Here is an 88,668-nt window from a genome sequence, read left to right on the forward strand (position 1 = left end):
GAATAAACAGTATTTGGAGTTGTAGCTGGGATATGGTTACAAAAAACACATTTCTCGTGCCTTTATATCTTCTTGATTTGAATGGCTACTTTTCTATAGCCACATAAACAACGAGCTTTTTTTGTGGCCTTTAGCGTGACATACCCTGCTTAACGTTCAGATGAATAATGCCGCTGTTACGCGGCATAGGGGGACAGTTACGCAGCTTTTTCTTTAGCAGCACACATCTCCGGCAGGTTGGCCCGCACCAGCGCCTCAGCGAACGGCGGCGGTACCGCGTTACCGCAGCGCGCAACCTGTTTGTCTTTGGCGTAACGGGTTCCCATGTAGTCGCGGTCGATGATGTACCACTCCGGGAAGCCCTGGGCAGCATAGAGTTCGCGCGGCTGGAGCATGCGCATACCGATATCGACTATGCGGTAAACCACGCCGCTGATCGTCACCAGGCCATCGCAATCCGCGCCGCAATACTCCCGCAGGAACGCCAGCGTTTGATCCGCGCGCTGCTGGTCATACGCTTCAACCGCCAGGGTGGTTTTTACCTCTCCTACATGCAAGCCGCCTGCGGTTAACCCTGGTGCAGGCGCGTCAACTACCCGGCCATCCTTGCAGGTACCACGTAGCATCACCAGGTGCGAGGTTAGCAGGCCATGATGATCGGTGGTGGTGACCGTGTGGGCCGGTTCGTCCAGAGCCACACCTGCGCCCTGGTAGTTGCCCCCGAAATGCTTGACCAGATTCGCTGCGACCATAGCGAATTTATTGCCGCCAGCCGTCACAGTGCCCAGCGGGTTATTCATCTGCAGCACGCGAGGTGCCTGGCCGGGGCGCTCGCCATAACCCATCTGGATCAGCGTCGGGCACACCAATTGCGATTTTCCCCCGCCGCCCGCGGTAACCGTCGCGCTCGGCTCGTCCGCGCGATGGCCGATGCTGGCACCGAACTGGCGTGCGACAAACGGCGCGAGCTCTGCTTCAACCAGCCCTAGTGCGTGACCATTGCCGCCCGGGCGCGCCGACGTGCCTGCGGTTACGGTTGGTACCGGATCTGTGACTGCCTGCCCCGTTGCGCCGGTACGGAATTTCGTCAGATGCGGTACAGCGATAGCATAACCGTGCGTTTTGGTGATTGTCTGCAGCGGCTCCGCCAGCGACTGGCCCCGGAAACAGTCGTATTTCGTCTGGTTACTGGTGTGGTTGCACTTAACGATAAACGGCGAGGCGCTATCCAGCACGAACCTTTGAATGCCGCGCGCTATGCGTTTGAGGGTGTTCTCTGCCAGTGCCTTTTTGCGGTCAAATATGGACGGGGCCGGGATTGACCAGTCGATACATTCCGCCGCAGTGCGCCACGGTTTGAGCTTGCCGCTCTGCACCGCTGGTGTTTTGGGGTCTCCGTGGGTCGGCTCCGGCCAGACGATAGGCTTCCCGTCTCTGCGCATAACGACAAACAGCCGTTTGCGGATAGTCGGCGCGCCGTAGTCGCATGCTCTAAGTTCACGAAACTCGACAACATACCCCAGCCCTCTAACCAGCCGTGCCGCATCCTCACTATCCAGCGGAATGTTTAAAAACTCACAGCATTCGACCAGCGCAGGATGGTTCGGATCAATACCAGTAGTTAACATGCCGATAAACGCCTGGAAGGTTTCACCAACCCTAGCAGGATCAGGACGCATCTCTCCAGCAAGCAGCGGCCCCCAGGTTTTGAACTCTTCCACATTCTCTAATTTCATGACCCGTGGCTCTACATCCAGCCCCCAACGCAGAACAACCCAGGCAAGGCCACGGATGGCTTTCTCGACGGGTTTTGCGCCTTTTGCCTTAGAGAAGTGCCTGCAGTCCGGGCTAAACCATGCCAGCGCTACTGGACGGCCGGCAGTCGCTACTTTTGGCTTTACCTCGTACACGCTCTCGCAGTAATGCAGCGTGTCCGGATGATTGGTGCTGTGCATCGCCACTGCGTTTGGGTCATGGTTAATCGCAATATCCACGCTGCGCCCGATGGCCATCTCGATCCCGGTGCTGGCCCCGCCGCCCCCGGCAAAGTTATCAACGATAATTTCTCTCACGCGTATTTCTCCATGGCAGTGGCCAGCGAACGGGCGGCGGTGATGATCGACGGTACTGGCATTTTTTCGAGCCACATCCGGTTGATGTGATGCTTCAGGCGGTGCTGGTGGTGCGCCGGGAGATCCCCGGCGTTTTCAACCTGTGCGTAAACCAGTCCCACCTCGGCAGGCCAGACTGTTTCCGACACGTCCACCAGCAGCAGACGCTCCAGCTCGATGATGCGGCTGGTAGCGTATTGCAGAAGGGGATCCATCAATCCTTCTCCTCAACACTGACGCCAGCTACCAGAAGCGCATGCTCAACATCAAAACTGCTGAGCCAGTCCCCGCCATCTTTAGGCACCATCACATGCCGCTCACCCTCGTTAATAGGATGACCCGCTCGTATTACATAGCCCTGCGGCAGCTTAACGGTGAGTGTCCGCGCCTCCAACTCAGCAACGCGACGTTCTGCGCGCTTCAGCGCGGCCAGCACAGTAGATATTGCAGGGGTATAGCGCCAATATATTGCGCCGGGACCAGACGTTGCAGCCTGTAACTCGGTCTTAGCCTTTTCGATTTTCATGCTGCATCCTCCGTAGCCGACTCACCCGGTAATTTCGCATTCCCTTTGGCGATCACTTTCTCGAGACTTTGAAAGATCCCCCGAAGACGCTGAATCTCTGAATCCTGCGCAAGCCGGTAGCTGGCCTCGTTGATCGCTCTGGTGAGTTGATTCACTGTTGCATCAGCGGAAAGCCCCAGTACTTCAGCCAGTTCGGCTTGCGCCCGGTTGAGGCTTTCGGCCTGCCGCAACATGCTTTCACTGTGCCAGCGCGCTTCCTGCTCGGTCTGCTGGAATACCTCAGCCCGGCGTTTTTCCTGCTGCTCAATAGCCGATTCGAGTCGGGTTTTTGCGCTGTAGGCTTGAGAAACCAGCCTGGCGATCTCTTCCCCATGCCGCTGGGCCAGCTGGGTTTCATGGACGTATACTGGTGCAGTGCGCATAGATAACCGGGTGCGCTCAGTTTCACGGCGGATCCCGTCAATGACCAGTTTCACCCAGGCATCACGGGGCAGCGTGTCGATCGGGCGCATAGTTGGCCCTTTCATCGTATACCAGCCGCCTTCCTTGCGAACCATCAGCCCGCAGCCTTCAGGGATGTCGGTCTTTTTGAGCATCCCATCGGGCACAGCGAAGACCACGGCGCTGGCGTACGCGAAATACTTTGTGAATTTACCGGCGGTCACATCAGCGCGGAAATCTGAAACGGAAACTTTGACCTCGTAGACTACCGGGCAGAACTTACTGAATGAGCACGGCAGTGCATAGACGTCCGGGCGCGCGGTACCGCTTGGGCCTAGCTGCATGTCTTCCCAGACAATACGAGCGGTATTCTGGCGAAGGTGCTCAGCCAGATCGTGAGCCAGTGCGTTGTGATCCCATTTCATGGCTGTACCTCACCGGCGCGCAGCTGCTGTGCATACGCAGTAGCCACTGATTGAAATTTTTCGTAAAACACTACCTGCCGATCAAAAAATCCGCCGGCCTGGCATTGCGCGTGGGTCCGGGCCATTTCCTTGGCAAAAAGATCGACTCCTTGCGCCTTCAATTCGACAATAGCCGCCTCAGTCGCTGGCTGCCGAAGCACCTCCAGTGCGTCGAACAGTAGCGCGGAGGCCGGGTTCAGCGATTTCTGCACAGGCTTAATGCCGCTGGAGCTGTACTGCCAGACCAGCTGCCCGATGATTTCGGCGCGGGCCACGTTGTCCGCCGTCAGCGCCGCGCACTTGGCTTCCAGTGAAGCAAACTTATCAGCCACTGATTTCGGTCCATCTTCGCCGCAAGCCTGCATCATGGTTGTTTCCCATACTCTTTCAGCTTGTTCAGACGCATCACGCTGTTTGACCGTTTCGCGCAGCGCAGCTGTTGTGCAGTCAAGTCGTTCGGCCAAGCGAGACATCATTTTTGCGATGTCGATGATCGCCGTGTCGCTGCTCATCGCCTTAGCAAACTCATGACCCACAGCGATCAGCTCTTTGTTGTTCAGTGATTCACTCATGCCCGTGCACTCCCAAAAATTTTATGAATTTTGTAGCCCTGCCAGTTCTGGCGGCAAATGTCCGCAATGGACGGCCGTGCTGATGCTTTGGCTGCTTTGGCTTGCGGTTTTGCTTTTGCCGCTGGTTTTGCTGGTGCTGGCGGCGCGGCTGGTTTAGGCCGCTTGATGTTGAACTCCCCGTCGGGCACCAGCGTAAAAACCGGGTGATGCGGCTCGCCTGCGCGGAGAACCACAGAGCGCCGGATTAGGTGCAGCAGGAGGTTGTGTGCTTTCTTGCAGTCGCATCCCAGCAAGGCCTGCACCTGACGCGGGGTGACGGTCTGGTTTTCGCGTAGGTAATCGACGATCGCCCAGAGTGATTTGCTGGCCATGATCACGCCCTCCCCCTTTTGAGACCGAACTTCTCCCGGATCTCCTTCACCCGTAACATGTTCTGCTCGCGTGTCAGCGGCTTGCCACCCAGCACAGGGAGACGGGCAACCGGTTCGGGAAGCTCTTCACCGTGACGGATACGCTTGATTATCTTCGACAGCTCATCAGCTGCTTTGCGGTTTAACTCCATATCGCTGAGGCCCGCAGAACGCATCTGCTGGTACAGCGTGGTAACCAGCCAGTAACAGGCCCGGAATTTCACGGTGTGAGGCGTGATGCCATGATCCGGCCACGGGTAGGACTCAGCGTCGTGGTAGCGGCTCCGGTTTCGGCAGTATTCGTACACCAGCGAAACGAGCTCATTCTGGTCAGGCAGCCCGAGAGCGGCACTATCCTCCGCTTTGCACCAGGCGACAAACTGTCCCGGTGATGGCAGGAATGGTTTTTCCTGGCGACGGGCAGCGCGCATACCGGCGTTGATTTGTTCCAGGGTGGTGATGCCGTTTTCTTTGAAAGCCCACAGCCACTGGCGGCGCATTTCGTCCAGGTCTTCCTGGCTTTTGCTGGCCAGCAGGGGGAACGTGGCGCGCAGCTGGCGGAACAGCTCATTAAAAATCTCTGCCGTTTTCGCCATCTGCTGCCGTGGCAGTTCGTCCTGCAACTCTGGCAAGCCGTGAGCCATACGGCGCATGTTTTCGCGATCGAAATCGTGCATACGTTCAGCAATGTTTTTCATCAGAGCACTCCGTTAATCCAGTCAGTGTTGTCCAGCGCGCCTGTGCCAGCTTTGGATTGCGCTTGCCCCGGGTTACGCTGACGCTGGAGGCTCAGCGTGTCCCACTTGGCGCGGAGCTTTGCAGGCGAAAGGATGTTCGTATGCCAGAACGCATCTTTGCTGGCCCACAGGAAGAGCTCGCAGATCTCGCGATGGCTACGGCCGTCGAGGTCGCGCATCAGGCGTACGTCGTTAGCCCAGGCAGCCAGAACGGGTTTCTTCGGGAAGGGTTTAACTTTTTCAAGCAGAGCGAGGATCCACTCAGCGCATTGCTGATCTGCTGCTGTACCCCACTTGGTGAAATTGGGGGTGTAAATCACTGCATCAGGATGAGCTGATAAAAAAGCCTTCAGGCGGTCGTCTGAGGATTCGCCAGAATTCTCTGACGAAGATCTTTTAATATTGTTATTGTTATAGTCTTGGGTGACTACCGTTTCCGGGAAGGTTTTTCCCGATTTCGGGAAGGATTTTCCCGTTTTCGGGAAGAGTTTTCCCGTTTTCGGTTTGTCTAAAATCCAGGCTGAAAGGTCAGTATTTATACCGACAATTTTCATCACGCCCTGCTTGTTACTGAAGATAATTCCACGCTCAGCCAGAGAGCTGATCGCATCAGAAACATGGGTATCTGCCAGCCCGGTCAGGCCAGAAATTACGGTATTCGTAACCCGGTCCTGCTTCTTGTTCCATCCGTAGGTCAGCCAGATCACCGCTTCAAGGCACTGCCATTCACGCCCTGACATACGCAGGCGCGGCTTCAGCTTCTGAATCTCGTTGGCGATCCTGGTGTACCCGTTGGACAGGTCGGCCATAGGACCTCCTGCTTGCTCGGTTTTCATCGGAAAATTGATAACTTCAGCCATGTTTGGCATACTGTTCTCCGCAATTACGCTCAGTTTTTGCACCCGAAAGCCGTTGGTGTTCGCGCACCGCGGCTTTCACCATTTTCAGACCTGTCATACTCCCCCCAGCATTGTTGAAACCATGGTCATCAGCGGTCCGGCCAGATCTGGCTCAAGACGAAACATAGCCACGATCCCCTCGCTCATTTCTTTAAGCTTCTGATGTCTTGGCGCGTCTAACAAAATGGCCCGCTTCGCCTCGGCAACCTCCTTCTCGGCATGCGCCAGCCTCGTTATTTTGCAGTCTCCACCCACCAGCGAACCGCGATGCTCCAGCGGCAGAACAGCCAGAATAGCGGGCGTCAGCTGGCGAACCCGATTCCGGCACTCGTCCGTATCGAAACGGTTATCGAGCCAGCGGAACAACTTCTGTCGGGCGCGGCTGATATCTGCCGGAAACTCGACACCCTCCCCGCCGCAGCTGCGCCACTGATCCACGATGTGAGCAGCAACGACGTCCTGCCCGGCAACCGCTGCCCAGGCGCGGACGGCGTCGCGAATATCGACATGGTTCGGCTCTTTGGCTTGAGAGCGATTTATCATCGCTGCCTGCAAAAAAGGGTTACTCTGCTGATATGTAATTGTTTGCATAGTTAAAGCTCCCGTTGTGGTAAGCCGTCGGTTGGGTTGGGATAGATATCGCTGCGGATTTCATGGGGAGTGATTTCCCACTCAAGCAATTTGCAGATTGGCAACACACGATGAGCAGGAACCTCATGGTTTAACCAAAGGCTTACAGCCTGTGACGTAGTGCCAAGCTTTTTCGCTATTTCGGTTTGGGTCATCACAGCGCAAACTCGTTGTTTTATAGATTTTGTCATATCAAGACCTCAGTGATTGAAAACCAAGATTACAATATGAAAATAATTTTTTCAATGATAGTTGAAAATTATCTTTGCAATGCGGAATGAAAGGCTACCTTGTAGAATGGAAGACATGAAAACTGCACCTCATGAAGCGTTTGCCTACCGGCTCCAGCTCGTAAGAGATGAGTTCGGATGGAACATGTCAGATATTGCCAGGAGAGCGATGGTTACTCCCCAGGCGGTTCAGCAGTGGGCGAAAGGTGAATCAGCTCCGAGAGGAGATAGGCTGAAACGCCTAGCTGCTGCCACTGGAAAACCGGAGCATTGGTTTTTCATGCCTCCAGAAGCTGGTGATAGTGGTCTTAGCGCGGTCACAGCTCCCCGGCAGTTAGATGAGAAAGAAACAGCCTTGCTTGCATTGTTTAATCAAATGCCTGAAGCGGAAAAGTTACGCCTTATTGTCCACGCTAAAACCACCCTCCAGCAACTAGACCTACTCAAGGATGATGTGTTGAGCATCATTCAAAGCATTCAGAAGTAACCGCCCACCCCTTTAATTTCAATGCAGTCGCCTAGCTGGCTGCATTCTGCCGCTTCAAATTGAAAATATTTTTTTCATTTCGCTTGTCAATTACAAAACTTATTTGTATTGTTAGCCCATCGACAACACGCGCAGCGTTGTCAGGTTAAATAAACGTTCTGACGCCGGGAAAGACCGGGGAAATGTGATGGCAACTACCAATCAGGCAGTACCAAACAGCGGGAAGGCAGTTCCAATGCGCAACCAGCGCACCGGCGCAGCTTGGCTCGTCTCGTTTAATCATATCGAAGGCATGTACTGGCACGAGCCGCAGGGCAACCTGCGCCACATTCGCCGCCCGTATGCCGCCCGCAACATTGAGCCGCATCTGGTACCGGCGGGGACGCACTGATGAATACGTTATTCGCGTTAGTGCTGACCGTGGGTATGACCAACGGCGATTTTCAGGATGCGGTGCTGGGTGTGTATGAAAACGAGCGCCAGTGTGAAGCGGCAGCCGTTGAGCAGCAGGTGGCAGGCAACTGTTATCCGGTGGAAAGAATTGTCCGCGCCGATGAAGTGCCGGCCGGTACCACCGTCCATTTATGAGGAGTTGAAGATGTGTAACTCGACCAAATGCTCGTACTGCCGCATGCCGATTGAGGAAGGGAAAGAAGTTAAAAACACCCTGCTCTTCATTCGCGGCGCGCAACTGGCCCGCGAGCAACGCGATTACTGTTCTGTTCGTTGCGCTTCGTACGACCAGATGGCCCACGAAAGCTAACGTAAACCCGCGCAAGGCGGGATCTACGTCCGGTGCCACCGACCAAAGTACACCGGAATTTTTACCAAACCAAAACAACACCCAATGGGCGCTATCTCTGGCCCGGGGATCTTACATCCAAAAAAGAGGATCCGACATGGAATTTTTCTACTTAATCAAAGCAACGCAGAAGTCAGGGAAACCTGACGGCGTTATCTGGTTCAGTGCCAAAACCGAAGCACGCGCCGCCCTGACGCTCGACGTTGAGCTGGAAGAAGCTGGCATCGAAACTGGTCGCGGTAAGGACTATGGCAAGCCGATCCGTACTGATTTCCCGGTGGTCAATGATCTGCCGGAAGAAAGTACTGTCGACTTCACCTGGTGCGATCGCTATACCCTGGACGACGATGGCCGCACGTGGTCACCGGTCCCGGGCGAAGCTGGCGCAGCTGCTGCGCCGGTAGTAAACGTGGAAACCCAGCCTACCCAGCCTGCCGCGACCAATGTGGATCTCCGCCCGCTGTCTCGCCTGCGTCTTATCCAGCGCCTCATCGCGCACCTTATCCATGATACCGAGCTGGACCAGATCACTCTGGAGCAGCACATCGAGATCGGCTTTATGGAAGGCAACGGCGAGGGCTGTTTTGTTAAGGGATTGCTGCTGGCCATTGCAGACACCCCGGCAATCAAGGAGCTTTCCGCGCATGTGGAATGGAAGCTTATCAAAGCGGTTAAAGCTGTGTTCCCTCAGGATCATACTCACGAAGCCGAACGAATCGCCCACTTCGTTAAAGACTGGGTAGCGGCTGAAACCAGCGAACGCGCCCTGTTGGTGGAAGGCTGGCTCAGCGGCAAGCTGCCAGCCCCCCAAAAAAACGCCACCAGCATGCCAGTCGAATCAGCAGGATCCGCAGACATGGAGGATGAAAATGATTTCGGCAAGGATGACGGGTGGACTTCTATTCGTGAGCTCTCCTTGCCTCAGCAGATTGTTGCCGCGTGGATGTTTGACCAGCAGCACATTGACCCTCAGCAACTGAACGAAGTCAAAGAAGCGGTACAGGCTAACAACAGTGAAACCTTAAGCATTGTTGTTGCCGCGCTAACTGATCCGGCGGTAGTAAATCTTACTGGTGGGGTAACGGCAGGGGTGATCCGTGCAATCCGGCAGGTATGGCCAGAAGACTATCGCGACAACATGACTGCAGATCTGGTGAGACAGTTTACCTGCGCGTACACCACTGCCACAGAGGAGGGGCGAAACCATGTCGTTCAGTCATGGATCGAGAGCCAACAAGCTCTGATGGAAGACCCTGAAACCGCTGATGATGCCGCGTCTGGTCATCAGAACTATTCATACAATCAGCGTGTGCTGGGAACCTGGTTATTCGGCCTGTTCAACGAGCTGAGCGCCGAACAGTCAACCGAGGTCACCCGTATCAGCCTGGACATGGATGCTTCCTACCCGCAAAACGTGCTGCTGGCATGCCGCAATGAGCAGGTTCGCCAGCTACAGCATGTTTTCCCCGAAACCCTGGCAGATTTGTTTTCCGATACCCAGTCTGTCTGGCCAGTCGACGGCCCGGCACCGCAGCTGGCGCAGCTGGTCTCGTTCTTCAAAGAGTGGATCGACGCATATAACAACAATTCCTCTATCACAGCCCCGGGCAAAAAAATTGACCGTGATGGCGTCACTGCTAAGTGGCTCAAGAAAGCAGGCAAAACAGCCATCCAGCGCACTGACACTGGCACCAATGCTGGCGGCGGGAACCCTACCGATCGCAATCCGGATCTGAAACATACGCTCGACACTCTCGATATTGAAATCGCGGCCGCCCTGCTGCCCATGGATTACAACATCTACGAGATCCCGGGTGGCGTGCTACGCCGTGCGAAAGAAATCATCGCCAACAAAGAAGAACCCTGGAGCTCCTGGAGCACTCAGCTGCGCAAGACGCCGGGCATTCTGGACTTTTCCCGTGCTGCCATTTTCGTTCTGATCCGCAATGCGCCTGAAGGCATCCATAACGAGACTCCAAAGCTAATTAGCTACATCGCGCAGAACGGCAAAGAAGTGGCGTTCATCCCTGATACAGGGAGCGACGACAGCGAAGCGCGCTGGCAGGCTGTTGAATCGCTGCTGATCCCCCCTGCTGCTGCGCCAGCTGAAGCTGCACAGCCCGAAGTTAAGAGCCTCGGCGGCGGCGTGTTCTCTATCGATGGTCTGCTGGGTGAAAAAACAAACCCGGTCATCAAAACCCCCTCAAATGAAGTCGCAAAACAGGAAGTGGAGAGCGTCGTACATGTGCAGATGGAAGAGACTGACCCGGGCAAAGTCGAAGCTGGTGATGCAGTATCAGCGGTCGAAGGCGCTGATGCAGCTGCTGCGCAAGCAGGCGGTGTAAACCCGGCGGATATTCTCGCCGCCGCTGCCCCCGAACTGGCGAGCAACGTTGCCGCTGATCTGGACCAGATTATCGAACCTCTGAACCAGGATGAGCCGGAATTACCTCAAACCGAACCGGAAACGCCAGTAATCGAACCAGAAGCGGACATTCCTGAGCCAGAGGCTGCCGCGCAACAGTGGCCAGCCTATTTTGAGCCGGGCCGTTATGAAGGGCTACCGAACGACGTTTACCACGCCGCGAATGGCATCAGCAGCACGATGGTGAAAGACGCCAGGGTTAGCCTGATGTACTTCAACGCCCGCCACGTCACTAAGACCATAGCGCGCGAACGTTCCAAAGTCCTGGATATGGGCAACCTGGTGCATGCGCTGGCGCTGCAGCCGGAGACACTGGCCGCCGAGTTCAGCATCGAGCCGGAGATCCCGGAAGGTGCGCTCACCACCACGGCGACGATCCGCGCCAGCATCGACGAGTACAACGTCAGCCTGCCGCCGCAGCTGAGCGCTGATGATATCAAAGCACTGCTGGAGGCCCATAACGCCACCCTGCCCGCGCCGCTGCCGCTGGGCGCAGCAGTAGACGAAACCGCAGAAAGCTATATGGCGCTGCCGGATGAGTTCCAGCGCATCGAGGCCGATAAGAAGCAGACCGCTGCAGCTATGAAGGCCTGCATCAAAGAGTACAACGCCACCCTGCCCGCTCCGGCGAAGACCAGCGGCAGCCGTGACGCGCTCCTCGAGCAGCTGGCGGTCGTTAATCCTGACCTGGTTGCACAGGAAGCGCAGAAGCCCGCGCCGCTTAAAGTGTCTGGTACCAAAGAGGATCTGATTCAGGCGCTCAAGGCGGTCCGCCCGGATGCCGTATTCGCCGACGAGCTGCTGGACGCCTGGCGCGAAAACCCGGAAGGCAAGGTGCTGGTAACGCGCCAGCAGCTGGAAACCGCGCTGGCTATCCAGAAAGCACTGCATGCGCACCCGACCGCCGGGAAGCTGCTGCAGCATCCTGATCGCGCCGTAGAGACCAGCTATTTCGGCATTGACGAAGAGACCGGGCTGGAAATCCGTGTGCGCCCTGACCTTGAGCTGGACGTGGATGGTGTCCGTATAGGTGCCGACCTTAAGTCGATCTCTATGTGGAACATCAAGCAGTCAGGTCTGCGGGCGAAGTTGCACCGTGAAATCATCGATCGCGATTACCACCTGAGTGCCGGTATGTACATGGAGACGGCAAGCCTCGACCAGTTCTTCTGGATCTTCGTCAATAAGGACGAGGATTACCACTGGATTGCCATCGTAGAGGCGTCCCAAGAGCTGGTAGAGCTGGGCATCCTTGAATACCGCACGACCATGCGCGCCATCGCCAACGCTTTCGATACTGGCGAGTGGCCAGCGCCGATCACTAACGACTACACCGACGAACTCACCGATTACGATCTGCGCCGCCTCGAAGCGCTGCGCGACCAGGCATAAGGGGAAATGACAATGTCTACAGTAATTTCTAACACTGAAAATAAAACGCAGATGATCGACAACATTTCAATACTGACCAACGGCGAGTTGTTCGAGCGCCTCCGGACCTTATCGGCAGTCATGGCGAACAGCGGCGCGTTTGTACCAGAGCATTTTCGTGGCAAGCCTGACGCATGCATGGCAGTGGTAATGCAAGCTGCTCGCTGGGGTATGGATCCATTCGCCGTGGCTCAGAAAACGTTCATCGTCGGGAATAGCGGCGTACTTGGTTATGAAGCTCAACTGGTCAACGCTGTTGTTACGAACATGTCTCCCACAAAGGGCCGTCTGCATTTTGAATGGTTTGGTGAATGGGAAAACATCGTTGGCCGGTTTGTTGAGAAAACTAATGGACAGGGAAAAAAATACATCGCGCCTGGCTGGAATCTGAAAGATGAGGCAGGTGTGGGTGTCCGCGTGTGGGCAACCATGAAAGGCGAGGACGAACCCCGTGAACTCGTTCTGATGTTGTCTCAGGCTCAGGTACGTAATTCAACACTTTGGGCAAGCGACCCCCGCCAGCAGCTGGCTTATCTGGGAGTTAAACGCTGGGCGCGCCTTTACTGTCCCGATGTGATTCTTGGTGTATACACCGCAGATGAAATCGAGGAGCGTCAGGAAAAAGTAATCAACCCGGCGCAGCAGCAGCGTGTCACTTTGGGCGAAATTACCCGCGGCGCTCCTGAGGCAACCACAAGCGCACAGGAATCCGGTACCAATATTGACGTGCTGGCCGACGAGTTCCGTGATCGCATCGAGGGTGCTCAGTCGGTGGACCAGGCCAAAGCCGTGCGGGTGGATATCGAAGCAGCCAAAGCCACTCTCGGATCGGCGCTATTCACTGAGCTGAAAAACAAAGCCGTTCGGCGCTACTACCTGGTCGATGCCCGCAACAAAGTAGAGGCGGCCATTAACTCCCTGCCCCAGTCCGGTGAGCCGGATGCTGCTGAGCAGTTTGCTAAAGCCGAGCAAACACTGGCTGCAGCCAAACGTAACCTTGGCGACGAGCTGTATAACCAGTTCGCCATTACCCTGGACGATATGAAGCCGGAATACGTGAGCTGATAAGGGAGGCGGGAGGGGCAACCCTCCCGGTAACAAGATGAGCGAGAAACAAACCCGCTGGACCAATGAAGAGCTGAAGCTACTGCTAACCCACAATAACCAGCAAATCGTCGAGCAGACCGGCCGGTCGCTGACCGAAGTAGAGGACCGCCGACTGCTGGCGAATATAGAGCGGAACTGCTGGGACGTATTGGATCCGGAGCGTGCTGAATGAGGCTGATTAACCGAAGCAGGAAGGACTCCCCACTGGCGCGTCGGGCCTGTGACGCCGCACTGGCGAAGCATGTCGAGCGGTTCGGCGATTACGCCAGCCGTGCCACCCGTAGCGAATACACGGTGCAGGTGGACGGAGCCAAGATAAAGGTCGAGGTGGAAAACCGCAGCACCAGCTACGTGGCCACGGCGATCACCGGCGCACGACGTCTGCGCCGCCTGGCCGGTCGGATGTCTTGATATCGAAATATCATCAACGTGCGATCAGCATAGTTATACTCGTGCTGATCGCCAGGTACTGCATATGGCACAAGTAATTTTCAATGAAGAGTGGGTTGTTGAGGAAAGGCTCACTGCCAGAACGGGCCTCGATAACCGTCAGATCGAAAAATATCGTCAAGGGTGTTGGATTGAAGGCGTGCACTTTAAACGCGTCTCTCCATCAGGGGAAAAAACATTGCGCGGCATTACCTGGTACAACTACCCCAAGATCAACCAAATGATTCAGGATGCATAGGATGTCAGATTTGCCCAAGGGCGTGGAGATAAGAGGTCAAAGCATCCGGATCTGGTTCATGTATAAAGGTAAGCGTTGTCGCGAAGTACTCAAGGGGTGGCTTGTCACCCCTGCAAATATCAAAAAAGCAGGTCAGCTGCGTATGCTGATCGTTAGCGAGATCAACCTCGGACAGTTCAATTACCGCTCGCGTTTTCCTGACTCTAAGCAGGCGCAAGCCGTACAAAAAACGCTCATTATAAACACGTTTGGCGAGCTTGCTGATGCCTGGCTAAAAAATCGTGAAATTGAGCTCTGCGCAAACACGCTGCGTAAAACAGGCTCGCAGATATCAACGCTTAAAGTAGTCGTAGGCAAGAGCACAGTCATCAGGGAGATTAGCTATAACGATGTGCTTCGCTACCGCAGTGAGCTACTGCATGGCTCAACCCTGTATCCTCTGGACAGGCGCTCAAATAAAATCGGGCGCACTGTGCGTACGGTCGATAATTACATCTCTTTGCTTTGCTCTCTTCTGCGCTTTGCCTATAAGTCTGGATTTACTGAGAGCAAGGCATTTGAAGGCGTCAAGAAGCTACAGAAGAGCAACACCAAACCGGATCCTCTGATGCGAGAGGAATTTGCGAAGCTAATGTCAGCTTTGAGCGGCCAGAGCCATAATATGTGGAAGTTCGCGGTGTATTCCGGGCTCAGGCATGGTGAACTCGCCGCGCTTGCATGGGAAGATATCGATCTCAAGGCGGGTACGGTAAACGTCTCCAGGAACCTGAATACCCTGGGGATGTTTGGGCCACCCAAGACGCAGGCAGGCTTCCGGACACTGCAGCTTCTAACGCCAGCGCTGGACGCCCTGAAAGAACAAAAGAAGCTGACAGCCGGGTTTCCTGAAACAGAGATCGTTTTCTATCATCGAGAATACGGCCTGACGGAGAAGCAGCAACTTCGTTTCGTTTTTATGCCCCGGCCAGCAAAGGGAAAGCAGAAGCCGTATTATTCATTGTCCAGTATCGGGTCAAGATGGAACGCCAGTGTAAAACGTGCTGGCATTCGTCGCCGTAATCCGTACCATACACGCCACACATTTGCATGTTGGCTTTTGTCCGCAGGCGCAAACCCGTCTTTTATAGCCAATCAGATGGGGCACGAAAACGCGCAGATGGTTTACGAAATATACGCGTCCTGGATTGAAGATCTGAACACTGAGCAGGTGGCCATGCTTAACGATAAGCTCGCGTTTTAATTCGTTTTGTCCCGTCTATGCCCCATTGAAGATTTGAGTGATTAATAAATGTCGCAAAATCAAGAAGTTAACAAGAAAGAGCAGTACAACTTAAACAAATTGCAGAAGCGCCTGCGCCGTAACGTGGGCGAAGCCATTGCCGACTTCAATATGATTGAGGAAGGCGATCGCATTATGGTGTGCCTCTCCGGCGGTAAGGACAGCTACACCATGCTGGAGATCCTGCGCAACCTGCAGCAGAGCGCGCCGGTTAACTTCTCGCTGGTGGCGGTAAACCTCGACCAGAAGCAGCCGGGCTTCCCGGAGCATATTCTGCCTGCCTATCTGGAGCAGCTGGGCGTCGAGTATAAGATTGTCGAAGAGAATACCTACGGCATCGTGAAAGAGAAGATCCCCGAGGGGAAAACCACCTGTTCACTCTGCTCACGCCTGCGTCGCGGCATTCTCTACCGCACCGCAACGGAGCTGGGCGCGACTAAAATCGCCCTCGGCCATCACCGCGACGACATCTTGCAGACGCTGTTCCTGAACATGTTCTACGGCGGGAAAATGAAAGGTATGCCGCCGAAGCTGATGAGCGATGACGGCAAGCATATTGTCATCCGTCCCCTGGCCTACTGCCGTGAGAAGGACATTGAGCGTTTTGCCCAGGCCAAAGGCTATCCGATCATCCCTTGCAACCTGTGCGGCTCCCAGCCGAACCTGCAGCGCCAGGTGATCGCCGACATGCTCCGCGACTGGGATAAGCGCTACCCAGGCCGCATCGAAACCATGTTTAGCGCCATGCAGAACGTGGTGCCGTCGCACCTGAGCGATATCTCGCTGTTTGACTTTAAAGGTATTACTCACGGTTCGGAAGTAGTGGACGGTGGCGATCTGGCGTTTGACCGTGAATCCATTCCTATGCAGCCTGCGGGCTGGCAGCCGGAAGAGGATGAGACGCCGCTGGATGCCCTGCGCCTCAACGTAGTGGAAGTGAAATAATACGATGGCTCTCCGGTAGACGATCGCCGGAGAGCCTGATTTCTGCCCTTCTCTGCCCTACTTCAGCAGCATGACCCGGCAGCTCTTGCCTTTGATCTTACCGCTCTGTAGCTGCTTCCACGCCTGGCGAGCAACGCTCTGCCGCACCGCAACATAGACGTGTGCCGGATGCACGGTGATCTTGCCGATATCCGCCCCGTTTAATCCCATATCACCAGTCATCGCGCCCAGCACGTCTCCCGGACGCATCTTGGCTTTTTTACCGCCGTCGATCACCAGCGTTGCCATCTCTGCTTCCAGCGGCACAACCTTGACGTTGGCGGGCGCGTTGAGCCAGTTCAGTTTGATCTGCAGCATCTCGGCAAGAATATTGGCGCGCTGCGCCTCTTCCGGGGCGCAGAAGCTGATGGCCAGGCCGCTGTTACCGGCGCGAGCGGTACGCCCAATGCGGTGCACGTGCACTTCCGGATCCCATGCCAGCTCGTAGTTCACCACCAGCTCAAGGGATTTAATGTCCAGGCCGCGGGCGGCGACGTCGGTGGCTACCAGCACGCGGGCGCTGCCGTTGGCAAAACGCACCAGGGTCCGGTCGCGATCGCGCTGCTCAAGATCGCCATGCAGGGCCAGCGCCTCCTGGCCAGCGTCGTTCAGCGCGTCACACACCTCCTGACAATCCTTTTTAGTATTGCAGAACACCACACAGGAGGCAGGCAGATGCTGGCTGAGCAGCTTCTGTAGCAGGCCAATTTTACCGTGGCGCGAGGTTTCAAAGAACTGCTGCTCGACGGCAGGCAGCGCATCAACGGTGTCGATCTCGATGGTCTGCGGCGAGCGCTGAACGCGGCCGCTGATCGCCGCGATGGCTTCCGGCCAGGTAGCGGAAAAGAGCAAGGTCTGGCGCGATGCAGGCGCAAAGCGGATCACCTCGTCAATGGCGTCGCTGAAGCCCATATCCAGCATCCGGTCCGCTTCATCCATCACCAGCGTTTGCAGAGCATCGAGGTTAACAGTACTTTTTTGCAGGTGATCCAGCAGGCGGCCCGGCGTGGCAACAATGATATGCGGCGCGTGCTGCAACGAGTCGCGCTGTGCGCCAAAGGGTTGACCGCCGCAGAGGGTCAGAATTTTGATATTCGGCATATAGCGCGCCAGGCGGCGCAGCTCGTTTGCGACCTGATCCGCCAGCTCACGGGTTGGGCAGAGGATCAGAGACTGGGTCTGAAAGCGGCTGGCATCAATATGTTGCAGCAGACCCAGGCCAAACGCCGCCGTTTTACCGCTGCCGGTTTTTGCCTGCACGCGCACATCCTGACCGGCAAGGATCGCGGGCAGCGCCGCAGCCTGCACGGGCGTCATGGAGTGATAACCCAGCTCGTTAAGATTATCGAGCTGGGCTGTGGGCAGGGTATTGAGTGTTGAAAAAGCGGTCACAATATTTTCTCGCGGTAAAAGGCTACGTCAGCAGGCGCGTATCCTCTCAGATCTGCCTCTTTAACGCGACATTTTAATCGGCTCCTCGTTAGGCGGCGGATCGGGCAACGGCTGCGGACGGGGAATAGGCTCGGGAACCGGGACCGGATCGGTCGGTACGGGATCGGCAGGCAGAGAGTCAGTGGGATTCACTAAGGTAAGGCCGGACATGTTTACCTCCTGGTGTTGGCATCGCTCTCTTTAAGGGTAGAAGCTGATGAACAAGAGGCAAAAAAAAGCCGACTATTATAAGTCGGCGTCGTACGAATCAATTGTGCTATGCAGTAATTCAAAAAAGGAAGTAAGACAATATGGAGCGCAACGCCCATCGCTTGACGTTGCATTCACCTGCGAGAGAGATATTGCCCTGATTCGCCTTTTTATTTATTGATTTCGCGCAAGTAAAACGGCGTTTCTATGTTCATATTTTGTTAAAAATGTGAAATTTTACAGCCATTTACTGCGATGCAGCCACCACGTAACTCCGCCGATCAGCACCACCAGCATCAGGCAGAACAGCGGGAAGCCCATATGCCACTCGCCGCCGGGGATCCCACCCAGGTTCACGCCAAACAGGCCGGTTAAAAAGGTGCTGGGTAAAAAGACCATTGCCATCAGCGACATGGTGTAGCTTCTGCGCGTCAGCGACTCCTGCATCACCTGGGTAATCTCATCGGTCATGACGGCGGTGCGGGCAATACAGGCATCGATTTCATCCAGGCCACGTCCCAGCCTGTCGGCGATATCCTGCATCCGGCGACGCTGATCGTCATTCATCCACGGAAAACGCTCGCTGGCCAGCCGGGCATAGACGTCGCGCTGGGGAGCCATGTAGCGGCGCATTACGATGAGCTGCTTGCGCAGAAGAGCAAGAAAACCGCGCGGCGGGATCTGCTGATCGAGCAGATTATCTTCCAGGTCGATGATCTTATCGTGCAGCTCTTCAATAAACTCGCTGGCGTGATCGGTTAGCGCGTCGCAGACGTCCACCAGCCAGCCGCCGCAGTCCACCGGCCCGGTACCCTCCTCCAGATCCTTGACCACGTCGTCCAGCGCCAGCACTTTTCGCTGGCGGGTAGAGACAATAAGCCGCTCATCCATATAGAGACGCATGGCGACAAGCTGATCGGGACGCTCGTCAGTGCTGCCGTTGATGCAGCGCAGCGTGATTAACGTCCCTTCGCCCATACGGGTAACGCGCGGGCGCAAGCTTTCACCAGCCAGCGCATCACGTATGTTATTAGGCAGCAGCGGCGTGGATGCCAGCCACTGGGCGCTCTCCGGCTGGGTATAGTTGAGATGCAGCCAGCACGGATGGGCACCGTCAATAACGTCGTCATCCCCCAGCGGCTTTACGCCACCCTTGCCATCCAGCAGCCATGCAAAAACCGCATCCGGCACGTTAACGTCCGATCCCTTAATCGCCTCCACGGCTCCTCCACATTTAGCACGCTAATAGTGACAGTCTAGCCGGGCGGCGAAAGTAAGTAATCTGAAAATTAGCCATTGCACTGAATTTGCAGGGGAAAAGGTGAGTTTTCCGCAGGTGCAGAGCCTGCCAGGCGGAAGTTGCGCGTTCTGCCTTGCAGCTCAATCACCTGACGCTTAAGGACGTCGGAGGATCCAGCCAGCTCGTCGACCATCGTGGCGTTGCTTTGCGTGACGCGCTCCAGCTCGGAGAGCGCCTGGGTGATCTGCGCGATTCCCTTTTCCTGCTGTAGCGTCGCCACGGAAACTTCATCCATCAGCTTGCTCAATACACCGGAGCCGGAGACGATCTCAAGCATGTTCTTTTCTGCTTCATCAACGATGGTGACACCCTGGGATACGTTTTGCGCGGTAACGTCAATCAGTGATTTGATGCTTTTTGCCGCCTCGGCGCTGCGGTGAGCAAGATGACGCACTTCACCGGCCACCACCGAGAAGCCTTTACCGTGCTCCCCTGCCCGCGCCGCTTCTACCGCCGCATTGAGCGCCAGAATATTCGTCTGGAAAGCAATACCGTCAATCAGGGAGATAATTTCCGTCATCTGTCGCGCGCAGTCGGTAATGGATTGCATATTGGCCGCCACCTGCGTCATCAGCTCGCCCCCCTGACGTGCGCAGCGGGTCGCCTCGCCTGCCTGCTGGCTGGCAAGCTGGGTATTGCCCGCGTTATTTTTGGTGCTGGCCGCCATCTGCTCCATGCTGGATGCCGTCTGGATAAGCGCCGCCGACTGCTCTTCGGTCTTTACCGACAGTTCAGTACTGCGAGCAGCAAGCTGTTCAGAGAGATCCATCGCGGACTGGGAGGAGGCACGAATTTCACGCACCAGCGTGGCGATGTTGCTGGCGAGGCTGTTAATGCCGGGGATCAGTCGTCCTGCGCAGTTGTTGCCAAACTCAGGGATCGTCGCAGACAGGTTGCCCGCCGTGACGTCATCAATACTCTTTTTCACCGTATTAATAGGCGAGACGAGATAGTTCGTCAGGTATAGCCACATAAATGAAAGGGTTAAAACAGATACCGTGCAAATTAGCAGTAGCAGAGTGCTATTTTTTGTGAGAACTATCACTAATATATTCATTAGCCCAAATGAAACAAGCAGGGATATCATTATGAACGTGCGCACACTCATATTTCGGAACATAAAAAGCACCATTGTACATCAGCAGGAGATAGCCGTTTTATATCATCGGAAATAGGCTTTTTCACCACTATTTTTCATAGTTATTATGTTTGCCGTTAAGTGATACCAATTTGTAGAAGAGCGGAATTTTACTCTACCAATACCCATTAAATCAGATTTATCGATTAAACAGAGATTCAACCCGCTCTATTTTTCAGCAAAATATATCATACAGAGCAACCTTAAGATTTCTTAATAATAAGAAGAAATCACTAGCCTAATATAGAGTGTAGCCAGGCTTAAATCAGTCGATAGATGGATATATGAGCGATGCTGAGGGGGTAAGATTAAGGCAAGATAGATTAACGGTGACAACACCTTGAAAAAATAACTTTTTAATATTTTATTTATCAGCAGTATGGTAGGCAGGAAAACTTAACGTTAATCGTATACACAGCAAAAAAATAAAAAAGTGGGAAACCAATGATGATATGTCATCTTGAACAATTGAACATTTTAGCAACGCCTGTCTGGATCGTTGCGCCGGAAAGTGAAGAGCTCATCTTTGCCAATCACCAGGCGCAAGCGTTATCAGATGGGGCCTCTGTGGTGGCCATGCGCAGCGGCGAATTTTCTGCCGTAGCGCACCGACATCTCACCCGCTATGCCACTAGCTTGCAAAACGGCGACGATATTGTTGAGGTCTGGTCTCTACCCGCAGGTGATGAAACCCGGACGCTGAGCTGCAGGCTCTCCACCGTGGCGCTTGAGGAGTATGGCAACGTCATCGTCGTGGAAGGTCTGACGCCGCGCGGTAACGCAGGCCTCAAGGCAAGCCGCTCGGCCGCCTATCGACCGCGGAAAAACGGTTTTTACGCGCGCTTTTTTTACACGACATCCGCGCCTATTGTCCTGGTCGATCCCGCTCGGGAAGGGCAAATCGTTGATGCCAATCGCGCAGCGATACGCTTCTATGGCTACACCTATGAAACGCTCTGCACTATGTTTATCTGGCAGATCAATACCCTGGGCCGAAACGTGCTGCCGATTGTCGCGGAAATTGCCCACCTGCCAGGGGGGCATAAACCCCTTTCTTTTACTCACCGTCTCGCCGACGGCACCACCCGAGACGTGCAGGTGGCGGTCGGCCCCGTCGAAATTTATGGCGAACGGCTGATACTCTGTGTGATCCACGATATGAGTGAGCAAAGAAGCCTTGAGCAGGCTTTGGATAATGCCGAGCGCCGGGATCCCCTTACCCGTTTATTCAATCGTCGCGAGGCGGTTCGGCAGCTTGAGAAGCAGCTTCCGGCGTCCAATGATTTCAGTTTGTTGCTGGTAAATATCGATCGCTTTAGAAGTATTAATCAGCGTCACGGGCACAAAAAGGGAGACGAGGTGTTGATCTACCTTGCTCAGATGCTCAGCGCCTCTGACCGTAGCGTTGTCTTCCGCTGGGATGGCGAGGAGTTTTTACTGCTGCTGCCTGACACCACGTTAAGCACGGCAATCACCGCAGCAGAGGATCTCCGCGCCGAGGTAGAGAAGATGGCAATACCTGATATCCCACCGCTGACCGTTAGCGTAGGCATCGCACACTATCAGGCCGAGGAGAGCCTGGACTCGCTGTTCCAGCGTGTTGATGCGGCGTTATATCAGGCAAAAAACAGAGGCCGCAACACCGTGTTTGCGGCCTGATCGTTTATGCGACACGCAGAGATAGCTGTTTTCAGGGGAGCTGGCTGTAGGCCTCGTCGCTGACCGGTTCCAGCCACTCGTTTGATGCCCCTTCGGCAGGAACCGCCACGGCAAGGTGCGCGAACCAGCTATCGTGCGCCGCGCCGTGCCAGTGTTTCACCCCCGCCGGGATATTCACCACATCGCCAGCCTTTAGCTCGCGGGCTGGCTCGCCCCATGCCTGATACCAGCCTCTGCCGCCAGTTACCAATAGGATCTGACCGCCCTTGTGATGGATATGCCAGTTATTACGGCAGCCAGGCTCAAACACCACGTTGCCGATATTGACCCCCTCGGTAGTGAGCATCGTCAGATAGCTGGTGCCGGTGAAATACTGGGCATAGGCTTCGTTCTTCTCCCCGCGCGGGAAAACGCCGTTGCCCTCAAAAGTCTCGTTCATGTTTGCTCCATTCGTTGTCATCGTGATGTATAGAATGAGTATAACGAGGTACGCCAGGCGCGATTAGAGGGCAAACCAGGGACGGGCTTATGAGTAGCGCTCATAGATAAGGCCCGTCCCTGTGACGTATTACACCTCTTCCCGTAGCTTCATGGTTTTATTGAGCATGGCGCTGCGCTTACCGGACCTACAGTCTGCGTCGTTATTTCAGGCCGCTATCAGCGACTTTTCTCATACACCGTCATGGTGAATTCAATCGCATCGCGGGTGTCATTGATATAGGCATGGGGTCTATCCGTTCTCGCCACCGCCGAGCAGCATTCGTGAATGGCGTAATCACGCCCGTCGACCCGTAGCGTTAGCTGCCCCCGGTTAACAAACAGCAGCTCGCAGGTAAAGAGGGGCAGCCCGCCGTCGAGTCACAGGAGCCGGGGGAAGTAATCTGGCGTGACGACATGGGTGTGACCTGTCGCCGCTGGAACTGGCGTCAGGGCGTGCGCACCCGCCTGAGCGCATCCGGTCAAGAGATGTGGTTTATTCTGGAAAGCCTGCCGGAAATGCCCCTTGATGCACTGCACGCCGCCGGCAAGATGCTTACCGACGGCCTGACGCAGATGATGCCTGGTTTGTCGTTTGAGACCACGCTAGTGAGTATCTAATCCTATTCCGGCTTGATGTTCTGGTTCATCCGGAACAGGTTCGTCGGATCGTACTTATTCTTCAGCTCTACGAGTCGATCCCAGGTCGCACCGTAAGCGAAGGCGATGCGGTCGGTCTCATCATGGGTAAGGAAGTTAATGTATGCCCCGCTGCTGGCAAAGGGTTGTGATTTAACGAAGAACTCCCGCGCCCAGGCGATGCAGCGCTCATCCTCGGTGGCTGACTCCCAACGCCCATGCACATTCATCACGTAGTTGGCATCGCGGTTTGAGTAGGCCATTGCCTCGGGCGCTACGCTGCCTGCCTGGCCGCCAATCGTCCCGATGAATATCTCACACTGCGGCGACGGCAGTTTGGCTACAAACTCGATGATAGCATCGATAACCCCGTCGCTGAGCTGCGAGAAGTTATGCGATTTCCAGTAGTTACGCGCCCCTTTTGCCAGCAGCGGATCGAATGCCTGCTGCCAGTTGACGTAGGGCTGGACGCCGATGTGCTCGCCGAGCACCGTGCCGAACCCGCGCAACGGCGCGATCAGTTTCTCGCCTTCGTGAGGATCGCCCGCATAGCACAGGGCGAGCGCGACCATCTCTTTGCCGTGAACGTCCTCAGGTAGAAAAGGCAGCGGAGGGGCTTTGCGCGTGACCAACCAGACGTTGAGTTCATCCGGCATTGTCTCGGTGAAGCGGGCGAACTGGGTGATAACCTGCTTTGCCTCAGCAAAGGGAAAGACAATAAGTCCGCTCAATACGTCCGGTCCGACGGGATGAAGCTGAAATTCGAAGCGCGTCACCACCCCGAAGTTGCCACCCCCGCCCCGCAATCCCCAAAAGAGATCCGCATTTTCCGTTTCGCTCGCATGCAGCTGGCGGCCATCCGCCGTAACGACCTCTACAGAGAGCAGATTGTCTATGGTCATGCCGTATTTCCGACTCAGCCAGCCGAAGCCACCGCCGAGGGTCAGGCCCGCCACACCCGTGGTCGAATTGATGCCCAAAGGCGTGGCAAGAGCGTGAACCTGCGCTGCCTCATCAAAATCGTTCAGCGTGCAGCCGGGCTCGACGCTGGCCCGGTGGGTATTGAGATCTATGAGCACTTCCTTCATCAGCGCGAGGTCGATCATCAGACCGTCGTCGCACACCGCATTACCCGCAATGTTGTGACCGCCCCCGCGTATAGAGATGAGGAGATTTTGCTTGCGGCCAAATTCGATGGCCTGGACGACATCCTCCGCCGACGTGCAACGAGCAATCAGCGCAGGTCTGCGGTCGATCATAGCGTTCCAGATCTGGCGCACCTCGTCGTACTCCTCCTCGTCAGGAAGGATCACTTTCCCCTGGAAGTGCGTTTTAAACTCGTCGATATTGTGCCTTGGTAACTCATTCATGATTGTCTCCTGGATGTAGATATACCTACCAATTATGGTGGGTTCTTCCCACGACCAGGAGAGTTTGCAGGGGAGTTATTGAGGAGTTTGTTAAGCTGGTCATAATCAGCTTCGGCACGGGGCCACGCCTCTTTCCAGGGTTGCGCGTCTGGAGCAGGAAAGCGGAGAGGGTTCGGTGATCGCCTGAGCGATCACCTTTAGTATGATGACAGTAACATGGAATGACTGACAGGCTCCTCGGCCTGGCATTTTTTACTTCTTACATAGCGCTACTGTTCATATAGCTATTGCGGTTTTGCTCGAATCTTTTTCTGATCAAACTATTGAGATTCACCATGTCAGGATTAATTGAAGCATCTGGGCCTGAGGCCCGCATCGTACTTACTGCCTGATACTGGGAACTTATTGCATTTGCTTCAGGTGCATGGCTTTCCTTAGACTGAGGCCATTTCCCTGTGTCTTCCACTCCGTTGTCTCTGACTACGGATAATTTATGGAACTCTTCTGCAGGAATAACCATTTGAAGGGTTTTTTGGGTAAGTTTAATATTTTCTTGTGCCATAGTACTTCTCTCCTGCTCGTCCTCAATTGCTGTGAGCATTGATAGATCTGAACCGGCCATGCCATTCCATTGGGCGTGCTGTAACGGTTGATTGCTATAAACCTTCAGCATTACTGGTTTTTTTTCATCAGGGAGTTCTGGTCTGGGTTGAGTGGAAGGTGAACTAAACATGCTCCAGATGCTATTCGTAACTCTTGCGAAGAGGGACGGAGGCGCTGCCGCTCGGCCAACGCCTCTGGGGTCTGCAGAGCCTTCGGCAAGTGCTCTGTCTTTCGCAACATAGAAACCTTGCCCAATTTGTCCGTGGGGAATTTTGTCAACATCCAACCCATGTTCGATGATGTTTCTTGCGGAAGCTTCATTTGTACCGTGATAGCCAATAAATTCTGCGCCTTCGCCATGTTCCTGTTCTGACTCTAAGGCCTGAAGATTGGGAGCACTGACGCTTCTTGTCAGTCTGTAGTCGCCATAACGGTGATAATCAATTGCCGGCTCGGGTTTACTCTCCTTAAACTCAGTATCTGATACTGCAGTGGGCATGCGTCCATCATTATCAATAAAGCGCAACGGATTATTTCGGACCATACGGAAAAGATTCAGACCATCAATCTCCCCTGAGGGATCGGCACTTATCCATCGACATAGCCACGGTGCATAGTAACGGTGCCCGTAATAGTACAGCCCCGTTCCGTCACGCTCCCTGCCCGAGTAACGCACCACCTTGTACTCCGCTTCCACCTCACTGCGTGCCGACCACACCGCCGTGCCGCCAAACGGATAATACTCTTCCCGACTAATAATCTGCCCTTTACCGTCCAGCTCCAGCGCCAGTGAACCAATGTTATCATCCACGCTCCATCGCACCTGGTCGTTATCTATGCCGTCCGGTTTCCCCGTCACCCAGTGCAGCACACGGATATCCGACCGTCCCGCCTGCCCGTTCAGCGCATGTAGCTCTTCCGTCACCGCCCCCGCCGTGACCGTGCTGCCGCTTACTGTCTCCTGCCAACTCCGCCGCAGCTCCAGCCCCGTCAAATAGCGCACCTCATCCACATTCCACAGTCCCGTCCCGCTGTTTACCAGCGTCCGCGTCTGCTTGCGGACCCGGCTACTGCCGCTGTACTGATAAACTTCCCGGTCGTTCTGCCTCATATCCGTGCTGCTGCGAGTGACCAGCGTTACGCTCTGCAGTTGGTTGTTTCCGTTCCAGACCAGACCGTTTTGGGTTGCGCTACCGCTTCCTGACGGTGGACTCCCTGACTGAAGCTGCAGCAGGTTGCCGTTACTGTCGAACCAGCCGGCTACCTCGTCTGCCGTCTGTGCCCCGCCGTCATTTTTCTGTACGCTGCGGTTTGACGTCGTCTCCATCGTCATTGCCCGCGTGAAGCTCCCGGCTCCGGCGTGTGTCAGCGTCTGCAGGTTGCCGCTGTCGTCATAGCGGTACGTCCGGGTATAGTTCACATACTGGCTGCTATCCATCTGTGCCATTGCCGGCAGGCTGGCGTACGGCATCACTGTGCTGGTCGCGTTCTTCCGGCCGGTGGCGCTCAGAAGCTGGTAAAGCGCATCATAGCTGAACTCCCGTATCCCGTCCGTTGCCTGGTTACAGTAATAACGCGACGCCACCGTTCTATCGCTCACGGAAATAACGTTGCCCGTATTGTCGTAACCGTAGCCCAGCAACTGCAGCACCGTAGTGTCTGCGCGCTGCGCCGTGATGGTCGACAGCCACTGCGTCTCTGGCTCATAGGTGTATGTCGTGGTCACCCCGTTGCCAGCGACCTCCTCCATAACCTGACCCATTGCGTCCCATGTCACGCTCTCCAGCAGCGTCTGTGGGTTTCCCCCTGCCAGCGTCAACGTCTGCTGGCTGAGACGCCAGTTCACGTCGTAGCGCCATCCCAGCTGATGTCCTTCGGCATCTGTCTGACTTAAAAGAGCGCCTCGCGCGTCTGCCATCGTGGTGGTCGTGTAGATCGTCGTCTCCAGCAAGCCCTGCCGGTCCACCTCCGCATCCGGCCAGTCCGGCAAGGTCTCTGCCGAGGCCAGGCACTGCTGCGCCCCGCTCAGTAGGGCCCCGCTCAGCCCCACGGCACTGACTGCCAGCAACCCGCCGTCGTTATAGTGGGCCACACGGACCCCGCGCAGGTTGTTGTCCTGCGAACCATCATCCTGAGCACCGTTGTCGCCATACTCATTACGCCAGCTCACCCGTACCTCGCCACCGCTCAACTGCTCACTACCGCTCTGCGGGCGTCCCAGTTCATCATACGTCAAAGTCTGCACAGTGCCCCGACCGTCGGTCATCCACATCGGCCGGCTCGCCGCATCAAACAAAGCCACCTGCCAACCGCTGTCAGTGCTCTCCCGTCTCAGTACTTCGCCTGCCAGCGAGGTAATGCTGCGCAAGTTCGCCGCAGCCGTATTGTCGGTCGACCAGGTGGCAAACAGGCGCGGGTCACGGTTCTGGAGTACCCGGCTGTCATCGCTAATATGATGGTGGTCAACCAGCAAATAAAGCGGATCGGTTGCCAGATTACGATTCCAGTTTAGAGCGCGTATCATTACACCCCGATTATCGGTGACGCTGACTACCGGCGTACCAGTGGCAAAAATTGGACTGCTCATAGCTCACTCCTTCAGACAAGCCTTATGGGTTATTTTATTTGCCGCAAATACTCTCTGCCGCTGAAATTTAATACAATCATCAATATTATTAATCAATTGATTTTTATGCATTTTTTATGATATCAATAACCCGCGAGAGAGATTGCTTATAAGAGCATATCAATGACCGTTTATTGTAAATTCAGGTATGCTAAGATGTGATATCTACGGATATCTAGAAAGGTAATGGCAAAAATATAATAAGGATACGTGTTGTTTTTATCCGCTACGTAATTAAAAAAATATGGCTTCATGTGAGTTGAACAATGCATAACGACCTACAACGTGTGCTCATCATAGGGAATAGCGGCTCGGGAAAAAGCTGGCTGGCTAGGCAACTGGCAGAAAAGTTCGCTATTCCCGCCACCGACTTAGATAACCTTAATTGGGAACCCGGCGGCTACGTTAAAGCTCGAGCAAAAGAGGCTGTTTTGAAGGACGCGCTGACGATTGCGAGTGAAGCGCGCTGGATTATGGAAGGCGTCTATGGCTGGATTGCTGATAACGTTTTGCCCTACGCAACGCATATTATCTGGTTGACCCCTGCTCCCGCCGAATGCGTAGAGAACATCAAGGCCCGAGGAGTACGAAACAACGGTTCCGCTGCGGATTTCGCGGCGCTTCTGGAGTGGTCAGCCGCATATGAGACGCGAGCAGGATCGAGCAGCTATCAGGGACATCTGGCGGTGTTTGCAAAAGCCAGCTCGGCACAGTCGATTAGACTGTCCAGCCGTGATGAGATGATGAGTTTTTTGAGCGCATTTTAATAATGGATGCAATAGCTAATGAGTCCGGCGATACCGGACTCATCAAAGAGATAGTCTCTTGTACATTATACTTTTTGCGAACTATTACATAAGCCGCTTGCCAGTTGCGTAAACACCGCAATAATTTTCGGCAGGGCCTTCTCCGGCTCGTTGCTGGCCGCTATCCAGAGCGCGGCATTCATCGCAGCGCTGTTTAACATATGCGCAGCGGCCTCGGCATCTACGGCTTTAAGCAGGCCGCGCTCACGCATTTTTTCAACCGTCTGGCGGGTGGCGTCAAGGCAGCTGATCTGCCCGGGCCACTGAGCGGGATCGCCCAGAAACGCCGGGCCATCAAGCAGCACGATGCGCCGCACCTCGGGATCCAGCGCCATCTTGATATAGGCGACGCCTTCAGCCAGCAGCCTTTCCCAATCGTCGCTGGCATGAGAGGCGTCAGCCTTAGCCCGCTCTGCCATTTCCCCATCAATCTGAGCAACAACGGCGGCCAGTAATCCTTTTTTATCACCAAAGTTGTGATAGAGCGCGCCACGGGTAAGCCCAACGCTGGCGGTTAACTCATCCATGGATGACGCGGCGTACCCCTTCTCAGCAAAGGCTCTCCGCGCTGCCGCGATCAGTTTTGCGCGGTTCTCTTCCATCGTTTCGCTGCGTCGTTTGACAACCATACCTTCTCCATATTCATTTGACATACGCCGCGTATGTGTGATTAATTTGACATACGCGGCGTATATTAAACCATATATCCGTGCTGTGCTTTACGTTTTTCACCTTGAACAAAGTAAAGGATACCCTATGATTCAGCGCGAACCGATTTTCCCCGCCAGCCGCCATGCGCTCTATGAAGAGCACGGCTATTCTGCCGCGATCCGCTCCGGCGATTTGCTCTTCGTGTCCGGCCAGGTGGGAAGCCGCGCCGATGGCACGCCGGAGCCGGATTTTGCTGCTCAGGTGCAGCTGGCGTTTGATAACCTGAAGGCGACGCTAGCAGCAGCAGGCTGTACCTTTGAAGACCTGATTGATGTCACGACCTTCCATACCGACCCGCAAAATCAGTTTCCCACGATCATGCAGGTCAAACAGGCTATTTTTCCGCATCCTCCCTATCCAAACTGGACAGCCGTTGGCGTTACCTGGCTCGCAGGCTTTGATTTCGAGATCAAGGTCATTGCCCGCATCCCTGGCCGTTCGTAGCGTGTCACGTAAACGAGGAGAAACGCTTATGTCATTCGATCCTATCCTGTTAATGGGCGGTTCCGGCGCTATTGGTCATCAGACCGCTCGGGCGATACAGGCCATTTATCCTGATGTTCCTCTGCTTATAGGGGGACGCGATCTTAGTAAAGCTCAGCGCGCAGCGGCAGAAATGGACCATGCGCAAGGTGTTGTCATCGATACGGCCTCTGACGATCTGGATCTTGGCGAGCAAAACGTCAGCGCGGTGGTCGTTCTCTATAAGGATCACACCCTCGCCAGCCTCCGCTTCGCCCAGTCACGCGGCGTACCACATCTCAGTATCTCGTCGGGCATATTTGAGATAGCCCCGGAAATCGCCAGCTTTATGCATGCCCCGACCGCCTCGGCGATCGTGCTGGGCTATGAGTGGCTGGTGGGTGCTACCACGGTGCCTGCCCTCCATCTGGCGAAATCCTTCAGTCAGGTAGAGGAAATCCGCATTGGTGCGCTGGTTGACGAGCACGATACCGGCGGTCCGGCGGTGGCCGCTGATTTTGAGCACCTGAATCACCTCCTGCCTGCGGCGCTTACGCGCCGGGATGGCAGCTGGATCTGGCGCGAGGGCGACGATGCCAACGCGGTTTTCGCTGCGCTGGACGGCACTGAAATTAACGCCACCGGCTTTTCCTCAATCGACGTGACGGGTCTGGCAGCCGCTACCGGCGCACGCAGCGTGCAGTTCAACCTGGGCCAGGGGGTGAGTTCGAGCCGACGTAAAGGCGGCGCATTATCAACGGAGATCGTGCTGGATATGTCTGGTCTGGACCACGCTGGACAGGCGCTTCGCACCCGACACGCGGTCGTGCATCCGGGCGGCGCGGCACCGCTGACGGGAATGGGGATAGCCTTGCTTCTTGAGCGGCTGATCGGATTGGATGGCAAGCCGCCGGTTGTCCCTGGCCTCTATTTCCCGTGGCAGATCCTGGATGCATCGCGCTATCTGGCGCGTCTGGCACAGGAGGGCGGAGACGTTCTGGAGCTGCCTTCGTCCTAAACGCCACGTTTGGATCAACCACCGGCGAGCTGCCCCTTCGCCCGCCGGTGCCCTTTTCTACCGCTGTTACTGTTACGGGTTTTCCCCCACTACCTTGTTAATGGCTTCGGCACCACACCGATCGTCAGACTCTGCGCCCCCGGTTCCCGCCATGCCAACGGCACCAATCACCTGACCGCGATAGTTAACCGGTACGCCGCCCCCAAGCAGCAATAATTCGTTAACGGTATTGAGGTTAACGGAGTCCGGTGATGACTGAGCCTTAATGGCAAGCTGTTTAGTCGGCGTTTTGGTCGATAGTGCCGTGAAGGCCTTACGCCACGCGGCCTGCGTATTATGCGGCCCCACGTTATCATCCCTCATCAGCGCAACCAGGTTTCCGCCACGATCCACGACGGCCGCGACCCCCTGACGATGCATACCATGGCAGATCGACAGTGCCTCGGTGACCAGCTTACTGCCAAGCTCCTGCGTCATGTCATAGACAGCCGCTGGCTGGGCCGAGAGAGCTACGCCCGGAGCAGCAAGCAGCATGGCGAGGGACAGGGCAGCGATAGGCTTTTTCATCTTTTATTCTCCTGAGTTAATCACCCTGCTGTTATACCCGCCCGGCTCTCCTGACTACCTGACAGGAGGATGACAATCTTGTCATCTGGCGTGGAAAAAGGCGTGCGCATTGCGATACGTCGCGCAGAAAGGGAGGTTTGGCCTAACATGATTAAGTAGGCCATCACACATAACCGAGAGGAAAATATGAAAGTTCATCATCTTAACTGTGGGTGTATGTGTCCGGTGGGCGGCGCTCTATTTGATGGTTTCAGTAAAGGTATCTTTGCCCATCTGGTATGCCATTGTCTGCTCATTGAAACTGACCGGGACGGGCTGGTGCTGGTCGATACCGGGTTTGGACGGGACGATGTCCGCCAGCCGGAAAAACGGCTGTCAGGCTTTTTCCGGGTAATGAATAATATTCAAAGGCGGGAAACGCTGACTGCCCGTTCGCGTATAGAGGCGCTGGGGTTCAGGGCAGAAGATGTTCGCCATATCATTCTTACCCATCTTGATTTTGACCATGCGGGTGGGCTGACAGATTTTCCTGGCGCACGTATACACCTGCTGCAAACAGAGATTGACACGGCACAGCAGCGGCACAGCTGGCTGGCACGCGAGCGCTATCGGCCCGGCCAGTGGAGCGGCAGCTCGGGCTGGACAGGCTATCAGCCCCAGGGAGAAAAATGGTACGGCTTCGAGGCGGTTACGGCGCTGCAAGGGTTGCCACCGGAAATCCTGCTTGTCCCGCTGGCAGGCCACACCACAGGGCATGCGGGTATTGCCGTAAGCCAGCCAAACGGGTGGTTACTGCATGGGGGTGACGCTTGGTTCTACAGAGGCGAAATGGACCTGCAAAAACCTCACTGTACGCCCGGCCTGCGTTTTTACCAGTGGATGATGGCGATGGATAACGGCACAAGACACCGGACGCAACAGCAATTACGGGACCTGTTTGGTCGCTATAAGCAAGAGATCACCTTCTTTTGCAGTCATGATGCCAAAGAGTTACAGGCCTTTAGCAGCGAGAATACGCGTTAAGTTGCTGGCGCGTAAACCGCGCCAGTCCTCATCAGTGCGCCACGATATACATCGTCCGGGTGTAGGCGACGTCCTCGGGGTTATTGATCGGATAGCCCTTCAACCACGGCTTGATCAGACGCCCGTTGGTATATTGATAAATCGGCGCGATAGGTGCTTCGCGCGCCAGAATCTTCTCGGCCGCATTGTAGTCCGCGTTGCGTGCTTTGGCGGTCGGCTCCATCGCCGCCTGCTTCATCACCTTGTCATAGGCCGGATCGTTGAAGCGGGAGATGTTGCCACTGTGGGTGGAGGTCAGTAGCGACAGGAAGGTGGATGGCTCGTTGTAATCCCCTACCCACGAGGCACGGATCACGTCGAAGTTGCCGGTGTTGCGGCTGTCGATATAGGTCTTCCACTCCTGGTTTTGCAGCTTCACGTCCACGCCGAGGTTTTTGCGCCACATCGACGCCACGGCAATGGCGATCTTTTGATGGTTCTCAGAGGTGTTATAGAGCAGAGTCAGCTTCAGCGGGCGGCTCGGCCCATAGCCCGCCGCCTGCAGCAGCGTTTTAGCCTGCACGTTCAGCTCGGCCTGGCTCAGCTGCTCTAATTCTGACGGATCGGGCGTAAAACCTGCCGTCACGTCAGGGGTAAACCGCCAGGCAGGCTTCTCTCCGGTTCCCAGCACCTTCTCTGCCATCAGGCGGCGATCGATGGTCATGCTCAGCGCCAGGCGCACGCGGGCATCGGCCGTCGGGCCTTTCTGGGTGTTAAAGGCATAGTAGTAGGTGCCCAGCTGCGGCGGGGTATAGACCTGGTCAGGGATATCCTTGAGCAGCTTCTGATAGAGGTTTTTCGGGAAGGACTCAGTGATATCGATATCCCCTGCCAGATAGCGCTTGGTTGCCGCTGACTCCTGGTTAATGGGAATAAAGGTGACGGATTTAATCACCGTTTTGCCGTTATCCCAGTAGTGGGCGTTAGGCTCCAGCACCAGCTTCTCGTTGACCACGCGATCCTTGAGCACGTAGGCCCCGTTACCCACCAGCTTGCCCGGCTGGGTCCACACCTTGTCGCTCTCGACGTTGGCTTTTTGCACCGGGTAGAAGGCAAAGCTGGCGGCCAGATTAGCAAACCAGGGCAGCGGGTTATCGAGCTGTACGCGCAGGGTGTGCGGGTCAATTGCCGTCACCGCCAGCGTGTCCGGCGTGGCTTTGCCATCAATGATGCTCTGTGCATTGCCGATGCCTGCCAATGCGGCAAACCAGGCAAAAGGCGATGTAGTTTTCGGATCGACCAGCCGCTGCCAGCTGTAGACAAAGTCCTGAGCGGTGACCGGCGAGCCGTCTGACCAGCGGGCGTCTTTGCGCAGGGTAAAGGTCCAGCTGCGGTTATCGCTGGTACTCCATTGGGTCGCCACGCCAGGGACAATCTCCCCCTTCTCATTCTGGTTTACCAGCCCCTCATAGAGATCGCGGATCACCTGAATCTCCGGCAGCCCCACGGCTTTAGCAGGGTCAAGGGTGGCAGGCTCATCTTTAATATGGCGCACCAGCGTCTGCTGCGCCGCCAGCTTGGTTCCGGCAGGTACGTCCGCAGCAAAAGAGGGTGAAGAGAGACCGCATAGCCACAGCGCAGCGCAAAGGAGGGAGACGGGATATTTCATAAGATGACCCTATAGCAAAAGCCCAGAGAAAAGATGGGATAATTATTTGTTTTCGCATGGAGAAATGCAAACGGCTTAGCAAGATAAGGTGATATTTACTGCCTCGCTCGCATCCTGAATGAAACAATTTGAAAAGCGCTGTGCTTTGCCTAACACTTTGTTTATCGCCCGTCTGAAAGGATTGCTATGACCGCCTCACGCCCACGCGCCGAACGGGGCGCTTTTGCTACCGGAATAGCGCACTATGGCCACTCGCGACTCGGTGCGCCGCTTGTCTGGTTCCCCGCCCCCGTTCCTTCCAGAGAGAGCGGGCTGATCCTCGCCGGTACCCATGGGGACGAGAGCGCGGCGGTGGTCACCCTCTCCTGCGCGCTGCGTACCCTTGAACCTGACCTGCGCCATCATCACGTCGTGCTGGCAGTGAACCCCGATGGTTGCCAGCTTGGTCTGCGGGCCAACGCCCAGGGGGTCGATCTCAACCGCAACTTTCCCGCCGCCAACTGGCGAGCCGGGGAGACGGTCTATCGTTGGAACAGCGCCGCCAGCGCCAGGGACGTGGTGCTGATGGCTGGTGATGCGCCGGGCTCTGAACCGGAAACGCAAAGCCTGTGCCAGCTTATTCACCGCCTGCACCCGGCCTGGGTTGTGTCGTTTCACGATCCGCTGGCCTGCATTGAGGATCCCACGCAAAGCCCGCTGGGACACTGGCTCGCCGAGGCGTTTGCCTTGCCGCTGGTGCGCAGCGTTGGTTACGAAACGCCGGGTTCCTTCGGCAGCTGGTGCGCAGATATTGGCCTGCACTGCATCACCGCCGAACTCCCCCCGATCTCAAACGACGAGGCCAGCGAGCGCTATCTGCAGGCGATGACGCGCCTGCTGCGCTGGACGGATCAGAGGTGAAGCTGGCCGGTGCTGAACCGCAGCGCCGGGTCAACATCCACCGCCAGCCAGGTCGGGCCATCGAGATCGGCAAAGCGTGCCTGGGAGACCAGCGGCAGCGCCGCCGCGATCGCCCGGGACGTGCAGAGCATGCAGCCCAGCATTAGCCCAAACCCCTGGGCCTGCGCCTCGCTGGCCAGCGCCAGCGCCTCGGTCAGGCCGCCGGTTTTATCCAGCTTGATGTTGATCATCTCATAGCGTCCGGCAAGGGTTTTCAGACTGCTGCGGGCGTGGCAGCTCTCATCGGCACAGATCGGCAGCGGGTGGATGAAGTTCTCCAGCGCCGCGTCATTGTTAGCAGGAAGCGGCTGCTCAAGCATCGCTACGCCCAGATCCGCCAGCAGCTGACAGCGCGCCGCCAGCCCTTCGCTGTGCCAGGACTCGTTGGCATCCACAATCAGCGTGGCCTCCGGCACGGCGGTACGGATCGCCACCAGCCGCTCGCTGATTAAACGGTCGTCAAGCTTGATCTTTAGCAGCCGCGCGCCCTTCTCCCACAGCGCCGCCGCACTGGCCGCCATCTGCTCCGGCGTCCCAATCACTACCGTCTGCGCCGTGGTGAGATCCGCCGGCAGCGCCACGCCCAGATGCTCCTTAAGGCTGACGCCCAGCCGACGAGATTCAAGATCCCACAGGGCGCTGTCAACGGCGTTGCGCGCGGCTCCCGGTGGCAACAGGGACTGCAGCTGCTGCCGGCTAAGGCCGTTCTCCAGCTGTGGCACAATGGTCATAATCTGGGCAATCACCGACGCATCGCTCTCGCCATAGCGTGGGTAAGGCGTGCACTCTCCACTCGCCTTTATCCCCTCTTCTTCCAGCTCAACGACCACGACCCGCGCCTCGCTGCGGCTGCCCCGAGAGATGACAAACGGCGAATGCAGGGGCCAACTCTCTTCATAGACCTTAACTGTTCTCATTCCTTGCTCCTTTAACGGAATGTTAAAAGTATAGTGTTGAAAAGCGGGACAAAAATAGGTTTGCCGTGATTAAGGCCGATCACGTACACTAGCGGCGACGTTAACTATATGTAAACAGGAAGATATTCATGTCACAAACCGTTCATTTCCAGGGCAATCCGGTTGCTGTTGCTGGCACTATTCCGGCAGTGGGTAGCAAAGCACACCCTTTCACTCTGGTCGCGAAAGATCTGACCGACGTTACGCTGGCGCAGTTCGCGGGTAAGCGCAAAGTGCTTAACGTGTTCCCGAGCATCGACACCGGTGTTTGCGCAGCTTCCGTGCGTAAATTCAACCAGCTCGCCACCGAAATGAAAGACACCGTGGTACTGTGCATCTCCGCCGACCTGCCGTTTGCCCAGTCCCGTTTCTGCGGCGCGGAAGGCCTGAGCAACGTGATCACCCTGTCGACCCTGCGTAACGCCGACTTCCTCGAAAACTACGGCGTAGGCATTGCCGACGGCGCACTGAAAGGCCTGGCCGCGCGTGCGGTCGTGGTTATCGACGAAAACGACACCGTCGTATTCAGCGAGCTGGTGAACGAGATCACCAACGAGCCAGACTACGAGGCTGCCCTGCAAGCGCTGGCCCAGTAAGCGTAGCTGCATTAAAAAAGAGCCTTCATCACTGAAGGCTCTCTTGTTTTACTCCTCGCCCTTCTTCTGGCTCAGACCATACTCTCGCAGCTTATTGGCAATAGCGGTGTGCGACACCCCCAACCGTTTCGCCAGCTTGCGCGTGCTGGGATAGTTGCGATAAAGCTGAATCAACACCGATCGTTCGAAGCGGCTAGTGATATCGTCCAGCGATCCCTCCATCGCCTCTTCCCCGACCGCGACGGTTCCCGCATCGTAGTCCGGCAGCAGAATGTCCTGTGGGCGCAGCTCGTAGCCTTCCAGCTGGGTTAGCGCACGGTACACCGCGTTTTTCAGCTGACGCACGTTGCCCGGCCAGCTGTAGCGGGTCAGGACGTTGCTGAGATCGGTTGAGAGTTTGGGGCGCGGAACGCCCTGTTCGTCGGCAAAGCGGGCCACGAACAGCTCGGTCAGCGGCATGATGTCCTGAGGACGATCGCGCAGCGGAGGCAGATCCAGCGTCAGCACGTTTAGACGGTAGTAGAGATCTTCCCGGAAAATCCCCTTCTGTACCAGCTCCACCAGATTTCGCTGGGTGGCGCAGATCACCCGCACGTCAACGTGAACCTCGTGATCCTCGCCGACGCGGCGGAAGGTGCCATCATTCAGGAAGCGCAGGAGCTTCACCTGCATGCGCGGCGACATCTCGCCAATCTCATCCAGCAGCACCGAGCCGCCGTTGGCCTGCTCGAAGAACCCTTTTTTACCTTCCGGCGCATGGCCAAACAGCTCGCTCTCTACCGCATCCTCAGGGATAGAGGCGCAGTTCAGGGCCAGGTAGGGCTTGGCCGCACGCGGGCTGGCAAGGTGGCAGGCATGGGCCAGCAGATCTTTGCCGGTGCCGGTATCGCCAACAATGAGCAGCGGCGCGCTGAGCATGGCCAGCTTGCGTGCCTGGTCGATGACGTGGCGCATTTTTGGGCTGGCAGCCACGATCTGATTGAAGGCGCTGGCGTCCTGGCTGACCAGATCCTGTAGCTGGCGGCCCATGCGGATCGTCGATCGCAGCATCACCACTGCCCCGGTCAGCAGCGGATCGCCGGCCTCGCCTTCGAGGTGGACCGGGGTGATCTCCATTAAGAAGTTCTGCCCGGTGATGACCACGTGTTCGTGGTGCGAGGCCTGCGGATTGCCCTCCAGCCAGCGCTGGAAGTTAAAGCCGTTAATCAGCTGGGGCGCAGTGTGGTTGCGAAGCCGGGACTGGTTCTGACCGAAGAGCTGGCAGCTGGCCTGGTTCGCCAGCTCAACCTTGCTTTTCATATCCAGGGAGAGCACCGGCTCGGGCAGCGCCTCCAGCAGCGCGCTCATGGCGCGATGTTCACGCTCGGAGGGCATCCATAGGACGGTGCGCACGTCGGTCACGCCGGAGATGCGGCGAATTTCAGCCATCAGGCTGCTGAAGTCATTAAAATCCAGTTCAGCAAAATTGAGGTAGATCCGGCCGATGGGGTCGATCTCGATGCCGCGTAAATCGATACCTCTGAGCACCAGCAGATCCAGCAGCTCGCGGGTCAGACCAAGACGGTCTTCACAAAAGACTTCAAGACGCATGGGAGTTGCCACCCTTAAACAGTCAACGTATCTAAGAATGATAAGACACTTATCGGCAGTCAGGAAGCTATCTGTCAACAATTATTGACAGAGCGGTGGAAAACCCACCGCCATGGCGTAAAGATAAGCGGTCAGTCACGTTTTTGTGTGCCGCTGCGCTGCATATTGGCCTTTAGCTCGCCGATAAGCTGGCGGCGGAAATCGGCCAGCCGGGGTTTATCATCCTCCAGCCAGGGCAGCGGACGGCATAACTCCATTGCCTTGATGCCGAGACGTGCGGTAAGCAGTCCGGCACCGATACCCTGCGCGGCGCGAGCGGAAAGCCGGGCGGCGAGATCCTGCGACAGCCAGTCCATGCCTACCTCACGCACCACTTCGCTGGCCCCGGCAAAGGCGATATTGAGCAGCACCAGGCGAAACAGCCGCAGGCGACTAAAGTAGCCAAGCTCGATGCCGTAGAGCCTGGCGATGCGGTTAATCAGCCGCAGGTTGCGCCAGGCAATAAACGCCATGTCGACCAATGCCAGCGGGCTGACGGCAATCATCAGCGTTGAGCCCGCCGCCGAGAGGCTGATTTCGCGCCGGGCTTGCGCATCCACCACCGGCTGCACCAGCCGGGCATAGAGCGTGACGATCTCCCGGTCGCTTTGCGTCTCATGGATGGCGGCATACCAGCGCTGCAGGGCAGGATGGGCCTGATCGATACCCGCCTGGCGAGCCAGCCTCTCGCAGAAATCGCGCCCCTTGCCCGTGCCGTGGCTGTGCAGCAGCAGGCTGGCCTCGTCACGGGCCTCAGCGCGCTGGCGCAGCCGCCACAGCCGTCGCCACTCCCCGGCCACGGAGCCTACCCCCGCGCCGACGATGAGCGCCCCCGCAGCACAGCCACCCAGCGCTACCCAGTCGTGGGTTTGCCAGGCGTCCATCGCCCACTGCACGCCCTGCCCGACCACGCTGACGCCAAACAGCGCCAGCCCGGCCAGTACCATTGTGCGCCAGAGGCTGCGCCGGGGCCGCAGCGCCGCCTCGACGCTCGCTTCCGGCTGCGGCGTGTCGGCCAGTATCTCTTCAGCCAGCAGCGGCGTAAACTCTCCTGCCTCGGCATCGCTAAACGCCTGCGCGGCCTTAAACTCTTCACGCACCGGCATTGCAGGCTGTTCGGTAAAATCGACGCGTGGTTTGATGGGCTCGTTCATCGCAGCTTATCTCCCAGTAAAAATTCCAGCGCCGCATCAAGACGAATGTGCGGCATCGGCGTATCCACGTCCATCACCCGCGGACGAAAGGCCTCAAACTGAAAGCCCTGCTTCTCCCAGAACGCCTGTCCCGGCAGCCGGGCGGGAACATCGCCTGGATAGACCGTTAGCGGTTTGCCATCGCTGAGGCGATCCCCACGCAGCGCCGGGATTTTATCACCATTGACGTCCACCAGGCCGCTCTCCGTGGCCTGCACCGCCGCCAGCCCCAGGCAGTCGATATCGATCCCCTCAAAGGCGGCGTTTTGCCAGGCGTCGGTGACCAGCTGCTGAAGCAGAGAGACCATATTGGCATGCTGATCGACGGTAACGTGATCGGCTTTGGTGGCAGCGAACAGCAGTTTGTCGATAACCGGCGAGAAAAGGCGACGAAACAGCGTCCGCTGCCCGTAGTGAAAGCTCTGCATCAGCTGGGTAAGCGCGAGGCGCATGTCGTTAAACGCCTGCGGCCCGCTGTTGAGCGGTTGCAGACAGTCCACGAGTACGATCTGACGATCGAAGCGCAGGAAGTAGTTTTTATAGAACCCTTTGACTACGTTTTCACAGTAGTAGTTGAAGCGCTCGCGCAGCATTCCGGCGTTGCTGCTCTTATCCGCCTGGGCCAGCTTTGCCTCGCCCGTATCGTCAACGTCCGGCCATGGGAAGAACTGAAGCGCTGGCGCACCGGCCATCTCGCCCGGCAGTATAAAGCGCCCCGGCTGGATAAAGTGCAGCCCCTCGGCCTTACACTGATGCAGGTACGCCGTCCAGGCATCGGCAATCTCCGCAAGCCGGTTTTCATCGGCCGGAGCCAGCGGATCCAGCCCGGCGCAAAGCTGACGCCAGCGGACAGACCACTCTTTTCGGTGACCCTGTAACATACCGGTCATCTGTCGCGACCAGCTGGTATAGTCCTGCGCCAGCATGGGCAGATCCAGCAGCCACTCGCCGGGATAGTCAACAATCTCTAAGTAAAGGGTGGCGCTGTCGGTGAAATGGCGCAGCAGGGAGTCATTCGAGCGGTAGCGCAGCGCCAGGCGCATCTCGCTGACGCCGCGCGTCGGCGTTGGCCACGTCGGTGGCGTACCGTAGAGCTGGGCAATGCCCTCATCCCAGGTAAAGCGCGGGGTCCCAAAATCACGCTGCGGCACCCGTTTTACGCCCAGCAGGCGCTCCTCGCGAACCGCGCTGAAAAGCGGCAGACGTGCGCCGTTATGAATATTCAAGAGCTGGTGGACCATCGCGGTGATAAACGCCGTTTTGCCGCTGCGGCTCAGGCCGGTAACGGCGAGACGCAGATGCCGGTCGACGCCGCGATTAACGAGGGCGTTAAGCTCAGATTTAAATCGCTTCATAGCCATCCTGTTTTGCCCTGAAGTGAAAGATTCGATAGGAGAAGGAGTATAAGGCGGCAGGCGCAGTGGGATCTATGCCCAACAAAAGCAAGCGGCGCAAAGGTTGCGCCGCCAGAGAATCATTTCATGTTGCGCGAGACGCGCATCGCGAGGCGTTTAAGCATCGGCTCCAGCGCCAGCGCCAGCAGCATTTTCACCGGACGGCGTGCCACGGATTTGATTGCCCAGCCCGCTACGCCCGCCGGGCCGTAGCGCAGCGCGGTCAGCAGCACCAGCTTGCCTGCAATCTTTAGTGCCGGTTTGGCTTTTTTGCCGGTCTGTTGCCATTTGCTATTCATCATTTACCTCGTTAGGTCGTTATATCAGAGCTGACGGAAACGGCTGCGCAGCGAAAACGTATCGGAGGTGACGTAGCGCTCCATCTCGCGTAGACGCTTCTCGCCTGATGCCAGCTCCGCGTCCACCGCATTCAGCAGTTCACTGCTGGTCGGTGCCGCTTCGCCATCCATTTGCCCCTCCGGCATCGGATCGAGCACGAAGGTGAGAATGATGTAGGCGAGCACCACAAAGAAGAACAGGCCAAAAAGCATTGCCAGCACCGTAATCAGGCGCACCAGCTTTACCGGGACGTCAAGATAGTGGGCAATCCCGGCGCAGACGCCTTTCACCATCCCCTGCTGGGGAATTCGCCACAGTTTTTTATTAAAAAATTCATTCATTAGCGATCCCTCCAGTTCGGGTGCTCTGCATCAAGAATAGCTTCCAGAGAGGCTATCCGCTCGCGCATCCGTTTTGCTTCGTCGTTGAGCTGGGCCAAGCGCTGCTGCTCGCTTTGCGAAAGGGCATCGCGACCGCTGCGGTTGTTGTAGTGCAGCCACAGCCAGACCGGCAGGACAAACAAAACAAACAGAGTCAGAGGAATAGCCAAAAATAGCGCGCTCATGTGTACTCCTTACAGATGAGGGGCGGCGTAAACGGATGCCGCCCGGTAGTGTTCATCGTTTGTTATTATTGAATATCTTGTTTCATTTTGGCTTTCAGCTGAGCCAGCTGCTCGCTGATTTCATCACTCGCTTTCAGCTCGGCAAACTCCTGATCCAGCGACTTCTGCTTGCCAAAACCGTGGCTCTCCGCTTCGGCTTCCATCTGGTCGATACGACGCTCGAAGGATTCAAAACGAGCCATGGCTTCGTCCAGCTTGCCGCTATCCAGCTGACGGCGCACGTCGCGGGAAGAGCTGGCAGCCTGGTGACGCAGGGTCAGCGCCTGCTGACGCGCACGGGTCTCGCTGAGTTTGTTCTCCAGCTCGCCAATCTCTTTTTTCATGCGGGCCAGCGTTTCATCAACCAGAACAACTTCCTGCTCAAGGGTCGTGATAATGTCGGTCAGCTTCTGTTTTTCAATCAGGGCAGCGCGGGCCAGATCCTCTTTCTCTTTACGCAGCGCCAGCTCGGCCTTCTCCTGCCATTCCGCCTGCTGAGCGGTAGCCTGTTCAATACGACGCGACAGCTGTTTCTTTTCGGCCAGCGCACGTGCAGAGGTGGAGCGCACTTCAACCAGCGTGTCTTCCATCTCCTGAATCATCAGGCGTACCAGTTTCTGCGGATCTTCTGCCTTCTCCAGCAGAGAGTTGATGTTGGCGTTCACGATGTCGGCAAAACGAGAAAAAATACCCATAATGTAATCCTCATATTTTATGTAATCGGGCTAAGCCCTGCTGCTAACTTAATACAAGACCCGTGCCAACTTTTTATCTTATTGATTAGTAGAGAGTTGATTAATTTTACCGCTGCGTAATTTTGGACTACAGTGGTGAATAACACTAACTAATGGCGAATTTCATCATGGCGGAATACAAGGATAACCTTCTCGGCGAGGCCAACAGCTTTCTGGAAGTGCTGGAGCAGGTTTCACGCCTCGCCCCGCTGGATAAGCCAGTGCTGATTATTGGTGAGCGCGGAACGGGCAAGGAGCTGATCGCCAACCGCCTGCACTTTCTCTCTGGGCGTTGGGACGGACCCTTTATCTCGCTAAACTGCGCTGCCCTTAATGAAAACCTGCTGGACACCGAACTGTTTGGTCATGAAGCCGGGGCCTTTACCGGGGCGCAGCGTCGCCATCCCGGCCGCTTTGAGCGCGCTGACGGCGGCACGCTGTTCCTCGACGAGCTGGCTACGGCCCCGATGCTGGTTCAGGAGAAGCTGCTGCGGGTAATTGAGTACGGCGAGCTAGAGCGCGTCGGCGGCAGCCAGCCGCTGCAGGTTAACGTCCGGCTGGTATGCGCCACCAATGCCGATCTGCCTGAAATGGTACGCGACGGCACGTTCCGCGCCGATCTTCTCGACCGGCTGGCCTTTGACGTGGTACAGCTCCCGCCGCTGCGCGAGCGCCAGAGCGATATTATGTTGATGGCAGAGCACTTCGCGATCCAGATGTGCCGCGAGCTGCGGCTGCCGCTATTTCCAGGCTTTACCGAGCGTGCCAGGGAGACGCTGCTGGACTACCGCTGGCCGGGTAATATTCGCGAGCTGAAGAACGTGGTGGAGCGCTCGGTCTACCGCCACGGCACCAGCGAGGTGGCACTGGATGAGATTATTATCGATCCTTTTCAGCGCACCGCCTCTCCTGAGCCGGTTGCAGAGGCGCTCTCTGGCATGCCAAAGCTGCCGCTGGATCTGCGCCAGTTCCAGACCGTGCAGGAGAAGACCTTGCTGGAGGCCGCGCTACAGCAGGCCAAATTTAACCAGAAGCGCGCCGCAGAGCTGCTGAATCTGACCTACCATCAGCTCAGGGCGCTGTTGAAAAAGCATGGGCTGTAGCCGCAGTACGTAGGATCGGCAGAACAAAAAAGAGGCTGCCAGCCTAAGCTGACAGCCTCTTATAAAGGCGCTCGCGATGCCCGGCAACATCAGCGCTGAAAAGGCGGGGTTCCCCCCGCCTCCAGGTTGCTACTTACCGGATTCGTAAGCCATCGAAGCAGCCACCTCTCTGCTCCCATCTCTGTAGCGAATTTCACACAGCGATTTTCGCGTCAGCCAGGTGAATATCAACAGCGTTAAACAGACAATTAATATGCACCAGATGAGAGCATTCCATGGCAGCTTCATAGCCTTCTTCTCCTTGCCTTGCGGCGGGTAAACGGCTACTCTGATGTTGACTAGACATAGAGTCGGCCTCGTTGGTTTATTGAAAAATGACCTTCGGGGCTTTCTTCTTTCTGCCTCACCACATCTTTATCGCTTCAACGTTATGAGGCAAAAAGCCTCAAGCGCCACGGCTATTCTACGCTATCTGTTTTTAGCCTGTTGCGGCGCACGCCGCATAACGTACCGGTAGCTTAATTACTTATCTGCCGACATCTGCTGGGCGGATTTTAGATGCTGCTCAACGACCGGCGTATGCGCGTCGGCCAGAGCCTTCACGTCCGGATCCTTGATCATCTTGGCATCACTTTGCAGCTTCGACAGCACCATCTGGTGATCTTTGGTGCCGGCGTTTTCCATATACATTTTGTCAAATGCGTCGCCGCTCTGCTTTTCCAGATTGGCGGCCATGGCCTTATGCATGGCATCCGGCTCAGTCGGCAGCGCCACCCCTTTTTGCTGGGCCACCGTCTGTACTTTGGTTAAGGCAGCACCGTGATCGTCAACCATCTTCTGAGCGAAGGCTTTGACGTCGCTGCTTTGAGCCTTGTTCAGCGCGATTTTGGCAGCGGCGATTTCATTGATATTGGCCTGCGCCATATCCTTCACCGCTTTTTCGTCCCCGGCGCTAAGTTTGGCGTTCGATCCCGTCTGACCTACGGCATCTTTCTGCGCAGCGCTAGGCTGCGTCTGAGCTTGAACGCCAGCAGTACTGAACATAGCGACGACTGCTGATACGGCGAGTAGCCCTTTCAAGGTTTTGCTCTTCTGCATGTTGTTCTCCTGATGACCATGGGTAGGGTAGGTATGAGGTAATTAACCGTGCGCAGTTTCTTCTGTAAATAACAACTGCAATGGTCAGTTCAGTATAGTGGAACAATGATTTAAGGCAGCAGATTAAGCCAAAGTCCTAATCGGAGGGGGTCAGGAGATGCGGGGTTAAAGACAGCCGCCCCACGGCAAGCTGTCTTCGTGGCGTTACTTCTTATTAAGCATCGATTTCAGGTCAGCGAACGGATTGTAGGTTGCCGCACCCACATCCTTCTGTGCGTCCTCTCCCGCAACGACGGTTGTACCGTACTGATCGGCCTCGGTATATTTCGAGTGTTCATGATCGTGGCAGTAGAGGCACAGCAGTTCCCAGTTGCTGCCGTCCGGCGGGTTATTGGTGTGGTCGTGATCGATATGATGCACCGTTAACTCGCGCAGGTTCGAGTAAACAAACTCGCGTGAGCAGCGCCCGCAAACCCACGGATAAATTTTTAATGCTCTCTCCCGGTAGTCTGATTCCAGACGAGCATAGTTCTTAGGAATGATAGCCATAGCAGGCAATCCTTACGGTAACGAAAGTATGCCCCTATAGTATGCCAATGCGCGACGCTCGCCAATCACTGATGGGAGGCCGGGGCGTGCTTACGGCAGACCTCCAGCACAAACTGCCGCAGCCAGCGGTGCGCCGGATCGGCCTCGGCTCGCGGATGCCACATCTGGGAGAGCGTAATGCCAGGCACCTTTATCGGCAGTTCAAACATGCAATATGCCGCGGCAGGCTGATGGATAAGAAACGAGGCGGGGATCAGCCCCACCAGATCGGAGGCCTGCACCACCGCCAGCGCAGCGGGAAAGCCCGGTACGACAGCAGCAATAGTACGCTCAAGACCCCGTTCAGCCAGGGCCTCATCCACCGGTCCGGCGGTGCGTCCCTTACGAGAGGCGATCACGTGGGCATGCGCCAGATAGTCGCTGATGCCCACTTCCGGCAGCGCTGCCAGCGGATGGCCAGGGCGCACCACGCCAACAAAGCGATCTCGAAACAGCGCCTGAATGCGGATCTCCGGCCCCATCTCACCCAGCACGCCCACTTCGAGATCGACCAGCCCTTCACGCAGCGCCTTTGCGCTCTTTTCCGCGCGGGCCACAAAGCGCAGACGCACGTGCGGGGCGCTCTTCGCCGCCGCCACAATCAGCGTTGGGCCAAAGGCCTCAATGAAACCCTCGTTAGTGCGCAGCACGAACGTGCGATCCAGGGTCGACAGCGCCAGCCCGGCCGGAGAGGGTCGCAGCAGCGCCAGGGTTTCAAACAGGGTGTGCTGCGTGCGTTCGCGAATAGCCTCAGCATGCGGCGTTAACACCATGTGGCGGCCAGCACGCACCAACAACGGATCGCCGATGGCTGAGCGCAGACGGCTGAGCGTACGGCTCATCGCCGATGCGCTTAACCCTAAACGACGCGCAGCCCCCGCCACGCTGGCTTCAGCCAGCAGCGCGTCGAGAGCGATAAGCAAGTTCAGATCGGGTGCGTTCATGCCTGTATCTTACTCTGCCCGTTTGGTTTGAGGGAAGGCGTCCGGTGCAGGTTATTACTGCAAACGCTGCGTCTTCCGCCCGGTCTCATCCCTGCTTACGCTGTTCATATTGCATAAACACATATAACAGAGGTGAACAGCATGGCGCTTTTTTCTTCAGAACCTGGGGATGAAGGTTTAGCCGGGCGCGAACGGGCCCTGGCGATGGGTGCGGTGATGACCAGCACTACCATGGCCGTGTTTGACGGGGCCATCGTCAACGTTGCGCTGCCGCCCATCGCCCATGCGCTGGCGGTGCCTGCACAGTCCACCGTATGGGTCGCTAATGGCTATCTGCTCTCGGTCGCGATGACGCTGGCCATTTTTGCCGCGCTTGCCCGCCGCGTTGGCTTTCGCACCCTGTTTGCCTTCGGCCTGAGCCTGTTTACGCTGGCCTCGCTGGGCTGCGCCCTCTCCTCTTCGCTCTCGGCGCTGACAGGCTGGCGCATCGTGCAGGGCGTTGGCGGGGCCGCGACCTTGAGTATTGCTCCAGCGATCCTACGCTCTGTTTTCCCGACTCGCCTGCTGGGTCGTATTCTGGGCCTTCACGCCCTGCTGATCGCCGCCAGCACGGCAGTCGCCCCGGTGCTGGGGGGCACGCTGCTGGCCGCCCTGAGCTGGCAGTGGCTGTTTGCCATTAATATTCCGCTGGGAGCGATCGCCTTAACGCTGACGCTGCAGGCGATCCCCCGTAACAGCACGCCCGCACACGAACCCTTTGATATCGCCGGGGCAGCGCTGTCAGCGCTGATGCTCGGCGGATTAATTATGGCGGCAAACGCCTTCTCCCGGCCCGGCTCGGCGCAAACGCAGCTGTGGACGGCGGCAGGCTATGGTGGCGTGGCGATGGCCGCCGGGCTGCTGTTTATCTGGCGTCAGCGTCGTGCGCCACGGCCGCTCATGCCGCTGGCGCTTTTTGCCTCGGCGCGCTTTTCACTGGCTGCCCTCACCTCGCTGGCCTCATTTGTCAGTCAGGGGATGACGTTTATTGCTCTCCCCTTTCTGTTTCAGAGCGTATACGGGTATAGCGTCTTTACCTCGGCGCTGCTGTTCACCCCCTGGCCGCTGGGGATTATGCTGGCCGCGCCCCATGCAGGTCGTCTGGCCGATCGCTACCCCGCCGCGATAATTTCTACGCTGGGTTTGGGGATTTTTACGCTGGGGTTAACGCTGCTGGCGCTGCTGCCAGACCAGGCTCAGCCCTGGGATATTGGCATTCGCAGCCTGGTTTGCGGACTCGGCTTCGGCTTTTTTCAAAGCCCCAACAATCGTGAAATGCTGGCAAACGCCTCGCGGGAGAACAGCGGCTACGCCTCCGGCGTGCTGGCCATTATGCGTACCTTCGGCCAGTGTCTGGGCGGGGCCTTAGTGGGCGTCATCCTGGCGGTTTTAGCGCCCGTTGGCGATCGGGCGGCGGGCGCGGTTCGCCTGAGCCTATGGGTTGCGGTACTGGCGACCGTGCTGGCCCTCCTTTTTAGCTTAAGCCGCATACGAAAACAGCCTGATTGATGACTTTTACGCCGCTTACCCGCAGACATTTTTACGTGACCCTGTTAAGTGCGATACACTTTGTAAATCGGTCTTACAGCTAAAGAAATTATGCGCCTGATTATATCTTCCCTGCTCATGGCAGTCGGCCTGTTAAGCGGACACGTTCAGGCTGCGCCTGCGGGTCCCGCTACGGCGGATATTCGTGATAGCGGTTTTGTCTACTGTGTGAATGGCCAGGTTAATACCTTTAATCCGCAAAAAGCGAGCAGCGGCCTGATTGTAGATACCCTGGCAGCCCAGCTTTACGATCGTCTGCTGGACGTGGATCCTTACACCTATCGTCTGGTGCCCGAGCTGGCGGAGAGCTGGGAGGTGCTGGATAACGGCGCGACCTACCGTTTCCGCCTGCGAAGCAACGTCGCCTTTCAAAAAACGCCGTGGTTTACGCCAGGGCGGGCACTTAACGCCGACGACGTGGTCTTTAGCTTCCAGCGCATTTTCGATCGCCACCACCCGTGGCATAACGTCAATGGCAGCAGCTTCCCCTATTTTGATAGCTTACAGTTCGCCGACTCGGTAGAAAGCGTACGCAAGCTGGACAGTCGCACGGTGGAGTTTCGCCTGAAAAAGCCGGACGCCTCGTTTCTGTGGCATCTGGCGACGCACTACGCCTCGGTGATGTCTGCCGAATACGCAGACCAGCTGGCTAAGCGCGATCGTCAGGAGCTGCTGGATCGCCAGCCGGTAGGCACCGGCCCGTTCCAGCTTGCCGAGTACCGCACCGGCCAGTATATCCGCCTCCAGCGCCACGCGCAGTTCTGGCGCGGCCAGCCGCTGATGCCGCAGGTGGTGGTCGATCTCGGCTCCGGGGGAACCGGGCGGCTATCGAAGCTGCTGACCGGCGAGTGTGACGTACTAGCGTGGCCTGCCGCCAGCCAGCTGACAATTTTACGCGACGATCCGCGCCTGCGTCTGACCCTGCGTCCGGGGATGAACATCGCCTATCTGGCGTTTAATACCGACAAAGCGCCGCTGAATAACCCCGCCGTGCGACATGCGCTGGCGCTGGCGATCAACAACCAGCGCCTGATGCAGTCGATCTATTACGGCACGGCAGAGACCGCCGCCTCGATCCTGCCCCGTGCCTCCTGGGCCTATGACAGCGAAGCAAAAATCACTGAATACAATCCGGAAAAAGCCAAGCAGCAGCTGGCCGCGCTGGGGCTGGAGAACATGACCTTACAGCTGTGGGTGCCGACCAGCTCGCAGGCGTGGAACCCCAGCCCGCTGAAAACCGCTGAACTGATCCAGGCCGATATGGCCCAGGTCGGCGTCAAGGTGATGATTGTTCCCGTCGAAGGGCGGTTCCAGGAAGCGAGACTGATGGATATGAATCATGACCTGACCCTCTCCGGCTGGTCGACGGACAGCAACGACCCGGACAGCTTCTTCCGCCCGCTGCTGAGCTGCGCCGCCATTGAGTCACAAACGAACTTTGCCCACTGGTGCCGCCGGGAGTTTGATACCATATTGCAGAAAGCGCTGACCTCCCAGCAGCTGGCGTCGCGCATTGAAGCCTACGATGAGGCGCAGACTATCCTCGCTCGCGAGCTGCCGGTGCTGCCGCTGGCCTCTTCCCTGCGCCTGCAGGCCTACCGCTACGATATTAAAGGTCTTGTCCTGAGCCCGTTCGGCAACGCCTCGTTTGCCGGCGTCTCGCGTGAACCGCAAAAAGAAGAGGTGAAGCAACCATGATCATCTTTACGCTGCGCCGCCTGCTTCTGCTGCTGGTCACGCTCTTTCTGCTGACCTTTGTAGGTTTTAGCCTGAGCTACTTTACCCCCCACGCGCCGCTGCAGGGCGCATCCCTGTGGAACGCCTGGTTCTTCTGGTTCAAAGGGGTGCTGCACTGGGATTTCGGCGTCTCCAGCATTAACGGCCAGCTGATCTCCGAGCAGCTCAAGGAGGTCTTCCCGGCCACCATGGAGCTCTGTATTCTTGCCTTTGGCTTCGCGCTGGTGGTGGGCATCCCGGTTGGTATGATGGCCGGTATTATGCGCGGTAAATGGCAGGATAAGCTGATCAGCGCCCTGGCCCTGATTGGCTTCTCGATCCCCATCTTCTGGCTGGCGCTACTGCTGACCCTCTTCTTCTCGCTGACGCTGGGCTGGTTGCCGGTATCAGGCCGCTTCGATCTGCTTTATGAGGTGAAAACGGTCACCGGCTTTGCGCTGATTGACGCCTGGCTGTCGGAGTCGATATGGCGCGAAGAGATGATCATCAGCGCGCTGCGGCATATGGTGCTGCCGGTGCTGACTCTGGCGGTCGCGCCGACCACCGAGGTGATCCGCCTGATGCGACTTAGCACTATTGAGGTGTTTGAGCAGAACTACATCAAGGCCGCCGCCACGCGCGGGCTATCGCGCCTGAGCATTCTGCGTCGCCACGTGCTGCACAACGCCTTGCCGCCGGTGATCCCCCGTCTGGGCCTACAGTTTTCCACGATGCTGACGCTGGCGATGATCACTGAAATGGTCTTTAGCTGGCCGGGACTGGGGCGCTGGGTGATCAATGCCATCCGCCAGCAGGACTATGCGGCTATTTCCGCCGGGGTGATGGTGATTGGTGCGCTGGTCATTATTGTTAACGTTCTCTCTGACATTCTGGGCGCGCTGGCGAACCCTTTGAAACATAAGGAATGGTATGCCCTCCGATAACGTCTATAACGAGAAGCAGACCCCCGGCGCGCTGCGCACGGTCTGGCGCAAGTTCTATGGCGATACCACCGCCATGATTGGTCTGTACGGCTGCGCCGGGCTGGTGCTGCTGTGTCTTTTTGGCCGCTGGTTCGCGCCCTACGGCATCGATCAGCAGTTCCTCGGCTACCAGCTGCTGCCACCCTCGTGGTCGCGCTATGGGGACGTCTCCTTCTTCCTCGGCACGGACGACCTTGGCCGGGACGTGCTTAGCCGCCTGCTCAGCGGTGCGGCACCAACGGTAGGCGGCGCGTTTGTCGTGACCCTGGCGGCAACGATCTGCGGCCTGGTGCTGGGTGTCGTGGCCGGGGCAACGCACGGCCTGCGTTCGGCGGTGCTGAACCACGTGCTCGATACGCTGCTGTCGATCCCCTCCCTGCTGCTGGCCATTATCGTGGTGGCCTTTGCCGGGCCGCACCTCTCCCATGCCATGTTTGCCGTCTGGCTGGCACTGCTGCCGAGGATGGTACGCTCGGTCTACAGCATGGTGCACGACGAGCTGGAGAAAGAGTACGTGGTCGCCGCGCGGCTGGACGGCGCGACGACGCTCAATATTTTGTGGTTTGCGGTACTGCCGAACATGACCGCAGGCCTGGTGACCGAGATCACCCGCGCGCTCTCAATGGCAATCCTCGACATAGCCGCGCTGGGCTTTCTCGATCTCGGTGCGCAGCTGCCCTCCCCGGAGTGGGGAGCGATGCTGGGCGACGCGCTGGAGCTGATCTACGTCGCGCCCTGGACAGTGATGCTGCCGGGGGCGTCGATCATGGTAAGCGTTTTACTGGTTAACCTGCTGGGCGACGGGATCCGCCGTGCGGTCAATGCGGGGGTGGAATAGTGCCACTACTTGATATTCGTAACTTGACCATTGAGGTCAAGACTGGCGAAGGCTGGGTAAGAGCCGTCGATCGCGTTACGCTGACCCTTGCCGAAGGCGAAATCCGCGGTCTGGTGGGCGAATCCGGCTCGGGCAAAAGCCTGATAGCCAAAGCCATCTGCGGCGTAACCAAAGATAACTGGCGGGTCACCGCAGACCGAATGCGCTTCGACGACGTCGATCTGATGCGCCTCTCGGCGCGCGAGCGGCGGAAAATCCTCGGCCATAACGTGTCGATGATTTTTCAGGAGCCGCAGTCCTGTCTCGATCCGTCGGAGCGCGTCGGTAAACAGCTGATGCAGAACATTCCGGCCTGGACCTATAAAGGCCGCTGGTGGCAGCGCATGGGCTGGCGGAAACGGCGCGCTATTGAGCTGCTGCACCGCGTCGGCATTCGCGATCACAAAGATGCGATGCGCAGCTTCCCTTACGAGCTGACGGACGGCGAGTGCCAGAAGGTGATGATTGCCATTGCGCTGGCGAACCAGCCCCGCCTGTTGATCGCCGATGAGCCGACCAACGCCATGGAGCCGACCACCCAGGCGCAGATTTTCCGTCTGCTGACCCGGCTCAACCAAAACAACAACACCACCATTATCCTGATCAGCCACGACCTGCAGATGCTGAGCCAGTGGGCGGACAAGATCAACGTGATGTACTGCGGCCAGACCGTGGAGACCGCGCCGAGCGAGGAGCTGATCGCCACGCCGCATCACCCCTATACCCAGGCGCTGATCCGCGCTATTCCTGACTTTGGCAGCGCCATGCCGCATAAAAGCCGCCTGAACACGCTGCCGGGGGCGATCCCACTGCTGGAGCATCTGCCAATTGGCTGCCGTCTCGGGCCGCGCTGCCCCTACGCCCAGCGTAAATGCATTGAGCGTCCCCTGCTGGCCGGACCCAAAAATCACCTCTTTGCCTGTCATTTCCCGCTGAATATGGAGAAAGAGTGAGATGATCGACACCCTGCTGGAAGTACGCAATCTGAGTAAAACCTTCCGCTACCGTACCGGCTGGTTCCACCGCCAGACGGTAGAGGCAGTAAAGCCGCTGAGCTTTACCCTGCGAGAGAAGCAGACCCTGGCGATCATCGGTGAGAACGGCTCCGGTAAATCAACGCTGGCGAAGATGCTGGCGGGCATGATCGAACCGACCACTGGCGAGCTGCTGATTGACGATAGCCCCCTGCACTACGGCGACTACTCGTTTCGCAGCCAGCGCATCCGCATGATTTTTCAGGATCCCTCAACGTCGCTGAACCCGCGCCAGCGCATCTCGCAGATCCTCGACTTTCCGCTGCGCCTGAATACGGATCTGCCGCCTGAAGCGCGGCGGCAGCGGGTGATTGAGACCCTGCGCATGGTTGGGCTGCTGCCGGATCACGTCAGCTACTATCCCCATATGCTGGCTCCCGGCCAGAAACAGCGTTTGGGGCTGGCCCGGGCGCTGATCCTGCGTCCAAAGGTGATCGTCGCGGATGAGGCTCTGGCGTCGCTGGATATGTCGATGCGTTCGCAATTAATTAACCTGATGCTGGAATTGCAGGAGAAACAGGGTATCTCTTATATCTACGTGACTCAGCATATCGGTATGATGAAACATATTAGCGACCAGGTCATCGTGATGCACCAGGGCGAAGTGGTCGAGCGTGGCAGCACCGCTGACGTGCTGGCCGCCCCGCTGCATGAGCTGACCCGACGCCTTATTGCCGGCCATTTTGGCGAGGCGCTGACGGCGGATGCCTGGCGAAAAGACCGCTAGCGCCACATGTTTGCTGCGCAGCTCGGTTCAATGACCGAGTACCCCTCCCGTTCGGGAGGGGTCTTCCCCGCTGTTTATGCTTTTCTGCTATTTATTATCACCTAACAATATTTTTCCCCTCGTTAGCGTTACGCCAGGATATTGATCGCCATTTTGAGATCAAGGAAAGCCCATGGAACAACGCCGTTTTTCCGGCAAAGGCCACTGGTATCATGAGACCCAGTCGAGTACCGGCCAGGCACAAGCGCTACCGTTAGTTCCCGAAGCCGCCACCGTCACCGATCGTTTTCTACTGGATCTTGTGCTACCTGAAGAGGTCATTGCCCCGTGTCAAGGCTGGCTGGAGCCTGCCCGAGCGCTCTACGACCGGCTCTTTCCCCGCAGCGTCAGCGTTAGCCGCCAGCGCACCTTCAGCGCCTACGATCGCCTGAGCACGGCCCTTACGGTAGCCCAGGTTTACGGCGTCCAGCGCCTGTGCAATCACTACGCCGCCCGCCTTGCGCCGCTGCCCGGCCCCGACTCCTCCCGGGAGAGCAACTATCGCCTGGCGCAGATCACCCAGTACGCCAGACAGCTCGCCAGCTCCCCCGAGGTGATCGACGCCAGGGCGCGGGAGCAGCTTGAAGAGGTGGGACTAACGACCTGGGACATCGTGCTGATGGATCAGATTATCGGCTTTATTGGCTTCCAGGCGCGGGTCATTGCAGCGTTTCAGGCTCTACTCTGCCAGCCCGTACGCTGGCTGCCTGGGATGGAGATGCAGCAGGATGCTGCCGCCGAACCGTTTAGTCGCCCTGAGAGCCGCTGGACACCGGGCCTTGAGCGCGTCGAGCCACACCTCGCCAGCTCGGCCCAGCTGGCGTCGCTGGCCCAGTGGCAGCCGCTGCCGGCCCTGCAAGCACTGACGCCGGTGCTGGCCCACGAGCACCTTCTGCTTAACGCCCTGGGGGAGATCGTACAGAGCGATCTGTGCGCCACGCTCGATGCCGCACTGGTGAACCTGGTAGCCCTGCTGACGGCGCGGATTAACGGTAGCCTGGACTGCTTTAACACTCTGGCGACGTCTGCTCTACCCGACGCGCCGATCGCGGCATTGCGCAGCGGCGAACGGGCGTTAAACAGCTGGAGCCAGGCCGATCCGCAGGCGCGGGCGGTTATCCAGGCCGTACAGCTTTTGACCCGAGCGGCAGACCGCTTTAGCGCCGCTCAGTTTACTCCCCTCGTTGAACAGGGGCTTTCTCCTCAGCAGGCGGTGAATCTGCTGGCGTGGAGCGGCCTGTGCGGCTGGTTGAATCGTCTTAAAATCGCGCTGGGCGACACGCATTAGCGCGAAACAGCGCTTGAAGCGCCACCCAGAATCGCGTAAAACTGTCAGCCGCTCTTATGGCCACGAAAATATAAAATTATGTTCCAGGACAACCCGCTGCTAGCGCAGCTTAAACAGCAACTGCATTCCCAAACGCCGCGTGCGGAAGGTGTCGTTAAAGGCACCGAAAAAGGTTTTGGCTTCCTTGAAGTCGACGGACAGAAAAGCTATTTCATTCCGCCGCCGCAGATGAAGAAGGTAATGCATGGTGACCGCGTGATCGCCGTGATCCACAGTGACAAAGATCGCGAATCCGCCGAGCCGGAAGAGCTTGTCGAGCCGTTTCTGTCGCGCTTTGTCGGTAAGGTACAGAGAAAAGATGACCGTCTCTCTATCGTACCTGATCATCCGTTGTTGAAAGAGGCTATCCCCTGCCGGGCCATGCGCGGCGTGGAGCATGATTTTAAAGAGGGCGACTGGGCAGTAGCCGAGATGCGTCGCCATCCGCTGAAGGGCGATCGCGGCTTTTACGCCGAGCTGACGCAGTTTATTACCTTCGGTGATGACCACTTCGTTCCGTGGTGGGTGACCCTTGCCCGCCACAACCTGGAGAAAGAGGCACCGAACGGTGTGGCAACCGAAATGCTGGATGAAGGCCTGGAGCGTGTCGATCTTACCGCGCTGGACTTTGTCACCATCGACAGCGCCACTACCCAAGACATGGATGATGCCCTGTTTGTCGAAACGCTGGCTGACGATAAGCTGCAGCTGACCGTCGCCATCGCCGATCCCACCGCGTGGATCGCCGAAGGCAGCAAGCTGGACAATATCGCCAAAGTACGCGCTTTCACCAACTACCTGCCGGGATTCAACATCCCGATGCTGCCGCGCGAGCTGTCTGACGACCTCTGCTCTCTGCGTCCGCAGGAGGTCCGTCCCGTGCTGGCCTGCCGCATGATCATTGCCGCTGACGGTACGATTGAAGAGGATATCACCTTCTTCGCGGCGACCATCGAATCCAAAGCCAAGCTGGCCTATGACGAGGTCTCAGACTGGCTGGAAGGCAACGCGGGCTGGCAGCCGCCGTCAGAGGCGATTGCCAACCAGATCCGCCTCCTGCACCGCGTCTGCCTGAGCCGCAGCGCGTGGCGTACCCAGCATGCGCTGGTGTTTAAGGATCGTCCGGACTACCGCTTTGTGCTGGGTGAAAAAGGCGAGGTGCTGGATATCGTGGCCGAGCCACGCCGCATTGCTAACCGCATCGTCGAGGAGTCCATGATCTCCGCCAACATCTGTGCGGCACGCGTTCTGCGCGCTAAGCTGGGCTTCGGGATCTATAACATTCACCTCGGCATCGATCCGGCGAATGGCGAAGCGCTGGCCGCGCTGCTGAAAACGCACGGCATGCACGTCGACGCCGAAGAGGTGCTGACCCTCGAAGGCTTCTGCAAGCTACGCCGCGAGCTTGATGCTCAGCCTTCAGGTTTCCTCGACAGCCGCATCCGCCGCTTCCAGTCTTTTGCCGAGATCAGCACCGAGCCGGGTCCTCACTTCGGTCTGGGTCTGGATGCCTACGCGACCTGGACCTCACCTATCCGTAAGTATGGCGATATGATCAACCATCGCCTGCTGAAAGCGATTATCAAGAACGAAACCATTGCCCGTCCGCAGGATGATGCAACGGTGCAAATGGCCGAACGTCGCCGTCTTAACCGTATGGCGGAGCGTGACGTGGGTGACTGGCTCTATGCGCGCTTCCTGAAAGACAAAGCCGCCACGGATACGCGCTTTGCCGCAGAAATTATCGATATCAGCCGCGGCGGTATGCGCGTGCGTCTGGTGGATAACGGTGCGGTCGCGTTTATTCCGGCTCCGTTCCTGCACGCCGTGCGTGATGAGATGGTGTGTAGTCAGGAGAGCGGCACGGTGACGATTAAAGGCGAAACCGTGTATAAGGTTAGCGATGTGATTGATGTCACTATCGCTGAAGTACGCATGGAGACGCGCAGCGTTATTGCCCGCCCGCTGGCCTAATTATCTCCCTGCCCTGTCGGCCTCGTGATATACGAGGCCGACAGCATTTTTGCCCTTCCCTTCATGTAATAAATATTCACTAATTCTGGTTTTTAGCTGAAGCAGAAATATTATAATATCGCCTGTAAAAACAGTGTGTTCCGATACTAACCGTGTGGCTTTGTCGATCTTAACGTCGTCGAATTTAAAATGGGTGAACGTAGCGCGTCGAGTGGGACAGGAGGAAGCATGAAAGAGGATTTGGATCAAAAGGGGCTGTTTCGCTATCTGGGCTCAAATAGCCCATTTTGGCGACTCTCTGCCGACAGCAATACGCTACACCTTGCCACCAGTGAAAATGCCGAAGCCAGCCAGACGATAACGCTTAACGATGAGCAAGCCGAGCAGATCCGGGCGATGACGGTGATTACCTCCAGCGTGACCACCACCCTACCGCTCCTGGACCGGAAGGTGACGCTGCATCTGGTTGGCCGTAAAACCGGTAAAACAGAGTGGACGGGTACCGCCTCCTCCTGGAATGATACCTCATCCCTCGCCCAGGATTTAGTCGACGGCTTCTCCTTTGCCGAACAGGTGGTGTCTGAAGCACACTCGGCAATTGTTATTCTCGATCGCCACGGCAATATTCAGCGCTTTAATCGGCTATGCGAGGAATATACCGGGCTGTGCGAAACAGAGGTTATTGGCCATAACGTTTTTAAATTATTTATGAGCCGCAGAGAAGCGGTCGCGTCACGGCGTAACATCGCTAACTTTTTTCTGAGCGGTAACGCTTACGAAGTTGAACGCTGGGTTAAAACCCGAAAAGGACAGCGGCTGTTTCTCTTTCGCAATAAATTTGTCCACAGTGGCAGCGGTAAAAATGAGATATATATTATCTGCTCCGGAACGGATATTACCGAAGAGCGCCGTGCCCAGGAGCGTCTGCGCGTGCTGGCCAATACCGACACCGTCACCGGCCTGCCTAACCGCAATGCCATCAACGAGCTGACGAGCGACGCCATTGCGAAACGCGGCGATAGCCAGGTAGGTATCGTCTATCTCGATCTCGATAATTTTAAAAAGGTCAACGACGCCTACGGTCATATGTTTGGCGACCAGCTGTTGCAGGCGGTGGCGCTGGCTATTTTAAGCTGTCTGGACGAAGGCCAGGTGCTGGCAAGGCTGGGCGGCGACGAGTTTATCGTGCTGGCGACCAAAACCTCGCAGAGCGCGCTTGAGGCGATGGCATCCCGGATCTTAACCCGGCTGCGCCAGCCCTTCCGTATTGGGCTTATTGAAGTCTACTCGGGCTGCTCGCTGGGCATTTCGCTGGCACCCCAGCACGGTAAGGATCGAGAGACCGTGATCCGCAACGCCGATACCGCTATGTACACCGCCAAAGAGAACGGACGCGGTAAGTTTTGTGTCTTTACCCCAGAGATGAACCAGCGTGTCTTTGAGTATCTGTGGCTCGACACGAACCTGCGCAAAGCGCTGGATGATAACCAGCTGGTGATCTACTACCAGCCCAAGGTGACCTGGCGCGGCGAGATCCGCAGTCTGGAGGCGCTGGTGCGCTGGCAGTCGCCGGAGCGCGGCCTTCTCGCCCCGACGGAGTTTATCTCCTATGCCGAGGAGTCTGGCCTGATCGTCCCGCTGGGGCGGTGGGTGATGCTGGACGTGCTGCAACAGATTGCCAAATGGCGCGACAAGGGGCTAAACATGCGCGTCGCGGTGAACCTCTCCGCACGTCAGCTGGCTGACCAGACCCTGTTCAACGATCTCAGGCAGGCGCTTAGCGATCTTGATTTTGAATACAGCCCGATTGACGTTGAGCTAACCGAAAGCTGCCTGATTGAAAACGAAGAGGTCGCCCTGGCGGTGATTGAGCAGTTTAGCGCCCTTGGCGCGCAGGTGCATCTCGACGACTTCGGTACCGGCTACTCGTCGCTGTCGCAGCTGGCGCGTATCCCGATTGACGCCATCAAGCTTGACCAGTCCTTTGTGCGCGACGTGCACAAGCAGTCGGTTTCGCAGTCGCTGGTTCGGGCGATCGTCGCCGTGGCGCAGGCGCTGAATTTACAGGTCATTGCCGAAGGCGTTGAGAGCGCCAAAGAGGATGCGTTTCTGACGAAGAACGGCGTCAACGAACGGCAGGGATTTCTGTTTGCTAAGCCCATGCCCGCCGCCGCCTTTGAGCGTTGGTACAAGCGTTACCAGACGCGGAAAATGCGTTAGCCACTAATTAATACCGTTTGCTTATGCTTTTTTGAGATTTATTTTTTTCTCCTTCTCTTTTTACACTATTTTTAGCATCATTAAATTTATTACCCTTTCAATCAGGAGTGACATGATGGCTGACATCGACGCAAAGCAACTGGCAGCACGGATCGATACCGTGCTCGATATTCTGGTTGCGGGTGATTACCACTCTGCCATTCATAATCTTGAAATTCTGAAGGCGGAGCTTCTGGCGCAGAACGATGCTGAACAGGCTCAGGGGCAAAACTCGCCTAAAACGCCGTGGGAAATTTAATCGCGATGAATTCCCGACAACAAACTATTTTGCAGATGGTGATTGATAAAGGCCGGGTCAGCGTGACCGATCTGGCTAAAACAACCGGCGTATCGGAAGTGACTATCCGCCAGGATTTGAATACGCTGGAGAAGCAGAGCTATTTGCGCCGCACCCACGGCTATGCGGTACCGTTGGAAAGCGACGATGTTGAAACCCGCATGCTCAATAATTTTGCCCTGAAGCGCGAGCTGGCGGAATTTGCCGCCTCCACGGTGGAGCCGGGTGAAACCATATTTATTGAAAACGGCAGCAGCAATGCGCTGCTGGCCCGTACCCTCGCTGAGCAGAAAGATATCACTATTATCACGGTGAGCAGCTATATTGCGCATCTGCTTAAAGAGACCTCCTGCGACGTGATCCTGCTCGGCGGCATCTATCAGAAGAAAAGCGAAAGCATGGTGGGACCGCTGACGCGGCAGTATATTGCGCAGGTACACTTCAGCAAGGCGTTTATTGGTATTGATGGCTGGCAGCCTGAGACCGGTTTTACTGGCCGGGACATGATGCGCGCCGACGTCGTCAATGCCGTGCTCGAAAAGGGCTGTGAAGCCATTATTTTGACCGACAGCTCAAAGTTTGGGGTGGTTCATCCCTACCCGCTTGGACAGCACCACCCTTTTAACAGGGTGATCACCGACGACAAGCTTAACGCAGCCACCCAGCGCGAGCTGGAGCAGGCTGGCGTGCATGTCGATATTGTGAAATCTCCCCGCACGCGCTAACGCTTTTCTAGCCCATGAAAGTGGGCTATCTCCCTCATCTATGAGACTTTTCTGACGATTCAATTAAGACTTTTTACCTGTCTGTTCAACAGGCAAGAAGTAAAATTATGTTCAGCGATATAACAGGATGTAACTACCGCCTCGCTTCAGTTGAGCGTGGATACCAGTAACAACTGTGTAACATAATTTACGGAAAAAGACTTTAGCGTGTCATAAGCGCACTATACTTAAAGAGATTTCTTTCCGTGAATCGAAATTTCAGGAGAAAGTATTATGATGTTATCAAGCAAAAAAGCAGCAACTGTCGTACTGGCTGTTACACTGGCAATGTCTCTGAGCGCATGTTCCAACTGGTCTAAACGCGACCGCAACACCGCTATCGGTGCCGGTGCAGGTGCGATCGGTGGCTCTGTTCTGACCGATGGCAGCACCCTGGGTACGCTGGGTGGCGCAGCGGTTGGTGGTATTATCGGTCACCAGGTCGACTAATAATACGACGTAGCAGGTCTTTCAAGGATCGAAAACGCGTTCTGATAACGCCGTAATACTTTCTTGCAGATCTGAATGACGCAGTACGCAATATAAGGCCACGGCACCGCCGTGGCTTTTTATTACTTCTTAGCCGCCCGCCAGTTTGACCTTCATGCCTTTGGCTTCCAGCAGCGTTTTAAGCAGATCGCGTTTGTCGCCCTGAATTTCGATGACGCCCTCTTTCACCGATCCGCCACAGCCACACTTCTTCTTCAGCTCGGCAGCCAGCTTATTCAACGCCTCATCGTCGCCCTCGACGCCGGTAATCAGGCAGACACCCTTACCTTTACGCCCGCTGGTTTGCTTTTGAATGCGCACGATGCCATCACCTTTTGGCCGCTCAGGCGCAGCTTTAGGCTCATCAATACGCCCGGTTTCGGTGGAGTAGACTAAACGGCTGTTACTGTCCTTCATTATGCCTCCAGCTTCAGGGACGCATTGATTTCGCTGAGGGTCTGGGCAGGATCGGCTGACTGGGTGACCGGACGACCAATCACCATGTAGTCAACGCCCGCCGACAGCGCCTGCTGCGGCGTCATAATCCGACGCTGATCGCCCACGTCGCTGCCTTCAGGACGGATCCCCGGCGTTACCAGCTTAAACGCGTGCCCCAGCTCGCTCTTGAAGCGCACCGCCTCCTGCGCAGAGCAAACCACCCCATCCAGGCCACACTCTTTAGTCAGGCGCGCCAGGCGTTCGGCATGCTCGGCAGGCGTGCTGGTGATGCCCAGGTCGCGCAGATCGCTGGCCTCCATGCTGGTCAAAACCGTCACGGCAATGAGCAGCGGTGCATCCTTACCAAACGGCACCAGCGCCTCGCGGGCGGCGCTCATCATACGTGCTCCACCGGAGGCGTGAACGTTGACCATCCAGACGCCAAGATCGGCCGCAGCGGCGACCGCATGGGCTGCGGTATTGGGAATATCATGAAACTTCAGATCGAGAAACACGTCGAAGCCGCGCTGATGAAGCTCGTGCACGAACTGCGGCCCAAAACGGGTAAACATCTCTTTGCCTACCTTCAGGCGGCAGTCGCTGGGAGCGATGCGATCGACAAACGCCAGGGCCAGATCGCGACTGGCGTAGTCGAGAGCAACCACAACGGGAGAGTGGCACAGAGATGGGGAAGAAGATGAAGCAGTAGACGTCATGACCAGACCTTCTTGTTGATGAGCACGCGCGGGCGCAAAAGGATAAACGGGCAGCATTCTAACTGCGGGAGGAGGAAATTGACAGGGCCTATTTTTTGCTGCCTGGCTGATTCGGCGCGGTGCTGACTGGAGACTGTGTCTATTACAGTATGTTGTAACTAAAGTGAGGCTTTTTTTTAAATTACTGACCGTCGAGACCGCGAATTGGCTTCACCGTTGACCACGCCCGACAGGAAGGACAGTGCCAGTACATCGTGAAGGCGGTAAAACCACACTTCTGACAGCGGTAGCGCGGCTTGCTGCGGATCTGCTCCCCGACCATGTCACGCAGCGCCATCAGGCTCTCTTTCGCCCGCCCCTCTTCGGCGTCGTGCAGGTGGTAATCCATCAGCTTATGGAATACACGCATCGTTGGATGCCGCTGGAGCTGACGAGTGACGGTTGCCTGGGCCTGATCCTGCCCTTCACGCTGATCGATAATCTCTGCCAGCATCAGATCGGCGGTCGCACCTACGTTCTCCTCAACGCAGCGGGTAAGAAACTCTGCCCACTCGTCGTTTTTTCCGAGCTGGAGGTAGCAGGTCTGCAACATCTCCAGGGTTTCGCTGACCAGCTCTTTATCCTGGTCGATCACCCGCAGCAGACTCTCCATCGCTTTGGCGTAATCACCTTTGGCGATCAGCACGCGACCAATCATGATAGAGACACGAGGGCTGGTGCGATCGGCCGCAGCCCCTTTTTTCAGCAGCGCCATCGCGCGGTCCATATCGTCATTACCCATCTGCTGCAACGCAAGCTCGCAGTAAAAATGGGCAATTTCGCCGCGCTGTTTATCCTTACCAAGCTTGACCAGACGTTCAGCAACGTCGATCGCTTTCTGCCACTCGCTGGTGGCCTGATAGATCTGCAGCAGCTGCTGTAACGCCCCGATGCGAAAATCGGTTTCGTCCACCAGCTGATTAAACATATCTTCGGCACGATCGTACATGCCCGCAGCCATATAGTCGCGGCCCAGCTGCTGAACCGCCAGCAGACGCTGGTCATAGGAGAGCGAGGCGCTCTCCATCAGGGTCTGATGGATGCGGATAGCGCGATCCACCTCGCCCCGGGAGCGAAACAGGTTCCCCAGGGTGAGATGCGCCTCAACGGTGCCGGTATCCTCTTTAAGCATATCGAGGAACAGGTCTACCGCCTTGTCCTGTTGGTTACTCAGCAGGAAGTTGACGCCGGCCACGTAGTCACGCGACAGCCGGTTGGCCTCATCCTGCTTTGTTTGTTGCGCACTTCTGCGTCCCATATACCAGCCGTAGGCGGCTGCCACGGGTAACAGCAGAAACAACAGCTCCAGCATAGCCTGTTATTCCTTGACGACCGGCGTCGTTGCGGTGGTGACCGGAACGCTATTCGTTGTAGAGGAAGTCGTTGCAGGGGCAGTCGTTGTAGGCACAGCCGTTGCGGAGGCGGACGTTGCAGGGGCAATTTGCTGTTCAAGGCGCTTAATCTTCCGCTCTGCCCGCGCCAGAGAAACCCGCACGCGCAGCCAGAAGAGACCGCAAATCAGCCAGCCGATAGCAAAGCCTGCGGCGAACAGAACCGCCAGCAGCGTAGAGATACGATACTCCCCCTGCGCCAACAGGTAATTGAAGGTCACCTGCTGATCGTTTTGCGCACCCAGAGTGACGGAAACGACAAAGATTGCTAACACCAGTAAGAAAATGAGTAGATATTTCACATTACTTCCCGTTATGTGGCTTAGGGCGAATAAATTCTGTTCAACCTGCTGCATCCAGCCTTATAAACTACCATTTTCGCGCAGCGGACGAAATGGAAAACCGTGACATCCAGATGATGTAAGGCCAAAAAGCAGAAATTCAACGCTATGTGGCCTTACTCATTTTTCTCTTCACGCTGGGCTATCTCGATATCTTCTTTCACCGGCGGCGTCAGTGGCCCACAGAGACGCTGTGCAAGCCAGGTCGCCAGGGTGACCAGAATACCAGAGATGAGCGTCGCTACCGCCAGATCCTGTGGCCAGTGCATGCCCAGCAGCAGTCGGCTGCCCATGACCAGTACGGCCCATACCATCAGCACAACGATAGTAAGCGTACGGCGACGGGGCCATAGCAGGCCCACGGCCAGCAGCGCCCAGCTGGCGGCAAACATCGTGTGGCCGGAGGGGAAGGCAAAGCCGGTCTCTTTCTGCCAGTGCTTACGTAAAAACTCCGGCACGTTGTCCTGCTCGGTAAGCTGCTTCTGCACCAGGGCACCGCGCTCCTTACGTTTTAAAGTGTAGAACTCATCTACCGGAATTTGGTGCGTTTTTTCGAGCCAGACCACAAATGGACGTGGCTCCTGAGCAACCGTTTTAACCCAGGATTTAACCCCCTGGCCAATCACGATCGCCACGCCAAGAATGGTAAACAGCGTCAGTGCCGCCTTCAGGCGAAAGCGTAAACACCACAGGAACCAGCCGCATAACACGACGTGGGTAATGATGCCCCAGGGCTGGGTAACCGTTTCGGTGATCCAGTAGAGCATTTGAAGCCAGCCGCTGTGGCCCCCAGGCTGCCAATGCCAGCCGAAGAGCAATACCAGCAGTGGCATGATCAGCAGAAGTCCCGTTCCGGCGGCGATCCGTCTTGCGATTGAGAGCATTTTCTTTCCCTTTCAATTAAGTGACACAATAATAACTGAAAAATAACAAGTTCGGCGGATTTGACGGATTTGTGCGTTTAATCTTTGTAAGCCACGGTGGCGATTAGTGAAGTCGCGCGCCTTGTGGCAAAATAGGGACAGACAGAAAGCCTGAAGGCTACGGGCACAGAAAGTGCCAGCTTAATCTGGAGAATCACATGCAGCTTAAACGTGTGGCAGAAGCCAAACTGCCAACCCCCTGGGGCGACTTCCTGATGGTGGGATTTGAAGAACTGGCAACCGGACAGGATCACGTTGCTCTGGTCTATGGCGATATTTCCGGCCAGACGCCGGTGCTCGCTCGCGTCCATTCGGAGTGTTTGACCGGCGACGCCCTGTTCAGCCTGCGCTGCGACTGCGGTTTTCAGCTTGAGGCCGCCCTCTCCCACATCGCTGAAGAGGGACGGGGGATCCTTCTGTACCATCGTCAGGAGGGGCGCAACATTGGCCTGCTGAATAAAATTCGCGCCTATGCCCTACAGGACCAGGGCTATGATACCGTTGAGGCCAACCACCAGCTGGGCTTTGCCGCCGACGAGCGTGACTTTACGCTGTGCGCGGACATGTTCAAGCTGCTGGGCGTGGATGAGGTGCGACTGTTAACCAATAACCCACGCAAAGTAGAGATCCTTACCGAGGCAGGGATTAACATCGTTGAGCGCGTGGCGCTGATCGTGGGGCGTAACCCTAACAATGAGCACTACCTTGATACCAAGGCGGCCAAAATGGGTCATCTGCTGGGTTGATGGGTAAGAGAAAGCGCCGGGTGGCGGCATACGCCTTACCCGGCCTACAAGACTCTGTAAGCCGGGCATGGTTGAGTTACAGCATATTGCGGATCACGTAGTGCAGGATCCCGTCATTCTGGTAGTAGGTTAGCTCGGTACCGGTGTCGATACGGCAGCGGCAGTCAATGGTCTCCTGACTTCCATCCACCCGCGTTAACCGCACTGGAATAGTCGCGCCTGGCTTGAGCTGGGTCAGATTATCAACGTCAATCTTCTCCTCGCCCGTCAGCCCCAGCGTTTTACGCGTCACCCCCTGCGGAAACTCCAGCGGCAGGATCCCCATACCAATCAAATTCGAACGGTGAATACGCTCGAACGACTCGGCAATGACGACGCGGATACCCAGCAAACGGGGGCCCTTGGCCGCCCAGTCACGGCTGGAGCCTGACCCGTACTCTTTACCGGCAACGACCGCCAGCGGCGTCCCCTCTTTCTGGTAACGCATGGCCGCGTCATAGATAGAGATGACTTCGCTGCCCGGCAGATGCCGGGTCATCCCGCCCTCAATGCCAGGAACCATTTCGTTACGAATACGGATGTTGGCGAAGGTGCCGCGCATCATCACTTCATGGTTACCCCGACGTGAGCCATAGGAGTTGAAATCCCCGCGTTCGACCCCGTGGCTTTGCAGGTAGCGCCCAGCCGGGCTGTCCGGTTTGATACTGCCCGCTGGCGAGATGTGGTCGGTCGTCACCGAGTCGCCCAGCATCGCCAGGATCCGTGCCCCGTGAATATCTTCAACCTGCTTCGGCGTCGCCAGCATCTCATCAAAGAACGGTGACAGGCGGATGTAGGTGGAGTCATTCTGCCAGTTATAGGTATCAGAGTGGTCGACCTCAATCGACTTCCACTCATCCGAGCCTTCAAACACTTCAGCGTACTCTTTGCGGAACATGTCGGTTGAAACATGCTCAACGGCGCGGGCAATCTCATTGCCCGACGGCCAGATATCCTTCAGATAGACCGGATCGCCTTTTCTGTCATGGCCGAGCGGATCGGTGGCCAGGTTGATATTCATGTTCCCGGCGAGCGCATAGGCCACCACCAGCGGCGGCGACGCCAGCCAGTTGGTCTTCACCAGGGGATGAATTCGACCTTCAAAGTTGCGGTTACCCGAGAGCACCGCCCCGACGGTTAAGTCGCCTTTTTTAATCGCCTGCTCGATAGGATCGGGCAGCGGACCGGAGTTACCGATACAGGTGGTGCAGCCGTAGCCTACCAGGTTGAAGCCCAGCTCATCGAGCCAGGGGGTAAGCCTGGCCTGAGCCAGATAGTCAGAGACCACTTTCGAGCCGGGTGCCAGCGACGCCTTCACCCATGGCTGACGTTTCAGCCCCAGCTCCACGGCCTTTTTCGCCAGCAGACCCGCCGCCATCAGCACGCTCGGGTTAGAGGTGTTAGTGCAGGAGGTGATCGCCGCGATAACCACTGCCCCCTCCGGCAGCTCATATTGACGCCCGTTCATCGAATACTCGACTGCCTGGCGATCTTTCTGGGCGTGGTTCAGCTCAAGCTCTGAGCTGGCGGTAAACGCCTTTGGCACGTCGCTGAGAGGCACACGATCCTGGGGACGTTTCGGCCCGGCCACGCTGGCCTCTACCTCCGCCATGTTGAGTTCGAGGGTGCTGGTAAAGACCGGTTCATCGCCGGAATTACGCCACATCCCCTGCGCTTTGGTGTAGGACTCCACCAGCGCCACCTGCTCTTCGCTACGGCCGCTGAGGCGCATATAGTTGAGCGTAACGTCATCGATAGGGAAAAAGCCGCAGGTCGCGCCATATTCCGGGGCCATGTTAGCGATGGTTGCACGATCCGCCAGCGGAAGGTGATCGAGACCGTCGCCGTAAAATTCAACGAATTTACCCACTACGCCGTGCTTACGCAGCATCTGGGTCACGGTCAGCACCAGGTCGGTAGCGGTAATGCCTTCGTTAAGCTTGCCGGTCAGCTTAAAGCCAACTACGTCGGGGATCAGCATAGAGACCGGCTGGCCGAGCATTGCGGCCTCGGCCTCGATGCCGCCGACGCCCCAGCCCAGCACGCCAAGGCCGTTGATCATGGTGGTGTGCGAGTCGGTGCCCACCAGTGTGTCCGGATAGGCGACCCACTCTTTATCCTGCAGTTCGCTCCAGACCGCTTTCCCGAGGTATTCGAGGTTTACCTGATGGCAGATGCCAGTCCCCGGCGGCACGACGCTGAAGCGGCTGAATGCCTGCTGGCCCCAGCGCAGAAATTGATAGCGCTCATGGTTGCGCTCCATCTCCAGACGGACGTTCTCTTCAAAGGCGTCATCGTCACCGAACTGATCCACGGTAACGGAGTGGTCGATCACCAGATCGACGGGTGAGAGCGGATTGACTTTTGCGGTATCGCCGCCGAGGCGTTTAACCGCTTCGCGCATGGCGGCCAGGTCAACTACGGCTGGTACACCGGTGAAGTCCTGCATCAGCACCCTTGCCGGGCGATAGGCGATCTCCCGGTCGGCATGGGCAGAGTGTAGCCATCCGGCTAACGCACGAATATCCTCTTCGGTGACGGAATCCTCATCCTGCCAGCGCAGGAGGTTTTCCAGCAGTACTTTAAGTGACTTGGGTAAGCGGGAAATATCCCCAAGTGCCTTTGCGGCCAGCGGCAGGCTGTAATAGTGCCAGGTTTTGTTCTCTGCCTGCAGTGTATCCTTACTGGCTTCGCGTAGGGTAGACGACATAAGCTCCTCCTAATACAGAGTATTGATACCCTGACTGGTATCAGGGTCTGTATTAAAGATAACACAAACATGCCGTAACGTTTTGATAACAACCCAAATCGCTAAATCGCGTGCTTTTCAGGGTGTCAGATCGTAAAAAACCTCGCCGGAGCGAGGTTTCAAGGAGGCAGGATGACCGCTATTTTTTGGCTTTATCGTCAGCAAACGATTCAATAAACGCCTTCTGCGCCGCTGTAAGCTGCCAGCCCGCCGGGATCTGCACCGTCGTCTGGCTCTCGCTTACGTGAGGATGTTTAGGGGACCGGCAGCGGTCCTGAACCGGATTTAACCGCTCGGTAATTGCCATAGGCTTAACCCCAGAATTTCCAGATAACCAGCGCCACAACTGCCCAGAAGAAAGCCGAACCGAGAAATACCGCTAGCCACGCTTTACGCTTAAGCGCGAGATCCCTTTGCGGTTCTTCACTTCCTGCTGGCATTGCTAACCTCACACAATCGACATCGCTTATCATATTGACACCGAACAATAGGTTTAAGTAATCATCACATAGGACAAATCCTAAAGAAACTTTAGCCTAAAATCCAGCGAATTTACGAATCATTTCGAGTGAAATATTCGATGTTATGATCGCGAAGAGAGAATTGTAGAAGGTAATTTGCGCTGCGCCACCTTAGCGACTACTTTTGTCGCCTTTCTGTTACTTTTCCGGCAGCTTTATATCGTGGAACATGGCTTCAATATCCTCGTTCGAACGCAATGCGACGGCGGTATCGACAACGTCACGGGTAAGATGCGGAGCGAAGCGCTGGATAAAGTCATACATGTAGCTGCGTAAGAAGGTGCTGCGACGGAAACCGATTTTGGTCGTGCTGTGGCTGAATACGCCCTGCGCATCCAGCTTAACCAGGTCGGGATCGGAGATAGGATCCACCGCCATGCTGGCAATCACCCCCACCCCCAGTCCAAGACGGACGTAGGTTTTGATCACGTCGGCATCGGTAGCGGTAAAGACAATGCGCGGCGTCAGGCCAGCACGGTTAAACGCGGTGTCCAGCTCGGAGCGGCCGGTAAAGCCAAAGGTGTAGGTGACAAGCGGATATTGGGCCAGCTCTTCAATGCTCACTGACTGCTTGCCCGCCAGCGGGTGATCCGGCGTCACTACGATAGAGCGGTTCCAGTGGTAGCACGGGAGCATCACCAGGTCGTCATAGAGATGCAGCGCTTCGGTAGCAATGGCAAAGTCCGCGTTGCCCTTAGATACCGCCTCGGCAATCTGCGTTGGCGAACCCTGATGCATATGCAGGGATACGCGCGGGTAGCGCTCAATAAAGCCTTTGATCACGTTAGGCAGTGCGTAGCGGGCCTGGGTATGGGTGGTCGCCACGTACAGCGATCCCTTATCCGGCCAGGTGTGCTCGCCGGCAACCGATTTTATCGCCTCTACCTTGGAGAGCACCTCGCGGGCGATGCGGATGATCTCCTGCCCGGCAGGGGTGACCTGAGTAAGATGCTTACCGCTGCGGGCAAAAATCTGGATCCCCAGTTCGTCCTCCAGCATACGAACCTGCTTACTGATCCCGGGCTGAGAGGTGTATAGCCCTTCGGCAGTAGATGAGACGTTAAGGTTATGGTTGACCACCTCAACAATATAGCGAAGCTGCTGTAGTTTCATGACGGACCATCCGATTTTGCGCACACGGCATCGTCTAAGACGATTTAATAATAAGAGAGGAATTAGCTATAACCACTATATCATTTATATCTACAGTGTATAGATATGAAAAAAAAATAATAATGTCGTTATAAGAAAGGGCCGGATAACCGGCCCTTTAAGGAGACAACAGCGGGCTTATTTCTTCGCTTCTACCCATTTGCCATCAATAAAGAAGGCGGACCAGCCGGTGGCTTTCCCCTCTTTCTCGGAGGCAACGTACTGCTGCTTGGTCTTGCGGCTAAAGCGGACCATGGTCTTGTTACCGGCAGGATCCTGCTGCGGCGCATCGGCCAGATAGCGCAGCTTCTCCGGCAGGCGATCGCGGAAGCGGTACAGCTCTTCCACCAGCGGCGCACGGGTTTCGCGCGATTTCGGGAAGGTGTTGGCCGCCAGGAAGACGCCCGCTGCCCCATCGCGCAGCACGAAGTAGGCATCTGACTTCTCGCACGGCAGCTCCGGCAGCGGAACCGGATCTTCCTTCGGCGGTGCAACTTCACCACTACGCAGGATCTTACGCGTGTTTTTACAGTCGTCGTTGGTGCAGGCCATGTACTTGCCGAAGCGCCCCATTTTCAGGTGCATTTCAGAACCACACTTCTCACACTCGACGATCGGACCGTCGTAACCTTTAATGCGGAACTCACCCTCTTCGATCTCGTACCCGTCGCAGGTGGGGTTGTTACCGCACACGTGCAGCTTGCGTTTCGGATCGATGAGGTAGCTGTCCATCGCCGTGCCGCACTTCACGCAGCGGCGTTTCGCACGCAGAGCGTTGGTTTCAGCATCATCACCCTCCAGCACGTTGAGAACTTCGTTCTCCGGTACCAGGTTGATGGTGGTTTTGCAGCGCTCTTTCGGCGGCAGGGCGTAGCCAGAACAACCGAGGAAAACACCGGTACTCGCCGTGCGGATCCCCATTTTCCGTCCGCAGGTCGGGCAGTCAATGCTGGTCAGCACCATCTGGTTCGGGCGCATACCGCCCTCCTCCGGATCCTGCTCGGCCTTCTCTAGCTGCTTGGTAAAGTCGCTGAAGAAGTTATCCAGCACGCCTTTCCATTCGGTTTCGTGGTTCGCCACCTGGTCAAGGCTGTTTTCCATCTGGGCGGTGAAGTCGTAGTTCATCAGCTCGCGGAAGTTCTCTTCCAGACGATCGGTGACAATCTCCCCCATCTTCTCAGCATAGAAGCGACGGTTCTCCACCCGCACGTAGCCGCGATCCTGGATGGTCGAAATGATCGACGCATAGGTAGACGGGCGACCAATGCCGCGTTTTTCCAGCTCTTTGACCAGTGAGGCCTCGCTGAAGCGCGCCGGCGGTTTGGTAAAGTGCTGAGCCGGGGTCAGCTCGATCAGCGACACCACGTCGCCTTTGTTGACTGGCGGCAGGGTGCGATCTTCATCGTTTTTACGCAGCGCAGGCATCACTTTGGTCCAGCCGTCAAAACGCAGCGTACGACCGCGCGCCTTGAGGCGGAACTCGCTCGCTTCCACGGTCAGCGTCGTAGAGTCGTACTGGGCTGGCGTCATCTGGCAGGCAACAAACTGACGCCAGATCAGCTGGTAGAGCTTCTGCGCGTCGTTTTCCATATCCTTCAGCGACTCAGCCACCACCGCCACGTCAGAAGGACGAATCGCTTCGTGCGCTTCCTGCGAGTTCTCTTTGTTGGAGTACTGAATCGGGCTCTCCGGCAGGTATTTCTTGCCGAAGTTGTCGGTGATATAGCTGCGGGCCATGCTCACCGCGTCCTGGCTCAGGTTAGTTGAGTCAGTACGCATATAGGTAATGTGTCCCGCTTCATACAGACGCTGGGCCATCATCATGGTTTTCTTCACGCCAAAGCCAAGACGGGTGCTGGCCGCCTGCTGCAGCGTCGAGGTGATGAACGGCGCGCCCGGCTTGCTGCTGGTCGGCTTATCTTCCCGATCGGCTACGGTATAGCGCGCTTTCTCCAGCAGGCTAACTGCCGACATGGTCTGCTCGCGGTTAACCGGACGGAACGGCTTGTCCTGCTGGTGCGTGACCTGCAGCGCCAGCGAGTCACCGGCTGGCGTCGCCACGTTGGCGTCCACTTCCCAGAACTCTTCCGGCACGAAGGCTTTGATTTCACGCTCGCGCTCGACCACCAGCCGGACGGCAACGGACTGCACGCGACCCGCAGAGAGACCACGGGCGATCTTTTTCCACAGCAGCGGCGAGACCATATAACCCACAACGCGGTCCATAAAGCGACGCGCCTGCTGGGCATTAACCCGGTCAATGTTCAGCTCGCCCGGCTTTTCGAACGCCTGGCGGATCGCATTTTTGGTAATTTCGTTAAATACGACGCGGCTGTAGCGCGTCTCATCGCCCCCGATCACTTCCCGCAGGTGCCAGGCAATGGCTTCCCCTTCGCGGTCAAGGTCGGTTGCGAGATAGATATGATCGGCTTTTTCGGCCAGCGACTTCAGCTCAGAGACCACTTTCTCTTTGCCGGGGAGCACTTCATAGCGTGCATCCCAGTCGTGCCATGGGTCGACGCCCATACGATTGACCAGCGCGCCACGTTCATCCTTTTTGGGCTTTTTAGCCGTTTTGGTGGAGGCAGAGTCAGCGCTCTTTTTGGCGGCTGAGCCACTGGTCGGCAAATCGCGGATATGACCGACGCTGGATTTCACCACGTAGTCACTACCCAGATACTTATTGATCGTTTTGGCTTTTGCCGGGGACTCAACGATAACGAGAGCTTTACCCATATTCACCTTTACCTAATTTGATTCTTCCAGGAATACGCCGCACGTTGACTCACCATCCCCTGGCGACGTGCCTCAGATATAGCGGCGACGTCACGGGATATCAACCCCTTTTCATAACCAGACGCTGAAATTAAGACTTCCAGGTGACTGAGTTAACAGGTTTTTCCGCGTCTGGTGGGATGAGAACGACGAACTTAAGGTCGAATGTCAAGCAAATCTGTTGCCAGATTGACGAAAGCGCACACTCTACCTGATAAAATTTGTTACGCAACTTTATTAGCATGCAAAAACGGATCGCGCCAACGGCGGAATGGGGTAAAAGCCCTCTTGATAACAGGGAAAATTTGCCCCATTTGTCCCCCTGGACGTAGAATATCGACAACGTTTATGGAGGTAACTATGCAAGAGTCAGTTCTACCGATCGATCGTCAGTCACTGCTGGCGAAAGCGAATGAGATCATCCGCGAGCATGAGGATTATGTGCAGGGTATCGAAGCCACCAACGTCACCGAACGTAACGGCATTCTGATTTTCAGCGGCGACTATTTTCTTGATGAGCAGGGTCTGCCTACGGCGAAGAGTACGGCGGTGTTTAACATGTTCAAACATCTTGCCCACGTACTGTCAGAGAAATATACGCTGGCGGAGTAAACAGAGCGAGGCATTGCGCCTCGCTCCTCTATTATCACCGTTTACAGCAGCGGCTTTTCACCGCGCTGCCACCAGCGCAGCAGCAGCCGGTCGGCGCTCTCGGCCGCGCTGCTGGTAAAGCGATCCATTAATTTCTTGCGGCGAGTGTAACGAATGCCGATCACCTCGAACTCCTTGATCAGGCCAAGCAGCAGCTCGTCGCTGGTGCCCACCTCATCCACCAGCCCCTTCTCCTGCGCCTGTACGCCGTACCAGTGTTCACCGGTAGCCACGGACTCAATATCTAATGAAGGACGCATCTGCTTAACAAAGGATTTGAAGAGATCGTGGGTCTCATTCAGGCTTTCGCGGAACTTCTGCCGCCCCTCTTCGGTATTCTCCCCAAGCAGGGTCAGCGTCCGTTTATATTGGCCGGCTGTATGCAATTCAATGTCGATATCTTTGCTTTTCAGGAAGCGGTTCAGGTTAGGGATCTGCGCCACGACGCCAATCGACCCGACAATGGCAAAAGGTGCGGCGACAATCTTGTCCGCCACGCAGGCCATCATATAGCCACCGCTGGCTGCCACTTTGTCTACGGCAACGGTGAGCGGAATATTTTTATCACGCAGGCGCTGCAGCTGGGACGATGCCAGGCCGTAGCCGTGAACCACGCCGCCAGGGCTCTCAAGGCGCAGCACCACGCGATCCTCAGGCTTAGCGACGGTGAGCACGGCGGTGATCTCTTCCCGCAGGCTGCTGACCTCATGCGCATCCATACTGCCTTTGAAATCCAGCACATAGGCACGCGCTTTCGTGGCGGTAGCGGGTACGCCCAGCTTGGCGCTGGCCTTTGCCTCTTTGGCCTCCTGCTTCAGGCGCTTCTTCTGCGCCTTGTGCCACAGCTTCTGCCGGTGTGTATCGAGCAGGGAGACCGAAAGATCCTCCTGCATCTCTTTATACTGCTCGCTCAGGTTTGTGACGCGAAGCTCCCCGCGCTGGCGTTTGCGCTGCGTCAGGTTCACGATAAGCATCGCCACGACGGCGATGGCAATCACCACCGTCACAATCTTTGCTAAAAACAACCCGTATTCAGATAGTAATTCCACGCGTCCCACCTTGGTTACATCACTTAACGTAAAGGCCAGTGTACATGACCCCGCCCACATCGTCTTCTGCCGTCGTGCTAAGTTAGACGCCATCCTGCTGATTTTTTTGCTCTGTAAGAAGTTGAAAAGGTTCAAAGCATCAATGCAGGAGCTTGACGATTGAATTACGCGGCAGATTAAGGCATAAAGCCCACAAGACCCGATCCTGTGAAATGACGCCTGGATGAACGAGAGCGCAAAGGAGAAACCGTGCACTACCAGCCAAAACGAGATTTATTAGAGAACCGCATTATTCTGGTGACCGGTGCCAGCGACGGGATTGGCCAGGAGGCCGCCCTGACCTATGCCCGCTATGGCGCAAAAGTGATCCTGCTCGGCAGAAATGAAGAGAAGCTGCGCGGCGTGGCCCAGCGCATCGAGCAGCTCGGCGGCAAAACCGCCCGCTGGTATACGCTGGATCTCGCCACCTGCACGCCGGCGCAGTGCCAGCAGCTGGCGGCACAGATTGATGCCGCCGTTCCCCGCCTTGATGGCGTCCTGCATAACGCGGGCATGCTGGGGGATATCTGCCCGATGGATCAGCAGAAGCCTGAGGTCTGGGAGCAGGTGATGCAGATTAACGTCAACGCGACCTTCTATTTGACCCAGGCGCTTCTTCCTTTATTACTCAAGTCAGAGGCCGGCTCGCTGGTGTTCACCTCCTCAAGCGTAGGCCGTCAGGGCCGCGCCAGCTGGGGAGCCTACGCGGTGTCTAAATTTGCCACCGAAGGCATGATGCAGGTGCTGGCCGAGGAGTATCAGAGCAAGCACCTGCGGGTTAACTGCATCAATCCCGGCGGCACGCGAACGAAAATGCGTGCCAGCGCGTTTCCGTCGGAAGATCCACAAAACTTAAAGACCCCGGCTGATATCATGCCGCTCTACCTATGGCTGATGGGTGATGACAGCCGTCGCAAAACCGGCATGAGCTTTGATGCTCAGCCTGGACGCAAACCGGGGATAGCACAATGAGTGAAGAGCGTTACCAGCAACGACAGCAGAAAGTGAAGGATCACGTGGATGCACGCGTGGCCGCCGCCCAGGACGAGCGCGGGATTATTATCGTCTTTACCGGCAACGGCAAAGGCAAAACCACCGCCGCCTTTGGCACCGCCACCCGCGCGGTGGGCCACGGTAAAAAAGTGGGCGTGATCCAGTTTATTAAGGGTACCTGGCCTAACGGCGAGCGCAACCTGCTGGAGCCGCACGGCGTGGAGTTTCAGGTGATGGCGACGGGCTTCACCTGGGACACGCAGAACCGCGAGGCCGATACCGCCGCCTGTCTGGCGGTATGGGAGCATGCCCAGCGGATGCTGGCAGACGAGACGCTGGATATGGTGATCCTGGACGAGCTGACCTACATGGTGGCCTATGACTATCTGCCACTGGAGGTAGTGCTGAGCGCCCTGCAAGCGCGTCCGGCCCAGCAGACGGTAATTATTACCGGTCGCGGCTGCCATAGGGATATTCTGGAGCTGGCCGATACGGTGAGCGAGCTACGTCCGGTTAAGCACGCTTTCGACGCGGGCGTGAAGGCGCAGATCGGGATTGACTATTAAATAAAAAAGTTCGTAGGCCGGGCAAGGCAGAGCCGCCGCCCGGCATAACAGATCGAAAAAGGGGCCGAGGCCCCTTTTTTTATGCTTTGCTGTTACGCGTGCTGGAGCGGCGGTTTCCGCTTGCAGGACGTCCGCTGGCCGGACGCGCGCTGCCGGTCTGAGTATGACGCTTGACCGCCCGGCGGATCTGGTTAGCCTTCATACGACGACGGTCTTTCTCTACCGCTACCTTAGATTCGGTTTCTGGCGTTAACTCCACCAGCTCGCGCAGATAGTTCGTCTGGGCCAGGTCCAGTTCGGTATAGCCCCCACGCGGCAGCCCTTTCGGCAGCAGAATATCACCGTAGCGGACGCGGATAAGACGGCTCACCTGCACGCCAACGGCTTCCCACAGGCGACGAACCTCGCGGTTACGCCCTTCAGTCAGGGTGACGTTATACCACTGGTTGATACCCTCACCGCCGCTGAACTTGATAGTTTTAAACGCTGCCGGACCGTCTTCCAGCTGCACGCCACGGGAGAGATCGCGGAGCTTGTTCTCTTCGACCTGACCAAATACGCGCACGGCGTATTCGCGCTCGACTTCACGGCTCGGGTGCATCAGGCGGTTAGCCAGCTCACCGTCGGTGGTGAACAGCAGCAGGCCGCAGGTGTTCACGTCCAGACGGCCAACGGCAATCCAGCGTGCGCCGCGCAGCTTCGGCAGACGATCGAACACGGTCGGACGCCCTTCCGGATCGTTACGGGTGCAGAGTTCACCTTCTGGTTTATAGTAGGCCAGCACGCGACAGATCTGCTCAACGGACTCTCTAACAGAGATAAGATGGCCGTCAATACGGATCTTCAGGCCTGGGATAACCTCAACGCGGTCGCCGAGGGTTGCGATTTTTCCGTCGACGCTGACGCGCCCGGCTGCAATGATCGCTTCGATTTCACGGCGGGAGCCGTGGCCAGCGCGGGCCAGCACTTTTTGTAATTTCTCGCTCATGGCGGTTCCTTCAGGTGTCGCCTTCACAGGCGTCTGGATAGGTGCAAAGCACACTCTATTTCTTGGGCGCACATACTACACGAAAATCAAATGGAATACTGTAGCGCCCCAGGTTAATTTTTAAGCACCGGATAGCTGTAGCAGCGCTTAATCACGAGCAAGTGACCGTACTCTCAATCAGTCGTACAACCATCTTCCCGCTTTTGCCGATTGGATAAACATATCAATAGTGAAATCGGGAACATCCACCGGTTCAGGCTTTTTGAATGGGTTCCATGAGAATTTAACGTTGGGATAGTAAGTCTCAAGATGAAAATTAGACATATCGACGTTGAACTCCTTCGAATAGTCTTCAATCAACTCCTCAAAATCATCCTGATCTAACTGCACATCGAAGTGAATGCTTGATTCTGCTGAGTAGGTATCGTATTTCTTTTTTCTGAATAGGTATGAACCACTACGGATAGTGAACATCTCAATTATTTGTTTTTCAATATCTTTTACCATAGCTTGTCGTTGCCCCGTGCGATGGTATTGTATTCAGTTATTGAGTTATAGATGATCTGTGATACTGATAAAATTTGCAGCAATCCAGCCGAAACTCGTTCGTCATAGCGCCAAAATTTGCGGCAGACTCTACCGTCCCCTTCCCTATTTTTTAGGCACACAGACCGCACAAAAACCAAATAAGACACTGTAGCGCCCCAGGTTAATTTTTAAGCACTAGGGCGCATTGCTTATACGCAGGGACCTTTGGCGCAGCCGTAGGCCATGATAAAGGGAAATGCCGGGATAATCAGCGGGATCCAGAGCGGGTTGATACCCCGCGTTTTGTCGTTAATGCTGACGGTTATCGGCGGATCGAGCTTAACGTAGCCGTCATCCATAATGTAGTTGCGTGACAGGCCAGAGTAGCCGCTGGCCTGGAACGTCACGACCCACTCCTGCGGATTGGCAGTCGGCTGGGCGTTGTAGTCGCGTTGCAGTATCTCTTTTTGTCCTGGTTTAAGCCGATCTATGCGGATAAAGGTGTTGTACTGGGCATTGACCTTGTCGTCATTGGCCTCGAAGTTGACCGTCATACCGCGCACCGCATCCCCATAGTCGCGCTTAAGTACCAGCCAGCGATCATACAGGCTACGGGTGCTCGCCCCGCTAAAGGAGTAGGTATACTTCTCGCCTCGGGCCAACAGCACATTATCTCCAGCTTTGAAGTAAACGATCTTCTCTGTTTCAGGCAGCTTCGGCGAACTCACGGTACAGCCGATCAGCATAACCAGTGCAAACAACACTCCTGCGGGCAGGGCAAGCCTGCCGGTCCCTTTAAGCATCGTGCTAACTCCTACAGGAACGGCTTCACATCGCCTACGCCTTCGCGGATCACTTCCGGCGCGTCATCGGTCAGATCGACCACCGTGGTGGGCTGCTGGCCGAGATAGCCGCCATGAATGATAAGCTCCACGTGTTTTTCCAGGCGATCTTTGATCTCTTCGGGATCGGACTCGGTGAATTCGCTGCCGGGGAGCATCAGCGAGGTAGAGAGCATCGGCTCGCCGAGGGTTTCGAGCAGCGCCAGCGCGATAGGGTTAGACGGCACGCGCAGGCCAATGGTTTTGCGTTTTTCCTGCAGCAGGCGGCGCGGAACCTCTTTCGTTCCTTTAAGGATGAAAGTGTAGTTGCCCGGCGTATTGTTCTTGATCAGGCGGAATGCCACGTTGTCCACAAAGGCGTAAGTCGACAGCTCGGAGAGATCCCGGCACATCAGGGTAAAGTTGTGCCCATCCGGCAGCTGGCGAATGCGGGAGATACGCTCCATCGCCCCTTTATCTTCGATTTTACAGCCCAGCGCGTAGCCGGAGTCGGTGGGATAGACGATCACCCCGCCCTTACGCACAATCTCCACGGCCTGGTTAATCAGGCGCGGCTGGGGATTATCCGGATGAATATAAAAAAACTGACTCATACTTCCCTCTCATTATGTTGAGGCTGTTCCCACAGCTGCCATACCGCTTCTACGCCTGCGGGCAGCCACAGTTTGCGACCCAGCTCGATCCACGGGCAGGGCTGGTGAAAATCCGAGCCCTGCGACGCCATCAGACCAAACTGTTGTGCATACGCAGCAAGCTGGGTGCGCTCGTTAGGGGCCTGCTGGCATTGGGCGACTTCCATCGCATCACCGCCCTGTTCGGCAAAGTGTGCCAGCAGTCTTTTCAGCCATTTAGCGCTCAGATCGTAGCGTCCGGGATGGGCCACTACCGCCTTGCCGCCAGAATGATGAATCACATCAATAGCTTGTTTTATTGTACACCACTGGGGCGGAACGTATCCGGTTTTACCACGCGCAAGGTACTTTTTAAACACGCCTGCTACGTCGCTGGCCTTGCCGCTCTCGATGAGGAAACGGGCAAAGTGGCCACGGGTCACCGCCCCGCCATTAGCCAGACGCAGCGCCCCTTCCCACGCGCCGGGAATATGCGCTTTCTCAAGGCGCTCGCCAATCTGCATGGCGCGTGCCTGACGACGGGCCTTCTGCTCTTCAAGCAGCGTCACCATCGCCGGATGCGCAATGTCGATATTGAGGCCGACAATATGGATTTCGTGGTTCTCCCAAAGGGTAGAGATCTCCACGCCGTTAATCAGCGTCAGGTTCAGGCCTGCGCGCAGGATCTCCGCCTGGGCGGCGGGTATAGCCGAGGTCGTATCATGATCGGTGATAGCCAGCGTGCCCACGCGCATCTCGACTGCGCGATGAACGAGTTCTTCCGGGGTGAGCAAACCGTCTGAGGCCTGAGTGTGAGAGTGAAGGTCGTAAATAATGGCGTAATTCGTGTCGCTCAAAGCGGCTCCAGTAGGGTATATCTCATTTAGGACTCTATCATAACGTTTACGCAGCGAATTCTGAAATGAGGGGTTGACTTTATTCTCTTGAACCAGTTAACTAGTACGCAAGTTCACACAACGAGGTATCTGAAAATGTTCAAACACTTTACGCTTATCCGCTGGTGGCACTCCTCCTGAAAACGGGCGGTGAGCGAGCGTTTGCCTCAAGCAGACAGATACCCCGGCCCGCCAACTGAGCGGGCTTTTTTTTGAACAGAATAACGATCGGATGAGAATGACTATGCCAATGCCAAAACCTGCACTACAGCTTCTCACAGACCACGCCGCGTACCGGGAGAACCCGACCGCCCTGTTTCATCAGCTATGCGCGGATCGTCCGGCAACGCTGCTGCTGGAATCTGCCGATATCGACAGCAAGGACGATCTCAAGAGCCTGCTGCTGGTCGACAGCGCGCTGCGCATTACCGCTTTAGGTGACACTGTCACTATTCAGGCATTGACGGCCAACGGCGCGTCGCTCCTGCCGCTGCTGGATGCCGCCCTGCCCGCTGGCGTAGAGAACATCGCCCGCCCGGATGGCCGCGTTCTGCACTTTCCAGCGGTGAGCAACCTGCTGGACGAAGACGCCCGGCTCTGCTCGCTGTCAGTTTTTGATGCCTTTCGCCTGCTTCAGGAGCTGGTCACCGTCCCGGCTGAAGAGCGCGAGGCGATGTTCTTTGGCGGCCTCTTCGCCTATGACCTGGTAGCCGGTTTTGAGGATCTGCCTGCACTGGCGCAGGAGAATGGCTGCCCGGACTTCTGCTTCTACCTGGCCGAAACGCTGCTGGTTATCGATCACCAGCAGCAGCAGACCCGCATTCAGGCAAGCCTTTTCACCCCTTCCGACGCTGAACAGCAACGCCTGACCCAGCGCATCGCCGAGCTGCGTCAGCAGCTCAGCCTGCCTCCCGCCCCGCTGCCGGTAGAGACGGTGGCGTCTATGCGCTGTGAATGCAACCAGAGCGACGAGGAGTTCGGCGCAGTGGTACGCGAGATGCAAAAAGCCATCCGCGCCGGAGAGATCTTCCAGGTCGTGCCGTCCCGCCGCTTCTCGCTGCCCTGCCCGTCGCCGCTGGCGGCCTACGACGTGCTGAAGAAGAGCAACCCCAGCCCCTACATGTTCTTTATGCAGGATAACGACTTTACCCTGTTCGGCGCGTCGCCTGAGAGCTCGCTGAAGTATGATGCACAGTCGCGCCAGATTGAGATCTACCCAATTGCTGGAACGCGTCCGCGCGGTCGCCGGGCCGACGGCTCGCTGGATCGCGATCTCGACAGCCGTATTGAGCTGGAGATGCGTACCGATCATAAAGAGCTCTCCGAGCACCTGATGCTGGTTGACCTCGCCCGCAACGATCTGGCCCGCATCTGCACGCCCGGCAGCCGCTACGTTGCCGACCTGACCAAGGTCGATCGCTACTCGTTTGTGATGCATCTGGTCTCCCGCGTGGTAGGCGAGCTGCGCAACGATCTTGATGTGCTCCATGCCTATCGGGCGTGCATGAATATGGGCACCCTGAGCGGTGCGCCAAAGGTCCGCGCCATGCAGCTTATCGCTCAGGCAGAAGGCACCCGTCGCGGCAGCTACGGCGGCGCGGTGGGCTACTTCACTGCCCACGGCGACCTCGATACCTGCATCGTGATCCGCTCCGCCTACGTTGAAAACGGTGTCGCCACCGTCCAGGCGGGCGCGGGCGTGGTGCTGGACTCTGTTCCGCAGTCTGAAGCCGATGAAACCCGCAACAAAGCCCGCGCGGTCCTGCGCGCCATTGCCACCGCACACCACGCTCAGGAGACGTTCTGATGGCTGACATTCTGCTGCTCGATAATATCGACTCGTTTACCTATAACCTTGCCGATCAGCTGCGCGCCAGCGGCCACAACGTGGTGATCTACCGTAACCATGTCCCAGCCCAGACGCTGATTGACCGCCTGGCAACCATGGAGAACCCGGTACTGATGCTCTCGCCGGGCCCCGGCGCGCCCTCTGAGGCGGGCTGTATGCCCGAGCTGTTAACCCGCATGCGCGGCAAGCTGCCGATCATTGGTATCTGCCTCGGCCATCAGGCAATTGTTGAAGCCTACGGCGGCTACGTCGGCCAGGCCGGAGAGATCCTGCACGGTAAAGCGTCAAATATTGAACACGACGGCCAGGCGATGTTCGCTGGGCTGAGCAACCCGCTGCCGGTGGCGCGCTATCATTCGCTGGTGGGCAGCAACGTGCCTGCCGGACTGACCATCAATGCGCATTTCAACGGTATGGTGATGGCGGTGCGTCACGATGCCGATCGCGTCTGCGGCTTCCAGTTCCACCCGGAGTCCATTCTGACCACCCAGGGCGCTCGCCTGCTGGAGCAGACCCTGGCCTGGGCGCAGCAGAAGCTGGAGCAGAGCAACACCCTGCAACCGATCCTGGAGAAACTCTATCAGGCCCAGACCCTGAGCCAGCAGGAGAGCCACCAGCTCTTCTCGGCGGTGGTGCGCGGCGAGCTGAAGCCAGAGCAGCTAGCGGCGGCGCTGGTAAGCATGAAGATCCGCGGCGAGCATCCGAACGAGATTGCCGGGGCAGCCACCGCGCTGCTGGAGAACGCAGCGCCCTTCCCGCGCCCGGACTATGCCTTTGCCGATATCGTTGGCACCGGCGGCGACGGCAGCAACAGCATCAATATCTCCACCGCCAGCGCCTTCGTCGCCGCAGCCTGCGGCCTGAAGGTGGCGAAGCACGGCAACCGCAGCGTTTCAAGCCGCTCCGGCTCATCCGATCTGCTGGCGGCGTTTGGCATCAATCTCGATATGAACGCGGATAAATCCCGTACCGCGCTGGACGAGCTGGGGGTCTGCTTCCTCTTTGCACCGAAGTACCACACCGGGTTCCGCCACGCGATGCCCGTACGCCAGCAGCTCAAGACCCGCACTCTGTTCAACGTGCTGGGGCCGCTGATTAACCCGGCCCACCCGCCGCTGGCGCTGATTGGGGTCTACAGCCCAGAGCTGGTGCTGCCGATTGCTGAGACGCTGCGCGTGCTGGGCTATCAACGGGCAGCGGTGGTGCACAGCGGCGGCATGGACGAAGTCTCTCTGCACGCCCCGACGCTGGTTGCCGAGCTGAACAACGGCAATATCAGCAGCTACCAGCTGGAGGCCACTGACTTTGGCCTGACGCCCTATCGCCAGGAGGCGCTGGCAGGCGGCACCCCGGAAGAAAATCGTGACATTCTGACGCGCTTACTACAAGGTAAAGGTGAAGCCGCCCACGAGGCCGCCGTCGCGGCAAACGTGGCGATGCTGATGCGTCTGCATGGGGAAGAGAATTTGCAGGCCAACGCGCAAAAGGTTCTGGACGTACTACGCAGCGGTGCTGCCTATGACAAAGTCACCGCACTTGCGGCAAGAGGATAAGTAATGGAAACCGTTTTAGCGAAAATCGTCGCGGATAAGGCGATTTGGGTCGCCGCCCGAAAACAGCAGCAGCCGCTGGCCAGTTTTCAGAGCGAGATCGTGCCCGCCACGCGCAGCTTTTACGATGCTTTGCAGGGTGCGCGCACGGCGTTTATTCTCGAATGTAAAAAGGCCTCGCCGTCAAAAGGGGTGATCCGCGATGACTTCGATCCGGTGCGGATCGCGGGCATCTACAAACACCATGCGTCGGCTATCTCCGTGCTGACGGATGAGAAATATTTTCAGGGCAGCTTCGATTTTCTACCGCTGGTGAGCGCCGCCGCGCCGCAGCCGATCCTGTGTAAGGATTTTATTATCGAGGCCTACCAGATCTACCTGGCGCGCTACTACCAGGCGGACGCCTGCCTGCTGATGCTCTCGGTGCTCGATGACGACCAATATCGCCAGCTCGCCGCCGTGGCCCACAGCTTGAAGATGGGCGTGCTGACCGAAGTGAGTAATGAAGAGGAGCTGGAGCGCGCTATCGCCCTCGGGGCTAAGGTGGTGGGTATCAACAACCGCGACCTGCGCGATCTCTCTATCGATCTCAACCGCACCCGCCAGCTGGCTCCCCGTCTCGGCGCGGGCGTCACGGTGATCAGCGAGTCGGGGATTAATACCTATGCCCAGGTGCGCGATCTGAGCCGTTTCGCCAACGGCTTTTTAATCGGATCGGCGCTGATGGAGCAGGACGATCTCGCCGCCGCCATCAAGCGCGTGCTGCTGGGCGAGAATAAAGTGTGTGGGCTGACGCGTCCCGAGGATGCGCAGGCCGCGTTTGAAGCCGGGGCCCTCTTTGGCGGGCTGATCTTCGTCCCTGAGTCCCCGCGCTGCGTGAGTGATGCCCAGGCCGATACGGTCATTGCCGCAGCGCCCCTGCGCTACGTGGGCGTCTTCCGTAACGCAACCGTCGGGGCGGTGGTAGAGAAGGCAGAGCGGTTCCAGCTTGCTGCCGTCCAGCTGCACGGTGCGGAGGATCAGGCCTATATTGATACGCTGCGCGCCGCGCTGCCAGCTCACGTCGCCATCTGGAAAGCGCTGAGCGTCAGCGATACGCTCCCGGCCCGCAATCTCAACCACGTTGACCGCTATCTGTTTGATAACGGCCAGGGCGGCACCGGCCAGCGTTTTGACTGGTCCCTGCTGGCCGGAGAGACGCTGGACAACGTGATGCTGGCCGGTGGCCTCGGCGCAGATAACTGCGTCACGGCGGCGCAGGCGGGCTGTGCCGGACTCGATTTTAATTCAGGTGTGGAATCTGAACCGGGTATTAAAGATGCCAGCAAGCTGGCCTCGGTTTTCCGTACCCTGCGTGCCTATTAAGGAATCTGTAATGACAACTTTGCTCAATCCCTACTTCGGTGAATTCGGCGGCATGTACGTTCCGCAAATTTTAATGCCCGCCCTGCGCCAGCTGGAAGAGGCCTTTGTCAGCGCCCAGAAAGATCCGGCGTTTCAAGCTCAGTTCACCGATCTGCTGAAAAACTATGCCGGGCGTCCGACCGCGCTTACCAAATGCCAGAACCTGACTGCCGGAACAAACACCACGCTCTATCTCAAGCGCGAAGATCTGCTTCACGGCGGCGCGCACAAAACTAACCAGGTGCTGGGCCAGGCGCTGCTTGCCAAGCGCATGGGCAAAACCGAGATCATTGCCGAGACCGGTGCGGGCCAGCACGGCGTCGCCTCCGCTCTCGCCAGCGCCCTGCTCGGCCTGAAATGCCGCATCTATATGGGTGCTAAGGACGTGGAGCGTCAGTCGCCGAACGTGTTCCGCATGCGCCTGATGGGTGCAGAGGTGATCCCGGTCTATAGCGGCTCGGCTACCCTGAAAGATGCCTGCAACGAAGCGCTGCGTGACTGGTCCGGCAGCTACGATACGGCCCACTATATGCTCGGCACGGCGGCAGGCCCGCATCCGTTCCCGACTATTGTGCGTGAGTTCCAGCGCATGATAGGTGAAGAGACCAAAGCGCAGATCCTCGAAAAAGAGGGTCGCCTGCCGGATGCGGTGATCGCCTGCGTCGGCGGCGGCTCTAATGCCATCGGCATGTTTGCTGACTTTATTGAAGAGAGCAGCGTGGGACTGATCGGCGTCGAGCCGGCGGGTCACGGGATTGAGACCGGTGAACACGGCGCGCCGCTGAAGCATGGCCGGGTGGGCATCTACTTCGGCATGAAGTCGCCGATGATGCAGACCGCTGACGGTCAGATTGAGGAATCCTACTCCATCTCCGCCGGGCTCGATTTCCCGTCCGTGGGGCCGCAGCATGCGCATCTAAACAGCATCGGTCGTGCGGACTACGTCTCGATTACCGATGATGAAGCGCTGGCGGCGTTCAAACTGCTGTGCCGCAGCGAAGGGATCATTCCGGCGCTGGAGTCCTCACATGCGCTGGCCCATGCATTGAAGATGATGCGCGAAAATCCAGAAAAAGAGCAGCTGCTGGTGGTTAACCTCTCTGGCCGCGGCGACAAAGACATCTTTACGGTTCACGATATTTTAAAAGCACGAGGGGAGATGTGATGGAACGTTATGAGCAGCTGTTTACGCGCCTGCAGGAACGCAAGGAGGGAGCGTTTGTTCCCTTTGTTACCCTGGGCGATCCCTCTCCCGAACAGTCGCTAAAGATTATCGATGCGCTGATTGAGGGCGGTGCCGACGCGCTGGAGTTAGGGATCCCCTTCTCCGATCCGCTGGCCGACGGCCCCACTATCCAGAATGCCACCCTGCGCGCCTTTGCTGCGGGCACCACCCCCGCCCAGTGCTTTGAGATGCTGGCCGCGGTACGCCAGAAGCACCCGACAATCCCTATCGGCCTGCTGATGTACGCCAACCTGGTATTCAGTCAGGGTATTGATGAGTTTTACGCTAAATGTGAAAAAGCAGGCGTTGATTCAGTGCTGGTGGCGGACGTGCCGGTAGAGGAGTCAGCCCCGTTCCGTCAGGCAGCGATGCGCCATAACGTTGCGCCAATCTTTATTTGCCCGCCAAACGCCGATGACGATCTGCTGCGCCAGATTGCCTCCTACGGACGCGGCTACACCTACCTGCTCTCCCGCGCTGGGGTAACCGGCGCAGAGAACAGCGTGGCCCTGCCGCTACAGCATCTGGTTGAGAAGCTGGCTGAGTACCATGCTGCCCCGCCGCTGCAGGGCTTTGGTATCTCGACCCCGGAGCAGGTGAAAACCTCGCTGGAGGCAGGCGCAGCCGGGGCAATTTCCGGCTCCGCCATTGTGAAGATTATTGAGAATAACCTTGATAAGCCCGTTAAGATGCTGGACGAGCTGAAGGCGTTTGTACAGGGTCTAAAAGCGGCGACGCGAGTAAGCTGATTCATCAGGGTGAGAAACCGGCTTCTTCGGCCAGTTTCTCACCTGAATTCGTGGATCAGAAGCGGTAGCCCGCAGAGAACATAAACACCCACGGATCGAGACGCGTATCGACCGTGTTCTGCACCCCATTCGCCTTAAATTTCACGTCGGTATCGATATCCATGTACCACACCGAGGCGTTAATCAACCAGTCCCGGTTGATCAGGTAGTCTAGCCCCACCACGCCCGCCGCGCCCCAGGAGTCGCTCAGGCTCAGGTCAGAAAGGTTTGCCGCTTTACCGGTATCGTTAAATTTTTCATTAAAGAAGGTGGTGTAGTTCACGCCTGCGCCAATATAGGGACGGACTTTGCTGCTGCTGTCACCGAAATACCACTCGGCAACCAGGGTTGGCGGCAGGTGCTCAACGGTGGCAATGTTACCCGTCGGACCGGTGCCGACATGGTGACGGAACGGCGTGGCGGCCAGCAGCTCGATGCCGACGTTCTCCGTTGCCATATAGGTGAAAGTCAGGCCCAGCTGGGTGTTGTTACTGACGTTAAACCCGCCCAGACTGCCCAGCACGTTGTCGGATCCTTCGGTCGGTCTTACCGTCGCCGAACCCGCACGCACAAAAAACTCGCCCGCGTCATGGGCATAGGTCCCAGCTGAAAATGCGCTTAACGCCAACGCTACCACCGCTAATTTTTTCATTCTTTTCCGCTCCATTGATATGGTTATTGTTTATGGCGCGGTGAATATACCTACATTGAAGTACAAAGTGATCTAACGCAGATCACATTTAACCCTGTAAAGTAACATTCATTGATCTGGATTAATTTTCCTTAATCATCAGGGCGCTAACAGTATGGGTGTAGATCAGTTTTCCGGATAAGACTGTTTTACAAAGCTATGCTTTTCCATACACGGGAGAGTGCTGCCACTGCGACGCTAACCAGGTTACAATCGTCAGCAAATTAATACCGGTTTACTCAAGGAGAGTGCATGTCTATCACGGCGAAGTCCGTTTACCGTGACACGGGAAATTTTGTTCGCAATCAGTTCGTCACCATTTTACTGATCGCCTTATTGTGTGCGTTTATCACGGTAATGCTTGGCCACGTTTTTTCACCCAGCGATGAGCAGCTCGCCATCCTGCGTGAGGGTGACAACCTGTCCGGTAGCGCCGGGCTGTTTGAACTGGTGCAAAACATGACGCCGGAACAGCAGCAGGTGCTGCTGCGCGCCTCTGCCGCCTCAACCTTTTCCGGGCTGTTTGGCAACGCCATTCTGGCGGGGGGGATGCTGCTACTGCTTCAGCTGATTTCAGCGGGCCATCGCATAAGCGCGCTGCGGGCGATTGGGGCCAGCGCTCCGGTACTGCCAAAGCTGTTTATCCTGATTTTCCTGACCACCTTTATGGTGCAGATTGGCATCATGTTTATCGTGGTCCCGGGCGTTATCCTGGCGATCCTGCTGGCCTTTGCGCCCGTGATGATGGTGCAGGATAAAATGGGCGTCTTTCAGTCGATCCGTAACAGTATGCGTCTGGGCTGGGGCAATATGCGCCTGGTGGCTCCGGCGGTGATGGGCTGGCTGCTGGCAAAAACCCTGCTGCTGATGTTCGCTCCCAACTTTGCCGTCTTGACGCCAACGGTGGGGGCTATCGTGGCCAATACGCTGAGCAATTTGATCTCGGCGGCGCTGCTTGTTTATCTTTATCGTCTTTATATGCTGATCCGCCCTTAACATCCCGCAGCCTGCTTAACCGACAGGCTGCATCTATTACGGAATCGAAGAATGAAGCAGTTTCTTGATTTTTTGCCGCTGATTGTATTTTTTGCCTTTTATAAGCTCTATGACATCTACGCCGGAACGGCAGCGCTGATCGTGGCGACGGCGGTGGTGCTGATCTACAGCTGGGTGCGCTATCGCAAAGTTGAAAAAATGGCGCTGGTGACCTTTGTGCTGGTAGCGGTGTTTGGCGGACTGACGCTCTTTTTCCATAACGACGAGTTTATTAAATGGAAAGTGACCGTAATCTACGCCCTGTTTGCCGGTGCGCTGCTGTTTAGCCAGTGGGTGATGAAAAAGCCGCTGATCCAGAGCATGCTGGGTAAAGAGATCGCCCTGCCGGCAACGGTATGGTCAAAGCTCAACCTCGCCTGGGCGCTGTTTTTCATTATCTGCGGACTGGCCAATATCTATATCGCATTCTGGCTGCCGCAAAATATCTGGGTTAATTTCAAGGTGTTTGGCTTAACTGCTCTGACGCTGATCTTCACCCTGCTGAGCGGCCTCTATATTTATCGCCACCTGCCGCAGGAAGATAAGTCCTGATGACCAATACAAACGAAGCAGCACAGGGCGAGCTGGTATTACGCACGCTGGCAATGCCTGCCGATACCAACGCCAACGGCGATATTTTTGGTGGCTGGCTGATGTCGCAGATGGACATGGGCGGCGCGATCATGGCCAAAGAGATCGCCCATGGCCGCGTGGTCACCGTCCGGGTTGACGGCATGACCTTCCTGCGTCCGGTTGCGGTGGGTGACGTGGTGTGCTGCTATGCGCGCTGCGTTAAACGCGGTACGACCTCGGTAACCATCAACGTTGAAGTGTGGGTGAAGAAGGTCTCTTCAGAGCCCATCGGCCAGCGCTATAAAGCCACCGAGGCGCTGTTTATCTATGTGGCGGTAGACAGCGAAGGCAAGCCCCGCGCCCTTCCCCCGCAAGCATAAAAAAAGCCTCCGAATGGAGGCTTTCTTATTACGGCTAACCTGCGGAATTAGTCCACCGACGCCCCGCCGTTAAGACGG

General features: G+C 56.9%; 92 protein-coding genes, 4 pseudogenes and 1 other annotated feature. Of the genes and pseudogenes, 44 read left to right on the forward strand and 52 right to left on the reverse strand.

Translation table 11 applies throughout. From position 1 onward, the window contains the following. Positions 1–197: 197 nt before the first annotated feature. The 10 genes from EV102420_RS16960 to EV102420_RS21600 all read right to left on the reverse strand — a co-directional run bounded on the left by EV102420_RS16960 (position 198) and on the right by EV102420_RS21600 (position 6,981). Positions 198–2,072: a DNA cytosine methyltransferase gene (locus EV102420_RS16960; RefSeq protein ID WP_042394166.1), complete on the reverse strand. Its 1,875-nt coding sequence runs from the start codon at positions 2,070–2,072 to the stop codon at positions 198–200. Continuing rightward, on the reverse strand, positions 2,069–2,326 hold the full coding sequence (locus EV102420_RS16965; RefSeq protein ID WP_042394168.1) for a hypothetical protein: 258 nt from the start codon (positions 2,324–2,326) through the stop codon (positions 2,069–2,071). Before EV102420_RS16965 ends, EV102420_RS16960 begins: the two co-directional genes overlap by 4 nt. Beyond that, entirely contained in the window at positions 2,326–2,637 is a 312-nt protein-coding gene (locus EV102420_RS16970) for a hypothetical protein (RefSeq protein WP_042394171.1), read from the reverse strand. Before EV102420_RS16970 ends, EV102420_RS16965 begins: the two co-directional genes overlap by 1 nt. Then, on the reverse strand, positions 2,634–3,503 hold the full coding sequence (locus EV102420_RS16975) for an MmcB family DNA repair protein (RefSeq protein ID WP_042394172.1): 870 nt from the start codon (positions 3,501–3,503) through the stop codon (positions 2,634–2,636). Before EV102420_RS16975 ends, EV102420_RS16970 begins: the two co-directional genes overlap by 4 nt. After that, positions 3,500–4,114 (reverse strand): hypothetical protein, encoded by a 615-nt coding sequence (locus tag EV102420_RS16980; protein ID WP_042394174.1) that lies wholly within the window; start codon positions 4,112–4,114, stop codon positions 3,500–3,502. The genes EV102420_RS16975 and EV102420_RS16980 overlap by 4 nt, the downstream gene beginning before the upstream one ends. Next, positions 4,111–4,485: a hypothetical protein gene (locus EV102420_RS22160; RefSeq protein ID WP_131406023.1), complete on the reverse strand. Its 375-nt coding sequence runs from the start codon at positions 4,483–4,485 to the stop codon at positions 4,111–4,113. Before EV102420_RS22160 ends, EV102420_RS16980 begins: the two co-directional genes overlap by 4 nt. Before the next feature lie 2 nt (positions 4,486–4,487). Beyond that, positions 4,488–5,222 (reverse strand): replication protein P, encoded by a 735-nt coding sequence (locus tag EV102420_RS16990; RefSeq protein WP_042394177.1) that lies wholly within the window; start codon positions 5,220–5,222, stop codon positions 4,488–4,490. Further along, positions 5,222–6,130: a phage replication protein O gene (locus EV102420_RS16995; protein ID WP_042394180.1), complete on the reverse strand. Its 909-nt coding sequence runs from the start codon at positions 6,128–6,130 to the stop codon at positions 5,222–5,224. Before EV102420_RS16995 ends, EV102420_RS16990 begins: the two co-directional genes overlap by 1 nt. Before the next feature lie 84 nt (positions 6,131–6,214). Further along, on the reverse strand, positions 6,215–6,751 hold the full coding sequence (locus tag EV102420_RS17000; RefSeq protein WP_042394183.1) for a toxin YdaT domain-containing protein: 537 nt from the start codon (positions 6,749–6,751) through the stop codon (positions 6,215–6,217). A gap of 2 nt (positions 6,752–6,753) precedes the next feature. After that, complete coding sequence (locus tag EV102420_RS21600; protein WP_072015293.1) at positions 6,754–6,981, reverse strand: transcriptional regulator; 228 nt, start codon at positions 6,979–6,981, stop codon at positions 6,754–6,756. Positions 6,982–7,087: 106 nt separating this feature from the next. Here EV102420_RS21600 and EV102420_RS17005 point away from each other — a divergent pair, with 106 nt between their 5' ends. From EV102420_RS17005 to ttcA, 11 genes are all read left to right on the forward strand, one after another. Beyond that, positions 7,088–7,507 carry a helix-turn-helix domain-containing protein gene (locus tag EV102420_RS17005; protein WP_077776557.1) on the forward strand — a complete coding sequence of 140 codons (420 nt, stop codon included), beginning with the start codon at positions 7,088–7,090 and terminating at the stop codon, positions 7,505–7,507. Positions 7,508–7,694: 187 nt separating this feature from the next. Then, complete coding sequence (locus EV102420_RS22375; RefSeq protein WP_131406024.1) at positions 7,695–7,898, forward strand: hypothetical protein; 204 nt, start codon at positions 7,695–7,697, stop codon at positions 7,896–7,898. Then, the gene (locus tag EV102420_RS17010; RefSeq protein ID WP_042394186.1) at positions 7,898–8,095 is read left to right on the forward strand and encodes a DUF1482 family protein; all 198 of its coding nucleotides are present in this window, start codon (positions 7,898–7,900) and stop codon (positions 8,093–8,095) included. Before EV102420_RS22375 ends, EV102420_RS17010 begins: the two co-directional genes overlap by 1 nt. 10 nt (positions 8,096–8,105) lie before the next feature. After that, on the forward strand, positions 8,106–8,270 hold the full coding sequence (locus EV102420_RS22545) for a YdaE family protein (protein ID WP_042394188.1): 165 nt from the start codon (positions 8,106–8,108) through the stop codon (positions 8,268–8,270). A gap of 136 nt (positions 8,271–8,406) precedes the next feature. Continuing rightward, on the forward strand, positions 8,407–12,126 hold the full coding sequence (locus EV102420_RS22380) for a RecE family exodeoxyribonuclease (protein WP_052512382.1): 3,720 nt from the start codon (positions 8,407–8,409) through the stop codon (positions 12,124–12,126). 12 nt (positions 12,127–12,138) lie between these two features. Continuing rightward, positions 12,139–13,230 (forward strand): RecT family recombinase, encoded by a 1,092-nt coding sequence (locus EV102420_RS17025; protein ID WP_042394191.1) that lies wholly within the window; start codon positions 12,139–12,141, stop codon positions 13,228–13,230. A gap of 37 nt (positions 13,231–13,267) precedes the next feature. Then, positions 13,268–13,444 carry a hypothetical protein gene (locus EV102420_RS22550; RefSeq protein WP_165570673.1) on the forward strand — a complete coding sequence of 59 codons (177 nt, stop codon included), beginning with the start codon at positions 13,268–13,270 and terminating at the stop codon, positions 13,442–13,444. Continuing rightward, positions 13,441–13,683 (forward strand): DUF4060 family protein, encoded by a 243-nt coding sequence (locus tag EV102420_RS17030; protein ID WP_042394193.1) that lies wholly within the window; start codon positions 13,441–13,443, stop codon positions 13,681–13,683. The genes EV102420_RS22550 and EV102420_RS17030 overlap by 4 nt, the downstream gene beginning before the upstream one ends. Positions 13,684–13,747: 64 nt before the next feature. Continuing rightward, entirely contained in the window at positions 13,748–13,960 is a 213-nt protein-coding gene (gene xisR / locus EV102420_RS17035; RefSeq protein WP_042394195.1) for an excisionase family protein, read from the forward strand. 1 nt (position 13,961) lies between these two features. Beyond that, the gene (locus EV102420_RS17040) at positions 13,962–15,200 is read left to right on the forward strand and encodes a site-specific integrase (RefSeq protein WP_042394197.1); all 1,239 of its coding nucleotides are present in this window, start codon (positions 13,962–13,964) and stop codon (positions 15,198–15,200) included. 48 nt (positions 15,201–15,248) lie between these two features. Beyond that, on the forward strand, positions 15,249–16,184 hold the full coding sequence (gene ttcA, locus EV102420_RS17045; protein WP_042394199.1) for a tRNA 2-thiocytidine(32) synthetase TtcA: 936 nt from the start codon (positions 15,249–15,251) through the stop codon (positions 16,182–16,184). Between the two features lie 57 nt (positions 16,185–16,241). Here the strand turns inward: ttcA and dbpA are convergent, their stop codons facing one another. From dbpA to EV102420_RS17060, 4 genes are all read right to left on the reverse strand, one after another. Continuing rightward, the gene (gene dbpA / locus EV102420_RS17050) at positions 16,242–17,615 is read right to left on the reverse strand and encodes an ATP-dependent RNA helicase DbpA (RefSeq protein WP_042394201.1); all 1,374 of its coding nucleotides are present in this window, start codon (positions 17,613–17,615) and stop codon (positions 16,242–16,244) included. 60 nt (positions 17,616–17,675) lie between these two features. Continuing rightward, the gene (gene ynaL, locus EV102420_RS22555; protein ID WP_165570674.1) at positions 17,676–17,825 is read right to left on the reverse strand and encodes a proline-rich small protein YnaL; all 150 of its coding nucleotides are present in this window, start codon (positions 17,823–17,825) and stop codon (positions 17,676–17,678) included. Positions 17,826–18,101: 276 nt separating this feature from the next. Beyond that, positions 18,102–19,085 (reverse strand): zinc transporter ZntB, encoded by a 984-nt coding sequence (gene zntB, locus EV102420_RS17055; protein ID WP_042394202.1) that lies wholly within the window; start codon positions 19,083–19,085, stop codon positions 18,102–18,104. Between the two features lie 68 nt (positions 19,086–19,153). Beyond that, complete coding sequence (locus EV102420_RS17060; RefSeq protein ID WP_072015294.1) at positions 19,154–20,284, reverse strand: methyl-accepting chemotaxis protein; 1,131 nt, start codon at positions 20,282–20,284, stop codon at positions 19,154–19,156. A 465-nt stretch (positions 20,285–20,749) separates the two neighbouring features. Between EV102420_RS17060 and EV102420_RS17065 the strand changes: the two genes are divergently transcribed. Continuing rightward, complete coding sequence (locus EV102420_RS17065) at positions 20,750–21,961, forward strand: GGDEF domain-containing protein (RefSeq protein ID WP_131406026.1); 1,212 nt, start codon at positions 20,750–20,752, stop codon at positions 21,959–21,961. Positions 21,962–21,992: 31 nt separating this feature from the next. On the opposite strand, the gene EV102420_RS17070 is transcribed toward EV102420_RS17065, so the two are convergent. Both EV102420_RS17070 and EV102420_RS21615 read right to left on the reverse strand, forming a co-directional pair. Further along, complete coding sequence (locus tag EV102420_RS17070) at positions 21,993–22,400, reverse strand: cupin domain-containing protein (protein WP_042394208.1); 408 nt, start codon at positions 22,398–22,400, stop codon at positions 21,993–21,995. Positions 22,401–22,618: 218 nt separating this feature from the next. Beyond that, positions 22,619–22,810: pseudogene (locus EV102420_RS21615) on the reverse strand (cupin domain-containing protein); the annotation flags it as partial. On the opposite strand from EV102420_RS21615, the pseudogene EV102420_RS17075 reads away from it, so the two are divergent. Continuing rightward, positions 22,796–23,059, forward strand: a pseudogene (locus EV102420_RS17075) (tRNA synthetase subunit beta); the annotation flags it as partial. The pseudogenes EV102420_RS21615 and EV102420_RS17075 sit on opposite strands and share 15 nt — an antisense overlap. Positions 23,060–23,061: 2 nt before the next feature. Here EV102420_RS17075 and EV102420_RS17080 read toward each other — a convergent pair. Then, on the reverse strand, positions 23,062–24,447 hold the full coding sequence (locus EV102420_RS17080) for an FAD-binding oxidoreductase (protein ID WP_042394210.1): 1,386 nt from the start codon (positions 24,445–24,447) through the stop codon (positions 23,062–23,064). Between the two features lie 259 nt (positions 24,448–24,706). Further along, positions 24,707–27,637: an RHS repeat-associated core domain-containing protein gene (locus tag EV102420_RS17085; RefSeq protein WP_052512383.1), complete on the reverse strand. Its 2,931-nt coding sequence runs from the start codon at positions 27,635–27,637 to the stop codon at positions 24,707–24,709. A 305-nt stretch (positions 27,638–27,942) separates the two neighbouring features. On the opposite strand from EV102420_RS17085, the gene EV102420_RS17090 reads away from it, so the two are divergent. Continuing rightward, positions 27,943–28,443: a P-loop NTPase family protein gene (locus tag EV102420_RS17090; RefSeq protein WP_042394215.1), complete on the forward strand. Its 501-nt coding sequence runs from the start codon at positions 27,943–27,945 to the stop codon at positions 28,441–28,443. A 65-nt stretch (positions 28,444–28,508) separates the two neighbouring features. Here EV102420_RS17090 and EV102420_RS17095 read toward each other — a convergent pair whose 3' ends face one another. Next, positions 28,509–29,111 (reverse strand): TetR/AcrR family transcriptional regulator, encoded by a 603-nt coding sequence (locus tag EV102420_RS17095; RefSeq protein ID WP_042394217.1) that lies wholly within the window; start codon positions 29,109–29,111, stop codon positions 28,509–28,511. Positions 29,112–29,238: 127 nt separating this feature from the next. On the opposite strand from EV102420_RS17095, the gene EV102420_RS17100 reads away from it, so the two are divergent. Further along, the gene (locus EV102420_RS17100) at positions 29,239–29,637 is read left to right on the forward strand and encodes a RidA family protein (RefSeq protein WP_042394222.1); all 399 of its coding nucleotides are present in this window, start codon (positions 29,239–29,241) and stop codon (positions 29,635–29,637) included. A gap of 28 nt (positions 29,638–29,665) precedes the next feature. Continuing rightward, complete coding sequence (locus EV102420_RS17105) at positions 29,666–30,673, forward strand: hypothetical protein (protein ID WP_042394225.1); 1,008 nt, start codon at positions 29,666–29,668, stop codon at positions 30,671–30,673. A 72-nt stretch (positions 30,674–30,745) separates the two neighbouring features. Here EV102420_RS17105 and EV102420_RS17110 read toward each other — a convergent pair whose 3' ends face one another. Further along, the gene (locus EV102420_RS17110) at positions 30,746–31,240 is read right to left on the reverse strand and encodes a GlcG/HbpS family heme-binding protein (RefSeq protein WP_042394227.1); all 495 of its coding nucleotides are present in this window, start codon (positions 31,238–31,240) and stop codon (positions 30,746–30,748) included. 186 nt (positions 31,241–31,426) lie between these two features. On the opposite strand from EV102420_RS17110, the gene EV102420_RS17115 reads away from it, so the two are divergent. Next, positions 31,427–32,263, forward strand: coding sequence for an MBL fold metallo-hydrolase (locus EV102420_RS17115; RefSeq protein WP_042394230.1), 837 nt, complete (start codon positions 31,427–31,429; stop codon positions 32,261–32,263). Between the two features lie 31 nt (positions 32,264–32,294). On the opposite strand, the gene EV102420_RS17120 is transcribed toward EV102420_RS17115, so the two are convergent. Continuing rightward, positions 32,295–33,911 carry a peptide ABC transporter substrate-binding protein gene (locus EV102420_RS17120; RefSeq protein WP_042394232.1) on the reverse strand — a complete coding sequence of 539 codons (1,617 nt, stop codon included), beginning with the start codon at positions 33,909–33,911 and terminating at the stop codon, positions 32,295–32,297. 186 nt (positions 33,912–34,097) lie between these two features. Here EV102420_RS17120 and mpaA point away from each other — a divergent pair, with 186 nt between their 5' ends. Then, the gene (mpaA, locus tag EV102420_RS17125) at positions 34,098–34,811 is read left to right on the forward strand and encodes a murein tripeptide amidase MpaA (RefSeq protein ID WP_042394235.1); all 714 of its coding nucleotides are present in this window, start codon (positions 34,098–34,100) and stop codon (positions 34,809–34,811) included. Here the strand turns inward: mpaA and ycjG are convergent. Further along, positions 34,802–35,767 (reverse strand): L-Ala-D/L-Glu epimerase, encoded by a 966-nt coding sequence (gene ycjG / locus EV102420_RS17130; RefSeq protein ID WP_042394238.1) that lies wholly within the window; start codon positions 35,765–35,767, stop codon positions 34,802–34,804. The genes mpaA and ycjG overlap by 10 nt on opposite strands. A gap of 128 nt (positions 35,768–35,895) precedes the next feature. Between ycjG and tpx the strand changes: the two genes are divergently transcribed. Beyond that, on the forward strand, positions 35,896–36,402 hold the full coding sequence (tpx, locus tag EV102420_RS17135; protein WP_042394240.1) for a thiol peroxidase: 507 nt from the start codon (positions 35,896–35,898) through the stop codon (positions 36,400–36,402). Positions 36,403–36,450: 48 nt separating this feature from the next. Here tpx and tyrR read toward each other — a convergent pair whose 3' ends face one another. The 7 genes from tyrR to pspA form a co-directional block, all read right to left on the reverse strand. Next, positions 36,451–37,992, reverse strand: coding sequence for a transcriptional regulator TyrR (gene tyrR, locus EV102420_RS17140; protein ID WP_042394242.1), 1,542 nt, complete (start codon positions 37,990–37,992; stop codon positions 36,451–36,453). A gap of 131 nt (positions 37,993–38,123) precedes the next feature. Then, positions 38,124–39,185 carry a TIGR01620 family protein gene (locus EV102420_RS17145; protein ID WP_042394245.1) on the reverse strand — a complete coding sequence of 354 codons (1,062 nt, stop codon included), beginning with the start codon at positions 39,183–39,185 and terminating at the stop codon, positions 38,124–38,126. Further along, the gene (locus EV102420_RS17150) at positions 39,182–40,579 is read right to left on the reverse strand and encodes a YcjX family GTP-binding protein (protein ID WP_042394247.1); all 1,398 of its coding nucleotides are present in this window, start codon (positions 40,577–40,579) and stop codon (positions 39,182–39,184) included. Before EV102420_RS17150 ends, EV102420_RS17145 begins: the two co-directional genes overlap by 4 nt. Positions 40,580–40,698: 119 nt before the next feature. Continuing rightward, entirely contained in the window at positions 40,699–40,917 is a 219-nt protein-coding gene (pspD, locus tag EV102420_RS17155) for a phage shock protein PspD (RefSeq protein ID WP_042394248.1), read from the reverse strand. Positions 40,918–40,941: 24 nt separating this feature from the next. Beyond that, positions 40,942–41,298 (reverse strand): envelope stress response membrane protein PspC, encoded by a 357-nt coding sequence (pspC, locus tag EV102420_RS17160; RefSeq protein ID WP_042394250.1) that lies wholly within the window; start codon positions 41,296–41,298, stop codon positions 40,942–40,944. After that, entirely contained in the window at positions 41,298–41,522 is a 225-nt protein-coding gene (pspB, locus tag EV102420_RS17165; protein ID WP_042394252.1) for an envelope stress response membrane protein PspB, read from the reverse strand. The genes pspC and pspB overlap by 1 nt, the downstream gene beginning before the upstream one ends. Positions 41,523–41,587: 65 nt before the next feature. Continuing rightward, positions 41,588–42,256: a phage shock protein PspA gene (gene pspA, locus EV102420_RS17170; protein WP_042394253.1), complete on the reverse strand. Its 669-nt coding sequence runs from the start codon at positions 42,254–42,256 to the stop codon at positions 41,588–41,590. A gap of 152 nt (positions 42,257–42,408) precedes the next feature. Here pspA and pspF point away from each other — a divergent pair, with 152 nt between their 5' ends. Next, entirely contained in the window at positions 42,409–43,398 is a 990-nt protein-coding gene (pspF, locus tag EV102420_RS17175) for a phage shock protein operon transcriptional activator (protein WP_072015295.1), read from the forward strand. 129 nt (positions 43,399–43,527) lie between these two features. Here the strand turns inward: pspF and EV102420_RS21620 are convergent, their stop codons facing one another. From EV102420_RS21620 to EV102420_RS17190, 5 genes are all read right to left on the reverse strand, one after another. Next, positions 43,528–43,647, reverse strand: coding sequence for a type I toxin-antitoxin system Hok family toxin (locus EV102420_RS21620; RefSeq protein ID WP_255211695.1), 120 nt, complete (start codon positions 43,645–43,647; stop codon positions 43,528–43,530). Next, entirely contained in the window at positions 43,592–43,744 is a 153-nt protein-coding gene (locus EV102420_RS22770) for a DUF5431 family protein (protein ID WP_255211693.1), read from the reverse strand. The genes EV102420_RS21620 and EV102420_RS22770 overlap by 56 nt, the downstream gene beginning before the upstream one ends. A 176-nt stretch (positions 43,745–43,920) precedes the next feature. Further along, complete coding sequence (locus EV102420_RS17180) at positions 43,921–44,496, reverse strand: DUF4142 domain-containing protein (RefSeq protein ID WP_042394257.1); 576 nt, start codon at positions 44,494–44,496, stop codon at positions 43,921–43,923. A 204-nt stretch (positions 44,497–44,700) separates the two neighbouring features. Further along, complete coding sequence (gene yajD / locus EV102420_RS17185; RefSeq protein WP_042394259.1) at positions 44,701–45,045, reverse strand: HNH nuclease YajD; 345 nt, start codon at positions 45,043–45,045, stop codon at positions 44,701–44,703. 65 nt (positions 45,046–45,110) lie between these two features. Continuing rightward, the gene (locus EV102420_RS17190; RefSeq protein ID WP_042394261.1) at positions 45,111–46,028 is read right to left on the reverse strand and encodes a LysR family transcriptional regulator; all 918 of its coding nucleotides are present in this window, start codon (positions 46,026–46,028) and stop codon (positions 45,111–45,113) included. Positions 46,029–46,169: 141 nt separating this feature from the next. Between EV102420_RS17190 and EV102420_RS17195 the strand changes: the two genes are divergently transcribed. The 12 genes from EV102420_RS17195 to osmB all read left to right on the forward strand — a co-directional run bounded on the left by EV102420_RS17195 (position 46,170) and on the right by osmB (position 60,063). Continuing rightward, positions 46,170–47,576 carry an MFS transporter gene (locus EV102420_RS17195; protein WP_042394264.1) on the forward strand — a complete coding sequence of 469 codons (1,407 nt, stop codon included), beginning with the start codon at positions 46,170–46,172 and terminating at the stop codon, positions 47,574–47,576. 90 nt (positions 47,577–47,666) lie between these two features. Beyond that, positions 47,667–49,313 (forward strand): ABC transporter substrate-binding protein SapA, encoded by a 1,647-nt coding sequence (sapA, locus tag EV102420_RS17200; RefSeq protein ID WP_042394267.1) that lies wholly within the window; start codon positions 47,667–47,669, stop codon positions 49,311–49,313. Then, positions 49,310–50,275 carry a putrescine export ABC transporter permease SapB gene (sapB, locus tag EV102420_RS17205; protein ID WP_042394269.1) on the forward strand — a complete coding sequence of 322 codons (966 nt, stop codon included), beginning with the start codon at positions 49,310–49,312 and terminating at the stop codon, positions 50,273–50,275. Before sapA ends, sapB begins: the two co-directional genes overlap by 4 nt. Then, positions 50,262–51,152, forward strand: coding sequence for a putrescine export ABC transporter permease SapC (gene sapC / locus EV102420_RS17210; protein ID WP_042394271.1), 891 nt, complete (start codon positions 50,262–50,264; stop codon positions 51,150–51,152). The genes sapB and sapC overlap by 14 nt, the downstream gene beginning before the upstream one ends. After that, on the forward strand, positions 51,152–52,144 hold the full coding sequence (sapD, locus tag EV102420_RS17215; RefSeq protein ID WP_042394274.1) for a putrescine export ABC transporter ATP-binding protein SapD: 993 nt from the start codon (positions 51,152–51,154) through the stop codon (positions 52,142–52,144). The genes sapC and sapD overlap by 1 nt, the downstream gene beginning before the upstream one ends. Before the next feature lies 1 nt (position 52,145). Beyond that, a complete protein-coding gene (gene sapF, locus EV102420_RS17220) occupies positions 52,146–52,952 on the forward strand; it encodes a putrescine export ABC transporter ATP-binding protein SapF (protein WP_042394275.1) in 807 nt (268 codons plus the stop codon). Between the two features lie 172 nt (positions 52,953–53,124). Then, positions 53,125–54,279, forward strand: coding sequence for a CMD domain-containing protein (locus EV102420_RS17225; protein ID WP_042394277.1), 1,155 nt, complete (start codon positions 53,125–53,127; stop codon positions 54,277–54,279). Positions 54,280–54,357: 78 nt separating this feature from the next. Next, the gene (locus tag EV102420_RS17230) at positions 54,358–56,292 is read left to right on the forward strand and encodes an exoribonuclease II (RefSeq protein ID WP_042394281.1); all 1,935 of its coding nucleotides are present in this window, start codon (positions 54,358–54,360) and stop codon (positions 56,290–56,292) included. 228 nt (positions 56,293–56,520) lie between these two features. After that, positions 56,521–58,512, forward strand: a complete 1,992-nt coding sequence (gene pdeR / locus EV102420_RS17235; protein WP_042394283.1) for a cyclic di-GMP phosphodiesterase — start codon at positions 56,521–56,523, stop codon at positions 58,510–58,512. 115 nt (positions 58,513–58,627) lie between these two features. Further along, positions 58,628–58,810: a YciZ family protein gene (locus EV102420_RS17240; RefSeq protein WP_042394374.1), complete on the forward strand. Its 183-nt coding sequence runs from the start codon at positions 58,628–58,630 to the stop codon at positions 58,808–58,810. Positions 58,811–58,815: 5 nt separating this feature from the next. Then, positions 58,816–59,574, forward strand: a complete 759-nt coding sequence (gene yciT, locus EV102420_RS17245; RefSeq protein WP_042394285.1) for a DNA-binding transcriptional regulator YciT — start codon at positions 58,816–58,818, stop codon at positions 59,572–59,574. A 273-nt stretch (positions 59,575–59,847) separates the two neighbouring features. Then, the gene (osmB, locus tag EV102420_RS17250) at positions 59,848–60,063 is read left to right on the forward strand and encodes an osmotically-inducible lipoprotein OsmB (protein WP_042394288.1); all 216 of its coding nucleotides are present in this window, start codon (positions 59,848–59,850) and stop codon (positions 60,061–60,063) included. A 129-nt stretch (positions 60,064–60,192) separates the two neighbouring features. Here osmB and yciH read toward each other — a convergent pair whose 3' ends face one another. The 5 genes and pseudogenes from yciH to pgpB form a co-directional block, all read right to left on the reverse strand. Beyond that, positions 60,193–60,519: a stress response translation initiation inhibitor YciH gene (gene yciH, locus EV102420_RS17255; RefSeq protein WP_042394290.1), complete on the reverse strand. Its 327-nt coding sequence runs from the start codon at positions 60,517–60,519 to the stop codon at positions 60,193–60,195. Continuing rightward, complete coding sequence (pyrF, locus tag EV102420_RS17260; protein ID WP_042394294.1) at positions 60,519–61,256, reverse strand: orotidine-5'-phosphate decarboxylase; 738 nt, start codon at positions 61,254–61,256, stop codon at positions 60,519–60,521. Before pyrF ends, yciH begins: the two co-directional genes overlap by 1 nt. Before the next feature lie 181 nt (positions 61,257–61,437). Then, on the reverse strand, positions 61,438–62,607 hold the full coding sequence (lapB, locus tag EV102420_RS17265) for a lipopolysaccharide assembly protein LapB (RefSeq protein WP_042394296.1): 1,170 nt from the start codon (positions 62,605–62,607) through the stop codon (positions 61,438–61,440). Between the two features lie 78 nt (positions 62,608–62,685). Then, positions 62,686–62,988, reverse strand: a pseudogene (locus EV102420_RS17270) (LapA family protein); the annotation flags it as partial. 155 nt (positions 62,989–63,143) lie between these two features. Then, positions 63,144–63,911, reverse strand: coding sequence for a phosphatidylglycerophosphatase B (gene pgpB, locus EV102420_RS17275; protein ID WP_042394298.1), 768 nt, complete (start codon positions 63,909–63,911; stop codon positions 63,144–63,146). A gap of 197 nt (positions 63,912–64,108) precedes the next feature. On the opposite strand from pgpB, the gene ribA reads away from it, so the two are divergent. Beyond that, a complete protein-coding gene (gene ribA / locus EV102420_RS17280; RefSeq protein ID WP_042394301.1) occupies positions 64,109–64,696 on the forward strand; it encodes a GTP cyclohydrolase II in 588 nt (195 codons plus the stop codon). Positions 64,697–64,772: 76 nt separating this feature from the next. Here ribA and acnA read toward each other — a convergent pair whose 3' ends face one another. From acnA to topA, 5 genes are all read right to left on the reverse strand, one after another. Further along, positions 64,773–67,445: an aconitate hydratase AcnA gene (acnA, locus tag EV102420_RS17285; protein WP_042394304.1), complete on the reverse strand. Its 2,673-nt coding sequence runs from the start codon at positions 67,443–67,445 to the stop codon at positions 64,773–64,775. Between the two features lie 178 nt (positions 67,446–67,623). After that, positions 67,624–67,791: a YciX family protein gene (locus EV102420_RS22560; RefSeq protein ID WP_165570672.1), complete on the reverse strand. Its 168-nt coding sequence runs from the start codon at positions 67,789–67,791 to the stop codon at positions 67,624–67,626. A gap of 4 nt (positions 67,792–67,795) precedes the next feature. Then, complete coding sequence (locus EV102420_RS21625) at positions 67,796–67,957, reverse strand: YmiA family putative membrane protein (RefSeq protein WP_077776559.1); 162 nt, start codon at positions 67,955–67,957, stop codon at positions 67,796–67,798. 186 nt (positions 67,958–68,143) lie between these two features. Continuing rightward, complete coding sequence (gene cysB, locus EV102420_RS17290) at positions 68,144–69,118, reverse strand: HTH-type transcriptional regulator CysB (RefSeq protein ID WP_042394307.1); 975 nt, start codon at positions 69,116–69,118, stop codon at positions 68,144–68,146. Positions 69,119–69,295: 177 nt separating this feature from the next. Then, the gene (gene topA, locus EV102420_RS17295; protein WP_042394310.1) at positions 69,296–71,893 is read right to left on the reverse strand and encodes a type I DNA topoisomerase; all 2,598 of its coding nucleotides are present in this window, start codon (positions 71,891–71,893) and stop codon (positions 69,296–69,298) included. Between the two features lie 399 nt (positions 71,894–72,292). On the opposite strand from topA, the gene EV102420_RS17300 reads away from it, so the two are divergent. Next, complete coding sequence (locus tag EV102420_RS17300) at positions 72,293–72,544, forward strand: YciN family protein (protein ID WP_042394314.1); 252 nt, start codon at positions 72,293–72,295, stop codon at positions 72,542–72,544. Positions 72,545–72,585: 41 nt separating this feature from the next. Here the strand turns inward: EV102420_RS17300 and sohB are convergent, their stop codons facing one another. Next, complete coding sequence (gene sohB / locus EV102420_RS17305; RefSeq protein WP_042394316.1) at positions 72,586–73,632, reverse strand: protease SohB; 1,047 nt, start codon at positions 73,630–73,632, stop codon at positions 72,586–72,588. Between the two features lie 249 nt (positions 73,633–73,881). Here sohB and EV102420_RS17310 point away from each other — a divergent pair, with 249 nt between their 5' ends. Together EV102420_RS17310 and cobO are read left to right on the forward strand one after the other, a co-directional pair. Further along, positions 73,882–74,643, forward strand: a complete 762-nt coding sequence (locus tag EV102420_RS17310) for a YciK family oxidoreductase (protein WP_042394319.1) — start codon at positions 73,882–73,884, stop codon at positions 74,641–74,643. Next, entirely contained in the window at positions 74,640–75,230 is a 591-nt protein-coding gene (gene cobO, locus EV102420_RS17315; protein ID WP_042394320.1) for a cob(I)yrinic acid a,c-diamide adenosyltransferase, read from the forward strand. The genes EV102420_RS17310 and cobO overlap by 4 nt, the downstream gene beginning before the upstream one ends. A gap of 79 nt (positions 75,231–75,309) precedes the next feature. Here cobO and rluB read toward each other — a convergent pair whose 3' ends face one another. From rluB to rnm, 6 genes and pseudogenes are all read right to left on the reverse strand, one after another. Then, complete coding sequence (gene rluB / locus EV102420_RS17320; RefSeq protein ID WP_042394322.1) at positions 75,310–76,218, reverse strand: 23S rRNA pseudouridine(2605) synthase RluB; 909 nt, start codon at positions 76,216–76,218, stop codon at positions 75,310–75,312. Between the two features lie 177 nt (positions 76,219–76,395). After that, complete coding sequence (locus EV102420_RS17325) at positions 76,396–76,725, reverse strand: DUF1493 family protein (RefSeq protein ID WP_042394324.1); 330 nt, start codon at positions 76,723–76,725, stop codon at positions 76,396–76,398. Then, a pseudogene (locus tag EV102420_RS22915) lies at positions 76,719–76,793 on the reverse strand (STM2901 family protein); the annotation flags it as partial. The pseudogene EV102420_RS22915 and the gene EV102420_RS17325, both read right to left, overlap by 7 nt. Before the next feature lie 162 nt (positions 76,794–76,955). After that, positions 76,956–77,549: a hypothetical protein gene (locus tag EV102420_RS17330; protein ID WP_131406025.1), complete on the reverse strand. Its 594-nt coding sequence runs from the start codon at positions 77,547–77,549 to the stop codon at positions 76,956–76,958. 11 nt (positions 77,550–77,560) lie between these two features. Next, the gene (locus EV102420_RS17335) at positions 77,561–78,181 is read right to left on the reverse strand and encodes an L-threonylcarbamoyladenylate synthase (protein ID WP_042394330.1); all 621 of its coding nucleotides are present in this window, start codon (positions 78,179–78,181) and stop codon (positions 77,561–77,563) included. Next, the gene (rnm, locus tag EV102420_RS17340; RefSeq protein ID WP_441842989.1) at positions 78,178–79,077 is read right to left on the reverse strand and encodes an RNase RNM; all 900 of its coding nucleotides are present in this window, start codon (positions 79,075–79,077) and stop codon (positions 78,178–78,180) included. Before rnm ends, EV102420_RS17335 begins: the two co-directional genes overlap by 4 nt. A 135-nt stretch (positions 79,078–79,212) precedes the next feature. Further along, positions 79,213–79,309 (forward strand) — a sequence feature (Trp leader region). A 30-nt stretch (positions 79,310–79,339) separates the two neighbouring features. Between rnm and EV102420_RS17345 the strand changes: the two genes are divergently transcribed. Genes EV102420_RS17345 through trpA form a run of 5 tightly spaced genes read left to right on the forward strand, consistent with a single transcriptional unit; the run spans position 79,340 to position 85,872 of the window. Then, complete coding sequence (locus EV102420_RS17345) at positions 79,340–80,902, forward strand: anthranilate synthase component 1 (protein WP_042394336.1); 1,563 nt, start codon at positions 79,340–79,342, stop codon at positions 80,900–80,902. Next, a complete protein-coding gene (trpD, locus tag EV102420_RS17350; protein WP_042394339.1) occupies positions 80,902–82,497 on the forward strand; it encodes a bifunctional anthranilate synthase glutamate amidotransferase component TrpG/anthranilate phosphoribosyltransferase TrpD in 1,596 nt (531 codons plus the stop codon). The genes EV102420_RS17345 and trpD overlap by 1 nt, the downstream gene beginning before the upstream one ends. A 3-nt stretch (positions 82,498–82,500) precedes the next feature. Continuing rightward, positions 82,501–83,859 carry a bifunctional indole-3-glycerol-phosphate synthase TrpC/phosphoribosylanthranilate isomerase TrpF gene (gene trpCF / locus EV102420_RS17355; protein ID WP_042394342.1) on the forward strand — a complete coding sequence of 453 codons (1,359 nt, stop codon included), beginning with the start codon at positions 82,501–82,503 and terminating at the stop codon, positions 83,857–83,859. A gap of 10 nt (positions 83,860–83,869) precedes the next feature. After that, the gene (gene trpB / locus EV102420_RS17360; RefSeq protein WP_042394344.1) at positions 83,870–85,063 is read left to right on the forward strand and encodes a tryptophan synthase subunit beta; all 1,194 of its coding nucleotides are present in this window, start codon (positions 83,870–83,872) and stop codon (positions 85,061–85,063) included. Further along, positions 85,063–85,872, forward strand: coding sequence for a tryptophan synthase subunit alpha (trpA, locus tag EV102420_RS17365; RefSeq protein WP_042394346.1), 810 nt, complete (start codon positions 85,063–85,065; stop codon positions 85,870–85,872). Before trpB ends, trpA begins: the two co-directional genes overlap by 1 nt. Before the next feature lie 55 nt (positions 85,873–85,927). On the opposite strand, the gene ompW is transcribed toward trpA, so the two are convergent. Next, complete coding sequence (ompW, locus tag EV102420_RS17370) at positions 85,928–86,563, reverse strand: outer membrane protein OmpW (RefSeq protein ID WP_042394349.1); 636 nt, start codon at positions 86,561–86,563, stop codon at positions 85,928–85,930. 291 nt (positions 86,564–86,854) lie between these two features. Between ompW and EV102420_RS17375 the strand changes: the two genes are divergently transcribed. The 3 genes from EV102420_RS17375 to yciA are packed head-to-tail and all read left to right on the forward strand — an operon-like array spanning position 86,855 to position 88,590. Further along, entirely contained in the window at positions 86,855–87,598 is a 744-nt protein-coding gene (locus tag EV102420_RS17375; protein ID WP_042394353.1) for a YciC family protein, read from the forward strand. A gap of 51 nt (positions 87,599–87,649) precedes the next feature. Next, a complete protein-coding gene (locus tag EV102420_RS17380; RefSeq protein WP_042394355.1) occupies positions 87,650–88,189 on the forward strand; it encodes a septation protein A in 540 nt (179 codons plus the stop codon). Next, positions 88,189–88,590 carry an acyl-CoA thioester hydrolase YciA gene (yciA, locus tag EV102420_RS17385; protein WP_042394358.1) on the forward strand — a complete coding sequence of 134 codons (402 nt, stop codon included), beginning with the start codon at positions 88,189–88,191 and terminating at the stop codon, positions 88,588–88,590. Before EV102420_RS17380 ends, yciA begins: the two co-directional genes overlap by 1 nt. The last annotated feature ends 78 nt before the right edge of the window (positions 88,591–88,668 follow it).

This window comes from Pseudescherichia vulneris NBRC 102420, assembly GCF_000759795.1.
GTDB classification, from domain to species: Bacteria; Pseudomonadota; Gammaproteobacteria; order Enterobacterales; family Enterobacteriaceae; genus Pseudescherichia; species Pseudescherichia vulneris.

Bases quoted from the DNA above. Each gene is read 5' to 3' on its own strand.
- EV102420_RS16965 (WP_042394168.1), bottom strand. From the start codon at position 2,326: ATGGATCCCCTTCTGCAATACGCTACCAGCCGCATCATCGAGCTGGAG.
- EV102420_RS16970 (WP_042394171.1), bottom strand. From the start codon at position 2,637: ATGAAAATCGAAAAGGCTAAGACCGAGTTACAGGCTGCAACGTCTGGT.
- EV102420_RS16975 (WP_042394172.1), bottom strand. From the start codon at position 3,503: ATGAAATGGGATCACAACGCACTGGCTCACGATCTGGCTGAGCACCTT.
- EV102420_RS16980 (WP_042394174.1), bottom strand. From the start codon at position 4,114: ATGAGTGAATCACTGAACAACAAAGAGCTGATCGCTGTGGGTCATGAG.
- EV102420_RS22160 (WP_131406023.1), bottom strand. From the start codon at position 4,485: ATGGCCAGCAAATCACTCTGGGCGATCGTCGATTACCTACGCGAAAAC.
- EV102420_RS16990 (WP_042394177.1), bottom strand. From the start codon at position 5,222: ATGAAAAACATTGCTGAACGTATGCACGATTTCGATCGCGAAAACATG.
- EV102420_RS16995 (WP_042394180.1), bottom strand. From the start codon at position 6,130: ATGCCAAACATGGCTGAAGTTATCAATTTTCCGATGAAAACCGAGCAA.
- EV102420_RS17000 (WP_042394183.1), bottom strand. From the start codon at position 6,751: ATGCAAACAATTACATATCAGCAGAGTAACCCTTTTTTGCAGGCAGCG.
- EV102420_RS21600 (WP_072015293.1), bottom strand. From the start codon at position 6,981: ATGACAAAATCTATAAAACAACGAGTTTGCGCTGTGATGACCCAAACC.
- EV102420_RS17005 (WP_077776557.1), top strand. From the start codon at position 7,088: ATGGAAGACATGAAAACTGCACCTCATGAAGCGTTTGCCTACCGGCTC.
- EV102420_RS22375 (WP_131406024.1), top strand. From the start codon at position 7,695: ATGGCAACTACCAATCAGGCAGTACCAAACAGCGGGAAGGCAGTTCCA.
- EV102420_RS17010 (WP_042394186.1), top strand. From the start codon at position 7,898: ATGAATACGTTATTCGCGTTAGTGCTGACCGTGGGTATGACCAACGGC.
- EV102420_RS22545 (WP_042394188.1), top strand. From the start codon at position 8,106: ATGTGTAACTCGACCAAATGCTCGTACTGCCGCATGCCGATTGAGGAA.
- EV102420_RS22380 (WP_052512382.1), top strand. From the start codon at position 8,407: ATGGAATTTTTCTACTTAATCAAAGCAACGCAGAAGTCAGGGAAACCT.
- EV102420_RS17025 (WP_042394191.1), top strand. From the start codon at position 12,139: ATGTCTACAGTAATTTCTAACACTGAAAATAAAACGCAGATGATCGAC.
- EV102420_RS22550 (WP_165570673.1), top strand. From the start codon at position 13,268: ATGAGCGAGAAACAAACCCGCTGGACCAATGAAGAGCTGAAGCTACTG.
- EV102420_RS17030 (WP_042394193.1), top strand. From the start codon at position 13,441: ATGAGGCTGATTAACCGAAGCAGGAAGGACTCCCCACTGGCGCGTCGG.
- xisR (WP_042394195.1), top strand. From the start codon at position 13,748: ATGGCACAAGTAATTTTCAATGAAGAGTGGGTTGTTGAGGAAAGGCTC.
- EV102420_RS17040 (WP_042394197.1), top strand. From the start codon at position 13,962: ATGTCAGATTTGCCCAAGGGCGTGGAGATAAGAGGTCAAAGCATCCGG.
- ttcA (WP_042394199.1), top strand. From the start codon at position 15,249: ATGTCGCAAAATCAAGAAGTTAACAAGAAAGAGCAGTACAACTTAAAC.
- ynaL (WP_165570674.1), bottom strand. From the start codon at position 17,825: ATGTCCGGCCTTACCTTAGTGAATCCCACTGACTCTCTGCCTGCCGAT.
- EV102420_RS17060 (WP_072015294.1), bottom strand. From the start codon at position 20,284: ATGTTCCGAAATATGAGTGTGCGCACGTTCATAATGATATCCCTGCTT.
- EV102420_RS17065 (WP_131406026.1), top strand. From the start codon at position 20,750: ATGATATGTCATCTTGAACAATTGAACATTTTAGCAACGCCTGTCTGG.
- EV102420_RS17070 (WP_042394208.1), bottom strand. From the start codon at position 22,400: ATGAACGAGACTTTTGAGGGCAACGGCGTTTTCCCGCGCGGGGAGAAG.
- EV102420_RS17080 (WP_042394210.1), bottom strand. From the start codon at position 24,447: ATGAATGAGTTACCAAGGCACAATATCGACGAGTTTAAAACGCACTTC.
- EV102420_RS17085 (WP_052512383.1), bottom strand. From the start codon at position 27,637: ATGAGCAGTCCAATTTTTGCCACTGGTACGCCGGTAGTCAGCGTCACC.
- EV102420_RS17090 (WP_042394215.1), top strand. From the start codon at position 27,943: ATGCATAACGACCTACAACGTGTGCTCATCATAGGGAATAGCGGCTCG.
- EV102420_RS17095 (WP_042394217.1), bottom strand. From the start codon at position 29,111: ATGGTTGTCAAACGACGCAGCGAAACGATGGAAGAGAACCGCGCAAAA.
- EV102420_RS17100 (WP_042394222.1), top strand. From the start codon at position 29,239: ATGATTCAGCGCGAACCGATTTTCCCCGCCAGCCGCCATGCGCTCTAT.
- EV102420_RS17105 (WP_042394225.1), top strand. From the start codon at position 29,666: ATGTCATTCGATCCTATCCTGTTAATGGGCGGTTCCGGCGCTATTGGT.
- EV102420_RS17110 (WP_042394227.1), bottom strand. From the start codon at position 31,240: ATGAAAAAGCCTATCGCTGCCCTGTCCCTCGCCATGCTGCTTGCTGCT.
- EV102420_RS17115 (WP_042394230.1), top strand. From the start codon at position 31,427: ATGAAAGTTCATCATCTTAACTGTGGGTGTATGTGTCCGGTGGGCGGC.
- EV102420_RS17120 (WP_042394232.1), bottom strand. From the start codon at position 33,911: ATGAAATATCCCGTCTCCCTCCTTTGCGCTGCGCTGTGGCTATGCGGT.
- mpaA (WP_042394235.1), top strand. From the start codon at position 34,098: ATGACCGCCTCACGCCCACGCGCCGAACGGGGCGCTTTTGCTACCGGA.
- ycjG (WP_042394238.1), bottom strand. From the start codon at position 35,767: ATGAGAACAGTTAAGGTCTATGAAGAGAGTTGGCCCCTGCATTCGCCG.
- tpx (WP_042394240.1), top strand. From the start codon at position 35,896: ATGTCACAAACCGTTCATTTCCAGGGCAATCCGGTTGCTGTTGCTGGC.
- tyrR (WP_042394242.1), bottom strand. From the start codon at position 37,992: ATGCGTCTTGAAGTCTTTTGTGAAGACCGTCTTGGTCTGACCCGCGAG.
- EV102420_RS17145 (WP_042394245.1), bottom strand. From the start codon at position 39,185: ATGAACGAGCCCATCAAACCACGCGTCGATTTTACCGAACAGCCTGCA.
- EV102420_RS17150 (WP_042394247.1), bottom strand. From the start codon at position 40,579: ATGAAGCGATTTAAATCTGAGCTTAACGCCCTCGTTAATCGCGGCGTC.
- pspD (WP_042394248.1), bottom strand. From the start codon at position 40,917: ATGAATAGCAAATGGCAACAGACCGGCAAAAAAGCCAAACCGGCACTA.
- pspC (WP_042394250.1), bottom strand. From the start codon at position 41,298: ATGAATGAATTTTTTAATAAAAAACTGTGGCGAATTCCCCAGCAGGGG.
- pspB (WP_042394252.1), bottom strand. From the start codon at position 41,522: ATGAGCGCGCTATTTTTGGCTATTCCTCTGACTCTGTTTGTTTTGTTT.
- pspA (WP_042394253.1), bottom strand. From the start codon at position 42,256: ATGGGTATTTTTTCTCGTTTTGCCGACATCGTGAACGCCAACATCAAC.
- pspF (WP_072015295.1), top strand. From the start codon at position 42,409: ATGGCGAATTTCATCATGGCGGAATACAAGGATAACCTTCTCGGCGAG.
- EV102420_RS22770 (WP_255211693.1), bottom strand. From the start codon at position 43,744: ATGTCTAGTCAACATCAGAGTAGCCGTTTACCCGCCGCAAGGCAAGGA.
- EV102420_RS17180 (WP_042394257.1), bottom strand. From the start codon at position 44,496: ATGCAGAAGAGCAAAACCTTGAAAGGGCTACTCGCCGTATCAGCAGTC.
- yajD (WP_042394259.1), bottom strand. From the start codon at position 45,045: ATGGCTATCATTCCTAAGAACTATGCTCGTCTGGAATCAGACTACCGG.
- EV102420_RS17190 (WP_042394261.1), bottom strand. From the start codon at position 46,028: ATGAACGCACCCGATCTGAACTTGCTTATCGCTCTCGACGCGCTGCTG.
- EV102420_RS17195 (WP_042394264.1), top strand. From the start codon at position 46,170: ATGGCGCTTTTTTCTTCAGAACCTGGGGATGAAGGTTTAGCCGGGCGC.
- sapA (WP_042394267.1), top strand. From the start codon at position 47,667: ATGCGCCTGATTATATCTTCCCTGCTCATGGCAGTCGGCCTGTTAAGC.
- sapB (WP_042394269.1), top strand. From the start codon at position 49,310: ATGATCATCTTTACGCTGCGCCGCCTGCTTCTGCTGCTGGTCACGCTC.
- sapC (WP_042394271.1), top strand. From the start codon at position 50,262: ATGCCCTCCGATAACGTCTATAACGAGAAGCAGACCCCCGGCGCGCTG.
- sapF (WP_042394275.1), top strand. From the start codon at position 52,146: ATGATCGACACCCTGCTGGAAGTACGCAATCTGAGTAAAACCTTCCGC.
- EV102420_RS17225 (WP_042394277.1), top strand. From the start codon at position 53,125: ATGGAACAACGCCGTTTTTCCGGCAAAGGCCACTGGTATCATGAGACC.
- EV102420_RS17230 (WP_042394281.1), top strand. From the start codon at position 54,358: ATGTTCCAGGACAACCCGCTGCTAGCGCAGCTTAAACAGCAACTGCAT.
- pdeR (WP_042394283.1), top strand. From the start codon at position 56,521: ATGAAAGAGGATTTGGATCAAAAGGGGCTGTTTCGCTATCTGGGCTCA.
- EV102420_RS17240 (WP_042394374.1), top strand. From the start codon at position 58,628: ATGGCTGACATCGACGCAAAGCAACTGGCAGCACGGATCGATACCGTG.
- yciT (WP_042394285.1), top strand. From the start codon at position 58,816: ATGAATTCCCGACAACAAACTATTTTGCAGATGGTGATTGATAAAGGC.
- osmB (WP_042394288.1), top strand. From the start codon at position 59,848: ATGATGTTATCAAGCAAAAAAGCAGCAACTGTCGTACTGGCTGTTACA.
- yciH (WP_042394290.1), bottom strand. From the start codon at position 60,519: ATGAAGGACAGTAACAGCCGTTTAGTCTACTCCACCGAAACCGGGCGT.
- pyrF (WP_042394294.1), bottom strand. From the start codon at position 61,256: ATGACGTCTACTGCTTCATCTTCTTCCCCATCTCTGTGCCACTCTCCC.
- lapB (WP_042394296.1), bottom strand. From the start codon at position 62,607: ATGCTGGAGCTGTTGTTTCTGCTGTTACCCGTGGCAGCCGCCTACGGC.
- pgpB (WP_042394298.1), bottom strand. From the start codon at position 63,911: ATGCTCTCAATCGCAAGACGGATCGCCGCCGGAACGGGACTTCTGCTG.
- ribA (WP_042394301.1), top strand. From the start codon at position 64,109: ATGCAGCTTAAACGTGTGGCAGAAGCCAAACTGCCAACCCCCTGGGGC.
- acnA (WP_042394304.1), bottom strand. From the start codon at position 67,445: ATGTCGTCTACCCTACGCGAAGCCAGTAAGGATACACTGCAGGCAGAG.
- EV102420_RS22560 (WP_165570672.1), bottom strand. From the start codon at position 67,791: ATGGCAATTACCGAGCGGTTAAATCCGGTTCAGGACCGCTGCCGGTCC.
- EV102420_RS21625 (WP_077776559.1), bottom strand. From the start codon at position 67,957: ATGATAAGCGATGTCGATTGTGTGAGGTTAGCAATGCCAGCAGGAAGT.
- cysB (WP_042394307.1), bottom strand. From the start codon at position 69,118: ATGAAACTACAGCAGCTTCGCTATATTGTTGAGGTGGTCAACCATAAC.
- topA (WP_042394310.1), bottom strand. From the start codon at position 71,893: ATGGGTAAAGCTCTCGTTATCGTTGAGTCCCCGGCAAAAGCCAAAACG.
- EV102420_RS17300 (WP_042394314.1), top strand. From the start codon at position 72,293: ATGCAAGAGTCAGTTCTACCGATCGATCGTCAGTCACTGCTGGCGAAA.
- cobO (WP_042394320.1), top strand. From the start codon at position 74,640: ATGAGTGAAGAGCGTTACCAGCAACGACAGCAGAAAGTGAAGGATCAC.
- rluB (WP_042394322.1), bottom strand. From the start codon at position 76,218: ATGAGCGAGAAATTACAAAAAGTGCTGGCCCGCGCTGGCCACGGCTCC.
- EV102420_RS17325 (WP_042394324.1), bottom strand. From the start codon at position 76,725: ATGGTAAAAGATATTGAAAAACAAATAATTGAGATGTTCACTATCCGT.
- EV102420_RS17330 (WP_131406025.1), bottom strand. From the start codon at position 77,549: ATGCTTAAAGGGACCGGCAGGCTTGCCCTGCCCGCAGGAGTGTTGTTT.
- EV102420_RS17335 (WP_042394330.1), bottom strand. From the start codon at position 78,181: ATGAGTCAGTTTTTTTATATTCATCCGGATAATCCCCAGCCGCGCCTG.
- EV102420_RS17345 (WP_042394336.1), top strand. From the start codon at position 79,340: ATGCCAATGCCAAAACCTGCACTACAGCTTCTCACAGACCACGCCGCG.
- trpD (WP_042394339.1), top strand. From the start codon at position 80,902: ATGGCTGACATTCTGCTGCTCGATAATATCGACTCGTTTACCTATAAC.
- trpCF (WP_042394342.1), top strand. From the start codon at position 82,501: ATGGAAACCGTTTTAGCGAAAATCGTCGCGGATAAGGCGATTTGGGTC.
- trpB (WP_042394344.1), top strand. From the start codon at position 83,870: ATGACAACTTTGCTCAATCCCTACTTCGGTGAATTCGGCGGCATGTAC.
- trpA (WP_042394346.1), top strand. From the start codon at position 85,063: ATGGAACGTTATGAGCAGCTGTTTACGCGCCTGCAGGAACGCAAGGAG.
- ompW (WP_042394349.1), bottom strand. From the start codon at position 86,563: ATGAAAAAATTAGCGGTGGTAGCGTTGGCGTTAAGCGCATTTTCAGCT.
- EV102420_RS17375 (WP_042394353.1), top strand. From the start codon at position 86,855: ATGTCTATCACGGCGAAGTCCGTTTACCGTGACACGGGAAATTTTGTT.
- EV102420_RS17380 (WP_042394355.1), top strand. From the start codon at position 87,650: ATGAAGCAGTTTCTTGATTTTTTGCCGCTGATTGTATTTTTTGCCTTT.
- yciA (WP_042394358.1), top strand. From the start codon at position 88,189: ATGACCAATACAAACGAAGCAGCACAGGGCGAGCTGGTATTACGCACG.